Annotated in this window: 107 protein-coding genes, 4 tRNA genes and 2 pseudogenes (1 of these 113 running past the window's edge); 52 read left to right on the top strand and 61 right to left on the bottom strand. The window is 59.6% G+C overall.

The annotated features are described in order from the left end of the window. A protein-coding gene (gene rnpA, locus HMPREF2996_RS11425; protein WP_070444524.1) for a ribonuclease P protein component crosses the window boundary here: on the bottom strand, window positions 1–319 show its 5' portion. 50 nt of this gene lie to the left of the window's left edge; the window shows 319 of its 369 coding nt (coding positions 1–319); it begins with the start codon at window positions 317–319; its stop codon lies beyond the left edge, outside the window. 3 nt (window positions 320–322) lie between these two features. Then, complete coding sequence (gene rpmH / locus HMPREF2996_RS11430) at window positions 323–466, bottom strand: 50S ribosomal protein L34 (protein ID WP_003847033.1); 144 nt, start codon at window positions 464–466, stop codon at window positions 323–325. 798 nt (window positions 467–1,264) lie between these two features. Between rpmH and dnaA the strand changes: the two genes are divergently transcribed. The 5 genes from dnaA to gyrB all read left to right on the top strand — a co-directional run bounded on the left by dnaA (window position 1,265) and on the right by gyrB (window position 8,553). Beyond that, the gene (dnaA, locus tag HMPREF2996_RS11435) at window positions 1,265–2,896 is read left to right on the top strand and encodes a chromosomal replication initiator protein DnaA (RefSeq protein WP_070444522.1); all 1,632 of its coding nucleotides are present in this window, start codon (window positions 1,265–1,267) and stop codon (window positions 2,894–2,896) included. 577 nt (window positions 2,897–3,473) lie between these two features. Then, complete coding sequence (dnaN, locus tag HMPREF2996_RS11440) at window positions 3,474–4,655, top strand: DNA polymerase III subunit beta (RefSeq protein WP_070444520.1); 1,182 nt, start codon at window positions 3,474–3,476, stop codon at window positions 4,653–4,655. Window positions 4,656–4,660: 5 nt separating this feature from the next. Further along, window positions 4,661–5,839, top strand: a complete 1,179-nt coding sequence (recF, locus tag HMPREF2996_RS11445) for a DNA replication/repair protein RecF (RefSeq protein ID WP_070444518.1) — start codon at window positions 4,661–4,663, stop codon at window positions 5,837–5,839. Then, a complete protein-coding gene (locus HMPREF2996_RS11450; RefSeq protein ID WP_070444516.1) occupies window positions 5,832–6,374 on the top strand; it encodes a DciA family protein in 543 nt (180 codons plus the stop codon). The genes recF and HMPREF2996_RS11450 overlap by 8 nt, the downstream gene beginning before the upstream one ends. Window positions 6,375–6,504: 130 nt before the next feature. After that, on the top strand, window positions 6,505–8,553 hold the full coding sequence (gene gyrB, locus HMPREF2996_RS11455; protein ID WP_070731421.1) for a DNA topoisomerase (ATP-hydrolyzing) subunit B: 2,049 nt from the start codon (window positions 6,505–6,507) through the stop codon (window positions 8,551–8,553). 72 nt (window positions 8,554–8,625) lie between these two features. Here the strand turns inward: gyrB and HMPREF2996_RS11460 are convergent, their stop codons facing one another. From HMPREF2996_RS11460 to HMPREF2996_RS11475, 4 genes are read right to left on the bottom strand one after another with little or no spacing between them, the layout of a single operon-like run. Further along, window positions 8,626–9,072, bottom strand: coding sequence for a DUF6918 family protein (locus HMPREF2996_RS11460; protein ID WP_070731422.1), 447 nt, complete (start codon window positions 9,070–9,072; stop codon window positions 8,626–8,628). 10 nt (window positions 9,073–9,082) lie between these two features. Then, window positions 9,083–9,529, bottom strand: a complete 447-nt coding sequence (locus HMPREF2996_RS11465; RefSeq protein ID WP_070444510.1) for a hypothetical protein — start codon at window positions 9,527–9,529, stop codon at window positions 9,083–9,085. Window positions 9,530–9,578: 49 nt separating this feature from the next. Continuing rightward, complete coding sequence (locus HMPREF2996_RS11470; protein WP_070731423.1) at window positions 9,579–9,839, bottom strand: cell filamentation protein Fic; 261 nt, start codon at window positions 9,837–9,839, stop codon at window positions 9,579–9,581. Beyond that, a complete protein-coding gene (locus HMPREF2996_RS11475) occupies window positions 9,836–10,057 on the bottom strand; it encodes a CopG family transcriptional regulator (protein WP_070444506.1) in 222 nt (73 codons plus the stop codon). Before HMPREF2996_RS11475 ends, HMPREF2996_RS11470 begins: the two co-directional genes overlap by 4 nt. A gap of 79 nt (window positions 10,058–10,136) precedes the next feature. On the opposite strand from HMPREF2996_RS11475, the gene gyrA reads away from it, so the two are divergent. The 6 genes from gyrA (at window position 10,137) to HMPREF2996_RS12560 (ending at window position 15,598) form a co-directional block, all read left to right on the top strand. After that, window positions 10,137–12,725, top strand: a complete 2,589-nt coding sequence (gene gyrA / locus HMPREF2996_RS11480; protein ID WP_070731424.1) for a DNA gyrase subunit A — start codon at window positions 10,137–10,139, stop codon at window positions 12,723–12,725. A gap of 3 nt (window positions 12,726–12,728) precedes the next feature. After that, entirely contained in the window at window positions 12,729–13,076 is a 348-nt protein-coding gene (locus HMPREF2996_RS11485; protein ID WP_070731425.1) for a DUF3566 domain-containing protein, read from the top strand. An 87-nt stretch (window positions 13,077–13,163) separates the two neighbouring features. Next, window positions 13,164–13,240: transfer RNA gene (locus HMPREF2996_RS11490), tRNA-Ile, on the top strand. A gap of 9 nt (window positions 13,241–13,249) precedes the next feature. Then, window positions 13,250–13,322, top strand: a tRNA-Ala gene (locus HMPREF2996_RS11495). Between the two features lie 375 nt (window positions 13,323–13,697). Beyond that, on the top strand, window positions 13,698–14,711 hold the full coding sequence (locus HMPREF2996_RS11500) for a DNA cytosine methyltransferase (protein WP_118790703.1): 1,014 nt from the start codon (window positions 13,698–13,700) through the stop codon (window positions 14,709–14,711). Between the two features lie 2 nt (window positions 14,712–14,713). Continuing rightward, on the top strand, window positions 14,714–15,598 hold the full coding sequence (locus HMPREF2996_RS12560; RefSeq protein ID WP_083276418.1) for an NgoMIV family type II restriction endonuclease: 885 nt from the start codon (window positions 14,714–14,716) through the stop codon (window positions 15,596–15,598). Window positions 15,599–15,684: 86 nt separating this feature from the next. On the opposite strand, the gene HMPREF2996_RS11510 is transcribed toward HMPREF2996_RS12560, so the two are convergent. Further along, entirely contained in the window at window positions 15,685–16,545 is an 861-nt protein-coding gene (locus HMPREF2996_RS11510; RefSeq protein ID WP_070731426.1) for a polysaccharide deacetylase family protein, read from the bottom strand. A gap of 170 nt (window positions 16,546–16,715) precedes the next feature. On the opposite strand from HMPREF2996_RS11510, the gene HMPREF2996_RS11515 reads away from it, so the two are divergent. Then, a tRNA-Ala gene (locus HMPREF2996_RS11515) sits at window positions 16,716–16,788 on the top strand. Between the two features lie 47 nt (window positions 16,789–16,835). Here the strand turns inward: HMPREF2996_RS11515 and HMPREF2996_RS11520 are convergent. From HMPREF2996_RS11520 to HMPREF2996_RS11540, 5 genes are all read right to left on the bottom strand, one after another. Next, entirely contained in the window at window positions 16,836–17,327 is a 492-nt protein-coding gene (locus tag HMPREF2996_RS11520; RefSeq protein WP_070444494.1) for a GNAT family N-acetyltransferase, read from the bottom strand. Window positions 17,328–17,350: 23 nt separating this feature from the next. Next, entirely contained in the window at window positions 17,351–19,144 is a 1,794-nt protein-coding gene (locus HMPREF2996_RS11525) for an ABC transporter ATP-binding protein (RefSeq protein ID WP_070731427.1), read from the bottom strand. Beyond that, entirely contained in the window at window positions 19,141–20,715 is a 1,575-nt protein-coding gene (locus tag HMPREF2996_RS11530; protein WP_070731428.1) for an ABC transporter transmembrane domain-containing protein, read from the bottom strand. The genes HMPREF2996_RS11525 and HMPREF2996_RS11530 overlap by 4 nt, the downstream gene beginning before the upstream one ends. Before the next feature lie 72 nt (window positions 20,716–20,787). Beyond that, window positions 20,788–20,991 (bottom strand): hypothetical protein, encoded by a 204-nt coding sequence (locus tag HMPREF2996_RS11535; protein ID WP_070533568.1) that lies wholly within the window; start codon window positions 20,989–20,991, stop codon window positions 20,788–20,790. Window positions 20,992–21,159: 168 nt separating this feature from the next. Then, window positions 21,160–22,035: a hypothetical protein gene (locus HMPREF2996_RS11540; protein WP_070731429.1), complete on the bottom strand. Its 876-nt coding sequence runs from the start codon at window positions 22,033–22,035 to the stop codon at window positions 21,160–21,162. A gap of 375 nt (window positions 22,036–22,410) precedes the next feature. Between HMPREF2996_RS11540 and HMPREF2996_RS11545 the strand changes: the two genes are divergently transcribed. After that, on the top strand, window positions 22,411–23,334 hold the full coding sequence (locus tag HMPREF2996_RS11545; RefSeq protein WP_070684519.1) for a methylenetetrahydrofolate reductase: 924 nt from the start codon (window positions 22,411–22,413) through the stop codon (window positions 23,332–23,334). Further along, window positions 23,331–25,595: a 5-methyltetrahydropteroyltriglutamate--homocysteine S-methyltransferase gene (gene metE, locus HMPREF2996_RS11550; RefSeq protein WP_070731430.1), complete on the top strand. Its 2,265-nt coding sequence runs from the start codon at window positions 23,331–23,333 to the stop codon at window positions 25,593–25,595. The genes HMPREF2996_RS11545 and metE overlap by 4 nt, the downstream gene beginning before the upstream one ends. 4 nt (window positions 25,596–25,599) lie before the next feature. Here metE and HMPREF2996_RS11555 read toward each other — a convergent pair whose 3' ends face one another. Continuing rightward, window positions 25,600–26,250: an HAD family hydrolase gene (locus tag HMPREF2996_RS11555; protein WP_070731431.1), complete on the bottom strand. Its 651-nt coding sequence runs from the start codon at window positions 26,248–26,250 to the stop codon at window positions 25,600–25,602. Window positions 26,251–26,319: 69 nt separating this feature from the next. Between HMPREF2996_RS11555 and HMPREF2996_RS11560 the strand changes: the two genes are divergently transcribed. After that, window positions 26,320–26,850 (top strand): peptidylprolyl isomerase, encoded by a 531-nt coding sequence (locus HMPREF2996_RS11560; protein WP_039672975.1) that lies wholly within the window; start codon window positions 26,320–26,322, stop codon window positions 26,848–26,850. Window positions 26,851–26,921: 71 nt separating this feature from the next. Next, window positions 26,922–27,566, top strand: a complete 645-nt coding sequence (locus HMPREF2996_RS11565) for a rhomboid family intramembrane serine protease (RefSeq protein ID WP_070731432.1) — start codon at window positions 26,922–26,924, stop codon at window positions 27,564–27,566. A 310-nt stretch (window positions 27,567–27,876) separates the two neighbouring features. On the opposite strand, the gene HMPREF2996_RS11570 is transcribed toward HMPREF2996_RS11565, so the two are convergent. From HMPREF2996_RS11570 to HMPREF2996_RS11640, 15 genes are all read right to left on the bottom strand, one after another. After that, on the bottom strand, window positions 27,877–28,515 hold the full coding sequence (locus HMPREF2996_RS11570) for a response regulator (RefSeq protein WP_070562142.1): 639 nt from the start codon (window positions 28,513–28,515) through the stop codon (window positions 27,877–27,879). Further along, window positions 28,512–29,645, bottom strand: a complete 1,134-nt coding sequence (locus HMPREF2996_RS11575; protein WP_168166687.1) for a histidine kinase — start codon at window positions 29,643–29,645, stop codon at window positions 28,512–28,514. Before HMPREF2996_RS11575 ends, HMPREF2996_RS11570 begins: the two co-directional genes overlap by 4 nt. A 10-nt stretch (window positions 29,646–29,655) precedes the next feature. Continuing rightward, a complete protein-coding gene (locus tag HMPREF2996_RS11580; RefSeq protein ID WP_070533553.1) occupies window positions 29,656–30,483 on the bottom strand; it encodes a hypothetical protein in 828 nt (275 codons plus the stop codon). 2 nt (window positions 30,484–30,485) lie between these two features. Beyond that, a complete protein-coding gene (locus HMPREF2996_RS11585; protein WP_070533753.1) occupies window positions 30,486–31,145 on the bottom strand; it encodes an ABC transporter ATP-binding protein in 660 nt (219 codons plus the stop codon). A gap of 109 nt (window positions 31,146–31,254) precedes the next feature. After that, window positions 31,255–31,908 carry a response regulator transcription factor gene (locus HMPREF2996_RS11590; protein ID WP_070523264.1) on the bottom strand — a complete coding sequence of 218 codons (654 nt, stop codon included), beginning with the start codon at window positions 31,906–31,908 and terminating at the stop codon, window positions 31,255–31,257. 9 nt (window positions 31,909–31,917) lie between these two features. Then, window positions 31,918–32,127, bottom strand: coding sequence for a hypothetical protein (locus tag HMPREF2996_RS11595; RefSeq protein WP_070523259.1), 210 nt, complete (start codon window positions 32,125–32,127; stop codon window positions 31,918–31,920). A gap of 48 nt (window positions 32,128–32,175) precedes the next feature. After that, the gene (locus tag HMPREF2996_RS11600; protein WP_070523255.1) at window positions 32,176–33,252 is read right to left on the bottom strand and encodes a sensor histidine kinase; all 1,077 of its coding nucleotides are present in this window, start codon (window positions 33,250–33,252) and stop codon (window positions 32,176–32,178) included. A gap of 15 nt (window positions 33,253–33,267) precedes the next feature. Continuing rightward, window positions 33,268–33,543, bottom strand: a complete 276-nt coding sequence (gene crgA / locus HMPREF2996_RS11605; RefSeq protein WP_070523252.1) for a cell division protein CrgA — start codon at window positions 33,541–33,543, stop codon at window positions 33,268–33,270. Window positions 33,544–33,611: 68 nt separating this feature from the next. After that, window positions 33,612–35,552 (bottom strand): Stk1 family PASTA domain-containing Ser/Thr kinase, encoded by a 1,941-nt coding sequence (gene pknB, locus HMPREF2996_RS11610; RefSeq protein ID WP_070523248.1) that lies wholly within the window; start codon window positions 35,550–35,552, stop codon window positions 33,612–33,614. A gap of 6 nt (window positions 35,553–35,558) precedes the next feature. Continuing rightward, window positions 35,559–36,971: a serine/threonine-protein kinase gene (locus tag HMPREF2996_RS11615; RefSeq protein WP_070523245.1), complete on the bottom strand. Its 1,413-nt coding sequence runs from the start codon at window positions 36,969–36,971 to the stop codon at window positions 35,559–35,561. Further along, a complete protein-coding gene (locus HMPREF2996_RS11620) occupies window positions 36,971–38,401 on the bottom strand; it encodes a penicillin-binding transpeptidase domain-containing protein (RefSeq protein WP_070731434.1) in 1,431 nt (476 codons plus the stop codon). The genes HMPREF2996_RS11615 and HMPREF2996_RS11620 overlap by 1 nt, the downstream gene beginning before the upstream one ends. Continuing rightward, complete coding sequence (locus HMPREF2996_RS11625; RefSeq protein WP_070731435.1) at window positions 38,398–39,750, bottom strand: FtsW/RodA/SpoVE family cell cycle protein; 1,353 nt, start codon at window positions 39,748–39,750, stop codon at window positions 38,398–38,400. The genes HMPREF2996_RS11620 and HMPREF2996_RS11625 overlap by 4 nt, the downstream gene beginning before the upstream one ends. Continuing rightward, window positions 39,751–41,076: a PP2C family protein-serine/threonine phosphatase gene (locus HMPREF2996_RS11630; protein ID WP_070731436.1), complete on the bottom strand. Its 1,326-nt coding sequence runs from the start codon at window positions 41,074–41,076 to the stop codon at window positions 39,751–39,753. Beyond that, window positions 41,073–41,525 carry an FHA domain-containing protein FhaB/FipA gene (locus HMPREF2996_RS11635; RefSeq protein WP_070731437.1) on the bottom strand — a complete coding sequence of 151 codons (453 nt, stop codon included), beginning with the start codon at window positions 41,523–41,525 and terminating at the stop codon, window positions 41,073–41,075. The genes HMPREF2996_RS11630 and HMPREF2996_RS11635 overlap by 4 nt, the downstream gene beginning before the upstream one ends. Before the next feature lie 45 nt (window positions 41,526–41,570). Beyond that, window positions 41,571–42,395 carry a DUF3662 and FHA domain-containing protein gene (locus tag HMPREF2996_RS11640; protein WP_010188192.1) on the bottom strand — a complete coding sequence of 275 codons (825 nt, stop codon included), beginning with the start codon at window positions 42,393–42,395 and terminating at the stop codon, window positions 41,571–41,573. Between the two features lie 190 nt (window positions 42,396–42,585). On the opposite strand from HMPREF2996_RS11640, the gene HMPREF2996_RS11645 reads away from it, so the two are divergent. From HMPREF2996_RS11645 to HMPREF2996_RS11655, 3 genes are all read left to right on the top strand, one after another. Beyond that, window positions 42,586–42,670 (top strand) — tRNA-Leu (locus tag HMPREF2996_RS11645). 262 nt (window positions 42,671–42,932) lie between these two features. Further along, the gene (locus tag HMPREF2996_RS12690) at window positions 42,933–43,160 is read left to right on the top strand and encodes a hypothetical protein (RefSeq protein WP_141757487.1); all 228 of its coding nucleotides are present in this window, start codon (window positions 42,933–42,935) and stop codon (window positions 43,158–43,160) included. 631 nt (window positions 43,161–43,791) lie between these two features. Beyond that, entirely contained in the window at window positions 43,792–44,022 is a 231-nt protein-coding gene (locus HMPREF2996_RS11655) for a hypothetical protein (RefSeq protein WP_070731439.1), read from the top strand. Between the two features lie 270 nt (window positions 44,023–44,292). Here HMPREF2996_RS11655 and HMPREF2996_RS12565 read toward each other — a convergent pair whose 3' ends face one another. Then, window positions 44,293–45,018: a hypothetical protein gene (locus tag HMPREF2996_RS12565; protein ID WP_246823038.1), complete on the bottom strand. Its 726-nt coding sequence runs from the start codon at window positions 45,016–45,018 to the stop codon at window positions 44,293–44,295. Between the two features lie 233 nt (window positions 45,019–45,251). On the opposite strand from HMPREF2996_RS12565, the gene HMPREF2996_RS12695 reads away from it, so the two are divergent. After that, window positions 45,252–46,166, top strand: coding sequence for a hypothetical protein (locus tag HMPREF2996_RS12695; protein ID WP_141757488.1), 915 nt, complete (start codon window positions 45,252–45,254; stop codon window positions 46,164–46,166). A gap of 525 nt (window positions 46,167–46,691) precedes the next feature. Here HMPREF2996_RS12695 and HMPREF2996_RS11660 read toward each other — a convergent pair. The 9 genes and pseudogenes from HMPREF2996_RS11660 to HMPREF2996_RS11705 form a co-directional block, all read right to left on the bottom strand. Beyond that, window positions 46,692–47,909, bottom strand: a pseudogene (locus HMPREF2996_RS11660) (IS3 family transposase). Between the two features lie 258 nt (window positions 47,910–48,167). Continuing rightward, the gene (locus HMPREF2996_RS11670) at window positions 48,168–49,481 is read right to left on the bottom strand and encodes a DUF6414 family protein (RefSeq protein WP_070645068.1); all 1,314 of its coding nucleotides are present in this window, start codon (window positions 49,479–49,481) and stop codon (window positions 48,168–48,170) included. Beyond that, on the bottom strand, window positions 49,478–50,671 hold the full coding sequence (locus HMPREF2996_RS11675; RefSeq protein WP_141750578.1) for an ATP-binding protein: 1,194 nt from the start codon (window positions 50,669–50,671) through the stop codon (window positions 49,478–49,480). The genes HMPREF2996_RS11670 and HMPREF2996_RS11675 overlap by 4 nt, the downstream gene beginning before the upstream one ends. 446 nt (window positions 50,672–51,117) lie before the next feature. Then, window positions 51,118–51,829, bottom strand: a pseudogene (locus HMPREF2996_RS12570) (IS6 family transposase). A gap of 266 nt (window positions 51,830–52,095) precedes the next feature. Continuing rightward, window positions 52,096–52,710 carry a YdhK family protein gene (locus HMPREF2996_RS11685; RefSeq protein WP_070731440.1) on the bottom strand — a complete coding sequence of 205 codons (615 nt, stop codon included), beginning with the start codon at window positions 52,708–52,710 and terminating at the stop codon, window positions 52,096–52,098. Between the two features lie 47 nt (window positions 52,711–52,757). Then, window positions 52,758–54,980 (bottom strand): copper-translocating P-type ATPase, encoded by a 2,223-nt coding sequence (locus tag HMPREF2996_RS11690; protein ID WP_070731441.1) that lies wholly within the window; start codon window positions 54,978–54,980, stop codon window positions 52,758–52,760. A gap of 50 nt (window positions 54,981–55,030) precedes the next feature. Beyond that, entirely contained in the window at window positions 55,031–55,357 is a 327-nt protein-coding gene (locus tag HMPREF2996_RS11695) for a heavy-metal-associated domain-containing protein (RefSeq protein ID WP_070710498.1), read from the bottom strand. Window positions 55,358–55,468: 111 nt separating this feature from the next. Next, the gene (locus tag HMPREF2996_RS11700) at window positions 55,469–56,596 is read right to left on the bottom strand and encodes a sensor histidine kinase (protein WP_070710496.1); all 1,128 of its coding nucleotides are present in this window, start codon (window positions 56,594–56,596) and stop codon (window positions 55,469–55,471) included. After that, a complete protein-coding gene (locus tag HMPREF2996_RS11705; RefSeq protein WP_083313816.1) occupies window positions 56,593–57,315 on the bottom strand; it encodes a response regulator transcription factor in 723 nt (240 codons plus the stop codon). Before HMPREF2996_RS11705 ends, HMPREF2996_RS11700 begins: the two co-directional genes overlap by 4 nt. A 404-nt stretch (window positions 57,316–57,719) precedes the next feature. Between HMPREF2996_RS11705 and HMPREF2996_RS11710 the strand changes: the two genes are divergently transcribed. Together HMPREF2996_RS11710 and HMPREF2996_RS11715 are read left to right on the top strand one after the other, a co-directional pair. Continuing rightward, window positions 57,720–58,295: a CueP family metal-binding protein gene (locus tag HMPREF2996_RS11710; protein ID WP_070710494.1), complete on the top strand. Its 576-nt coding sequence runs from the start codon at window positions 57,720–57,722 to the stop codon at window positions 58,293–58,295. A 71-nt stretch (window positions 58,296–58,366) separates the two neighbouring features. Beyond that, window positions 58,367–59,842, top strand: a complete 1,476-nt coding sequence (locus HMPREF2996_RS11715; RefSeq protein ID WP_070731442.1) for a multicopper oxidase family protein — start codon at window positions 58,367–58,369, stop codon at window positions 59,840–59,842. 540 nt (window positions 59,843–60,382) lie between these two features. Here the strand turns inward: HMPREF2996_RS11715 and HMPREF2996_RS11725 are convergent. Continuing rightward, window positions 60,383–60,907 (bottom strand): lipoprotein, encoded by a 525-nt coding sequence (locus HMPREF2996_RS11725; protein WP_070731443.1) that lies wholly within the window; start codon window positions 60,905–60,907, stop codon window positions 60,383–60,385. 104 nt (window positions 60,908–61,011) lie between these two features. Here HMPREF2996_RS11725 and HMPREF2996_RS11730 point away from each other — a divergent pair, with 104 nt between their 5' ends. Further along, window positions 61,012–61,842, top strand: a complete 831-nt coding sequence (locus HMPREF2996_RS11730) for an esterase/lipase family protein (protein WP_070731444.1) — start codon at window positions 61,012–61,014, stop codon at window positions 61,840–61,842. Then, window positions 61,839–62,135 carry a CHY zinc finger protein gene (locus HMPREF2996_RS12585; protein WP_083313819.1) on the top strand — a complete coding sequence of 99 codons (297 nt, stop codon included), beginning with the start codon at window positions 61,839–61,841 and terminating at the stop codon, window positions 62,133–62,135. The genes HMPREF2996_RS11730 and HMPREF2996_RS12585 overlap by 4 nt, the downstream gene beginning before the upstream one ends. Window positions 62,136–62,139: 4 nt before the next feature. Here HMPREF2996_RS12585 and HMPREF2996_RS11735 read toward each other — a convergent pair whose 3' ends face one another. Together HMPREF2996_RS11735 and HMPREF2996_RS11740 are read right to left on the bottom strand one after the other, a co-directional pair. Continuing rightward, on the bottom strand, window positions 62,140–62,655 hold the full coding sequence (locus tag HMPREF2996_RS11735) for a hypothetical protein (protein WP_371441133.1): 516 nt from the start codon (window positions 62,653–62,655) through the stop codon (window positions 62,140–62,142). Window positions 62,656–62,696: 41 nt separating this feature from the next. After that, entirely contained in the window at window positions 62,697–64,013 is a 1,317-nt protein-coding gene (locus HMPREF2996_RS11740; RefSeq protein ID WP_070731446.1) for a M20/M25/M40 family metallo-hydrolase, read from the bottom strand. Between the two features lie 77 nt (window positions 64,014–64,090). Here HMPREF2996_RS11740 and bioB point away from each other — a divergent pair, with 77 nt between their 5' ends. The 3 genes from bioB to HMPREF2996_RS11755 are packed head-to-tail and all read left to right on the top strand — an operon-like array spanning window position 64,091 to window position 66,260. Beyond that, window positions 64,091–65,071, top strand: a complete 981-nt coding sequence (gene bioB / locus HMPREF2996_RS11745; protein ID WP_046648630.1) for a biotin synthase BioB — start codon at window positions 64,091–64,093, stop codon at window positions 65,069–65,071. Further along, window positions 65,071–65,325, top strand: a complete 255-nt coding sequence (locus HMPREF2996_RS11750) for a biotin synthase auxiliary protein BsaP (protein WP_070731447.1) — start codon at window positions 65,071–65,073, stop codon at window positions 65,323–65,325. Before bioB ends, HMPREF2996_RS11750 begins: the two co-directional genes overlap by 1 nt. Window positions 65,326–65,336: 11 nt before the next feature. Then, window positions 65,337–66,260: a Sir2 family NAD-dependent protein deacetylase gene (locus HMPREF2996_RS11755; protein ID WP_070731448.1), complete on the top strand. Its 924-nt coding sequence runs from the start codon at window positions 65,337–65,339 to the stop codon at window positions 66,258–66,260. Here the strand turns inward: HMPREF2996_RS11755 and HMPREF2996_RS11760 are convergent. Continuing rightward, window positions 66,257–67,006 carry an esterase/lipase family protein gene (locus tag HMPREF2996_RS11760; protein ID WP_070731449.1) on the bottom strand — a complete coding sequence of 250 codons (750 nt, stop codon included), beginning with the start codon at window positions 67,004–67,006 and terminating at the stop codon, window positions 66,257–66,259. The genes HMPREF2996_RS11755 and HMPREF2996_RS11760 overlap by 4 nt on opposite strands. Window positions 67,007–67,173: 167 nt before the next feature. On the opposite strand from HMPREF2996_RS11760, the gene amn reads away from it, so the two are divergent. From amn to HMPREF2996_RS11790, 6 genes are all read left to right on the top strand, one after another. Next, window positions 67,174–68,577 (top strand): AMP nucleosidase, encoded by a 1,404-nt coding sequence (gene amn, locus HMPREF2996_RS11765; RefSeq protein WP_070444423.1) that lies wholly within the window; start codon window positions 67,174–67,176, stop codon window positions 68,575–68,577. Between the two features lie 53 nt (window positions 68,578–68,630). Next, complete coding sequence (locus tag HMPREF2996_RS11770; protein ID WP_010188260.1) at window positions 68,631–69,146, top strand: phosphoribosyltransferase; 516 nt, start codon at window positions 68,631–68,633, stop codon at window positions 69,144–69,146. Beyond that, window positions 69,146–70,594: a SulP family inorganic anion transporter gene (locus tag HMPREF2996_RS11775; protein ID WP_070731450.1), complete on the top strand. Its 1,449-nt coding sequence runs from the start codon at window positions 69,146–69,148 to the stop codon at window positions 70,592–70,594. Before HMPREF2996_RS11770 ends, HMPREF2996_RS11775 begins: the two co-directional genes overlap by 1 nt. 112 nt (window positions 70,595–70,706) lie before the next feature. After that, on the top strand, window positions 70,707–71,189 hold the full coding sequence (locus tag HMPREF2996_RS11780; RefSeq protein ID WP_070645020.1) for a ferritin: 483 nt from the start codon (window positions 70,707–70,709) through the stop codon (window positions 71,187–71,189). Between the two features lie 64 nt (window positions 71,190–71,253). Continuing rightward, window positions 71,254–71,640, top strand: a complete 387-nt coding sequence (locus HMPREF2996_RS11785) for a hypothetical protein (RefSeq protein WP_070444414.1) — start codon at window positions 71,254–71,256, stop codon at window positions 71,638–71,640. Next, on the top strand, window positions 71,582–72,151 hold the full coding sequence (locus HMPREF2996_RS11790; RefSeq protein WP_070731451.1) for an HAD-IA family hydrolase: 570 nt from the start codon (window positions 71,582–71,584) through the stop codon (window positions 72,149–72,151). Before HMPREF2996_RS11785 ends, HMPREF2996_RS11790 begins: the two co-directional genes overlap by 59 nt. Here the strand turns inward: HMPREF2996_RS11790 and HMPREF2996_RS11795 are convergent. Further along, window positions 72,148–73,224: an ROK family protein gene (locus HMPREF2996_RS11795; RefSeq protein ID WP_070731452.1), complete on the bottom strand. Its 1,077-nt coding sequence runs from the start codon at window positions 73,222–73,224 to the stop codon at window positions 72,148–72,150. The two genes, HMPREF2996_RS11790 and HMPREF2996_RS11795, sit on opposite strands and share 4 nt — an antisense overlap. A gap of 97 nt (window positions 73,225–73,321) precedes the next feature. On the opposite strand from HMPREF2996_RS11795, the gene HMPREF2996_RS11800 reads away from it, so the two are divergent. After that, on the top strand, window positions 73,322–73,891 hold the full coding sequence (locus HMPREF2996_RS11800) for an LOG family protein (RefSeq protein WP_070731494.1): 570 nt from the start codon (window positions 73,322–73,324) through the stop codon (window positions 73,889–73,891). Window positions 73,892–73,961: 70 nt separating this feature from the next. Then, window positions 73,962–75,623 (top strand): DUF885 domain-containing protein, encoded by a 1,662-nt coding sequence (locus HMPREF2996_RS11805; RefSeq protein ID WP_070444406.1) that lies wholly within the window; start codon window positions 73,962–73,964, stop codon window positions 75,621–75,623. Between the two features lie 24 nt (window positions 75,624–75,647). On the opposite strand, the gene HMPREF2996_RS11810 is transcribed toward HMPREF2996_RS11805, so the two are convergent. After that, complete coding sequence (locus tag HMPREF2996_RS11810; protein WP_246823039.1) at window positions 75,648–76,694, bottom strand: AbrB family transcriptional regulator; 1,047 nt, start codon at window positions 76,692–76,694, stop codon at window positions 75,648–75,650. 16 nt (window positions 76,695–76,710) lie between these two features. Between HMPREF2996_RS11810 and HMPREF2996_RS11815 the strand changes: the two genes are divergently transcribed. Next, window positions 76,711–77,487: a TSUP family transporter gene (locus HMPREF2996_RS11815; protein ID WP_371441135.1), complete on the top strand. Its 777-nt coding sequence runs from the start codon at window positions 76,711–76,713 to the stop codon at window positions 77,485–77,487. Here HMPREF2996_RS11815 and HMPREF2996_RS11820 read toward each other — a convergent pair. Both HMPREF2996_RS11820 and HMPREF2996_RS11825 read right to left on the bottom strand, forming a co-directional pair. Then, entirely contained in the window at window positions 77,484–79,673 is a 2,190-nt protein-coding gene (locus HMPREF2996_RS11820; RefSeq protein ID WP_070731454.1) for an ATP-dependent RNA helicase, read from the bottom strand. The two genes, HMPREF2996_RS11815 and HMPREF2996_RS11820, sit on opposite strands and share 4 nt — an antisense overlap. Then, window positions 79,666–80,289: a sugar O-acetyltransferase gene (locus HMPREF2996_RS11825; RefSeq protein ID WP_070710470.1), complete on the bottom strand. Its 624-nt coding sequence runs from the start codon at window positions 80,287–80,289 to the stop codon at window positions 79,666–79,668. The genes HMPREF2996_RS11820 and HMPREF2996_RS11825 overlap by 8 nt, the downstream gene beginning before the upstream one ends. Window positions 80,290–80,388: 99 nt before the next feature. Here HMPREF2996_RS11825 and HMPREF2996_RS11830 point away from each other — a divergent pair, with 99 nt between their 5' ends. Together HMPREF2996_RS11830 and HMPREF2996_RS11835 are read left to right on the top strand one after the other, a co-directional pair. Continuing rightward, window positions 80,389–80,925, top strand: coding sequence for an NADPH-dependent FMN reductase (locus tag HMPREF2996_RS11830; RefSeq protein ID WP_070444398.1), 537 nt, complete (start codon window positions 80,389–80,391; stop codon window positions 80,923–80,925). A gap of 5 nt (window positions 80,926–80,930) precedes the next feature. Beyond that, entirely contained in the window at window positions 80,931–81,623 is a 693-nt protein-coding gene (locus HMPREF2996_RS11835) for an SDR family oxidoreductase (RefSeq protein WP_070645002.1), read from the top strand. Window positions 81,624–81,701: 78 nt separating this feature from the next. On the opposite strand, the gene HMPREF2996_RS11840 is transcribed toward HMPREF2996_RS11835, so the two are convergent. Both HMPREF2996_RS11840 and betT read right to left on the bottom strand, forming a co-directional pair. Further along, on the bottom strand, window positions 81,702–83,279 hold the full coding sequence (locus HMPREF2996_RS11840; RefSeq protein ID WP_070731455.1) for an aldehyde dehydrogenase family protein: 1,578 nt from the start codon (window positions 83,277–83,279) through the stop codon (window positions 81,702–81,704). 45 nt (window positions 83,280–83,324) lie between these two features. Beyond that, a complete protein-coding gene (gene betT / locus HMPREF2996_RS11845; RefSeq protein ID WP_070644662.1) occupies window positions 83,325–85,580 on the bottom strand; it encodes a choline BCCT transporter BetT in 2,256 nt (751 codons plus the stop codon). A 330-nt stretch (window positions 85,581–85,910) separates the two neighbouring features. Here betT and betA point away from each other — a divergent pair, with 330 nt between their 5' ends. The 5 genes from betA (at window position 85,911) to HMPREF2996_RS11870 (ending at window position 89,772) form a co-directional block, all read left to right on the top strand. After that, window positions 85,911–87,686, top strand: a complete 1,776-nt coding sequence (gene betA, locus HMPREF2996_RS11850; RefSeq protein ID WP_070644663.1) for a choline dehydrogenase — start codon at window positions 85,911–85,913, stop codon at window positions 87,684–87,686. Window positions 87,687–87,848: 162 nt separating this feature from the next. Then, complete coding sequence (locus tag HMPREF2996_RS11855) at window positions 87,849–88,496, top strand: LysE family translocator (RefSeq protein WP_070644664.1); 648 nt, start codon at window positions 87,849–87,851, stop codon at window positions 88,494–88,496. Window positions 88,497–88,515: 19 nt separating this feature from the next. Further along, window positions 88,516–88,794 (top strand): RNA-binding S4 domain-containing protein, encoded by a 279-nt coding sequence (locus tag HMPREF2996_RS11860; protein ID WP_210384562.1) that lies wholly within the window; start codon window positions 88,516–88,518, stop codon window positions 88,792–88,794. Beyond that, window positions 88,794–89,498, top strand: a complete 705-nt coding sequence (locus HMPREF2996_RS11865) for a VOC family protein (protein ID WP_070731456.1) — start codon at window positions 88,794–88,796, stop codon at window positions 89,496–89,498. The genes HMPREF2996_RS11860 and HMPREF2996_RS11865 overlap by 1 nt, the downstream gene beginning before the upstream one ends. Further along, window positions 89,470–89,772, top strand: coding sequence for an MGMT family protein (locus HMPREF2996_RS11870; protein WP_070731457.1), 303 nt, complete (start codon window positions 89,470–89,472; stop codon window positions 89,770–89,772). Before HMPREF2996_RS11865 ends, HMPREF2996_RS11870 begins: the two co-directional genes overlap by 29 nt. 70 nt (window positions 89,773–89,842) lie before the next feature. On the opposite strand, the gene HMPREF2996_RS11875 is transcribed toward HMPREF2996_RS11870, so the two are convergent. Beyond that, window positions 89,843–91,120 (bottom strand): HNH endonuclease signature motif containing protein, encoded by a 1,278-nt coding sequence (locus HMPREF2996_RS11875; protein WP_070731458.1) that lies wholly within the window; start codon window positions 91,118–91,120, stop codon window positions 89,843–89,845. A 273-nt stretch (window positions 91,121–91,393) separates the two neighbouring features. On the opposite strand from HMPREF2996_RS11875, the gene HMPREF2996_RS11880 reads away from it, so the two are divergent. Further along, complete coding sequence (locus tag HMPREF2996_RS11880) at window positions 91,394–92,161, top strand: hypothetical protein (RefSeq protein WP_141754745.1); 768 nt, start codon at window positions 91,394–91,396, stop codon at window positions 92,159–92,161. A 74-nt stretch (window positions 92,162–92,235) separates the two neighbouring features. On the opposite strand, the gene HMPREF2996_RS11885 is transcribed toward HMPREF2996_RS11880, so the two are convergent. Beyond that, complete coding sequence (locus HMPREF2996_RS11885; RefSeq protein ID WP_070717130.1) at window positions 92,236–93,078, bottom strand: PrsW family intramembrane metalloprotease; 843 nt, start codon at window positions 93,076–93,078, stop codon at window positions 92,236–92,238. Then, the gene (locus tag HMPREF2996_RS11890; RefSeq protein ID WP_070644670.1) at window positions 93,075–93,566 is read right to left on the bottom strand and encodes a hypothetical protein; all 492 of its coding nucleotides are present in this window, start codon (window positions 93,564–93,566) and stop codon (window positions 93,075–93,077) included. The genes HMPREF2996_RS11885 and HMPREF2996_RS11890 overlap by 4 nt, the downstream gene beginning before the upstream one ends. Before the next feature lie 42 nt (window positions 93,567–93,608). Between HMPREF2996_RS11890 and HMPREF2996_RS11895 the strand changes: the two genes are divergently transcribed. Next, complete coding sequence (locus tag HMPREF2996_RS11895; RefSeq protein ID WP_070731459.1) at window positions 93,609–95,525, top strand: M13 family metallopeptidase; 1,917 nt, start codon at window positions 93,609–93,611, stop codon at window positions 95,523–95,525. A 14-nt stretch (window positions 95,526–95,539) separates the two neighbouring features. Next, window positions 95,540–96,370, top strand: a complete 831-nt coding sequence (locus tag HMPREF2996_RS11900; protein ID WP_070444372.1) for an alpha/beta hydrolase — start codon at window positions 95,540–95,542, stop codon at window positions 96,368–96,370. A gap of 2 nt (window positions 96,371–96,372) precedes the next feature. Here the strand turns inward: HMPREF2996_RS11900 and HMPREF2996_RS11905 are convergent, their stop codons facing one another. The 5 genes from HMPREF2996_RS11905 to HMPREF2996_RS11925 form a co-directional block, all read right to left on the bottom strand. Continuing rightward, window positions 96,373–99,699: an arabinosyltransferase domain-containing protein gene (locus tag HMPREF2996_RS11905; protein WP_070731460.1), complete on the bottom strand. Its 3,327-nt coding sequence runs from the start codon at window positions 99,697–99,699 to the stop codon at window positions 96,373–96,375. A gap of 31 nt (window positions 99,700–99,730) precedes the next feature. After that, window positions 99,731–101,671: a galactan 5-O-arabinofuranosyltransferase gene (locus tag HMPREF2996_RS11910; protein ID WP_070731461.1), complete on the bottom strand. Its 1,941-nt coding sequence runs from the start codon at window positions 101,669–101,671 to the stop codon at window positions 99,731–99,733. Between the two features lie 38 nt (window positions 101,672–101,709). Continuing rightward, window positions 101,710–102,468 (bottom strand): decaprenylphospho-beta-D-erythro-pentofuranosid-2-ulose 2-reductase, encoded by a 759-nt coding sequence (locus HMPREF2996_RS11915; RefSeq protein WP_070731462.1) that lies wholly within the window; start codon window positions 102,466–102,468, stop codon window positions 101,710–101,712. Between the two features lie 14 nt (window positions 102,469–102,482). Next, window positions 102,483–103,898, bottom strand: coding sequence for a decaprenylphosphoryl-beta-D-ribose oxidase (locus HMPREF2996_RS11920; RefSeq protein WP_070731463.1), 1,416 nt, complete (start codon window positions 103,896–103,898; stop codon window positions 102,483–102,485). A gap of 148 nt (window positions 103,899–104,046) precedes the next feature. After that, window positions 104,047–104,325, bottom strand: a complete 279-nt coding sequence (locus tag HMPREF2996_RS11925) for a hypothetical protein (protein ID WP_070644676.1) — start codon at window positions 104,323–104,325, stop codon at window positions 104,047–104,049. Window positions 104,326–104,361: 36 nt separating this feature from the next. On the opposite strand from HMPREF2996_RS11925, the gene HMPREF2996_RS11930 reads away from it, so the two are divergent. From HMPREF2996_RS11930 to HMPREF2996_RS11945, 4 genes are read left to right on the top strand one after another with little or no spacing between them, the layout of a single operon-like run. Beyond that, a complete protein-coding gene (locus HMPREF2996_RS11930; protein ID WP_070731464.1) occupies window positions 104,362–104,784 on the top strand; it encodes a hypothetical protein in 423 nt (140 codons plus the stop codon). A 20-nt stretch (window positions 104,785–104,804) separates the two neighbouring features. Beyond that, a complete protein-coding gene (locus HMPREF2996_RS11935) occupies window positions 104,805–105,680 on the top strand; it encodes a plasmid pRiA4b ORF-3 family protein (protein ID WP_070731465.1) in 876 nt (291 codons plus the stop codon). Window positions 105,681–105,691: 11 nt separating this feature from the next. After that, window positions 105,692–106,102: a GtrA family protein gene (locus tag HMPREF2996_RS11940; protein WP_046647042.1), complete on the top strand. Its 411-nt coding sequence runs from the start codon at window positions 105,692–105,694 to the stop codon at window positions 106,100–106,102. A gap of 2 nt (window positions 106,103–106,104) precedes the next feature. Beyond that, window positions 106,105–106,560, top strand: a complete 456-nt coding sequence (locus HMPREF2996_RS11945) for a GtrA family protein (RefSeq protein WP_070731466.1) — start codon at window positions 106,105–106,107, stop codon at window positions 106,558–106,560. Here the strand turns inward: HMPREF2996_RS11945 and HMPREF2996_RS11950 are convergent. The 3 genes from HMPREF2996_RS11950 to HMPREF2996_RS11960 all read right to left on the bottom strand — a co-directional run bounded on the left by HMPREF2996_RS11950 (window position 106,557) and on the right by HMPREF2996_RS11960 (window position 108,527). Then, window positions 106,557–107,462: a galactofuranosyltransferase GlfT1 gene (locus tag HMPREF2996_RS11950; RefSeq protein WP_070731467.1), complete on the bottom strand. Its 906-nt coding sequence runs from the start codon at window positions 107,460–107,462 to the stop codon at window positions 106,557–106,559. The genes HMPREF2996_RS11945 and HMPREF2996_RS11950 overlap by 4 nt on opposite strands. 60 nt (window positions 107,463–107,522) lie before the next feature. After that, complete coding sequence (locus HMPREF2996_RS11955) at window positions 107,523–107,981, bottom strand: hypothetical protein (RefSeq protein ID WP_070731468.1); 459 nt, start codon at window positions 107,979–107,981, stop codon at window positions 107,523–107,525. Between the two features lie 147 nt (window positions 107,982–108,128). Beyond that, a complete protein-coding gene (locus HMPREF2996_RS11960; protein ID WP_070444350.1) occupies window positions 108,129–108,527 on the bottom strand; it encodes a hypothetical protein in 399 nt (132 codons plus the stop codon). Between the two features lie 187 nt (window positions 108,528–108,714). On the opposite strand from HMPREF2996_RS11960, the gene HMPREF2996_RS11965 reads away from it, so the two are divergent. Both HMPREF2996_RS11965 and HMPREF2996_RS11970 read left to right on the top strand, forming a co-directional pair. Beyond that, window positions 108,715–109,320: a GNAT family N-acetyltransferase gene (locus HMPREF2996_RS11965; RefSeq protein WP_070731469.1), complete on the top strand. Its 606-nt coding sequence runs from the start codon at window positions 108,715–108,717 to the stop codon at window positions 109,318–109,320. Window positions 109,321–109,383: 63 nt separating this feature from the next. Beyond that, window positions 109,384–110,274, top strand: coding sequence for a Fic family protein (locus tag HMPREF2996_RS11970; RefSeq protein WP_070731470.1), 891 nt, complete (start codon window positions 109,384–109,386; stop codon window positions 110,272–110,274). Here HMPREF2996_RS11970 and HMPREF2996_RS11975 read toward each other — a convergent pair. Together HMPREF2996_RS11975 and HMPREF2996_RS11980 are read right to left on the bottom strand one after the other, a co-directional pair. Continuing rightward, window positions 110,271–111,068, bottom strand: a complete 798-nt coding sequence (locus HMPREF2996_RS11975) for a galactan export ABC transporter ATP-binding subunit Wzt/RfbE (RefSeq protein ID WP_070444344.1) — start codon at window positions 111,066–111,068, stop codon at window positions 110,271–110,273. The genes HMPREF2996_RS11970 and HMPREF2996_RS11975 overlap by 4 nt on opposite strands. Before the next feature lie 12 nt (window positions 111,069–111,080). Further along, window positions 111,081–111,932: a galactan export ABC transporter permease subunit Wzm/RfbD gene (locus HMPREF2996_RS11980; RefSeq protein ID WP_070731496.1), complete on the bottom strand. Its 852-nt coding sequence runs from the start codon at window positions 111,930–111,932 to the stop codon at window positions 111,081–111,083. Window positions 111,933–112,008 lie beyond the last annotated feature (76 nt).

Here is a 112,008-nt window from a genome sequence, read left to right on the forward strand (position 1 = left end):
CACTGGTGGCATCACCGCTGGCGGGCAAGGCGCGGATAACGATGTCAACGTTGGCGGGCAGCATTGTCCCTTTGACACCATCGCGCATGAGGGACATGCACACATGACGAAGCCGTCGGGAGGTGCGGTGGCGAACCACGGCATTCCCGACGGCCTTCGACACGATGAGACCGAACCGCGGCCCAGTGGCCGCGATGGCGTCTTCACCGTCATTAAAGCGCAAATGCACGACGACAGTGCGCGTGCCCGCCCGGCGCCCGCCCTTGATGGTCCTCCGAAATTGCCTCGGAGATGTGAGCTTGTGCTGGGCTGGAAGCATGAATTAAGCGGTGAGCTTAGCGCGACCCTTCTTGCGACGAGCGGCGACGATGGCGCGGCCGGCGCGGGTGCTCATGCGGGTACGGAAGCCGTGCTTGCGAGCACGACGACGGTTGTTCGGCTGGAAGGTACGCTTACCCTTTGCCACGATTAACTCCTTGAAGTTGTTGGTGGATGGCACAGCTTCGCGCCACTGGTGGCGCTGGGCTTAAACATCCACTGATGAATGGTGTACGTGGGGATAAGGCTTCGCACTTTAAGCGCCGTGAGGCGTGGCGAGGCATTCCCACATGCAACATGTGCACCATGCACTGTTGCGATAGACCATCACAGGTTACGTGACAGATAGTGCGCGAAACAAATCGACACACTGGGTGTCCCCGAAATTACAAAGATGTTTTTATCCGCAGCTAGAACGCCACTTTTTGCCCACATGCTGCGCGGCAAGCGCCGCCTCCTGCCGTCCACCCACCGCGCTAGGCGCCACTGTGTCAAGCGCGCATAAAAGCGCGTTAGACAGCGCCCTTATAACGCGGTACAACTGAGGAATCTAATTCCACAGTCACCCACAGAATGTGGATAACTCTCAATCATAACTTGAGACTTTTGCTGTTTGCGCAGGTCAACTGCGTTAAGGAGCCAATTCATAGTTATCCACAGCCATGAGATAGGCTGTGGATAAACCACCTATTCACACCTGTGGATAACTTTGTGGAAACCGAGGTTACGCGCTAAAACATCGTGTGGAATCTCCGGTGGAAATCACAAACTTCTTGTGATTTCTCGTTCCGTATCTCTTTCTTATCCATCCGTCCATCCCCGATTCTCACCCAGAGTCACGCAGTAAATATTTGGTTCTCAAGGCCACTTCTTCCCAGAATCAAATAGGTGTGGCCGCCTCTTCGGCAGCACCGCGTGAACTCTAACTACACAGAAGGTAGGCGTTGTGTCCGATCCGCAAGCAGCCCTCCGGGCCAGCTGGAAAGCTGTGGTCAGTGATTTGCTGGCTCAGTCCGAGCAACCAAGCTCGGATGTCCCCAACTTCTCCCATAGCCAGCGCCTCAACCTCCAACTCGTCGAGCCCATCATGATCGGTGATGGCTATGCGTTGATCGCCGCGCCACACGAGAACGCCAAAACTGTCATCGAAACTGAACTAGGGGAATACATCACCCGCGCTCTATCGCAGCACATGGGTCGCCCCTGTTCTTTGGCCGTGACCATTGCGGCACCCCCGCAGCCGGCACCACAGGAAGAGCCTCCAGCACCCGCACCTCAACGCCCTATCCAAACCGAGGCTCCCGAGCACGGCATGGGGCACCAGGCGCAGGCTTTCCAGCAGCCCACACCGCCCGCTCCAACCTCCCAGCCAGAAACACCAAGCCACCATCAGCCGCGCTCATGGGAGACTGCGCATTCCCCAGCCAGCCTCGATGAATTGGCGCAACACTACAGCGAGCAACAAAGCACCGCACCCAGTGGCTACCCCGAAGCAGCCGGGGCACGGATCCCGCGGGAGGAGCCAGCGCACAACCCGAACCGAGAAAAGTCTCTCAACCCGAAGCACACCTTTGAGAACTTCGTCATCGGTTCCTCCAACCGCTTTGCTAACGGCGCCGCCGTGGCCGTCGCGGAAAACCCCGCGCGCGCCTATAACCCACTCTTTATTTGGGGCGGTTCCGGCCTCGGCAAAACGCACCTGCTGCACGCAGCCGGCAACTACGCCCAGGTCCTGCACCCGGGACTGCGCGTGAAATACGTGTCCTCGGAGGAATTCACCAACGACTACATCAACTCCCTGCGTGATGACCGCCAGGAATCCTTCAAGCGCCGCTACCGCAACCTGGACATCCTCATGGTCGATGACATCCAGTTCCTAGAAGGCAAAGAGTCCACCCAGGAGGAGTTCTTCCACACCTTCAATGCGCTGCACCAGGCCAACAAACAGATCATTTTGTCCTCCGACCGTCCACCGAAGCAGCTGACCACACTGGAAGATCGCCTCCGCACGCGCTTCGAGGGCGGATTGATTACGGATATTCAGCCGCCAGACCTAGAGACGCGCATCGCTATCCTCATGAAGAAGGCCTCCGCGGACGGCACAGACGTCGATCGCTCGGTTCTCGAGCTCATCGCCTCTCGCTTTGAATCTTCGATCCGCGAGCTCGAAGGTGCGCTCATCCGCGTTTCTGCCTATTCCTCTCTGGTCAACGAGCCGATCAGTTTGGAGATGGCGGAGATTGCTCTGCACGATCTGGCCCCGGATTCTGCAGATCGCCAAATCACCGCGGCAGCCATCATCGAGGTGACCGCGGATTACTTCAACATCGACGTGGATACCTTGCGCGGTTCTGGTAAGAAACGCGCCGTGGCTCACGCCCGTCAGCTAGCGATGTATCTGTGTCGCGAACTCACTGAGCTCTCCCTGCCAAAGATTGGTGACCAGTTCGGCGGCAAGGACCACACCACCGTCATCTATGCGGACCGCAAAATCCGTAAGGAGATGACTGAGAACCGGAATACCTACGACGAGATCCAGGCGCTGACCCAGCGCGTGAAGAACCACAACCAGCGTTAGCACCACGCAACGCTTGGCGACGCCCCTCCCACCTTCCCCGCAGCAACCTCCCCCGCGGGTGTGGGCAGGGGCGTCTTTGCGATCCGCCAAAAAGTTATCCACACCGTTATTCACAGCTGTGTAATTCCATTGTTGTAATTTGTAGATCCTTGTCACATTTTCTTCTTCCACAGCAGATCAGAGGGCACATCGCCCTTGTGGTTAACCCTGTGATCAGCAGGGATAGATCTGGGGATGGATTGTGGATAACTTTGACCCCGACCCAGTTACTCACATTTCTTGTCATTTGATCACAGTGATCCCACACCCTGACTCACAGATCGATTCGCGGCTCAGAGCTTGGCTTTTGCTAGGTTGTCCACAGATCCCACAGCGCTTATTACTACTCCTATTTTGTTTTCTCCCTAACTAAGAAGAAAAAGGATGTGTGTGATTCGTTGGCGCCCGGCCTGACCGCACGCCCTCATCGAGAGCACAGAAGGTAAATGACAAAATCCTGTGCTTCGGCGCTGATCCTGTAAGTTGGAGTGAGCTTGCAAGAATCTTCCATCCGCAACTAGAGGAGCGTCTCACCACCATGGAGCAGTCCGTGTCATTTCGCGTTGCCAAAGATGACCTCGCCAACGCCGTAGCGTGGGTCGCGCGCAGCCTTCCCTCGAAGGTCACCCAGCCGGTACTGCGCGCCATGCTGATCACCGCGGATGACAATGGTTTGGAATTCACCGGCTTCGACTACGAAGTTTCCACCCGTGTGCGTATCGCCGGCATGGTGGATGAGCCGGGACGCATCGCCGTGGCCGGTAAGTTGCTTTCCGACATCGTTGCTTCCTTGCCCAACAAGGAAATCGAGATGACCCAGGAAGACAACAAAGTTCTGTTGACCTGTGGTTCCTCCCGTTTCGAGCTGCCGCTCATTCCGCTGGATGATTACCCTCAGCTCCCTGTTTTGCCGGAGGTCACCGGCACCATTAACCCGCAGCTCTTCGTGGAGGCCATCAGCCAGGTCGTTGCGGCTGCCGGCAAGGATGACACCCTGCCGATGCTCACAGGTGTGCACATCGACATCAATGGTTCCCACGTGGAAATGACGGCGACGGACCGTTTCCGCCTGGCCATGCGCACCTTCGAGTGGGAGCCGGTATCTCCTGATGTCCAGGCCAAGCTTCTTGTCCCGGCCAAGACGCTGCAGGAGACTGGCCGCTCCTTGGACACGCACCTCAACATCCCGGTAGAAATTGCCGTGGGCACTGGTGACAACATCGCTGCGGAAGGCCTTTTTGGCCTGCATGCGGATAACCGCGAGACCACGACCCGCATGTTGGACGCGGATTTCCCCAACGTGGCACCGCTGCTGCCCAAGACCCACAGCGCCATGGCCAGCATTGAGGTTGCTCCGCTCCAGGAAGCGATTCGCCGCGTCTCGCTGTTGACGGATCGCAACGCTCAGATCCGCATGGAGTTCAGCGAAGGTGAGGTGACCTTGGCGGCCGGTGCGGACTCTGGTCGTGCAAGCGAGACCTTGCCGTGCGCCTTCAACGGCCGTGAGGATTTTGTTATTGCCTTCAACCCGTCCTACCTCAAGGATGGTTTGGCTGTGGTTCACACGGACCGCGTGGTCTTTGGCTTCACCGAACCTTCGCGCCCGGCAATCATGATTCCGGAACCGGAAGAGCTGCCGGTAGCCAACGAAGACGGCTCTTTCCCGACCCCGGAGACTGATTTCACCTACCTCTTGATGCCAGTGCGCTTGCCAGGCTAGGCCATATGTATATTCGCGATCTCGATGTCAGGGACTTCCGCTCCTGGCCCGAGCTCACCCTCAGGCTGAAACCGGGAATTACCTTGTTTGTCGGCCGCAACGGTTTCGGCAAGACCAATATCGTCGAGGCCATCGGGTATACCGCGCATCTATCCTCACACCGTGTGGCCCACGATGCCCCCCTCGTGCGCCAGGGCGCACACAATGCTCGTATCTCCGCCACGGCGGTGAACCAGGGCAGAGAGCTCACTGCGCACCTACTGATCAAACCCCACGCGGCCAACCAGGCGCAGATCAACCGTACGCGCCTGAAATCCCCGCGTGAGCTACTAGGCGTGGTGAAAACCGTGTTGTTTTCCCCCGAGGATTTATCGCTCGTACGCGGCGAACCGGCAGCGCGCCGCCAGTATCTGGATGACATCATTGCCTCGCGCACGCCGCGTTTGGCTGGTGTGAAGGCCGATTATGACAAGGTGCTCAAGCAGCGGAATGCGTTGTTGAAGTCGGCGTCGCCAAGCTTGCGCCGCGGCTACAGCGACAGTGATGGTGCCTCGGCGCTGGCGACTCTCGACGTGTGGGATACACAGCTGTCTTCCCTCGGCGCGCAGGTGATTCAGGCACGCCTTGCGCTTGTCGACGAACTCCGCGAGCTCATCCCCGCCGCCTATGCCGGGCTTGCCCCGGAATCGCGGCCGGCGAATATTGAGTACAAGTCCACGGTGGATATTTCTGATCCTGAGGTCATCGAGGCCATGATGCTCACCGAACTCGCTAGCAAGCGCCAGCGCGAGATCGAACGCGGTATCTCGCTTGTTGGCCCGCACCGCGATGACCTGCTGCTTAATCTAGGAGCGAGCCCTGCCAAGGGCTTTGCCAGCCACGGCGAGACCTGGTCCTATGCCATCTCCCTGCGGTTGGCGGAGTTCAACTTGTTGCGCCAGGACGGCACTGATCCGATCCTCATCCTCGATGATGTCTTCGCTGAGCTGGACGCCAAACGCCGCGAAAAGCTCGTTCACCTCGCGGCAGGTGCGGAACAGGTGCTCATCACCGCAGCTGTGGATGAGGATCTGCCCGGCAACTTGCAGCCCATCGAACGTTTTACGGTCACGGTCTGCGATACCGATGAGGGCCGAATCTCCGAGATCGCTCCGTATACGGCGGGCGGTGACGAGGATGACTGAACAAGACTTTGATCCGGTTAAGGCGCTTTTTGAGCGCACGCGGAACAATTCCAAAAATCCGCCGAAGCTCAATAAGCCGGCGCCCAAAATGAACTTAGCCCAGACATCTTCAGAGAAGCAGCCAAAGCCCTATCAGCGTGGTCGGCCGAGCGGTCCCGATGGCCGTCGCAGGCGACGGAGCCTCGAGATCCCTAGCCTCGGCGCGCAGATCCAACGAGAGATTGGCAAGCGCGGCTGGGAACACGAATTGGCCCATGGCTGGGTCATGGGCAATTGGGAAAACCTCGTCGGCGAGCGCATTGCTGCGCATACGCAACCGCTCAACATCAAAGAGCAGGTTGTCTACGTGGCGTGTGATTCCTCCAGCTGGGCTACCGAGTTGCGCTACCTGCAGCGCCCCATCTTGCAAAAAATTGCGGATCGCCTGGGCCCAGACGTGGTGGTTAAGCTGCACATTCAGGGTCCTAAGCAGCACCGGAATTACGAGGGCCGCCAATGGGTCAAGCCGCAGGGTTCGCAAGATACCTACGGCTGATTTTCGGCGACCGCGAAATTCACGCAAATTTGGGGCTCTCACGGGCGTGCAGTGCCCTTGCGTGGGGGGACACAGTGTAGAATGGCTAGAGTCTTAGATTTAGCTCTAGCCAAAAGGAGAACACGAATCCGTGGCTGAACAACACGCATATGATGCGGGGTCAATCACAATTCTGGAGGGCCTCGAGGCCGTCCGTAAGCGCCCCGGTATGTACATCGGCTCCACCGGTGCCCGTGGCCTGCACCACCTGATTTGGGAGATCGTTGACAACTCCGTCGATGAGGCGATGGCAGGTTATGCCGACAAGGTCATCGTCACCCTCCGTGAGGATGGCGGCATCGAGGTCATCGATAACGGCCGTGGTATCCCGGTGGAGATGCACGCCTCTGGCGTTCCCACCGTCCAGGTGGTCATGACCCAGCTGCATGCCGGCGGTAAGTTCGACTCTGAATCTTATGCCGTGTCCGGTGGTCTGCACGGCGTGGGTATCTCCGTGGTCAACGCTTTGTCCACCCGTGTGGAGGCGGACATCAAGCGCGATGGTAAGCACTGGTACCAGAACTTCAACAATGCCATCCCCGATGAGCTTGTCGAAGGCGATAATGCTCGCGGTACCGGTACCACCATTCGCTTCTGGCCGGACCCGGAAATTTTCGAAACCGTCGAGTTTAATTACGACACGATCGCTCGCCGCCTGCAGGAGATGGCCTTCCTGAACAAGGGCCTGACCATTGTGCTGCGTGACGAGCGCGCTATCTCCAAAGAACAGGCCGAGCTAGAGGAGATCGCCGAAGCCGGCGACTCCGCCGTGAGCCTGAGCTCCCTCGATGAGAAGGAAAAGTCCGACAAGGACGGCGAGGATAGCGAGGAGAAGACTTCCAAGAAGAACAAGGAAGTTATTTATCACTATCCGAACGGCCTGCAGGACTATGTTGAGCACCTCAACAAGACCAAGACCGCCATTCACCCCACCATCGTTGCCTTCGACGTCAAGGGTGAGGACCACGAGGTCGAAATCGCACTGCAGTGGAACCAGGGCTACAAGGAATCCGTCCACACCTTTGCCAACACCATCAACACCCATGAGGGTGGTACGCACGAGGAAGGCTTCCGCGCTGCGCTGACCTCCCTGATGAACCGCTACGCCAAGGAGCACAAGCTCCTCAAGGAAAAGGATGGCAACCTTTCCGGCGATGACTGCCGTGAAGGCCTTGCTGCCGTTATTTCCGTCAAGGTGGCGGACCCACAGTTCGAGGGTCAGACTAAGACCAAGCTTGGTAACTCGGAAATTCGTGGTTTTGTCCAGCGTTCCGTCAACGAGCACCTCAATGATTGGTTCGACGCCAACCCGGCTGAGGCAAAGGTCATCATCAATAAGGCCGTGTCCTCCGCGCACGCCCGTGTGGCCGCACGCAAGGCTCGTGAGCTCGTGCGCCGTAAGTCTGCCGGTGACCTCGGCGGCCTGCCGGGCAAGCTAGCGGATTGCCGCTCCAAGGACTCGAAGCGCACTGAGCTTTATATCGTGGAGGGTGACTCCGCAGGCGGTTCCGCTAAGGGCGGCCGCGATTCCATGTTCCAGGCCATCCTGCCGCTGCGCGGCAAGATCCTCAACGTGGAAAAAGCCCGCATGGACAAGGTTCTGAAGAACGCTGAGGTCCAGGCCATCATTACCGCCCTGGGTACCGGCATCCACGAAGAGTTTGATATTTCCAAGCTGCGCTACGACAAGATTGTGCTCATGGCCGATGCCGACGTGGACGGCCAGCACATCGCCACGCTTCTGTTGACTCTGCTCTTCCGTTTCATGCCGCAGCTGGTGGAGGATGGCCACGTCTTCCTGGCTAATCCGCCGCTGTACAAGTTGAAGTGGGCGAAGGGCCAGCCGGGCTACGCCTTCTCCGATGCCGAGCGCGATGAGCAGCTCGCCGAGGGCCTGGAAGAGGGCCGCAAGATCAACAAGGATGACGGTATCCAGCGCTACAAGGGTCTGGGTGAGATGAACGCCGCCGAGCTGTGGGAGACCACCCTGGATCCGACCACCCGCGTGCTCCGTCGCGTGGACTTGGAGGATGCTCAGCGCGCCGACGAGCTCTTCTCCATCCTCATGGGTGATGACGTGTCTGCTCGCCGCTCCTTCATTACCCGCCGCGCGAAGGACGTCCGCTTCCTTGACGTCTAAGCGCTAGGTAAAACCCGCAAAGACCAGCACCTCATATGAGGCGCTGGTCTTTTTTCGTCATCAAGCGCGCTCTTAGACAGTGCCCATGTGGCGCTGCAGAACGCGGCCGATGGTCGCCACGTTAGGTTCCAAGATGGAGGAGGCTTTGCCGCGCAGTGACTTGTAGGTGCGAGCGATGCCAGGAGCCTTTACGTCCTCAGCGGCTTTGTCCGCAGTAGTCAAGATGACCTCTGTAACCTCAGCGCTGCGTCCGTCCAGGTAGGTGCCGAAGTCAGACTGCTCAGAGCCCTCGAATTCCTTCCAGTAGGAATCCAGGCTGTTAAGCAGCTCCGGGAGCATCTGGTGGATTCCCTTGGATAAGACCTTAGAATCTGCCTTCTTTGCGGCGGCTAGAGCGCCCTTGAAGGCCATTCCGGAAATGCCAGAGAGCGAAGAGACGGTGTCATCGGCGGCCGTGGCCAAGTCCGCCACCACGGCGTTGCGGGTAGGGGATTGGAGAAGCTGGGTGAGGTTTGTCATACAGGCGAGCTTACTGTGCCGGTGCGCTGGATCCTGCCTTGAGCGCGGCGAGCTGGTCAGCAATCTCCGGGAAACCATTGGTGCGGGCAAGGCGCTCGAGGTCAAAGTCGAGGCCACCTTCGTAGAGGCGGTTGTTCTCGGAAGAACCGGAGGAGCCGGCCATCCCGATTTGGGCGGCAAACTCGTCCACCTGGGCGCGCAGTGCCGGGACATTATCCACTACCAACTTGAGCAGTGCTGCTGCGGCGGCGATGCTACCGCCGATGATGAGCGTCATGTCGATCGGCGTGGAACCGGTCAGGGAGGAGCCTGCTTCGCCCTGCTGGAAGTTGGGGTTCTTGTTGTTTTGCCAGTCATTGTCAGCAGTCTTAGCACCCGCAGCCGGCGTCGCGGCAGTGGCGAGGGTAGTGGCAACGACACCAGCGGCTAGAAACTTCTTCAAAGACTTCGAAGGCATAGGGGATTCCTTTCTACAAGGGAATAGAGACTTCTTTATCATGTTTAACTTACATAACTTCTGCAACAGAAAGATAGACCTCCGTGCAAAATCGCGCGAATTCTTCGTTCTTTCCACTCAGAGCGGGGACCGCGCGCAAGACTGTTTCTAGTGATTCTGCCGCCGCAGAGCGGCTGCCATGAACGGAAATTCCCTCAATGGTGGCCGTGCTCGCTGCCGCCGCGGCGGCCAGGGCGGCAAAGTTTATAACCCGCACCCGATAGGCCTGGCAGAACTCCCGCGCGACGAGGAGCAGCTGTTCTGCGCTCATTGACGCCCTCCCCGGGCTTGGCGGATCTCCGCTTCTAATTCTGAACGCCCAGGCAGCAGCCGGCGCGCGGTGTCCTGCACGGCGGCATCCGAGAGGGTTCGTGCTGCTGCCGCAACGATGGCGCGGACCACCGTCTCGTGCTTGGAGGTTCCTTGCGCGGAGGCCAGCAGGGTCAGCGCGTGGTCTTGTTCCGGGGTCAGGCGCAGTGTCATAGCCATAGCGCGAATGGTATCACTGTGATACCACAGCCGTGCCACAAACGGCCTTATACGGCCCTAAACGGTAGGATTGGGCGCTATGAGTGACAATAACGGTGATCTTTTCGATCGCATCCAACCAATTGACATCAATGAGGAAATGGAGTCGAGCTACATCGACTACGCCATGTCCGTCATTGTCGGCCGCGCCCTGCCAGAGGTGCGTGACGGTCTTAAGCCGGTTCACCGCCGCATCCTCTACGCCATGTATGACTCCGGCTACCGCCCGGACCGCGGCTATGTAAAGTCCGCCCGCCCGGTCTCGGACACGATGGGTCAGTTCCACCCGCACGGTGACTTCGCTATTTATGCCACCCTCGTGCGCTTGGCCCAGCCGTGGAACATGCGCTACCCGCTGGTCGACGGCCAGGGTAACTTCGGCTCCCGCGGTAATGACGGCCCGGCAGCTATGCGTTATACCGAGTGTCGTATGACGCCCTTGGCCATGGAAATGGTGCGCGATATCCGCGAAAATACCGTCGACTTCGCGCCGAACTACGACGGTAAGACGCAGGAGCCGACTATCCTGCCCTCCCGCGTTCCGAACCTGCTGATGAACGGCTCCGGCGGTATCGCTGTCGGTATGGCCACGAACATTCCGCCGCACAACCTCAACGAGTTGGCGGAAGCCATTTACTGGTTGCTGGATAACCCGAATGCTTCTGAGGAAGAAGCCTTGGCCGCCTGCATGGAACGCGTCAAGGGCCCAGATTTCCCGACTGCGGGCCTCATTGTCGGTGATCACGGCATCAAGGATGCCTACACCACCGGCCGCGGCTCCATCCGCATGCGCGGCGTGACCTCCATTGAGGAGGTGGGCAACCGCCAGACCATCGTTATCACTGAGCTGCCTTACCAGGTCAACCCGGACAACATGATCTCCAATATTGCGGAGTCTGTGGTCAACGGCAAGATCGCCGGAATCGCCAAGATTGAGGATGAATCCTCTGACCGTGTGGGCATGCGCATCGTGGTCACCCTCAAGCGTGACGCCGTAGCCCGCGTTGTCCTTAATAACCTGTACAAGCACTCCCAGCTGCAGACCTCCTTCGGCGCTAACATGCTTTCCATCGTGGATGGCGTGCCGCGCACCCTGCGCCTGGACCAAATGCTGAGCTACTACGTGGCTCACCAGATTGAGGTCATCGTCCGCCGGACCCAGTTCCGCCTCGATGAGGCCGAGAAGCGCGCCCATATCCTGCGCGGTCTGGTCAAGGCGCTCGACATGCTCGATGAGGTCATCGCGCTCATCCGCCGTTCCCCGACGGTGGATGAGGCACGCGAGGGCCTGATGCAGCTTCTCGGCGTCGACGAGATCCAGGCCGATGCCATCCTGGCCATGCGTCTGCGTCGCCTGGCCGCTCTGGAGCGTCAGAAGATCATTGATGAGTTGGCGGAGATCGAGGAGATCATCGCAGACCTCAAGGACATTCTGGCCCGCGACGAGCGTCAGCGTCAGATCGTTCACGATGAGCTGGAGGAAATCGTCGAGAAATACGGCGATGAGCGTCGCACCCAGATTGTCGCTGCCTCCGGAGACGTTTCCGATGAGGACCTCATCGCCCGCGAGAACGTCGTGGTCACCATCACCGCTACCGGCTACGCCAAGCGCACCAAGGTGGATGCCTACAAGGCACAGAAGCGTGGCGGCAAGGGCGTGCGCGGCGCGGAGCTCAAGCAAGACGATATTGTCAAGAACTTCTTCGTCTGCTCCACGCACGACTGGATCCTGTTCTTCACCAACTTCGGCCGCGTCTACCGCCTCAAGGCCTACGAGCTCCCGGAAGCTGGGCGCACCGCCCGCGGTCAGCACGTGGCCAACCTGCTGGAGTTCCAGCCGGAGGAGAAGATCGCCCAGGTCATCCAGATTCAGTCCTACGAGGACGCTCCGTACCTGGTCCTTGCTACCCAGCAAGGCCGCGTGAAGAAGTCCCGCCTCACCGACTACGAGTCCGCGCGTTCCGCCGGTCTCATCGCCATCAACCTCAACGAGGGCGATGCGCTGATCGGCGCTCAGCTGGTCAACGAGGGCGATGACATCCTGCTTACCTCTGAGCAGGGTCAGGCCATCCGCTTTACTGCCGACGACGACCAGCTCCGCCCGATGGGCCGCGCTACCGCCGGCGTGAAGGGCATGCGTTTCCGCGGCGATGACCAGCTGCTGTCCATGTCTGTTGTCAACGACGGCCAGTTCCTCCTGGTTGCCACCTCCGGCGGTTACGGCAAGCGCACCGCGATTGAGGAGTACACCCCGCAGGGCCGCGGTGGCCTCGGCGTGATGACCTTCAAGTACACCCCGAAGCGCGGCAAGCTCATTGCGGCCATCTCCGTCGACGAAGACGACGAGATCTTCGCCATTACCTCTGCCGGTGGCGTTGTCCGCACCGAGGTCAACCAGATCCGTCCGAGCTCCCGCGCCACTATGGGCGTTCGCCTGGTTAACCTGGCTGATGACGTCGAGCTGCTGGCCATCGACCGCAACGTTGAGGACGATGGTGAGGAAGACGCCCAGGCAGTAGCCAAGGGTGAGAAGTCCGTGGAAGACGTCAAGCCTGAGCACCTCAAGTCTGGCGAAGACTCCCAGCAGGACGAAGCTGACAGCAAGGATGCCGATAAGGACGAGGAGTAACCCATGATTGGACGAGAGCTTCACCTCGCCCGGATTTCGCCCATGTCGGCGTTCCGCGTTGGCTTGGCCATGTCCCTCGTCGGCCTCGTGGCCTGGCTCATCGCCGTGTGCTTGTTGTACGTCGGCCTTGACCAGGCAGGCATCTGGGATTCCTTCAATAGCCTCGTCGGCGGTGTCGGCGGCGGCTTTGAGGTTTCCTTCGGGTTGGTCGTCTCTGCGGCCGCACTGTTTGGTGCCATTATTGCTGTGCTGATGACCATCTTGGCGCCCCTGATGGCTGTCATCTACAACGCCATCGTGGACGTCTTTGGTGGATTCAAGATTCGACTGCAAGACGAACCGATTAACTAGCGATTATCACCGCGAAAAACTACATATGACCTGGCGATTTGTAATAGATCGCCGGTCCTATGTAGAGTTACTACTCGTTCCGGTCAAGGGCCTATAGCTCAGTCGGTTAGAGCGCATCGCTGATAACGATGAGGTCGCTGGTTCGATTCCAGCTAGGCCCACCACGGAACAATGGGGCATTAGCTCAATTGGTAGAGCATCTGCTTTGCAAGCAGAAGGTCAGGAGTTCGATTCTCCTATGCTCCACAGCATAAGTGGAAGGCGCTCGGCGGAAACGCTGGGCGCCTCTTGCGTTGGCTCCTTGACCCTAGGGGGGTTAGGTCGGGTTAACCGCTTAAGGGACATTTCGTGTGGCTCGATGGGCTCCGGGATAAGCAGGCTTCGCCACCATATGCCGGAGACTCTCTCGAGCAGCTGGCTGGGTGAGCAAGGGGAAGAAAAGAACCCTAGAGCCGTTTATATGAATCGAGGGCTGCTGACCTTTGCTTCGCGAGTTTGGCATGAGCAGCGAGCTACCAATTGCTCCAGCACCCATCTTAATTCAAACATGCGTTCGACCTCCTTGCCTTATTCGTGTCATTGCTCTCTTGAAGGTCCAGTGGGCTATGTACAATCAGCGGCGTGCATAACTCGTTAACTTCTGTTGAAATCTGCGCTGGCGCCGGCGGTCAAGCTTTGGGTCTCGAAAACGCTGGTTTTGAGCATTTGGTTGCAGTAGAGATCGACGAGTTTGCCGTTCAAACCCTTCGCGTTAACCGACCGCATTGGAATGTTGTTGAAGCAGATGTCCTCGAATTCGATCCTGAGCCTTATGTAGGAGCGGATCTCTTTGCTGGTGGTGTCCCATGCCCACCCTTCTCTATCGCAGGACAGCAACTTGGTGAAGACGATGAACGTGACCTCTTTCCCCGCGCTTTGGAAATGATCAAGCAGATAGATCCACGCGCTGTAATGCTGGAAAACGTTAAGGGCCTAGGGCAAAAGCGGTTTGAAGAATATCGTGCTCGCATCATCACTCGTCTGGAGCAAATGGGGTACAGCGTCTTTTGGAAGCTGCTTCAAGCTGCTGACTATGGAGTTCCCCAGCTTCGGCCGCGGTTTATTCTGGTCGCAGTCAAAGAAGAATACGCTCCCTACTTCTTCTGGCCGCCAGCGAACTGGCAATGGAAGACCGTGGGCGAAGCTTTAGAAATACTTATGGGACAAAATGGTTGGACAGGTGCCGCAGAGTGGGCTAAAAAGGCGAACAAGGTAGCGCCAACTCTGGTTGGAGGGTCCAAGAAGCACGGCGGCCCCGATGTTGGACCCACAAGAGCCAAAGCTGCTTGGAAAGAACTCGGAGTAAAAGGAACTTCAATTGCCGAGACTGCTCCTGAAGAAGATTTCCCAACTAACCTCGACAAGGACTTACCACGTCTCACTGTTCAGATGGGCGGCGTGATTCAGGGATTCCCTCAAAACTGGATTTGGCAGGGGAAGAAGACCGCGCAATGGCGGCAGGTCGGTAATGCTTTCCCACCCCCTGTGGCTGAGGCCGTCGGCTCGCGGATCGCTGCGGCATTAAATAAAGAACCACTACCTGATGGTGTTTACGCTGCTGAACCAACTCGCGTACCAGATTCACTAAGGTTCTAACTATGACTCAACCAGCCTTAATTACAGCTACACGTAAACAGTTTCACCAGCAATTAATTGATTCGGGTGTGTTGGCTCTCACTGACACGCCAAGTGGAGAAAGGATCGCTTCCAATGCTGATAGAGGTCAGCGCGCCAGTAAAGTACTTTCGGCACACATTGCGCGTCAGCTCAATGTTCCTTTAGTTCAAGGTAAGGGCGCCGGACAATCGACGGGGGCAAATTTTGAAAAAGCTGTGCAAACGTTCCTAGCAGCGACATTTCCTTATATGCAAACAGTTCGTCCCGGGGATTGGATGGTTCAAAATTTAGGTAACTCTAGACGTCAAGACCATCTTGCCCGTTATGAGCCGTATCGTCACTTGGCTGAACTTGCCGAAGCCGTAAAGCAGCATCCGGAACTTGGCGCTGCGCTCGGAAATAGCTACGTCATATCTCCTGATGTTGTAGTTATCCGCAGTGCAGCCTCCGATAATGTTATTAACGCAGACTTGCCGATTGTTGATAAAGAACAAGCACTGCTGTCCCCTTTCCGTGCTTCCAACGGTGAAACACCCGGATTCATACATGCCGTGGTCTCTTGCAAGTTCACTATGCGCTCAGACCGCTCCCAGAACACCCGCTCTGAAGCTTTAAACCTAATACGCAATCGCAAAGGCCGAGCACCCCACATTGTTGCTGTGACTGCTGAACCAACAATGAGCCGTATTGCGTCCTTGGCGCTCGGCACAGGTGATGTAGACATGGTCTACCACGTAATGCTGCCTGAACTTCAACAAGCAGTCTCAGAGGTAGGTTCAGACGATGCTAAGGAACTCATGCGCACCTTGTTAGAAGGTAATCGACTGAGAGACATCGCGGATCTACCTTTAGACTTAGCTGTTTAAAGCTACCAAATCTTACCTAGCAGCTAAGGGGCAAGTGAACCGCATACTGCTGACGGCTTGAGTTACCTAATTGGCTGTTTCGTGCACTATCGCCTGAAGTACTGCCTTCCCGCCTGGGGATTGGGGATGAGGCGGTCGAGGCTTACAGGCTCGAGGCCCTTCGCGCGAAGCCCGTCGATGACGCAGTCTGCGGCTCCTACGGTCGTGGTGTGGATGTCGTGCATGAGGACGATGGAGCCGGCCTGTGCGCCGTTGACTGCGGCCTCGCAGACGTGCTCAGAATTGCGGTCCTTCCAATCCACGGTGTCGACGGACCACAGGGCTTGTGCCTGGCCGTTAGCCTTTGCAGCGGCCTCTACAGTGCCGTTGGTGGCACCGTACGGGGGACGCATCCACCGAGGGTTCTCACCCGTCGCTGCCTTGATGGCGGCGGCACCGGCCTTGATTTCGCCGTCCACGTCGCTGGGGGAGAGCTTGTTGAGCTCACGGTGGGTTGCGGTGTGGTTTCCCACGGTGTGGCCCTCAGCCTTCATGCGGCGTAGCAGCTCCGGGTGCGTGGAGGCGCTGGGGGCTAAAACCATGAAGCTGGCGTGGGCGTCCTTGGCCTTCAGGGTATCGAGGAGCTGAGCAGTCAATTCACCAGGCCCATCGTCATAGGTGATGGCCACGCAATTGGAACAGGTGGCATCAGCAACCGACTGCGACTGCTGTTTGCCGGTCGGCGCGGGCTTCCCAGCCGGACGCGAGGAGCCTGCAAAGACTGGGCTGCTCTGAAGCTCCTTGGGAAGAGCATCGTAGGCGTCCTGTTCTAGTCGTTGAATGTCCTTCTGGACGTCGGGGAGTTGGGGGAGTGCGGGAAACTCCGCTGCCGCAGTAGCGGTGCCAGGCAGGGCCGTGGCTGCCGCAAGGGTGATGAGGGAGCGAACAAGAACACTTTTTCGGCGCATGACAACCTTCCACAGACTTTTTCAGACCCCTTATTGTCTGCCCGGTGAAGGTGGATTATCCCTAGTGACACGCAACTAGAGTGAAAGAAGTTAACTCCTGAGGTTTTGCTAGACCCGTCCAGGGGGTGATTTCGCTGCTTCTACTGGGAGGAGTACGCTCTACAGGTATTGGGGCATTAGCTCAGTTGGTAGAGCGTTGCGTTCGCAATGCAAAGGTCAGGGGTTCGATTCCCCTATGCTCCACAGGGCGCTCACATGGTGAGCGCCCTTTAGCTTTGCCGGGGGTTGACTTATTCGGCGGCCTTGAAGCGCTTGACCAGGATGATGTGGCCATCGCTTTCGCCCACCGGCTCGAAGCCAAGGTGCAGGTAGAGACGGTGGGCGCGGTCATTATCTTTAGCCACCGACAGTGAGATACCCGGGGCGCCCATCTCGCGGGCGAGTTCGGTGGCGGCGTCGATAAGCAGGGTGCCTACTCCCTGGCTGCGGAAGCGAGGTTCCACGGCTAGGGCGAGCTCCGGGATGCCTTCAATAACGTGGCCAAAACCATGGCGTTGCGCCGTTCCCCAGTTCAGCCACACGCCACCGGCAGGGACGTGGCCCTCCCAGGCGATGAAACCTCCACGGGAAGGCTCCCAACTGCCGAGGTAGTAGTCAAAGCCTTCCTCGAAGCCCGCAGGAAGCTCCTTGTGCTCATCGCCAAAGGTATCGGCGAGAAAGTTAATACGGGCCAGGTAGGTACGGTCAGCTTCAGTGAGGGAAAGAAGATGCATAGTTTCCATGGTAGGACGCGGCGCCGAACTACCTACTTCCCATGCTCCCACTGGGCATAGGCCGAGGCATAGCGCCCGCCCAGATCGATGAGCTCGGTGTGGGTGCCATCCTCGACGATCTGACCCTGTTCCATGACGATGATGCGGTCGGCCTCGCGGGCTTGGTCCAGGCGGTGGGCAACGACGAGCGCAGTGCGGCTCTTCGTGACTGCTCTAGCGGCGTCTTCGAGCACTTCTGCGTGCTCGGAACCGGCCTCGGAAGTCGCCTCATCCATGATGAGCACCGGCGGCTGGCGCAGAATCATGCGAGCCAGAGAAAGCTGCTGCTCGGCCTCCGCACCGATCTCCTCGTTCCCGGCGCCAATCTTCGTATCCAGGCCCTGAGGCAGCCACCGCGAATGCTCATCCAAGCCCACGGTGTTAAGCGCCTGCCATAGCTCCTCATCGCTGGCGTCAGGTTTGGCCAGCAACAGATCCTCGCGCAAGGTGCCGGAGAAGAGATGGACCTCTTGGGTAATGAGCGCGACGTGCTCGGTAATCCACGTGTTCGGCACGGTGGCGGTATCGATGCCATCGAGGCTGATGCTCCCCGCCGAAGGGTACTGCAGGCCCGCCACGAGGGCGGCGAGCGTGGACTTACCCGCACCGGACGTACCCACCAGGGCAGTGGTGGTGCCGGCGGTGAGGGTGAGGGAGACGTCGTCAAGCACGGGCGCCCCACCGGGATAGGAATAGGAAAGGTGATCAATGGTGATGGCCGGCGCGGAGGTGAGCCGGGGCGTGTCCTTGAGGTCTGGAGCGCCAGCGTTGTTCGCCAGGGTCGCCAGCGCCACCGCGCGGCCGAGAGACGTCACGGAATGCTGGATCTCGCCGGCGAAGAAGAGGATGTTGAAGACGTGGATCTCCAGCCGCATCACCAGCAGCACCGCGGCGGTGGCCTCACCGGGGGTCAACCATTCCCACATCACCATGGGCACGGACATGAGGACCGATCCCAAGAGCAACACCGCAAAGGCCAGGGCGCCTTGGCCCAGGATGCGGTTGATCAGCGGAACCTTATCACCCCAGGCCTGCACCGTGTCCCAGGAATAGCGCTCCATGCGTGCATGGGCCCAGTCCTTCAGGGAGAACTGGCGGAGGGTCTCCAATGCACGGATGGTGTCCAGCAGGACGTTGTTGCGGTAGGCCTCCACCGAGGACACCTCGTTGGCTACGGCGGGGATATCGCGCATGGTGCCGCGGATGAAGGGATAGAGCAGGTAGCCGACGCCAACAAAAAGCAGCGCATAGGCGGGGTGGATGAAGACCATCATGAGCGCGGTCAGCGGCAGCATGAAGAGTGTGAGTACGAGGCGATCACCCATCATGGAGATCGTCATGACCACGGTGTCGATGTCTTTGGACAGGCGCGTAATGATGTTGCCGGTGCCCAATTCCATGACGGCCGGCACGGGAGCACCGAGGGTGGAATCCAGCGCTGAGGTGCGCAGATCCACCGAGAGCCGGCGGGTAGTGGAGGTAACCAGGTAGCGGCCCACGGTGCGGCCAGTGACCTCCACGAGGTAGCCCACGGCGATAATAACCAGCGCGCCCACCATGGCTGCGCGCCCCGTGCCAAGGATGGGGATCTCCACGCCCTGGATGATGTCCACGACGCGGCCAAGCACCTGGGAGACCAGGTTCATCATGATGACCGTAACGGTAAACAGGCCGAAGAAAAGGGCGATGCTAAGCCGACTGGGCGCACTGGGCAGGGTCTTCAGAAAACGGAGACACTCCCGCGGGGAGGCAGGTGCAAGGGCATCCGCGCGATCCTGCTGGCTCATAGCTCCACCACCTCATCGGCGTTGGCGGCCCACGTGGAGGCGGATGTAATGATCACGGTGGTCTTGCCGGCGCGCAGTTCACGCACGCGCTTGGCGACGTCCGCCAGGGTCAACGAATCCAGTCCCGTCGTGGGGTTGTCCAGCACGAGGACATCGGGGTCGAGGGCGAGCGCGCGGGCAAGCGCGACGCGCTGGCGCTGGCCGCCGGAGAGGTTAAGGCCCGCCTCACCGATGGGCGCGGTGGGCAGCTTGCCGTTGGGACCAAGCCCACCGAGGCGGATAACAATATCCTCGCAGGCGGAGGCGTGGAGGGCGTCGTGAAGCTGCGTAGCGCTAGCACTTCGCAGTGGATCGACGTTGTCCTGCAGGGTGCCCTCCAACACGGAGATGCGGTGTGGCGGGCACAAGGCGCCGTGCTCATGGAGGTAGCGCACCCAAGAGTCCACGGTGCTGCGCCCCTCTGTGCTGATAGGCATCCACACGTGCAAGCCGGGGGAGAGGTCAATCGGCGTGTCGGAGGCCTCGGTGGTGTTGGAAGAAAGCTGGCCGAGCAGCTCGCCGACGCGCTCCACGGAAGCACGCGCCCGCGCCCAGTTCTCCGTGAGCAGGCCGAGAGACACACCTAATGCTGTGAGCGCGGGCGGGACGAGCATGGTGATCGCCATCATCCCGCCGGGGGCGATGCGGCCCTCGAAGGTTTCCCAGGAGGTCCAGGCAAGAATGCCCACGGCAAAAGACGCGGGCACCATCTGGCGCAGCCAGGCCATCAGGGAGGAAAGCTTGGCCTCGCGGAGCATGGCGCCCAAGGAGTTCTGGGCGGCGTCGGAAAAACGTTGGCGCGCGATGTCCTTGGCGCCTAGGCCTTTGATCACCCGGGAGCCTTGAGCAAAGTCCGTGGCGAGTGAAAGCGCGGTGTTCTCCAACTGGCGGCGGCGCGCGGCGATCCTCGTCAGCGGCTTCGTGGTGGCCCAGGAGGCCAGCGCGGTGGCGAGTGCGCCAACCAGCAGCACAGCTGAGACTTGCCAGGAAATCGGGGAGAGGCTGAGCACCGCGCCCAAGAGGTAGCCCACCATGACCAGTGGGAAGTTGAGGATCTGCTTGAGTTGGCCGATGTAGTGCGAATCCTCATCCATCGTGTTGAGTAGCCGGCCGGGGCTAATGCCTGCGGTGGAAGCGCTCAGCAACTTATCCAGCAGGTTAAGGCGCAGCGTATGGGTGGTGCGGGCTTGGGATAAGTCTGTGAAGGCGTCTGCCGTGGCCTCGCAGATATAGGCGATGAAGAGGAGGATCGCCGTGGCCGCAAGCGGCAGCGCTACGGTGCGCCAGGAGGGCTCGGAGAAGGCATACTGCGTGGTCTGGCCGATGATGACGGAGACCAACGCGCCCAGCGGCGCGTTGATGAGGGTGGCAACGAAGATGCCGATAACGCCGGTGCGCTGGGCGCCGAGCAGACGCCACGTGGCTTTAGCTGGGCGGGAGAAGTTGGTGGTCTCGGTGAGGGAAACCTCGCCGGAAGGTGGCTCATCGGGGAGATACCACGACCACGTCCGCATGCGTGGATAGTGAGTCATAAAGACTCATCCTATAGCGCAAAAAGGATGGGTGAGTGATTCAGATTACGATCGATGACTCACTGTGGGGAATTAAGCCAAGTGGTAGTTCTCCACGTCATAGCCGTTGAACTCGCGGTCGACTCCATAATCATCGACGGAGCTAAACTGCGTGCCGTTTTCAATGGCAAAGCGCAGGTTATCCACGCGGGTGGACGGATCGCCGCTCACGGCACCTGCGGGGAAATAAAAGGTCTCCCCGCTCTTGAGCTTGACTACGAGCGACTCAAAGCTCATGCCTGATCTCCTTGCCTGCTGTTGATAGGGCTTCTCGCGCAAAACAGCGCGCGGGCACCGATCTATGAGGATCGATGCCGATTAGCCTTCAATTCAAGCAGGTCGGGCGCGCGGGGGCAACGCAGTGAGATCAAGGCAACGAAATGCGCACCCCCAAGGTTGGGGGGGTTAGTTCTCGTCCTCGGTCTGGAGGCGGTGCTTGCCCTCGGACTCGTGATCATCGGTGATGCGGGAGGTGTCGACATCCTTCTTGTCGGCGTTGCTGACCTCAATCTCGGTCTCGACGGCGTCCTGGATGGCGGTTTCTTCCTCGCGGTGCTTGGCCAGCTGTTCATCCAGCGAGCCCAGCAGCTCTTCATCGCGCTCGACGACGCCCTCCTCAGCCAAGTCGGATTCGCGCTTGGCGTCATCCTCGGTGGTGGAGGTGTAGACCAAGGTGGAACCCTGCGGTGCGGACGGGGAAGAGAAGTCCTCAACGCGCGGCGGGACGGCGGATTCCTTCTCCTTCTTCTGGGTGAAGAAGTAGTAGATGCCACCGCCGATGGCAGCAATGGCGGCAACCAGCGCGGAGATCAGCCAGATCTTCGAGCCCTTCTTCTTATCCTTGCCGCTGATGGCGCGGGCCTTCTTCTGCAGCTGGGCGCTTTGCTTCTGTGCCTTCTTCTCAGCCTTGGAAGCCTTCTTCTTGGCCTGCTTGCGGGCCTTGGTGGCCTTCTTTTCAGCCTGCTTCTGGGTCTTCTCCCACTTCTTGGTGGCCTTGTCCTGGGCGTCTGCGGCGGCAGCGGAGAGCTTCTCGGTTGCTTCCTCGCTGCGCTCCTTGAGCTGTTCGAGGGTGCGCTCGAGGCGGGCATGCGCGGCCTTGGTCACGGCACCGGCTTCGCGGCGTGCCTCCGGGAACCACTCGCCATCGCGCTCTTCCATGCGGGCGGCGGCGGTCTCCAGGACGGAGTAGGCCTCGCGAGCCTTTTCATCGCGGCGTTCCTTGAGGCGCTCCACCAGGGCGGAGGTGGCGCTAATTGCTGTGGACAGTGCGGTGGAATTCATCGGGAGAGATGCTCCTTTACGTCAATGCTTGAGGCGATTGCTCGGTGGGTAACTGTTTATGGAGTGGTTGTCTGCGCCGGACGGGACACTGCACATGCGTGCCCCGCGTTAGCGCTGGATACTCCCTTTCAGCGTAGTGGCGGCAGCTACGTCCTGCCACCACGGGACGAAAGTAGAGAGCGGTTCAAAGAAAATAGACAGCTTTGTACGGAACAGTGGCCTTTTTATTCACCACAGGTTTGGGCAACGGTGCAGCTGGCCGGGTTGGAAAGGTATGACCATTTCCTAAATGCTTTCGCTCAAAATGGACAGCTTGGTACGTTTTCCACCAACAGCACAGATGACCGACCACGATAACCTGCAGAGGAGGTGAGCATGTCCCCGCGACTCTCCGCATCCGCGCCACTAGACCAAATCAGCGAAGATACGCCTAAGCGCCCACAGCGCACCGCTCTCTCCTTCGAGGTGATCCCACCGCGCCACGATGCGGACGCCAAAAAGATTGACCGCTTGCTCGACACGCTTGCCGCATATAACCCCGATTACATCGCCGTCACCAGCTCCCAGCGCTCTGGGTGGCTGGAGGGAACCGCAGCCTTCATTGAGAAGATCTCACGCGATACAGCGATGCGTCCCTTGGCCCACCTGGCCTGCACCGCCGGCACAGAGGAAGAGCTCGTTGGCTGGATCGACACGCTGGTCGACGCCGGCGTGCGCGGCCTCCTTGCCCTCCGCGGCGACCTTCCGGAGGGCGGCATGCCCGAAGGTCACCTGCCGCACGCCGATTCCCTGGTCCGGCTCATCCGCCGCTGGGAATCCGCCCGCGTGGCGCGCTTGGCCGCTGGGCGCTTGGCCGTGGGCGTGGCTTGCTACCCCAACGGTCACGCCGAGTCCGCCACGGCGGACGAGGACATCGACGTTCTCCTGGCCAAGCAGCGCCTCGGCGCTGACTTCGCCATCACCCAGCTCTTCTTCGACGCGGAGGAGTACGTCCGCTTCGCCCAGCGCGCCCGGCTGGCGGGCGTGCGCATTCCGCTCATCCCCGGGATCATGCCTATGACTAGCCGTGCTCGGGTGGAGCGAATGTGCCAGCTGTCCGGGCTGGACGGGCCACCGCACGTGCTCGATCAGCTCGCGGCAGCGACCTCCCCCGAGGAAGAGAAAGAAATCGGGATGCAACTTACGGCCTCCCTGGCGAAATCGGTGATGAACGCCGGCGCCGACGGGCTGCACATCTACACGCATAACAATCCAGACATTACGACTGACCTGCTACATCGAATTGGAGTTACCCCATGACCGCACCATTTCCCAAGGCAACGATTGAGGGCTATCCCCGCGTAGGTGCCCATCGTGAGCTTAAGCGCGCGCTGGAGTCCTACTGGTCCGGCAAGATCGACGCCGAGACCTTTGAATCGGCCGCGCACTCCCTGCGCCTCGATACCTACGCCCGTCTCAAGGAGCTGGGGCTCACTGAGGATTACGCCATCCCCGCGGACGTTGCCTACTACGACCATGTCCTCGAGACAGCGCTGACCGTGGGCGCTGCTCAGGGCGAGAGCCTCGATGATGAGTTCACCCTGGCCCGCGGTAACAAGGACACCGCGCCGCTGGAGATGACCAAGTGGTTCGACACCAACTACCACTACATTGTTCCTGAAATCAGCGATGACCAGACCTTTAGCGCCCGTCCGCAGCGCGTGCTGAAGATCGTCGAGGAGGCTCGCGCCGCCGGCCACACCGTGCGCCCGGTCCTCGTTGGCCCCGTGACCCTGCTGGCCCTGTCCAAGCAGGCCGAGGGCGCTACCAAACAGCCGCTCGACCGCCTCGATGAGCTCGTGGACTCCTACCTCACCGTGCTGGAGCAGCTTGCCGACGCCAACGTGGAGTGGCTCCAGCTCGTTGAGCCGGCCCTGGTCGCTGACCTCGCCGCGGCTGACGACGCCACCCTCGCCGCCGCGCTCAAGAGCGCTTATGGCCGCATCCTTAGCGCGGAGAAGCGCCCGCAGGTCTACCTGACCACGCCCTATGGTTCCCTCAATGCTGGCCTTGACGTCATCGCTGAGCTCAAGCCGGAAGCTGTCCAGGTGGATCTCTCAGTGGGCATCTTGGCGCTGGACAACTCCTACCTCGAGCGCGTCGCCAAGCTTGCCGAAGCCACCCACCTCTCCGCCGGCCTGGTCGACGGCCGCAATGTCTGGGCCGCCAACCTCCGCGACCTGCGCGAGAAGCTCGAGACCCTCGGCGAAGGCGTTTCTGTAACCACCTCCGTGTCCCTGCAGCACGTCCCGCACACCGTCGAGGCGGAGACCTCCCTGCCGGTCGACGTTGCCACCTGGTTCGCCTTCGCCGACGAGAAGATCCGCGAGGTCGTAGCACTCGCCGCCGGCCCGCTCGACGCCCCGGAGGCATACGCGCAGGCCGACCGCGCCGTGCGCACCCGCGCCGAGTCCTCACGTATCCACAACCAGGCCGTGCAGGAGCGCACCGCGCAGCTGCCGGAGGGCCAGGTCCAGCGCCAGCCGGAGTTCGCGGAGCGCAACAAGGCACAGGAGGCCCTCGGCCTGCCGCAGCTGCCGACCACCACCATCGGTTCCTTCCCGCAGACCTCTGAGATCCGCGCTGCCCGCGCCGCGCACCGCAAGGGCGAGCTCTCCGACGCCGACTACACCGAGGCCCTGCGCAACGAGGTGAAGTCCGTCATCGAGCTGCAGGAGCGCTTGGGCCTCGACGTCCTGGTCCACGGCGAGCCGGAGCGCAACGACATGGTGCAGTACTTCGCCGAGCTTCTCGACGGCTTCGTCGTCACCGAGAACGGTTGGGTCCAGTCCTACGGCTCCCGCTGCACCCGTCCGCCAATCGTGGTTGGTGACATCTCCCGCCCGAAGGCCATGACCACCGAGTGGGCGAAGTTTGCGCAGTCCCTGTCCGAGAAGCACGTCAAGGGCATGCTCACCGGTCCGGTGACCATTCTGGCCTGGTCCTTCGTGCGCGATGACGTCCACCAGTCCGTCTCCGCCGACCAGCTCGGCGTGGCGCTGGCCGACGAAGTCCGTGACCTCGAAGAGGCCGGCATCGACATCATCCAGATCGATGAGCCCGCCCTGCGTGAGCTGTTGCCGCTGCGCGAGAAGGACCGCAAGGCTTACCTCGACTGGGCCGTGCGCTCCTTCCGAGTGGTTTCCTTGCAGGCGAAGCCTGAAACCCAGATCCACACGCACCTCTGCTACTCGGAGTTTGGCCAGATCATCGACGCCGTCGCCGGCCTCGACGCCGACGTCACCTCCATCGAGGCGGCCCGCTCCCGCATGGAGCTGCTCGAGGATATCGATGAGAAGTTCCACTCCGAGATCGGCCCGGGCATTTATGACATCCACTCCCCGCGCATCCCGTCCGTGGCGGAGATGGCCGAGCTCATCCGCGCGGCGCTCAAGAACGTGCCGGTCGAGCGCCTGTGGGTCAACCCGGACTGCGGCCTGAAGACCCGCGGCTACGAGGAGACCGAAGCTTCCCTGCGCAACCTGGTCCTCGCCCGTGACGAGGTCCGCTCTAACCTTTAGGGGTTTAAATCCAAAGATTTAAACCGTTCATCGCCGTCAGCTCACTGAGCGCGGCGATGTCTCCGTTTCCGCCCCTATCGAAGTGCAGTGCCTTGAGACCCGCGTCACGGGCGCCTTCGACATCATTGGCCACCGAATCGCCCACCATGAGAGTGGCGCCCGGTTCCACCCTTAAGTGCCGACAAGCTTCGAGGTAGGCCTCTGGGTGCGGCTTCGGGTGGCCCATCTCCACGGTGGGAAAGAGCTCAACGCCTGGCAGGTCGAGCCCGCCCGCCTTGAGCTTGCCCTCCTGCATTTCACGAGCCCCGTTCGTTAAAACGCCCACTTTGAGGCCGCGGGACAGGACGTGCTCGAGGGTAGGGAGGGCGTCATCAAGCGCCTGCCAGTGCTTTTCATACGCGGCCAAATACTTGGCATATTCCGCCAGTGCCTCCTGCTCCGTCATCTCTGGGCGCCCCAGGAACTCGCGGCAGCGCTCCACGCGCTGGCCCTGGTGGGAGACCTCGCCGCGCTCGTAGGCGGCAAACCACTTACGCTCAATCTCGGCGAAGCGCTTGTGGTGCCCGCCCGGCAGCCACTCCTCAACGGCCGCATGCATCGCGGCGGTGTGGTCCATGAGGGTGTCATCGAGATCGAAGAGAATGGCGCGAATCATGCTTGTAACCCTACGCAGATCGCTGAAAGCGTCGCGCCGGAACAACGCATTGGTGGAAATTTCCATACAATGGCTGGCATGACTCAGAAGACCGCAACTGCAACGATGCACACCAACTACGGTGACATTGTTATCGACCTGTTCGGTAACCACGCACCGGTAACCGTTGAGAACTTCATCGGCCTGGCTAAGGGCGAGAAGGACTACACCACCCAGAACGCCAAGGGTGAGCAGTCTGGCCCGTTCTACGATGGCGCTATCTTCCACCGCGTCATCGACCAGTTCATGATCCAGGGCGGTGACCCGACTGGCACCGGCCGTGGCGGCCCCGGCTACCAGTTCCAGGATGAGTTCCACCCGGAGCTGCAGTTTGACCGCCCGTTCCTGCTGGCCATGGCGAATGCCGGCCCGGGCACCAACGGCTCCCAGTTCTTCATCACCGTGGCGCCGACCCCGCACCTGAACAACCACCACACCATCTTCGGTGAGGTCACCGATGCGGCTTCTCAGGAAGTCGTGTCCAAGATTGCGAAGGTCTCCACCGACCGCATGGACCGTCCGGCTGAGGACGTTGTCATCGAGTCCATCGAGATCGCCTAAGCGTTCTTAGCTTTTTATCCGAGCCCGCTGCCACGTGATGTGGTGGCGGGCTCGTTGTTTTAGGAGTCTGCGTGAAAAATTATCTTCGTTCGGCGTCAGTCACCATGGTGTTCATGGTGCTGTGCATTGGGGCATGGTTGGTCACGTCCATCCAGGCCAAGACCCTCTCTACGCCTTACTATCGCAGCATGCTGGCCCAAGACTGGACGCTGTGGGGCCCTGAAGTGTCTGAGCACCCCACAACTGTCATTACCGCGGGCTTTATGCACCTCGACGCCGGGCACCTCTTGGTCAACATGGTGATGCTGTTCTTTGTGGGCAGGGAAGTAGAACGCGCCCTGGGCAGCGCGCTGTATGCGGCGGCCTATCTCATCTCCATTGTTGGCTCTTCCGCCGCAGTGCTGTGGATGGACTTCGGCACACCCACGGTGGGCGCCTCCGGTGCCCTCTTTGCGCTCATGGGACTACTCATCGGCGTGTACCGCAGCCGCGGTTTAGACCTGCGCGCGCCCATCGTCTTGGTCGTAGCAAACGTTGTCTACAGCTTTGTGGCGGAGAACGTCTCCGTGTGGGGGCACTTGGGCGGTTTGCTCACAGGACTGCTGTTGGCACCATTCCTCCTTCGCCAACGTGCGTGGCTGCGTTGGCTGGGGATATGGCTTATCGGGGTGATAGCTGCTGTTGCAGCGGCGCTGCGAGCTGGGCTTTGGGGATAACTTGGGCGTGTTATCCACCAAAACCTCTGTGCGAAAGAATTCCACATAAGTTATCCACACTGTGGATAACTACATTTTTGTAATTTACCGAACGTGTGGGCCAAGATAACCGCAGATCAGCAGCGTATTAGGTTGTGTTCGAAGTTTTTGTGCGGGCTGTGGGAAGCGTGAAAACACTTATCCACAGGGTGTGGAGAAAGGCTGTGGAATTCGTTCTCCACAGAGTTATCCCCACCCTGTGGATAACTTTGTACCCAAGGTGTTAACAGTGCTCCGGCTGCGAGGTGGTGTTGGGAACTGCGCCCCCTCGTTAGCTCACCACTCCTGCGCGAAAGGCCCAGATCACGAGCTGTACTCGCGAACTAGCTCCAACTTTGGCCATCGCAGATGACAAATGAGTCTTGACCGTAGAGGGCTCCAAATACAGCTCGCGCCCGATTTCGATGTTGGTCAATCCTTTGCCCAGGGCCCGTACGCAATCGAGTTCGCGCGGCGTGAGTAGGGCTGAATCTACCGTGGCCCGCGCTTTCCGCCGACCAAATTCCGCAATCACCCTTTTAGTAACCGCAGCGTCGACCATGCCTTCACCTGAGGCCGCGTGTTTGACGCCTTGGATGAGGTCGATCATTGGGGAGTCTTTCAGCATGACGCCACAGGCACCGGCTTCGAGGGCACCAAAGACGTATTCGTCTAGGTCAAAGGTGGTGATCACGATGACTGCTGGGGGATTGTCTTGCTTGTTAATCTCCGTGGTTGCATAGATCCCGTCCCCGTCAGGCATGCGGATATCGAGGCACACCACATCAATGTCGCGAGCCTTTGCAGCTGCTATCGCCTCATTCCCGGAAGCTGCCTCAGCCACAACTTTGATCTCACCGGTGGCCTCGAAGATTGCCTTTAATCCCTGTCTGATCAGAGGTTGGTCATCAACTAACAAGACTCGAATCATGGCTTCCTCCAGGTAATGAGCACCAGCCAACCATCTTCGGTAGGTTCATTGAAAGCGGTTGCACCGACAGCTCGGGCGCGCTCTTGGATGCTGATGGTGCCACGGCCCGTGGGGCTATGTGTGAAAGTGCCGCGGGTGATTATCCGCAGTTCATCATCGCTCAGCATGACATCAACAGGCGCGCCTGTTGCATGCTTGCGGGCATTTGTCAGAGCTTCTTGGGTGATTCGATAAGCCGCGATCAACTCGCCCTCCGACAAGTGGGAGGTGTCCGAAAACGTTACTGCCTGCCCTAGAGCGCGAACCTCCGAAATTAGCGCAGACAGATTTGTCGGCTGAGGGATGCGGTGTATTTCGGCATCGGAAACCGAAAGCTTGCTAACGGTCGCGCGGACATCCTGGAGTGCCTTCGTCGTCGACGAGGTCACGTGTTGGAGATGCTCTTTGGCAGCGGTGGGGTTGACATCGATGCATGCCTGTGCGGCTTGAGCTTGGATGGCGATGGCTGAGAGGTGATGGGCGGTGGTGTCGTGAAGCTCCCGCGCAATGCGGGCGCGCTCTTCGATAACGGCGTTTTCCTCAGCGAGTTCTGCTTGGCGGGCGAGGGATGCGGTGAGCTCACGGTTATTGCGGACAGCGAGTCCAATAGCAAAGAACACTATGAGGGGGAGCAGCCAGCCCAAGGCTGTGAGCAGAGTAAAAAGCGGAGGCTCGATTCCTCCCAGCGGTGGCATGGCAATGGCGCGGAGGGTGCCGACAATGAGACCCGAGATAATGAGGGAAATAGAGTCGCGAGTTTTTGACTTCGTGTGCAGCGCTAGCGAAAACGCAGCCACCGAGGCAGCGATACCGTTGTAGCCGAGGCTGTGGTCTGCGGTGACGAGACAGTAGAGGGACCACAGAAGCTCAGTAGCAGAAATCCCGAGTAGAACGCTTAAGGGAAATTTACGGCGCCAAAGCAGGAGGATGCCTTTGGTAATGATGGCAACAAGAATCAGCCAGAACTGCGCTGGAGACAATGCGGTATTGAAGGGGGTTGGTTCCATCGAGCTAGCCACTAGGAACCCAACGAGGTCAAGGGATAGAACGATGACAGCGAGAGCGATGTCTCTGGCTGAAAGGCGATTCATGAAGTCCATGTTAAAGATTTGCCCTGTAAAAGCGGGTGAGCCCAAGTCCCATGCTCACAACCGACCAGCCGGCAAGTACAGCAATACCTACCCATGGATTCATAGTCTGCGTTGCCCCCTGTCCACCAGCAATTGACACAGCAGAAGAAGGAAGCCAACTGTAAAGATACGGTTCCCACCCGGCCATGACGCCGATAGTTCCTAAGATCACTCCTGCCATCAACACTGCGACAATAACGCCGATGGCTGGACCGATCCTCCGTATGGCTAATACGACACCGATGATCGCGAGGGTCAGTAGTAGCACGGCCAAGCTGCCTCGCAGCCACACGACAGCGACATTAGAAGCAGAAGCAACCAGAGAAACATCATTCATCGGAGCCGCAACTAGTGCGATCAGTGAGTTAAGAACGCACGCTGCCACGCATACTAGGAGGACGGTAATAAGTACAGCCGCGATCAAAGAACGCACCCATTTCATACGCGAACCAGCGCCAACCACCTTCCACACCACTGCACCACTGGAAAATGGGTAGCTAGCTGCAGTGATTGTGAGTGCAACAATGGCGATGAGGAAGATTGAAATGCCTGTGGACTGGCCAGAACCTGTGATATCGAGGGCGGCCAATTGGAAACTGGACGTCGTGGGGTCGGAGCCGTCGATAAGCGCCTGTACTTGTTGGCCTGTTGGACTGTCACCGACTTGTGGCGGGTCAATTTTCAAAAGGAACGGAAGTGCCCACTGCAGGACAGCGCTGATGCCCGCCATCATAACTGCGAGTATGGCGACGATCAGCACGTTCGGGAGGTGGCGAAGGGTATAAAACTCGGATTTCATGTCTAGCCTTTCGTAGCGTGGGCGAAGTAGGTGGCTTCAAGGTCAGGGATTTCACTGAGAACGCCTGTGAATGTGGTGTGACCACGAGAAATGATGACTACGTCGTGGGCGATTGCGGCCGCTTCAGCCAGATGATGGGTTGCCATGATAATTGCCTTCCCACGGGAAGCTTCCGCACACAAGACTTCGCCCAGCCAACGAATGCCGTCAGGATCAAGACCAGAGGACGGTTCGTCCAAGATGATGATGTCGGGATCTTGTAACAGAGCTCCCGCTAGCGCTATACGCCGTTTCATGCCTAACGAGTAAGTTTTGAGCTGCCGGTCGCAGCGGTGCGACATATCGACAAGCTCTAAAACCTCTTGCACTCGATACTTATCGACGCCATATAGCCTCGCCATTGCTTGAAGATGCTGACGCCCAGTGAGACTGGTAACGAGGCCGCCATCGTCGAGGAGCAGCCCGATGGTGCCATTGATGTGCTTCGTTCCGGTGGCTTTCACCAAGCCGAGGGCAGCCCGGAGCGTGGTGGATTTGCCGGCGCCGTTTGGACCAAGCAAAGCGATGATCCGTCCGGGCGATGCCGTGAGGTTCGCGCCGTGGACAACCTCATGTCCGGCGAAGGAGACGGTGATGTCTCGAGCAGTGAATACGGTGTTCATACCTCTGACGATATTGATCAGGGGCATGAGAAACATCGCCTAAGCAGGCAATCTTTTGCCTCCTCCATTTGGGGGAGAAGCCCGTTAACCGAGCAGAGTTGAGTCGGGCTTAAGAGCCAGCGCCGCCCAGAATCTTGGCCACCAGGTTCAGGCGCGTGCTGGCGCCGAAGATGGTGATGAGGCGTGAGACATGCTTCTTCACGGCGGACTCGGAATAGTGGGTGGCGGCAGCAATCTCAGAATTGGAGTTGCCGGCGAGGAGGAGTTTGAGGACGGCAATTTCGGCGTCGTGAAGCTCGTGGCTCTCAATAGCGGCGGCGACGGGATCGCGTGGGGTGGCGGGTTCCCCAATGTAGTCCACCAAACGGTGCATGGCGGCGGGTGCTACGACGGTGCCGCCCTCCACGGCGGCGCGGACCGCCTCGATGATGGAGCGTGGGCGCTGGTTCTTCAAGATATAGCCCGCGCCGCCCGCCCGCAGGATCTTCAGCATCGTGTCATCCGAGTCGAAGGCGGTGACGGCCAAGAACGTCGGGGGATTCGGCGCGGAGTTAAGGTGCTTGAGCAGCGTAATGCCGTCCATGTGCGGCATGTGAATATCGGCGAGGACGAGGTCCGGCTTGGCTTCTTCAAGCTGGGCTAAGCAATCGGCGCCGTTGGTTGCCTCACCGACCACCGTGATGTCCTCGGTGGTCTGGAAGTAGACGCGGAGCGTCGAGCGAACGAGCTCATCATCGTCAACGAGGAAAACCCGAATGCTCATGGGAACAGTTTAGCCGCACCACCAGCGCTGGGGGCTGGTGGAGCAACGGAAGTGGTCGGCAAATTCGCGGCCGAAGGACTTGTAGAAGGTGAATCCGGTGGACTCAGTGTTCTCAGTAGCGGTGTCAACGGTGGTTTCAGCAGGAGCCTCAGCAGCGCTGGCGATTGGCGCGGAAAACAGCGCGAGAGCTGCGGCGGCAACGGCGAGGGAAGTACGCATGTCAAACCTTTGGGAATTTAAGAAACGGCGGACTACCGGGAAAGCTTACTATATTTTTCTGAGGCTGGCGGTGGGAAGAGAAAGGCGTGTGACCCAGTGCTCGCCCTCTTTGCCGCTGCCGAAGCTGCCGTGCATTCGGCGAACGCGGCGGGCAATTTCACCCAAGCCCAGATTCGTCGTCATGTATTGGCGTGATTGCTGAGCCGCAATCACGGAAGTGATCACCACGTCGATGGTCTTGGAGGTGCTCGTTGCCTCGATGCTTACACGGGATTCAGGGCGGGCGTACTTGAGGATGTTCACGGCGAGTTCGGAGAACACGAGGGAGAGCTTGTCCGGCAGTGCAAGCTGGCCATTCTTGCCCACTGTTATCTGCGGATCGCACTGAAAACCATGACTGCTCAGGAAGCTGACCATAGTGTCGAGGTCTTCCTCCAAGGACTTGACGCCCTTTGTCACGCTTTCGTTCTTCATCACGCGCAATAGATCGCGCACCTCGCCCATGGCGCGGCGGGCGTCGTCAGCAATTGCCTCCGCGGAGTCGGCCGCTGAGGAATCCGTTTGGGTCAGCGCTAGGGTCTCAGAACGCATAACCACGGAGGTTAAGGTCGCGGCGACCGAATCATGGAGGGCTGTCATAAGCGCCTCGCGCTCCTCAGCGGCGCGTTGCTCAGCGGCAAGACGCTGGTCCCAGGTCCTGCGCAGTACGGCCCCAATGACGATGGCCACCGCATACAGAAGAAGCGGTAGCGAGAGGCTTAGCGGATCGAAATCCGGAAGATAATTGTTCGATGGATCCGTCGTGATCAGGTATGTGTACACCACCGCTGGGGGAACCGCCCACAGCCAGCGCGTGCGAAACGCCACGATGCCCACGATGACGGGGCTCCACGCCAGGATTAGGAATGACCGCCAGTCCGGGCACCACATAGCGAACGCAAAAAGCGCACCATACCCGCAGGCCGCCACGCGTGGGTAGCGGACGGCCAGCGGCGTCAGGGTGACGCCGAGGCCGGCGAGGACGAGTGCGCCGGGGGTGAGGAAGTTTTTATCCACCGTGACGGTGAGCATCACCAAAATGATGCAGCCAACGCCCGCGATGCTATAGAACTTCGAGGAGTTCATCGGCGGCGCTGAAAGCTAACGCCAGCCCATCGTCATTAACAGACCGATGATGGCCAGACCGAAGCCGATGCCGTAATTCCACGGCCCCAGTTCCTGCATGAACGGAATAGACTCGCCCGCTAGGTAGTTCACCACGAGCCAGAGCAGGCCGATGAGCATGAGGCCCAGCATGATGGCGATGTACCACTTCGGGGTGCCCTCAGAGTTGATCTTGACCGGGGTGCGGTTAGTAGCAGAACTGGAGGACTGCGGGAGTGCGGAGCCCTCCGTCGTGATCTTGGACTTTGGCATTATTACACCTTCACGAAGAATAGGGGTGGTTAATCTGTGGGATACCTTAGCAGCTGCGGTACTGAGAGCTACTGCGGCAGCAGTGCTGCCGGGTCAAACTCCCAGAAACGGACTTGGATGGTCTGATCCTTGCGGATGACATCGCCGCGGCTTGCCGACGCCCACCCAATCTTGTTGCTGTCGATCGGGTTCGAGGTCGGAATACGTTCGCCTACCTCGATGGAACCAGACCAGCCCTTGGCGCGCAGCGCGGATTCAGCTTCCTGCTGCGTGGAGTGCACAAGCTCCGGTGCCTGGATGAGCATCGCGTTAGAGACCTCCAGCGTAACAGGGCTGCCCTTCGGAAGCTTTTGGCCCTTCTCGACGACCTTGAGCACCTGGTTTTCCGGCAGCTCAGAATCCACCGAATTCACGGTGACATCAAAGTCCATGGAGGACAGCATCTCAACCGCGCGGTCACGATCCATGCCGCTGACGTCCGGCACGCTGACTTCCTTCTGGCCCTTAGACACCGTGATATGTACCTTCGAGCCCTTGGACAGCTGCGTGCCGCCCGCCGGGTTCTGGGAAATGATCTGGCCGGTGGGGGCTTCGTCATTGACCTGCTCCACGTCGGTATTCAGCTCCAGGCCGGCTTCCTCCAGCGCGGTGGTGGCTTCATCCAGTTTCATGCCGGTGAGATCCGGGACCTCAGTGACTTCCTTGCCGGAAGACACAGTCAACGTGACTGAAGAATTCTTCTGCAGCTCCGAACCTTCTGCCGGGTTGACCCGGATAACCTTGCCACGCGGCACGTCGGGGCTGGGCTCTTCGTTGACGGTCACCAACAAGCCAAGCTTCTCCAGCTCCGCCACCACTTCATTGCGTGGGCGGTTGGCCACCTTCGGGATCGTGACCATGTCAGAGCGCTTGGCCGCCTCGTGCTGCGCCTGTTCGCGCTCGCGGGCCTCCTGGCGGGAGCTATCCCAGAAATCCCAGGCAAAATAGCCAATGATGGCCACGAGGGAGGCGGCGAGCAACGCCGCCAGCCACTTGAGACCGGAGCCAGATTCCTCATCCTCCGACGGGCGGGTGGAGGCCACCGGCGCGCGGTGTTGCGCGGACACGGGTGCCACCATCGTGGTGGGGTGATCCTCGTCGTTGACGTGAGAGCGCGCCGCTTCGGGCAGCTGGCCCTGGGATAAGCGTTCGAGGTCATCGCCCATCTCCCACGCGGACTGGTAGCGGTCCGCTGGGTGCTTGGCCATCGCCGTGAGCACGACGGCATCAACGCCGAGCCGCTGCCGTTCCGTGAGGTCCGCAGTGATGAAATCCGACGGCGGTGTTGGTTCCTCTTGCACGTGCTGATAGGCCACCGCAAACGGTGTCTCACCTTCAAAGGGAGTGCGCCCGGTGACCGTTTCATACATGACGCAGCCCAGGGCGTAGACGTCGGAGCGGGCGTCGGCAGGCTTGCCCCGCGCTTGTTCCGGGGAAAGATATTGCGCGGTGCCGATGACGGCGGAGGTCTGCGTCATCGCGGACGTGGAATCATCCAGCGCGCGGGCGATGCCGAAGTCCATGACCTTCACCTGGCCGGTGTTGGTGAGCATGATGTTGGCCGGCTTGATGTCGCGGTGGATGATGCCTGCCTCGTGGGAAGACTGAAGGGCATCCGCTACCGGCTTCAGCACGCGCGCGGCTTCTTCCACCGGCATGGGGCCATCCTCACGGACAATGTCGCGCAGGGTGCGCCCCTGCACGTATTCCATGACGATGTAGGGCACCATCAGACCGTCGATGTCTTTTTCACCCGTGTCGAAGACAGCGACGATGTTCGGGTGGTTGAGCTTGCCGGAGTTCTGGGCCTCGCGGCGGAAGCGCTCACGGAAATTAACATCGCGCGCCATGTCGGGGCGCAGCATCTTGATGGCAACGGTGCGCCCCAAGACGGTGTCCTCGGCCTCGTAGACCTCGGACATACCGCCGGTGCCGATGGACTGGCGGAGGTGGTACCGATCACTGACCATGGTGGGTTACTGGCCTCCCTGTAGTGCGGATTCTTCGGTGGGGTTGTTCTGTGAGTCTAGTTCGGGCTCGAGCGTTGGGCTGTCATTGACCTGTGGCTGCGTCTCCTCCACGGGGAGGGTGGGCAGTTCCTCATGGGTCGTGTGGTGTGTGGTCATGGAAGGGGAGGGGATGACAGAGTGCGTCGTTGTGACGGTGACTTGAGTAGGTTCCTCTTCCACGGTGGTGATCTCGACGGTCTCGGGGCTTTCCGGTTCCTCTTCCACCGTCGTCTCTGGCTCTACCGTTTCGGTCACGATGACCTCGGTGGGCGGAGGCGGCGGAGTTGGAGAGGTGTTGCCCCACAGCCTATAGGCCATGAAGCCAATAGCCACGAGGGCGGCGATGGCCACGGCGATGAGCAGCCCAGTGCCGAAGCCCCCCTGCTTGGCAGGGCGCTCTTCAGACTGCGGTGTGGAAACGGCCGGACGCACCGTGGTGGGGTGCGCCATGTTGGCCAGCATCTCCGTGGAGGCGGAAGGCGAGGGTTCGGCTGCGATAGGCGCGAGTGCCGCGGACTTCGGCTGCGGCGGGCGCTGGCCTTGGCGCACGGCAGCAATCGCGTTGGTGAACTCGTTGCCGTCGGCGAAGCGGGTGCCCGGGTCCTTGCGCAGGGCCATGCCGATCAGCTCACGGGTGGGCGCGCTAATCGACGTCGACAAGGGCTCCGGCGCCTGACTGATGTGCGCCAGCGCCACCGATACTGAGGAATCGCCGCTGAAGGGGCGCTTACCAGCCAGCATTTCATAGCCCACGACGCCGAGTGAATAGACGTCGGAGGACGGGCCAACCTCATATCCCTGGGCCTGCTCGGGGGAGACGTATTGGGCGGTGCCGACGACCATTCCCGTGCGGGTCAGCGGCACTGCGGCAGCGGCCTTGGCGATACCAAAATCGGTGATCTTGACCTGCCCATTTTGGGTAATCATGAGGTTGCCGGGCTTGATATCGCGGTGCACGAGGCCCATGTGGTGGATCACGGAGAGGCCGTGGGAGGCCTGCTCCATGACGTCGAGGGCCAGCGTTTCCGGCAGTGCACCTTCGCGGGCTAAGAGATCCGCCAGGGATTCTCCGCGAATGTATTCCAAGGCCATGTAGCAGAAGATGCGGCCGTTGTCCTCAAGCTCCCGGTAGTCGTACGTAGCTACGACGTTTTCGGAATCGATGGATTCTGCGGCCTTGGCCTCGTTGCGGAAGCGCGAGAGGAACTCGTTGTTATCGGAGAACTCTGGGCGCAGGACCTTGAGGGCGACCTCGCGGTCATTGCGGACGTCGTCCGCCAGCCACACCGTGGACATGCCACCGTGGCCGACGATCCACTGCAGCTGATAGTCCTCACCGATCAGCGCTTGGAGGTGTTCCTTGTTATCTGCACTACTCACTATTGCTGTCCTCCGTATGCGCGCAGGATGGCGCGGCCGATGGGCGCGGAGACCTGGCCGCCGTAGGCATTCTGGCCAAGGTGCCCGCCGTCCTTGACCACGACGCCCACCGCGATGTCCTTGTCCGGGTCGAAAGCCACGTACCACGCGTGCGGGGCAAGGCCCTCGCCGTGCTCGGCGGTACCGGTCTTCGAGGCAAAACCGTTCCCGTCATAGCCATAGGTGCTGTGCTCGGAGGCAAACATGAGGTCCTTGATGGTGTTGGCCGTCTCTTCACTGACAGCTTCGGCTGCCTGACGTGGTTGAGTCGTGCGAAGCTCATTCATCTGGGCATCGGTGATGCGGTTAATGAGGTAGGGCTCCATGCGCTTGCCCTGGTTAGCGATGGTCCCGGCCATGATGGCCGCCTGCAGGGCGGACATGGTCACGTCGCGCTGGCCGATCGTGGATTGGGCGACTTGGGCGCCGTCGCCAAGATCGCCCAGCGCACCAGCGGAAGTCTCCACACCGAGCGAGTACTTCTCACCCACGCCGAAGCCCTCCGCATATTTACGCAGCTCATCGGCGCCGATGCTCTCCGACATCTGCGCAAAAGCCGTGTTGCAGGACAGCGCGAAGGCCGTATGTAGGGTGACGCTCTCCGCGCCGCCGCAGGCTCGGTTGCCGTCGTTGGTCAGCTCCGTGACCGTATCCGGCAGCGTGATGGACGCCGCGCCGGTCAGCGTAGAGTCCGGGTTAAAGCCGTTGTTGAGGCCAGCGGCCGTGGTGATGATCTTAAAAATGGACCCGGGGGGCAGGGTGTCTTGCGTGGCATGGTTGATGAGCGGATTGCCCTCTTGATTCTGCAGCTGATCCCACGTTTCGGCCGCGTTGTCCCCGACGAGGTCGGAGACGTTGAAGCTGGGCGTGGAGGCCATGGCCAGAATCTTGCCCGTTGAGGGCTGGATGGCTACGGCCGCGCCTTTGTAGCCTGGGCCGGCCAGCTGGTCGTAGGTTGCCTGCTGCAGCGCTGGGTCGATGGTGACCTCCACGTTGGCACCCTTCTGCGGCTTGCCGGAGAGCATATCGAGCCAGTTGTGTGCCAACAGCGAGTCGTCCTTGCCGTTGAGGATGTCATTCTGCGAGGCCTCCAGCTGGGAGGCGCCGAAGCGCTCCGAGAGGTAACCGGTGACATCGGCAAAGGCTGGGGAATCAGTGGGGTAGGAACGCGAGTAATTGCCGTTCTCATCCGCGGTGGACTGCGCCAAGACCGTATCGCCGGCGAAGATCTGGCCGCGCGGGGTAGTGCGCATTTCTAGGTAGCCGCGAACGTTCTTGGGGTTATGGGCGTATTTATCGGTGGAAAACGCCTGCACTACCGTGAGGTTCACGAGGAGTATGGCGGTAAGAATCAGAGAAAAGAGGGCCACGAGGCGGATCGATCGGTTCATCGGCTTGCCTCCTGTACGGCAGGAAACATGGACGTGTCAGTGGGTGCGTTTGAGCTCAGCTCACGCGCCGGGCGGCGGGCCGCGTTCGAGATACGCAGCACAATAGCCAGCAGCATGTAGTTAGCCATGAGAGAGGAACCACCCGCAGACATGAACGGCGTGGTCAAGCCCGTCATGGGCAGCAGCGCGGAGATACCGCCGGTGACGACGAAAACCTGCACAGCCAAGGTGAGCGAGAGGCCTGAGGAAACCAGCTTGCCATAGGTATCACGGCAGGTCAGCGCGGTGCGGAAGCCGCGGGAGACGAGCATGGCAAACAGGACAAGTACCGCAGTAAGGCCAATGAGACCGAACTCTTCACCGATGCTAGCCAGGATGAAGTCCGAGTGCGCCACCGGAACCATGTCCGGATGCCCCTGGCCTAAGCCAGTGCCGGTGATGCCGCCGGAGGACATGCCGAAGAGCGCCTGGGAGAGCTGGTAGCCGGTGGAATCATAATTAGCCAGCGGATCCAGGAAGTTGGAGAAGCGCTGTTGGATCTTCTCCGATACCTGGTAGATGCCGAAGCCACCGACGCCCACGAGGATGACGCCAATGAGCAGCCAGCTCACGCGGTTGGTAGCCATGAAGAGCATGCCGAGCACGGTGCTAAACAGCAGCAGGGCCGGGCCGAAGTCATTGGAAATGCCCATGATGACAATGGCAATACCCCAGATCACCAGGATGGGAGCGAGATCTCGCAGGCGCGGCAACGAAATGCCAAGGAACTTGTAGCCAGCCACCGTAAACAGCGAACGCTTCTGGGTCAGCAGCATGGCGAAGAACAGGATCAACAGGATCTTGGAAAACTCACCCGGCTGGATGGAAAAGGGCCCGAGCCATAGCCAAATGCGGGCGTCCACGCCTGGCGGTTGCGGCCACACGAGGGGTAACGCGAGGAGGATGAGGCCGAGCGCGCCCAAGATATAGGAGTATCGGGTGAGCGAGCGGTGATCACGCAGGAGGACCAGCACCAGCGCGAAGAGGATGAGGCCCACGATGGTCCACATCACCTGCCGCACTGCCAGCCCGCCGCCATTCGCCAGGTCGAGGCGCTGCAATAAGATGAGCCCGGTGCCGTTGAGCACCGCGACGATGGGCAGCATGAGCTGATCCGCATAGGGTGCCAGGAAACAGAGCACCAAGTGAGCGACGGCAAAGACGCCGATGAAGCCACCGATCAGGTAGAGCACATCGAGGGTCAGCACGTTGCCCTGGGAGAGCTCAAGGCTGACCAAGGTGATGGCGAAGACCACGGTAGCCAGCACGAGCAGGCCGAATTCGGTGCCACGGGAGAAGAATTTACTCATCTACTTCACCTCCCGGCAGTTTCCTTTAGACGCGTCTTTATCTTTTCCGTCTTTCGGCGAGGTGGGACAGGGCTTGAGCGCCTTGTCCGAGAGCTGCGAAAGCTGCGTCTGTACCTCGTCATAAGAACCGGAGGGCAGGTTGCCCACGGCGGCACGTTCGGATTCGGGCAAATCCTTCAGCGTGAAGGGCGCGAAATCGCCGTCGCAGGCGCCGTGCCCCAGCTTGAGCGCGTTCTCCTTGCTCAAGCAGGCATTTTGATACGTGTGGTGCAGCGGGCGGCCAAACACTTCATAGTCCGCGCCTTCGTGGATGGTGAGGATACCGTCCTCGTTCGCGGTGACGTAGTAGTTATTGCTCAGGTAATTCTTCATCCAGAGCCCGCCGCTGATGACCAGCACGATGATGATGACCAGGCATGCAATGACCTTCCACCCAATCCGGCTTCGCTGTGGCCGCCGCTGTGGTTCTTCCTGGGGTTTCTCCTCAGCGGCTTGCGCTTTTGGGGGCGAGATAAGCTTCGCGGCGCGGCTCGCGGAAGAATCGGGGTGCGTTGGTTCCGGGACGACGCCTTGGACGGCACCGACGGTGATTGGGGCTACGTCATCGCCCTCACCGTCCACGACCTCCGCCACCACGATGGTGACGTTGTCCGGACCGCCGGAGCGCAGCGCTAGATCCCGCAGGGTGGTGGCGGCCTCTTCGACCGTGCCCTGCTTCAGAGCCTGCTCGATGGTAGAGGCCGTCACCGGATCCGACAGGCCGTCCGAACACAGCAGGAGGCGGTCGCCCGGTTCAGCATCGAGCGTAAAGAGCGTCGGCTCCACGGGCCGGCCGGTATAGGCCTTGAGGATCAGTGACTTCTGCGGGTGGGAGGAGACATCTGCCGGATCGAGCTTGCCCTCATCGACGAGGGACTGCACGTAAGTGTCATCCTTGGTGATTTGGGTCAGCTTGCCCTCGCGCAGCCGGTAGCCGCGGGAATCACCCACGTGGCACACGCCGAATTCGGATCCGTTAAAGAGCAGGGCGGTCAGCGTGGTGCCCATGCCCTCGGTCTCCGGGTGCTCGTCCACGTGCTCGCGGATCGCCGCATTGGCGTCTTCCGCCGCCGCGCCGAGCAGGGCCAACATGTCATTATCGCCTGGATCGCGCTCGAGGGAGGCCATGTGCTCCACCATGGTGGTGGAAGCAACCTCGCCGGCTGCGTGGCCTCCCATGCCGTCGGCCAACATCAGCAGGTGCGGGCCCGCGTGGGCGGAATCCTCGTTATTTTCGCGGACCAGTCCGCGGTCCGTCACTGCAGTAAAAGTCAGGCTTAAAGTCATGCCATCAACCTCACGGTCGTTCGGCCAAGTTTGATATCGGAGCCGACTCCGACTCGTTCTGGCTGGTCAATGCGAACGCCACCAACGAAGGTGCCGTTGCGGGATTCGAGGTCCTCCACGAACCACTCGCTGCCCCGGCGGAACAAACGGGCGTGGTGACCGGAGGAGAAATCGTCACCAGTGACAAAGTCACAGTCCTGTGCGCGGCCCATCGTACAGTCCTCAAGAGTGCCTAGCTCCATGTGGGAACCGCGCAGCGGCCCGTCCACGATGGTGATCTCACGCGGCGCTTCGCGACGCCTCTGGGCCCCCTTCATCGGGGCCGATGCCTGGTAGACGCCGGCGGCCTTATTGGCATCGCGACGCATGGCGTTGAGTGCGACCAAGATGAACAGCCACAATAACACCAGCAGGCCGATGCGCAGCGAGAGCAGCACGATCGAATCCATGGAAAATCCTTACGCTAAAAATCTGTGAACGTTGCCGGGGGTGGCTTAATAGCCTTGGCCCTCGAGGCCGGTGATGCGCACCTCGATGTGGGAGTGGCCGAGGGTGATCACGTCACCGTCGGCAAGCAGCCAGTTCTCAATCGGGGTGTCGTTCACGGTGGTGCCATTCGTGGATTGCAGGTCCACCAGCACGGCGTCTTGGCCGTTCCAGGTGATTTCCGCGTGCTGGCGGGAGACACCGGTATCGGGCAGGCGCAGGTCCGCGTCGTTGCTGCGGCCCAGGATGTTGGAGCCTTCCTGCACGTGGTAGACGCGGGAGGAGCCGTCCTGCAGCATGAGCGTCACCGCAGGGCCCTGCGGTGCAGGCTCGTTCGGGGTGGGGGCCATGAAGGCGGTGGTTGCGGCCTCGTCGGCGTTGTGCGGCTGGGTCATAGAGTCCTCCTGACCATGGTCGTGGTGGAAAATCGCATCGAATCCGGTTTCTTCGGTGGGCTCGTGATCCAAAAAAGAGGACACGCGCAACTGCCCAGTCCGCAGCCCCGATTCCTCCGCGATGCGGACGATGACCGGCCCGGCGAGGGACCAGCCACTGTTACGGATGAAGCGGGTGAGCTGATCAGCTAGATCCTTGGGAACACCCCGGTCCTGGGAGAGGTTCTCGATGTCCTTGGAGGATACGCCGACGGTCATGACGTTGGGGCTATACAGCTTGCCGTCGTCACCGCGGGACAAATTGTCCTGCGCCTCCTGCTTAAGAAGCTCCTCAATCTCAGCGGGGACGACCTTACCGCCGAAGACAAAGGCCATGCCGTTGTCCAGTCCGCGTTGCAGGGAAGAATCCAGCTTGGCGAGCTTATCTAGCAATGCCATAGGAAGAGCCGTCCTCCTTTCGGGATGTTTTCAGGGAGAGATATAGCAGCGATCAGTATAGGGTGCTTTCCTTGACTTAACGTAGACGCGCGCGGCAAAGTTCCCTGGGAAGTTCGGGTTTGCCAGCGGATTTGTAGAATCTGCTGGACTGCGTGCTAAGGTTAGCTAGTCACCAAGACATCAATACCCTGCCCGGGTGGCGGAATTGGCAGACGCGCTGGCTTCAGGTGCCAGTGTCCTTATAGGACGTGCGGGTTCAAGTCCCGCCCCGGGCACGCTGAGCAGTTCAACAAACTGCTACACCGGAGGTCACAAACTCGAAAGGGTTTGTGACCTCCGGTTTCTTTGTTTTTCTGAACTTGAGCGGTCGAGGATTGCAAGTGTGGGGATTTACATCCTAACTCCCGCTCTCGGCTTTCGAACTTTTGTTTTCGATGGTGTCAATAGAGGGTTAAGGGTCAAAAGAGTCTGTCCCTTAACCCTCAACGGAGTATTTTGCTACTTAACTCGGTTCTTTTAACCCTTAACCCAAGAAGCATGTTTGAACATATTGTGTATGTGTCTGTCGACGAAAGCACAGGTGAAGTGGCTATAAATAGAAAAGACGAAGCGTCTGAATTTTCGTATGAAGAATTGGCGCGATGGGCTGAATCAGAAGAGTTCTTTGACGCACTGAAGGCTTCCTCCAAGTCAACGAAATCGAACGAGACTGCGCTGCGCAAAGCACAAGATATACTCCGTAAGCAGCGTGGAGAATTGCGGTGAAAGTCCCTAGGTGCGGTGGTGACCGCCTAGGAACTCTCTTTCTAGTGCAGCAATAGCTCTTGGATTAGTGGTGAGTGTCTGGTGGCTTTAGCTGAGTACCGGAGACTGCTAGCGGCACGCGACTCATTTTCTTTGTGTTGAGAAGGGGGTGGCTTCCTTGCCCTGTGGCTTTCATCATATTGGCTTAAACTCTGCCAGCGTGTTCTAACAGGTAGATAGCATCTCGTGTTGTGAGTCCCCTTCTCTAAGGAAGTCATAGAAAATGAAGTTTACTTTTGAGGTCCCTGAACCGTTGCAGCGGTCTGTACCTGTTTCATATTACGAAAATATTCTGTCTGAATACCGATACCGAGACATCTCATTTCTCAAAATGGACACTACGGGTCAGGTTCTTGGCAAATGTGAGATCGGGGGAATCAACTACGCCATTAAAAGCTACGAGACTGCCGGATTGATTACCTCAATAGAAATTTTGGACGCGCGTGAGACAGATAGCTTCAATGTTACGGCTAAGACGCAGGCGCAACCCTGTGTAACTATAGGGTGTACCCCATTGGGGCGCTTGCGGTTTTTGTCTCGCGGGTAGCATTGGAGGGGAAGTATTAATTTAGCGTGATTGTGAGGGGCACTAATGAAGGAAGTTGTTTTTGACGATCGCCAGGAGCATTCGGGCGATTTTTTGGCAAGCTTGGGGATTGGTCGTAGTGATTTGACTGATCAGGAGCGAGAGCGTGCGTTGGCGGAGATTGAAGCGGGCTTAGTGGCATTGAAACGCCCTTTCCATGTGGAGATTCGTGATGTCGCGTTAGTTGTGCGTAATGTGCCGGATGAGCTCGGCCATTTGCATAGTGCTTTGAAGTAAAGCGTTCTTGTGTGGCAATGCGACAACACCCACCCTTCGGGGTGGGTGTTCGTTCTCTTAGTGAAGTGCTGGCCATTCTCGGAGGTTCAACCGGTCGCACAATCACGTTCATGATCGTCGTCTCTGAGAGTTAATCTGCGACGCTGCAGGGGATGATAGGTTATGGGCTTTAAGTTAAGTTGTATTTTTTTTGAAAAGGTGTAACCTGGTGAACATCAAGCCGCAAGGCAAATAAGCTCTGGCCCTCAGTTGAACTGGGGGCCATCTTTTTTATAACAATGGGGATTGTTTAAGCGCCTGGGGGATCCATTTTTCGTTTCGGAGCCAGATCCCTAGGTCTTCGTTTATAGCTTTGGCAATTGTCACGCAGTCTTGGTGCGTTCTGCTGACAGCGTCAGTGTCTTTGATAAGTGGACGTCTGTGGGTGGCGCGGTTGCGGATATCCTTCACCGCCATTACGCGTTGTTGAAAATCTACTCTATCTGGGGAATTTAGATGGGGAGCGAACGCTTCATTCCAGAGAATCACGCGTGCATTATTTTCGCGAGCGTGTTTCTTTGGCAATAGGTGGACCCAGTTTCCAAAGGTTAGTCCTGCCACATAATCGTCATGTGTTGGAATTCCTCCGACTGTTTGCGTGTGGGCGTATTCTTTCAGTGCCGTACCTTCGGAAGGGATAACTAACTCTTTCAGCTTTCCTTCGGGGTTGGTTAGCCATTCGGGGGAGCCATTTTGTGGTGATTTACTGTTCCATTGAGCTAAAGCCCGATCTATAAAATTTCGGAGCAAAACTTCAACTTCGCCTGTCGTTCTATCTACAACTGATGCGAGATATCCGTTCCATAGGTACAACTCAGCCGCCAAAATAATAATTCGTTGTTCAGTCTCGGCATGTTTTTTGGCGATGTCTAAGTAGGTCTGTCTTCTTGGGCGGGGAAGTGCGTCGACGATTCTGCGCGCATCAGTGTACGTAAGAGGGTTGGTATAGAGATTCATGACATAACCTTTCGTAGAAATACTTTCCAATCTTACGGCAAGGTTATGGGGGTGATAGCACCCATTCTGCTCAATAGCAAGTTGAAACAGCTAAATGTGACTAGAAACACATTTGTGGCGATTCTCGTCACACCCGCATGCGAACGTACTAGAACACCTTTCCATGCTTCACTCCAAGTTCAGTGCTAAAATCGCCCAGTTTCAACCCTATTCCTTACGTGTAGTGTAAAGTTATGCACTCAAGTGAGCCTTCCATAGGTAAATATCATTACCCTGAATACTCAGAGTTTGATCAACGTCGAATTGAAGCCAATAACGCGATAGTCGGACTTCTGGCAGGATCACGGCTCGCAACAAATGCCCTCCAGCTTTCCCAAGGGTCACAGGTTCCCTTATCTGAAATGTTTCCAGCAGTAACGCATGTCGAGCGGTTCAATCTTGTCGTAGAGGATGCACGAAACATCCTTTTAGATGCAGAAAGGCATCTAGCTAATCTAGCGATTCCTTATGCACAATCTCTACAAGAAGATCATCTCCAAAGAACCATTACGGTTCTACAGGATCACGGACTGGACCTTTCTCATCCTGAAGGCGCGCCAACTAACAGGCTCAACGCTTCCAACCTCCATGAGATTTTTTTCCACACCTGTGATGAGTACGTAGGGAGAGCTACCAGCGATGTAGACTCACGATCTTCAATGCTAGAAATTTTCCATCTTCTCAGGAAAATAAGAAACGCAAACACCCACAGTGGCGGACGAGTCAGCCCATCAATCCAAAATGATATGAATTCACTCAGTGAGGACGCCCTTTCTCATTGGAAAAAAATAAACCAAGGGAAAACCCCTCAGGATATCCAGGGGAATGACGGAAAAATCTCCCTCACTGCGGAACATATTTTCACTGAATTCAGCGTCATTAAACAGTTAGGAAGATTAGCTCAAAGATCCTTTATTGAAGTCATGCCCGCAGAGTACTTCGCAAAAGTATCTATAGAACACTTTGTTCGCTCCACAAGCAAACAAAAGAACAGCGACGGATGGAAGAGAAGCCTCGAGCGGCTAACGAAAAGACTTTTCCCCAAAGGATTAAAACAACTGGAAACAGTTGCTCGCGAAGAAGGCCACTGGACTAGAGCCCAGTGGTAGATATGAAAAAGGGCGCTTTACCGTTAAGCTACACCCCGTAAGGGGGCTGGGAATCGAACCCAGATCTCCTTTTTCCGTGAAAGCTCCCGGACATGAACCGGCTGGAGTCTCTATCTCTAGCTTCCTTTGATCTCCACAATACCTTAAACAAGCGAACAGTTCAATTCACGCCACAGACAGCAACATTTGCAACCAGTGGATTCAAAGGAAGGAGTACTCCTAGAACACCTTACTGCCAAAACAAGCAAGAGAGCTGTGTATTGCTTACGGCCTTGACCGCACTGCCCTAGTCACCATCTCCTCCAACGCTTCCGGTGACACCGGGCATAGACTCGTCGCCTCCAAACTCACATTCACATTCTTGCGCCGAATCGCCACATCCGAATGCGTAAGCCCATGCATCGTGCACTCAAACCCCTCACGGACGGCCCACCGAGCCAGCTTGTCCGTCTGATGCGGATCAACCACCGCGCACTTTCTGGGGTTGCCCGCAAATCGTGGACACGTAGTGGAGCTACCTAGTGGTTAGGCAGCTATTTCTTTTCTGCTGGTGGTTGAACCGGTGTGGTTCTCGAAGTCGACGGGGCTGACCATCCCGAGTGCGGAGTTTCGGCGCCGGCGGTTGTAGACGACTTCAATCCAGTAGGCAACGGCCTTGCGCGCGGCATCACGGGTCGCCCATCGCTTACGGTCGTAGAATTCGGTTTTAAGCGTCGACCAGAACGACTCAGCCATCGCGTTATCGAAGCACACACCAGTACGCCCCACAGACTGAGCAATGCCCAGTCTGCTGCAGACCTCCCAGAGCTTCTCACTGGTAAATTGCGTTCCACGGTCAGCGTGAAACACCAGCCCATCAGGAACATCACCGCGCAGCGTATGCGCCATCCGCAGGGCCCGTTCAACCAGGTGTGTGTCTTGAACACTATCCATAGCCCAGCCCAGTACCCTGCGGGAATGACCATCGCGGACCGCGCACAAGTACAACCAGCCCTCATTCGTTCGTAGATAGGTAATATCTGACATCCACACTCGGTTGAGCTCACCAGTATCAAACATGCGCTTGACCAGGTCAGGAAGAGTTGACTTACGCTTGGCTTGTATCGTTGTCACCGGGACAAAGGCACGCGGTGAAATCCCTTCAATGCCCATCATGCGCATCCGCTTAGCCACAGTCTTACGGTTAAGCGAAATGCGGTAGCGCTCGGCAAGCTCTGCGGTGATCCGCGGAGCACCATAAACCTCATCAGAGTCTTTCCAAATCTGATGAATCTTACGGTCAACATCATCGTAAAATTCTGCCCGATCATCCTTTCCGGATAGCCGTTTCTGCTGCGCATGGGCCCATTTGTAATATCCAGACCGAGACACTTATAATAGGCGTGCCATGCGCTTGATGCTGTAGTTCGCCTTGCTCTGGCTGCATCAATTTGAACTTTTCTGCTCGCGTTGCCTCAAAGCGAAGAAGGCTGTCGCTTTTGACAAAAACTCGTTATCCATCTTCGCTTCTGCCAACTCACGGCGCAGACGAGCATTCTCAGCTCGGAGATCAGCCTCGCTCATCCCATCTGAGGCTCCTCGGCGTTCACGCTCGAGTTTGACCCACCGGCCTAAAAGCCCGGCAGAAACGCCAATCTCCTTAGCCACATGAGCGATCGGTCGCTCTGACTCGATAACCAGGTTCGCGGCCTCACGCCGGTACTCAGGCGTGTACTTCTTGCGCTGTTGACTCACAATGAACATCCTCTCCTACGGACACAAGATCCGTACAAATAGGGTGTCCACTAAACGAGGGTAACCTCAGGATTGTGTTGTCAGTTTCTTGTAGATGACGATTTTTTAAGACTGTTGCTCCGCCGTAGAAGAAGGATTGATTTTCTCACGTGTCGGGAACGCGGTGCGCGCTCTCTGCCGTGATTGGGGATGTAGTCCTCATACGCAAAGTGTCCGATCCCTCTCTTGCGAATGACGGTGAAATAGTCATTACGGGCTAAATAGTCTCTACCAGTAAAGAGCGATGATATCGCCTATCAAATAGCGATTTGAATCATCGTTCGGTGGGTGTAAGACGTTTTCCTCGCTTTTGAGTGGAGCTCCGGCTCCTCGCTCTAAACTAATCGCCTTGCTTCGCAAGCTTCCGATCTCATCGGGATTGGTTTCTGTGCTTCCCCGCGACGAAAGTAAAACATCAACTTGGTCAAATGCATCTTTAAGTTGACGTTGAGAACTATCGGTAACCATTTGAGCTATCTCGTTAACTTGTGGTTCTAGTTGAACCTTGAGTTCCTCATCGTCGGTTCTGATTTGTAAGTAGTAGCGGAGGATTCTTCCTACTGCATCTGAAACTGGTGCTTTTGCTTTCTGCTTGCCGCTTAATATGGAATTCAACTCGGCAACCTCTGCATCAAAGCCCTCTAAGCCAGGCAATCCCCTAGCAACATCGAAGAGCTTGAGGGGAGACCAGCTAGTCGAGGGGGTATCTTGGCTAACTCGAACCAGGGCAATGCACTCGGATTGGTCGAAAAGAAAGCCTCGAACATCTCCCCAATAGTTGTCGAGTTGGGTAAGACCGACAAGACGAATAGGACTATTTGCCTTGCCATCAGATCGACGGATGAGTGTGCTAGCTTCTTCGTCCCAGTCCCAATCAACGAGCTCCGAGTTTATTGGAATTTGGCCGATTAGCATTTGCTGAATTAGTTGGGCGGCCTGGATAAAGGTGTCATCCTGGGAAATTCCAAGCGCTGGAGTATTGGCCGAGGTTTCGACAAGCGCGCTAGCAATGGTGCTATAGGCATAAATTGAATGGGCTTCTAGGCGTATTCTGACCTGAATTAGTTGCCCGCGGTGTAGTCCACCAGGCAGTAACTCTCGTTGAATGCTGGATTGCGGCACGCCGTCCCAGATCTGACTTTCTTTTCCGGCATAGGATTCTCTCGACACAAAATCTCTGAAAAGAGACTGTTCTGAAGAGACTTGTTCGATCTGTAGGGCTCTGCTTTTTCCAGATCGGAAGCTGATAGATGATGTGCCATTCGAGGCCCTATCATTGAGGTGAGAAATGGACGCACCGCCTCCGAGTGTTAATCCTAAGTCCTTTGTTTTCGTCTGAGTAAGGGTCGTTTTGGCATCCTCAGGACCGAACCGGGAGATATACAAGCTACGAAGAGCCAACTCATCGAGATAGAGGAACTGTCTTATGTCACCCAGCGGCGCCGCTTTACGGGAAAGCCGCTCGATTTTTCTTAGAATCCGTGCGCGACGGAAGCTTTCCTGCTTCTTCCTATAGTTTCGGAACCAACTCTTAATATTCACTTTTCTTCGCCTTTTCGTGCATTTCGCGCGGTAGTCGCTTTTTCAAATCCCAAAAGAAAGTGATCATTATATATTCTTGAACGACCTTCGATGACAGCTAACTCTCCTGAGTACTGGAGAATCGACCGTAGTTCTGCGGCAGTCCATCCTTCGGTTTGTGACGAAATCTTATCGAAATCAATATTGCTAGCTAGCGTTGGCGTGCGAGACTTTAGAATCTCAAGACGGTCCATTTGATTCGGTAGACGAAAATATACTTCGCGGTCAAACCTCCCGGGTCGGCGCAGTGCGCGGTCAATGTCGGAAATACGGTTGGTTGCCCCGATAGTTAGGACATTTTCAGGTGCCCCTACTCCGTCCATGTTCGTGAGAAATACATTAACGAGACGGGAACCGTTTTCATACGCATTCGAACGGTCTTTAGTTAAAACATCAATCTCATCAACAAAAATGATTGACATTTCTTGTTTAGCAGCGTCCTCGTATATTGCTTCAAGTCGTTCTTCACTTTGCCCGACTAGCTGACCACCTAGAGACGCGGTTGTAACCAAATAGAAGGCGGACCCAGACTGGGCTGCCATTATTTGAGCTAAAAAGGTCTTCCCAGTTCCCGGTGGACCTGCGAAAAGGATCCCGTGTACAGGATCAACCTTCATCTGTGAGATTAACTCTCGTCCCTCCAGCGTGGTGTACAACTCTACTATTTGTTTTGCGTCGGTCAGTATCTCGTGCGAGCCGACAAAATAGTCCCACTGAAATCTCTCAGGGTCTAGGTCAATACGAAACTTCGAGGCACTGGCTTCATCCTCGATAGTGCTTTTTCGCGCTGCTTCTTGTGGGATGACTCTCAAAATCGAAGAACTCTCATTGAAGAGGGCGTAATCTCCCAGACTCCATCGAGCATTTCTATGCACCAACTTGTGGGAATACCCGTCTGGAGTCTTTATAAGAATTTCGTCGGGGCCGGACTTTTGTTCGATAACCCCAATTTGGGCCTTAACTTCCCAGCTCTCGTCGGATGCGATTTCCCAGCCCGAGGAATACACGAGGATGTCGCCTACCTTAGGGCTCAATGTCTTGATCTCTTGATCCCCGGCTAAAAGCAGCCCATTTGGTAAACGCACCATCGGCGTTCCTTGGGGTGTGAAGTGATCGAGCTTAACCGTGAGTGTTGTTAACGGTTCGTCCAATGATTCGCTTCTTCCGATTGCTCCCGCGGCATTACATGCGAGGTTGATGGATGTTTACGGCCTGAGTGGGCTTCACTCTATAGGTTGAGATTTATTAGCGTCTCAGTATATCCGCATCGTTTAACAGGAAGCACGCGATTCCTTTAGTCATTTGCATCCGCAGGATGCTTAGGATTCCGATTCGACGTGTTGCTGTAATTTTGTGTGCCAAACATTTGAGGTGGCGATGAATGAAGCATTGGTTGCGGATTTGATTCTCTGACGGCGGGTTGCCGTCTGGATAGATCGCGGGCCGATACTCGAATTCTGACTGGGATCGCTGTGTGGTGAAAGTTTGAGCAAATGCGCAGGTCGTTGAGTGATTGTTTAGTTCTGTTGCAAAGTTGGGCGGAGAGCAGCGAAGACTCAGTTTCTCATTTCCTGATGGCCGCTGTGTGTGGGCGTTGTTAGGCCGTCTCGAAGACCCTGTTGACGATCACCGCGTCCGGGTTCGGTTGCCCGTGAGGTCAAACACAGTGCCTTGCCCTTTCCGCAATGAGTGCATCGCCTCCATCCCTTTCAACGTCCGATATGCAGATGTCCGGTTCTTAAACGTGCCTTTCGGCCCGAGGATCCGCTTCAGTCGACCATGGTCGCCTTCTAGGATGTTGTTGAGGTATTTCACCTGTCGGTGTTCCACTGTTGGCGGGCAGGTTCCCCCTGACTTCAACTCGGCGATTGCCCTGGCTAGGGAGGATGCTTTATCGGTGTTGATCACTCTGGGATACCCGGCTGACGCATTGTATCTGAGAGCCTTGGCCAGAAAACGTTTCGCTGCGGCCACGTTCTGCTTCGGAGAGAGGTAAAAGTCCAGGGTCTGGCCACCGGCGGTGATCGCCCGATAGAGGTAGCACCACCTGCCGCCGATCCGGATATAGGTCTCACCACCCGCCAGGAACTGGCCTGCCAGTCAGGTACCTGCCGGTACCACCGTGTTTGCTTGTCCAGCTCAGGGGCGTATTTCTGGACCCAGCGGTAGGCCGTGGTGTGATCAACCGGCACACCCCGCTGAAGTCATCATTTCCTCCAAGTCTCGGTAGCTCACCCCTAGCGGCAGTACCACCGCACTGCCCACAGAATGATGTCACGGGGGAAATGACGACCGGAGAAGATACCCATGGCTGTGATTATTTCACGTCGCTCTTCCTACTGCCCCAACTTTGCAACAGCACCCAAAGCCCTGGAATGAACTCCTGTCACCAGGGTCATTCCAGGGCATATTTCCTGACTAAGAGAAGCAGTGACACAGAAGGCCTACCTCAGCGTGGGTCCTGTGGGCGTGCAGGTTCCGTGTGTGGCTGGTGTGCTGCGGCATGGTCGGTAGCGATTGATGACCGACTCTGGAGCGGGTGCCTTGTCTGGTCTCGTGGTTCAGGGTGGGTGGACTATTCGGCGGGTTGGATCTCGCTCTCGGTGACCCACTTGTGGTTGGTCATCGTCATCCCGTCGACGGTGAGATCAACCATGTAGACCGTCTCCTCGGTGGAGTAATCGATGGTGGCCTCAGCACCCTTCATGCCGGACATGTGCTCGGCATCCAGGACAACGCTCGCCCCGTCGGGCAGGGGGGCCTGACCCGGATCGACGAGCTCCTCATGGACGACCCAGCGGTGGTCGGTAACCGGGGCCCCACCCTCGGTGGGGGTGTAGCTGACCGAATAGGTCGTGGTGTCAAAAGCCCCGGAAATGGTGGCGGTGGCCCCGTCCATGCCGGGCATGTGGTCAGCGGTGAGGATGACCTCGGTGCCCACCGGGTACGTGGGATCCTCGGTCTCTTCAATGCCTGCCGGCGGTGCCCCGCCGTCGGCAGGGTGGTCGTGCCCGCCGTGCTCTTCGTCGGCAGTGGTGGTGTCTTCCTGGTGGGTCTCGTTGGTCTCTGCGGTTGCCGTCGTGGTGCTGGTGCTGTCGGCATCGTCAGAGTTGTCGGTGGCGTCGCTGCAGGCGGTCAGCGCCAGGGTGGAGGTCAGTACCAAGGCGGCGAGGGTAATGCCGCGTTTCATGAGCGTTCCTTTCAAAGGTGGTGTGAGTTAGGGGTCGAGAGACAAGGTCAGTCAGTAACGGTTACGGGGGATATCGACCCACTGTGTTCCTCCTTCCCGTCGGTCGGAGCCAGGTGAGCCGGATCTAGATCAATGCGGCGCAACAGCTGGGCGTTCAGGGCCACCACGATGGTCGAGGCAGACATCAAGATCGCGCCCACGGCCGGGGACAGCACGAACCCGATCGGGGCGAGCACTCCGGCGGCCAGCGGCACGGCGAGGATGTTGTAGCCAGAGGCCCAGATCAGGTTCTGGATCATCTTGCGGTAGCTGGCCTGGGACAGCTCGATCATCGACAGCACTGCCCGCGGGTCATCACTGGCTAGGACCACCCCGGCAGATTCCATGGCCACATCCGTGCCGGCACCGATGGCGATACCGACATCCGCGCGGGTCAAAGCGGGGGCGTCATTGACACCGTCACCGACCATGGCCACGCTCAAACCCCGGTCCTGCAGCTGCGTGACCTTGGTGTCTTTGTCCTGAGGCAGGACCTCGGCGAAGACCTCATCAATGCCTAAGTCCTGACCGACAGCATGGGCGACCTGCTGGGCGTCGCCGGTGATCATCGCCACCTTCACCCCGCGGTCCTGCAGGGCTTTCACGGCGGCGCGGGATTCGGGGCGAATCTTGTCCTCGACGGCCACGGCACCGATGATCTGACCGTCGCGGACAATATGGAGCACGCCGGCCCCACGCCCGGTCCAGGCGCTGGTGGTGTCGGTGAGCTCGGCCGGGGTGGTGAGGTTGAACTCGCGCAGCATGTTCGGCCCACCCACGAGGATCTCAGCGCCATCGACAGTGGCCCGGATCCCGCGGCCGGAGGCGGCGGTGAAACCGGTTGCGCGCAGTGGGCGGCGTGAGGCCTCCGGGTGTGCGGCCGCGGCAGCCACGATGGCGCGGGCCACGGGGTGCTCGCTGTCGGCCTCCGCGGCGGCGGCCAGGGCCAGCAGGTGCCCTTCCGAAGTACCGGGCACCGGGGCGACACCGGTGACCGCGTGCGCACCCTCGGTCAGGGTGCCGGTTTTGTCGAAGAGCACCACGTCGATGGTGCGCATCCGCTCGAGCGCCATCCGGTCCTTGATGAGCACCCCGGATTTCGCTGCCCGCTCGCTGGAGATCGCAATGACCAGAGGAATCGCCAGGCCCAGGGCGTGCGGACAGGCGATGACCAGCACCGTGACCGTGCGCACCACGACATCGTCCGGGCTGCCGATGATGGTCCACACCACCGCGGTGATCAGAGCGGAGATCAGCGCGAACCAGAACAACAACGCCGCCGCCCGATCCGCCAGGGCCTGGGCCCGGGAGGAGGACTCCTGGGCGTCGGCAACCATGCGTTGGATCCCGGCCAGGGCGGTGTCCCCGCCGGTAGCCTCCACCCGGATGCGGACGGTGTTGTCGGTGGCCACGGTACCGGCGACCACCTTGTCACCGGTGTCGCGGAAGACGGGACGGGATTCGCCGGTGATCATCGCCTCATCGAATTCGGCGGCTCCGTCGAGGATGGTTCCGTCGGCCGGCACCCGGGCACCGGCCCTCACCAGCACGACGTCGTCGACGACCAGCTCAGAGATGGACACGGTACGGGTGGTGCCGTCGATGACTTTCTCGGCCTCATCCGGCAGCAGGGCAGCCAGCGCGTCAAGCGCGGAGGACGCGGCCCCGAGAGCGGACATCTCCAGCCAGTGGCCCAGCAGCATGATGGTCACCAGCAGGGCCAGCTCCCACCAGAAGTCCAGGTCGAAACCGCCCAGCCCCAGAGTGGTGACCCAGGAGGCGACAAACGCCACGGTGATGGCCATGGCGATCAGGAGCATCATGCCGGGTTGGCGGGATTTCAGTTCTTTCCATCCGCCCTTGAGGAAAGGCGTTCCGCCGTAGGCGAAGATGATCGTGCCCAGCACCGGGGGGATCCAGGTGGATCCGGGGAATGCCGGGAGGTGGTAGCCGAGCAGGTGGGCGACCATGGGGCTGAAAATAACGACGGGAATGGACAGAATCAGCGACCACCAGAAGCGGTCTCGAAACATTGCGGTGCTGTGTCCGGCGTGTTCGCCGTGACCATGAACGTGGTGGTCTTCGTCCGGGGCGGAATGCGGGTGATCGTGGGGCATCGCCTGGCCGTGGGTGTCGGCATCCGCATGGTGTTCGTGGCTGGCAGGATCCGGGTGGTGGGTGTGGTCTGTTTCCGGAGCGGGGTGATCACCGGAATGGTGGGGAGTGCTCATGACGTTCCTTTCGCTCAACCCGGCCGGGGTCGAGATGATGGGTGAACTGATCAGGATAAGACGGTGTAGCCGGCCTCCTCGATGGCTCGGCGAACCATCTCTGGAGGTACGACACCGGTGACCGTGACGGTGGAAACATCACCAGCAGCGAGATCAATCTGGACGTCGTCGACCTGGGGGAGGGCCTGAAGGGCCTGGGTCACGCTTTTCGCGCAGTGCCCGCAGGTCAGGCCGGTGACCTGGTAGCTAGGGGAGGACGCTCCTGCTGACGAGTCGCTGGCGGCAGGGATGGAGGCGGTGTCGGCACGAGAGGCAGGTCCGCAACAGCTGCAGCCGTGGGAGGCCATCGGCAAGAGGCGGGGCTTGGAGGTGATCATGGAAAAGCTCCTACGGGTCGGTGGGATGCGGTAACGCTCGCTAGCATATACCCCCCGGGGGTATATTTTCAATGGGTGGAGGGCACGGCTCTCACGCGGGGCAGGGTGTGGTCATCGAGCAGCCTCCTCACTGTCGGGAGGGGACAGCGGGAGGCGGAGGGCAAATACCGCTCCGCGACCGGGTCCGGGGGAGGTGGCGGTGAGAGTGCCGCCGTGGGCCTCGATCAATGCCTTGGAGATGGTCAGACCGATACCGGCCCCGGCGTCGTCCCGGCTGCGGGCGGCATCCCCCCGGTAGAAGCGTTCGAAGATGTATCTGAGCTGGTCAGGTGGGATGCCCTCGCCGTCATCGGCGACGTGGATGAGTGCGGTGGAAGCCCCCTGTCGGTGGACGCTGATCCGGACCTGCCCGCCGGCCGGGGTGTGCCGTAGCGCGTTCGACAGGAGATTGCTCATCACCTGGCCGAAGCGTTGCCGGTCCACGAGCACCCGGGCGGTGTCTGTAATGGTCTCGACCTGTAAATCGACGCCTTTGTCAGCATAAGCTTCCCCCGCGGCAGCAGCGGCGGTATGGAGCAGATTCCCGAGCCCTTCCTCCGCCAGGTCCAAATCGATCCGGTGTTCCTGGGCCCGGGAGACATCGTCGATGTCTTCCATCAACCGGGTCAGGCGGGTGAGTTGGTCAGCCATGATCGTGTGGGTGGCATTATTCCAGTCCACGACCCCGTCTTGGAGACCATCGAGGTAGACCGTGAGCACCGATAAGGGGGTGCCCATTTCGTGGGCCAGATCAGAGAGCATCTGGCGGCGGACCTGTTCGGTGTGTTCCAGCCGGTCGGCCATGGTGTTGAAGGTATGCGCCAGGGTGGTGACCTCGGGGCCTGCTTTTCCGGCGGGCACGCGGATACGGGAGTTGCCGGCCGTCAGGCTGGTAGCGGCGCGGGTGAGGTCCTGCAGGGGGGTGCGCAGACGACGCGATAACCACAGGCTGGCCAGCAGGGCGCTGATCAAGGCGGTGGGCAGGGCGACGGCCAGGGTGATCAGGTTGGCGCCCCGGTAGGCCTGCTCGGCATGGAACAGCTCCAGCGAGGGGTCCTCCCGGCCGGTCATCAACATATGATCATGGAACAGGGTCGGACCCACCATCGTGGCCACGGCCGAGGCCACCAGCAGGCTAATCACCACGACCAACACCTGGGCGGCCAGGAAGCGGAAGGTCAGGCCGGGTCCGTGATTCATGGTTGCCCCACCCGGTAGCCCACGCCACGCACGGTGTCGATAAACCCCCGGCCCCGGGTGTCGGTGCCGAGCTTGCGACGCAAGTTGCCGATGTGGACATCGACGATGCGTTCATCACCGACCCAGGTGGTGTCCCAGACCTCGGTGACCAGGTCGTGGCGGGTCAGCACCTGGCCGGGGCGCAGGGCCAGGGCAACCAGCAGCTCGAACTCCGTGCGGGTGAGCTCCACGGTCGTCTCCCCCACCCGCACCTGATGGGCGACGGGGTCAAGGATGAGGTCACCAACGATCAAGGGGGTGGTCACCTGCGGTGGGGTGGTGCTGGTGCGCGGGCGGCGCAGCACCGCATGCACCCGGGTCACCAGTTCCCGGATGCTAAAGGGTTTGGTGATGTAGTCATCCGCCCCCAGGGTCAAACCGCTGATCTTGTCGTCCTCGCTGCCACGCGCGGTGAGCATGAGGATGTAGCAGTCCGAGAAGGTGCGGATGCGTCGGCACACCTCCAGGCCGTCGAGTTGGGGCAGCCCCAGATCCAGCACCACGACATCGGGGGAAAATCGACGGGTCTCGTCCACGGCCTGGGTGCCGGTGTGCGCCTGGCGGGTATCGAAGCCGGCCCGGATGAGGTAGGAGGCCACCATCTGAGCCAGGGGTTGTTCATCATCGACGACCAGCACCCGCCCCGGGGGCGTGGCGGTGGTCGGTGTGCAGTCAGTCATAGACCCCAGTATCGCTCCGGGCAGGGAGAATACCACCCTCGCTCAGTGCCCGGCGGGGAAATCTTCATCAAATCTTCAAACATCACCCTTCGACCGCCGTCACCCCTGTGCCCCACCCCGGGCCGACGGCATCGCCTCCCCTCGTCGGTTCAGCAGGCGCCACCAGGAATTTCACTGCCTGCACCGCATACTCGGGGCGGGTAGAAGGACATCGCCTACGGCTGTGGGGTGGTGTCCCGGTGGTGACCCAGCCCACTGAGTCCACCCCCTTTTTTACCCTGTTATAAGGCTGTGAGCAGGGTTTTTGATTTCTAGTCCGTCAGGCACCCGTGCTAGATAAAGGTATGGCATCGACCTTGAGACGGTGTCTTCTCACGGTCTTACCACGATCCAAGGAGATTGACGTGAAACGAGCAGCGATCGCAGCCGCCGCCCTTGCCCTCGCCCTCACGGGGTGTTCGGCCGCCGACCCGGAACCCACCGCCGACGGGACGGTGTCCCAGGATACATTCCTGACTACCCATGGCCTGGCCGCCATGGACGCGGTGGAGATCATTGATCACCTCGACCGGCAGAAGGTCACTGAGCGTCCCACGGATCTGATCGCCTCAGTGCGTGCCGATGAACTGCTGCTCTCGAGCGATGGCCAGGAAGTCGTGGTCGATCTTCCCGACAATCAGACGTATGTCTCGATCGCACCCTATCTCACCTCCACCCACGACTGCTTCTACCACAGCCTCACGACCTGCCTGGGGGAACTCGACAATGAGGATATCCAGGTCACGATCACCGATGAGGCGACCGGTGAGGTGCTGGTGGACGAGGCGACAACCACCTTCGACAACGGGTTTATTGGCTTCTGGCTTCCCGATGATGTCACCGGCCTGATTGAGGTCAGCTACCAGGGGCGTACCGGCACCACGGAGTTTTCCACCACCGACGACGGTGCCACCTGTGTCACAGACCTGCGCCTGACGTGATGGCTCAGCAGGGTCCTCACCTGCGACTGTCTCCCGTGTCACTGAAATCTTGCACCAAGGAAGGTTAAATCATGACGAACGCGTTTTCCCGACGACAGTTTCTGCTCGGTGGGCTCGTCCTCGCCGGCACCGGGGCCGTGACCGCCTGCACCAGCGACCCTGGACCCGCTGCCCCGGCACCAGGTCCCTCCCTTCGCCCCACCCCCACTGCGCTCAGTGAGCCGACGGTGCGCCGGACACTGACCGCCCGGCCCCTCTCTCTGGATATCGGCGGCATCGAAGCCAAGACGTGGGGATACGTCTCTGACACCGGGGATGCGGCCATTGAGGCCACCGCCGGCGACGTCCTCCAGGTCGATATCACCAATGAACTGCCTGAGAGCACCTCCATCCACTGGCATGGCATCGCACTCCACAACGCAGCCGACGGTGTGCCCGGCATGACCCAGGACCCCATTGAACCTGGCGAGTCTTTCTCCTATGTTTTTGAAGTCCCCCACGGTGGCACCTACTTCTACCATTCCCACTCCGGCCTGCAGCTTGATCGCGGCCTTCACGCCCCACTGATCGTCCGTGACCCGCAAGACGCTGAGGACCAGGACGTCGAGTGGACCATCGTGCTCGACGACTGGGTCGATGGCATTCAGGGCACTCCCGACGATGAGCTCGACAAGCTCACCGGAATGGGTTCGGGCGACCATAACGGGAAGAAGGGGATGGGAGGTCACGGCCATATGATGCACGGCACCCCGGACCGGGTACTGGGCGGGGATGCCGGCGATGTGATGTATCCGCACTACCTCATCAACGGACGTATCCCCCGTGCTCACCGGACCTTCGAGGCTCGCCCGGGCGACAAGGCCCGCCTGCGGTTTATCAACTCCGGCGGTGACACCATCTTCAAGGTGGCCCTCGGTGGCCACCGCATGACCGTGACCCACACCGACGGCTTCCCTGTCCAGCCTCGGGAGACCGAATCGATCTACCTGTCGATGGGCGAGCGTGTCGACGTCGAGGTCATCCTCGGCGACGGCATCTTCCCGCTCACGGCTTTAGCGGTGGGTAAAGACGACCGCGCCTTCGCCGTCATCCGCACCGCCGGCGGCCAGGCCCCCCACCCCGATGTCGACTTCCCCGAGTTGTCGTCCACCGGACTGCTTCTGTCCTCCCTGAAGCCAGCAGACCGTGCACTCCTGCCCGAGGACACACCAGACCGAGAAGTCAGCATTGACCTGGGCGGGCAGATGATGCCGTATGAATGGAGCATTCTCACCGACGGCCAATCCTCCTCCGCGACCGTGCAGGAGGGCCAGCGCCTGCGGATGGTCATGCGCAACAGGACCATGATGCCCCATCCCATGCACATCCACGGCCACACGTGGGCGCTGCCCGGCAGCGGCGGGCTACGCAAGGACACCGTCCTTCTCCGCCACGGTGAAACCATGATCGCCGACCTAATCGCTGACAACCCCGGTGAGTGGGCATTTCACTGCCATAACGCCTATCACATGGAAACCGGGATGTTCAGCTCGCTCCGCTACGAGTAACCCCCACAGCAGGGTTGAGTGCCGAGGTGGGCGGGGGTGTCCCCCGAGTAGTGGACACGGCGTTGGTGTCAGGGTTGAGCAGTGTATGCCAGGAGTCGACGGGTTGTGCCGTTCCACCGCGATTGCTTCGGACAAGCTCCAACCCGTCCTGAGCAAGGTAGCGATAAGCCAGACTTTGAGGAAACCCGACCTCTTCAATTGCGCTGAGCACAGATCGGCCACTCTCAACCAGAGCGACAACTTGTTGATACTGCTGGTCAACCAAACTCCGCTGAAGCCGAGCACGGTTAAGCCCCTCGCTTTGGCGCCATGCCCTCGCCTGAACCTTCGAGACGCCCAACTCCTTCAGGATCACTGGCACCGGACGCGCATTATGCAGATACGCCTGCACAAACCGCTCACGCAGCTTCTCATCACCTGACATCTACACAACCTCCTAGCTGTATAGATGCATTCACCACCTGAGCCCGCCTGAAGTTTTTCGCCCTTATTTACCGTGAACGACAGTGACAGGTTCGTGAGAAGGGGTGTACCGCCGGCTTAAGCGCTTTGCCAGCGCATCCTGCCATCAGAAGCGGGCGCGCACGTCATCGGGACACCTTTCTTTGATACGCCGCTACCGCCATTGCAATACGCGCCGGGGTGAACGTAGTTCTGTTGTACGGCGGGTGCTTCATAAATAGCGGCGGCCTCTTGCACTGGGGGATTCGCGGCCATCATTTCGTCGGCGCATTGTTGCGTCCAGCCAGAAGTTCCATCGCTGAAGAATGTGGTTCCGGTTTCGTGCAGTGAGACGTCACCGCAGGATTCGATGGTTTTCTCCATCGGAGTAGGCTGCGCCACACCAGGCGCCTCGGTGAAGCCGGTGACTTCTTCTTGCGGTTGATCCACGCCGATATCTTCGGCGCTTTCCTCGGTTGCGGGAAGAGTGGGCTGTGGAGCCTCTTCGGTAACGCTGGTGCTTGTGCTTGGTGACGTCTCACTCTCAGGAGTGGATTCAACGTCGAGTGAGGAACAGCCGCTGAGCACAAAGAGCGCAGCGGCAAGAGAGAGAAGTCGCTTCATTTCAGATCCTTTGTCTATCCACCTTCATGCTAGTGGCCGTCACCCCACATGCGCACAGAAATCACACAGTAAATGGCCAGCCTTGGAGGATAAGCTAGTGCCTCATGAAAAACGGCTTTCTACAGCGCGCTTTCTTGGCCATCCTCCTCGGCACCGCCGCTCCTGTTCCAGCGCATGCCCAGACTATGGAGACCTCGGCCGCGCAGGATCTCGGTATCAATGATCCTGACTGTAAGCCCACGGGTTCGGTCACCGAGCCGGTCGTCCTTCTCCACGGCACCTCAGCCAACGCGGCCGAATGGAATGACCTCATCCCGAAGCTCCAAGACCAAGGTATGTGCGTGTGGGCCTTCGACTACGGCGCCGAGGACATCACGTACCAGAATGCCTATGACTACATGAAGGGTATTGCGGATCTAGATTCTTCAGGGCGCGAAATAGCCGGGCACATCGAGCACATCCGTGAGGTCACCGGAGCACACAAAGTAAACCTCGTCGGTTTCTCCCAAGGCGGCCTGCACACCAAGACCTTCACGCAACTCTACGGCTCAGCAGAGGAAGTGAACCGAGTGGTTACAATCGGTGCGAACTTCCACGGGACAACGTGGGGTGACAGAGCAACACCCCTCAACACGGCGGCCAAAATCGCGCCCGATGTGGTTGATTTCCTGGGCACCAGCGCCGGCATCCAGCAGTTGCAGGGCTCGGACTTTATGGAGGATCTCAATCAGCTTCCGGACACCGCGCCCGGCGTCACCTACACGTCCATCTACTCGCCGGCGGATAACACCGTGACGCCAAATCGGACCTCTGAGCTCACCGCTGTCCCGGGCGCGGACGTGGCCAACGTGGAATCCGCTTCCGTCGAGCACGGGCAGCTGCCCCATGATCCGCGCGTGCACGAACAGATCATATGGGGACTGACGCGCTCATGACACAGATTCACGGAGCGATTGATGCGAAGGGCCGGTGCCGTCACTGGCACACGCTTGTCGATGTCATTGCGAACAAGTGCCACACCTGCGGCGGATGGTTCGCGTGTTCGCTCTGTCACGCGGAGTTAACGGATCATGACTTCGGGCCCATGCCGAAGGACGAGCTGTGCGTCATGTGCGGGGCCTGCGGCCGAACAATGACCTATGCCGAATATGCGGCATATAAATGCCCCGCGTGCGGGCACGCCTTCAATCCAGGCTGTGCGCTGCACGCGGGGACGTATTTCAGCTAGGCAACTACGGCAAAAGCGGGGCCAGCGGGGTGCCCTCGACGAGGGTCTTCAGGTACGCCAGAATGTCCGGGACGTTGAAGGTGAAGTTGCCGATGGTCACCGGGAAGGTCGGAAAAGCGTTGTTCGCTGGGGCGTTATTGCCGTTATTGGCTGGAGCACTGTGACCGCCGTTGTGGCCACCACCGTTGTTGGCAGGAGCGGTGTTGTTGGCTGGGGCACCACCGTTGTTGGCAGGTGTACCACCGCCACCGTTTAGGCCACAGCGAGCGATGGCCTCGTCGGCGCGGGCGATGGCATCGCGGATCTCGCCGCCGCGCGGGTGGAAGTTAGCAGCAGCAAGTGCCTGGGACTTCTTGCTGTTGTAGTCGGACGGGTTGGTGTAGTACTTGGTGGCCTGCTCACAGGAAATCTGGCCGGCCGGGACCTTGGCCAAGTAGTCATCCACCATGTCGGCGGAGGCGGTAGGAGCAGACAGACCGACGGCAGCAGCAACGGAGCAGAGGACAAGCTTATTTCTCATGCGCCACATTGTGCCACAGCTTTTACACGTTTGTGCAAGTACTAACGCGCCAGGAAACGATTTACCAGCGAAAAATACGCCTTCACAGTCAAATCCAAGTCTTCCAGGTAAAGGTGCTCATCGTGGCTGTGCAGCTGCGAGTTCGCGCTGGCCATGTCCCGATCCTCGGCATGCAGTGCAAAACCGTAGGCATTGCCGCCGCGGCGGCGCGCGACGCGCAGGTCGGAGCCACCTGTTGCCAGCACCGGCAGCACTTCCTTATCCGGGAAGAACTCGTGGGCGGTCTCTTCAATGCAGCGCCACAGTTCAGTATCGGTGGAGGACTGTGTGGCGTCCTCAGTAATAAGGTGCTCGATCTCTACCTCCTCGGCCATATCGCCGAGCGCTTCGCGCAGGAACTCGTCGAGTTCCTCCTGGGCCTGGCCGGGGAAGGGGCGGATGTCCATCTCTAGATAGGCGTGGGAGGGCAGCACGTTGATGGCACCACCTGCACGCAGAACAGTTTGGGCAATCGTTGTGTGCGAGAAGGCGTGGGCGTAGGCAGACAAATTGCCGAACTTTTCGTAGTCGGCGGCGGTAGCGGAGCCGTCGAGAAGCGCTGCCTCCGTTGCGGGGTCGAAGCGGAAGGTCTTGACGAACCCCTGCCACACCTCATCCGTGGCCACGGGCGGCTCAGCGGCGGCGATGCGGCGAGCAACCTCACCGATTTTGACGATGGCAAAGTCCTTCCCAAACGGCGTGGAGCCATGGCCGGCATCGCCGTGAACGTGCAGGCGGCGCTGGCCCGCGCCCTTCTCGCCCACGTTGAAGCCGAGCGCGCCGGGTAGGTGGCTGCCGCCGGTTTCCGAGAGGCAGTTGCGCACTGAGTAGGCCTCCGGGTGGTGCTTGTCCATCCAGATGGAGCCCAAGCCGCCGCGGGCCTCCTCGTCCGCCATGCCGACAAAGGCTAGGGTGCCGCCGGGGTTGCCGTGCTGAGAGACATCGCGAGTCACCGCCGCCATCGTCGCCGTAATAAAGAGCATGTCCACCGCGCCGCGGCCGTAGAGCTTGCCATCCTCGATGACGGCGTCGAAAGGCGGCTTGGTCCACTTTGGCTCGTCGACGGGGACGACATCCGTGTGTCCCATGAGCGTCAGCGGTTCCTTGTCCGGGTCACCCGGAACGGTCACCACGATGGTTACGCGGCCTGGGTGCGATTCATAGCGTTGAATCTCCACTGGGGTGCCTGCGAAAAATCGCTCCAAGGTGTCAGCATTGCGAACCTCGTTGCCGGAATCTGGCGTGAGGTCGTTCACGCAAGCATTGCGAATAAGCTCCTGGAGTAATGCGAGGGTGTCGTCGTAGAGCGTGGAATCCATGGCATAAAGGGTAGCCGTGCACAATAAAGTGCGTCGATTTACCACAACTTGAACGGTGTTCAAGTAAGGTTTCCCGCATGAGCATCGTAGATATCGCACGTGAGAAGGCCCTGGAGCAGGGCATCGGCCTCAACGAAGAAGAGCTCCTGCAGGTTCTCCAGATCCCGGATGAGCAGTTGGAAGAGATTGCGGACATCGCGCATCAAACCCGTCTCAAGTGGTGCGGCCCGGACGTCTCCGTGGAAGGCATCATCTCCATTAAAACCGGCGGCTGCCCGGAGGATTGCCACTTCTGCTCGCAGTCAGGCCTGTTCGAGTCCCCCGTGCGCGCCGCCCGCCTGAACATCCCGGAGCTGGTGGAGGCGGCCAAGAAGACCGCTAAGACCGGCGCTACGGAGTTCTGCATCGTGGCTGCGGTCAAAGCACCAGATGAGAACCTCCTGTCCCAGGTTGCCGAGGCCATCCCGGCCATCCTCGATGAAGTCGATATCGAAATCTCCCTATCCCTGGGCACGCTGACGCGCGAACAAGCCCAGCGGCTTAAGGATATGGGCGCCCAGCGCTACAACCACAACCTGGAGACGTCCAAGTCCTTCTTCCCCAACGTGGTCACGACCCACACCTGGGAGGAGCGCAAAGAAACCCTCGAGAACGTGCGTGCTGTCGGCATGGAGATTTGTTCCGGGGGCATCATTGGCATGGGTGAGTCCCTCGAGGACCGCGCCGAGTTTGCCTACCAGCTGGCGCAGATTGAGCCTTGCGAGGTGCCGATGAACTTCCTCGACCCGCGCCCGGGCACTCCGTTCGCGAACTATCCGCTGGTACCGCTCGGTGAGGCGCTGCGCGCCGTGGCCGCCTTCCGCCTGGCCATGCCGTCTGTAACTCTCCGCTTTGCGGGTGGCCGCGAGCTCTCCCTCGGTGACGACGGCACCGAAAAGGGCCTCCTCGGCGGCATCAACGCCATCATCGCCGGCAACTACCTGACCACGCTGGGCAAGCAGATTGAAAAGGACGTCGACATGCTCGGCCGCATCGACCTGCCCATCAAGGCGCTCTGATGAAAAACTCGACGGAACTGGCCGCCGCCGTCCTTGCCGGCGAGGAGCCGCTGTTCCATCCCAATACCGGCAAGCCACTGAGCGAGGACTTTACCTTGCATCCAGCGGCCGCGGCTGGCCTAGACGTCCCGCGCTATTGCCAGTTGTGCGGGCGCCGCATGGTGGCGCAGGTGCGCCCGGACGGCTGGAACGCGCGCTGCTCGCGCCATGGTGAGCTCGACTCGGACCACCTCTATGAGGAGGCACTTCCGTAAGCTGGGGCACCATGGATCCCGCCGTTGCCCACGCCCACCAGTCCGCGTTGCGCTCCATCTCCCGGGTCGTCGCCGAGATTGCTAAGCCGACTCCCCCACAACAGGCACTGGAGGCCGTCGCCGAGCAACTGCGCCGCGGCAACGTCATGGTCCTCACCGGGGCAGGAGTCTCTACAGAATCGGGCGTGCCCGACTACCGCGGCCCGCACGGTTCCCTCAGCCGCCACCGCCCCATGACCTATCAGGAGTTTCTGCACGACCCGCAGGCCTCGCACCGCTACTGGGCACGCGCTTTCGTTGGCTGGCGGGTCATGCAAGCTGCACACCCCAACCGCACGCACTACGCGTTGGTCGAACTCGAGCGCGCCGGGCTCCTTACGGGTGTTGTCACCCAAAACGTCGACGGCCTCCACGAAGAAGCCGGGCAGCGCAACCTCATCGCCCTGCACGGAGACATGCAGCACGTGGTGTGCTTGAGCTGCGGATACGAAGAAACACGCGCGGACTACGACGCCCGCGCGGCCACAGCTAACCCGACATATCTGCAACGCTGGATAGTAAACAAAGAGGACGTTAACCCCGACGGCGACGTTGCCCTCAGCCAAGAAGCGGTCGAAGAATTTGTCATGCCCGGCTGCGTGCGGTGCGGTTCGCCGCGGCTCAAGCCCGACGTGGTCTATTTCGGCGAGCCCGTTCCGACTTTTAAAAAGGACGCCGCCTACGCGATGGTCAACGCGTCTGACTCCCTGCTGGTAGCCGGCTCGTCGCTGGCGGTGATGAGCGGCTTCCGCTTCGTTCTGGAGGCAAAGAAACAGGGCAAGCGTGTGGCCACCATCAATGGAGGGCCAGGACGCGCGGATGACCGCGTGGACACACTGTGGCGGACCCAGGTGGGGCCGGCTTTCGATGCGGTTCTCGACGAGCTGGAGCTCTAGAGCCGCTCCAGTTCCTCGAGGACAAACTGGCATACCCGTTTATCCATGGGCATATCCTCGTGGCGAATAATCGCAAGGCGCTCGATGTCCTGGATATAGACGTTGTGGACATTCGGGCCATTGAGGAAACAGGTGTTTGGTGGAACCACGATGGCGTCGGCGCGCGTGGCGATGCACGTATAGCTCACCCCGGGTTCGACCTCGCTGCCGCGGTTCGTGGCCTCAATTATCTTGCTGCCGGTTACTTGCTGCATTCCGGCGGGGCCAAACCAGGCGTCGATAAGCGAGCGCGCCACTTCCTCCTGCCTTTCGCTGCGAAAGAGGGGGCTGGCGATTCCACCCTGGGTCGTGCCGTGGTTGGGTGCACTGATACAGACGACGTGCCGTACACACTCTGCGCCGTCGTGCATGCGCATCCAGTACCGAGCCAATAACCCACCTTGTGAATGCCCGACGAGGATTACTTGTTCAGCGCCGGTAACGGTGCGGACGGCGTTGATGTAGGCGTCGAGCTGCCGGGCGGATTCCTGCAGGGGGCCGGTGGCGCGGGTCCCGTAGTCAGGGGCGAAGGTGGCCCAGCCAGCGGCGCGGAGCATTCCTGCGAGAACCTGCCATATCCCCTTGCTGTCGCAGGTTCCGTGGATCAAAACAACCGGCCAGGGTCGTTCTGCGGTGGGACGCGCGGACCAGTCGTCTTCGTAGACGCCGCGTGGACGTCTGCGGGCACCGAGGGGGAGTGGGATCATGGAATTTCAGTTTACTCTTGACCCCTATCCAACTTTCGTACTAAGCTAAGGCTTGCCTAATTTGGTCCGGCGGTGAGCTCCACACCGCACGCGCTACCGGATTAGTCATGGGGATAGGGCCCGCCGCTTCACCGCGGCGGGCTTCTTTCATGGATACACTCGCGGGCATGACCGACCTGCAGCATGTCCACTCCGTCAACGAAGCGGTTGCGCGCCTCAGCGAGCTCTATGACAGTTCTTGCGAGCTGGCACGTCACGCACTCGCCTCGGGGGACCACGACGCCTACCGCCACGTGGTCTACCCGAAGATCACCGTGCATGTGCGTCAGTGGACGCCCATCGACCGCTCTGAACCCTTCGGCTACGTGGACCAAGAGGGCCGCTACTCGGCGGTGATATCAAAGCCATGGCTGATTCGTGGATACCTCACAGAGCAGCTCACACGGCTCACCAATAACTATCCCTGCGATATTTACGTTGGCCAATCAGATGAGCGCATCCCGCCGGAATATATCCGGGGGATTACAGAAATTCCCCAGGACCGCGGCGACATACCCCGGCCCACGCTCGATGCGGTGCATGACGGAATCGTTGACGGCGCCTGGAAAGCCTTCCACGGGAAGGAAAAGCCACTCTTTCACTTTGGCCCGCAGCGCTTCGATATCGCCTGCGCCCGCATCGAGCACTACACCGGCATCGAGGTGGACGCCGTGCAGAAGTACATCCTGTTCACCAACTACGCCATGCACACCACCGAGTTCGTTAAGTTCGGCCTGCGCGAGCTGGCCCGGGAAGACTCGCGCTACACCGCGCTCGTGCTGCCCACGGGAGAGACCATCCACCCCAATGACGCGGTGCTTCTCGACGTCGACGGGCTCACCCTCACCTCCCGCTACCAGATGCCACGTTTTGATCTCATCACCGCCGGCGGCGATGGCATCACGATGATCAACATTGGCGTCGGCCCCTCCAACGCCAAGACCATCACGGACTGTCTCGCGGTGCTGCGCCCCGAGGCCTGGATCATGATCGGCCACTGCGCAGGGCTTGATGGCCGCATGCGCATCGGAGACCTCATCCTGGGCAATGCTTATCAGCGCGAAGACCACATCCTCGACGGCACCGTCACCACCAGCAACCCGATTCCCGCTATCCCGGAGATCCAGCGCATGCTGGAGGCCGCCGTCGACGAGGTCTATGGGAAAGACAATTCGCTCATGCGCACCGGCACGGTGCTCTCCACCGATGACCGCAACTGGGAGTGGCGCACCTCCCGGGACTTGTGGGAATGGCTGCGCCACTCCACCGCAGTGGCAGTAGATATGGAATCCTGCACCCTCGCCGCCAACGGCTACCGCTACCGCATCCCGTACGGCACGCTGTTGTCGGTTTCTGATTTGCCCCTGCACGCCGTACCTAAACTTCCCGCCCAAGCGCAGGCCTTTTATTCGAATTCGAAGGAGGCCCACGTCATGTGCGCGGTGCGCGCGGTGGAGGCCTTGGCGGAGAATCCGGAGCGGCTGCGCACCCGCAAATTGCGGCGAACGGTGGCAGAGGTTCCGTTCCGCTGAGGGAGATGATTAAACTGAGGGAAATGCACAATCTGGCGAAGGAGACCTAGACGATGAGCACCCCGGAGTGGTGGAACCCGGAACGCGAGAACCTGACCTGGGAGGTCTTCGGTGAGGCCAGTCGCTTCCTGTCCCAAGAAATCGTGGATTCGGGCTGGTTCCCGGACCTCATCGTGGGCGTGGCCCGCGGTGGATTGATCCCAGCCGGCGCTATTGGCTACGCCATCGGCGTCAAGGAGATGGGCGCTATCAACGTGGAGTTCTACACCGATATCGGTGAGACCCTTCCGGAGCCGATTCTCCTTAACCCGCAGCTAGATACAGACTCGCTCAAGGATAAGAAGGTCCTCGTCGTTGATGACGTGGCGGATTCCGGCAAGACCCTCGACCTCGTGGTCAACCTGCTCGAGCAGACCGCATCCGAGGTCAAGTCCGCGGTGATCTACACGAAGCCGACCACCATCTTTGAGCCGGACTTCTCGTGGAAGAAGACCGATCAGTGGATCAACTTCGCATGGTCCGTCCTGCCGGTCATCACGCGCGATGGCTCTTTCCAGGAAGGACATTAATGCCAGAAGTCTCCGCCGGTTCTTTCCGCGCGGCCTTCAGCTCGCCCGCCCGCTTTCGCAAGGAAGTGTTTGGCGGGCTTGCTGTTGCGCTCGCCCTCATCCCAGAAGTCTTAAGTTTCTCTATCCTCGCCGGACTCGACCCTAAGGTGGGGCTTTTCGCCTCCGTCATCATGGCGATGTCCATCGCCATCACCGGTGGGCGCCCAGCCATGATTTCTGCCGCGGCGGGTTCGGTCGCCGTGGTGATCGCGCCGCTGGCACACGAGCATGGCCTGCAGTACGTGCTGCTGACCATCTGGATGGCGGGCATCCTGCAAGTAATGATGGCCGTGCTGGGCGTCGCCAAGCTCATGCGTTTCATCCCCCGCAGCGTCATGTTAGGTTTCGTCAACGCGCTGGGTATCCTCATGTTTACCGCGCAGCTGAGCCATCTGTGGAACGTGCCGTGGCTGGTGTATGTCCTCGTCGCCTTGGGCCTGCTGATCATGGTGGTATGGCCCCGAATCACCACGGTGATCCCCGCGCCGCTCGTGGCGATCGTGGTTGTCACCGTGCTGACTGTGATTTTTGGGTGGCAGGTTCCCGACGTTGCAGACCAAGGCGAGCTGCCGACCTCCCTGCCTGGCTTCATTATTCCGGATGTGCCGTGGACGAAGGACACTCTCCTCCTCTGCCTTCCCTATGCACTGGGCGTGGCGCTGGTCGGCCTCATGGAATCTCTGCTCACCGCCAAGCTTGTCGATGACCTCACGGACACCCACTCCGATAAGACACGCGAATCCGTAGGACAGGGCATCGGCAACATGCTCGCCGCGGCCATCGGCGGCATGGGCGTGTGCGCGATGATCGGCCAGACCATGATCAACGTCAAGGAATCCCAGGCGCGCACGCGCTTGTCGACGTTCCTCGCCGGCGTCTTCCTCCTCGTCCTCATCCTCGTGTTGGGGGATACCGTAGGAAAAATCCCCATGGCCGCTCTCGTGGCAGTCATGTTCATGGTGTCTTACCACACCGTGGATTGGCGCTCGGTGCGCACGATTCACCGCATGCCTCTGAGCGAAACCCTCGTCATGCTGGTGACGGTGATTGGCACCTTGGCCACGAATAACCTGGCGGTCGGTGTGATTCTCGGCGTTCTTACCGCCTCGGTGGCCTTTGCGCGCCGCGTGGCGCACCTGGTGTCGGTGGAGCTGGAGGGCAACGTCTACACCGTGCGCGGCCAGCTTTTCTTCGCGTCGTCCAACGATCTGGTCTACGCCTTCGATTACACCCTGCCGGTGGACAAGGTCATTGTGGATTTCTCGGAGGCCGATATCTGGGATGCCTCAACCGTGGCGGTGCTTGAATCCGTGGAAAACAAGTACGCAAGTCGTGGAGTAGCGGTGGAATTCCGCGGCCTCGATGGCGTTAGCCTCGCGCGCTACCAGAGGATTTCTGGTTTGGGTTAGGTAAACCTACCAGAAAAAGTGTTATGACGTGCGAGTTTGCTTAAGATCGCCTTGCTAGCGCGTCCAGAGAATTTCTGTATTGTGGGAACAACACACGAAAGGATTAACTCTTATGGATGAGAAACTGCAAACGCTCCTCAACGCCCAGGTCAATAACGAGCACGGCGCAGCCCTGATTTACACCCAGCTGGCCTACGAGATGGACAACCTGTCCTTCCCGGGTATGCGCGATTGGTTCTTCAAGCAGGCAGAGGAAGAGCGCGAGCACGCACAGAAGTTCGCCGAGCACCTGTTGGACCGTGGCTACCGCGTCGAGTTGGAGGATATCCAGGTCGGCTCCGTCAAGGCCGCCACCCCGCTTGATGCTTTTGAGGCCTCCCTCGCGCATGAGCAGAAGGTCTCGGAGCAGATCCGGGAGATCGCCCGCACCGCGGATGCCGCCGGGGATCTCGATTCCCGCGCCCTCATCAACTGGTTCCTCGAGGAGCAGGTTGAGGAGGAGTCCACCGTGTCCGAAATCATTGACCAGCTCAAGCTGGTGGGCAATGACGGCTCGGGTCTGCTGCGCATCGATGGTTCGCTGGCGCAACGGTAACGAAGCCATATAGTTTCTAGGAATTCTCCCACAGCCCCCTGCGGTTGGTGGGAGAATTTCTTTTATGACTACAACGCGCCTGATGCTGATTTGCGGTGCCCTGGCCGGCCTTGTGATCGCATTGGTCGGCGGCACGTGGCTGGCCGCAACGAACATGGCGCTGGGAACCTTCTTCTTCGCTCTCGCCGTGATGCTCGGCCCGTTCGCGGGTCTAGCACTGTTGCTCTGCGCCGCTGCTGCATCGACGGCGTTGAGCCGCTCCCTGTTTAGCGTCGGCGGCTTGTTCCTCGTGGGGGCCACCTCGACGTTGTGGGCGCAGGGCACGCTGTCGCTCCCGCTCTTCGTGGCGGGCACGCTGACTGGAGCTAGTGCGGTCTGGCTACACTGGGCGCATGGCAAGTTTGCTCTTCGACCTTTATGGCGTGCTCATGCGGCCCGCCGGGAACTCTGAGTTGGAGGATTACCTCCGTCCCGAAAATGTAGAGCACTTTTGGTCCATCTATGAGGAGTTTCGCCCTGCCTATAATGCTGGGCACCTGAGCGATGCGCAGTATTGGGGCCGCATTCGCGCGCTGACGGAACTGAGCTCCTTTGACGTCAGCCACGCGACCGAACTGGACACCGAGCGCCTGTTGGTCGCCGATGAAGAGATGGTGCGCGCGGTCCTAGGGTTTATTGCTCAAGGGCATAGCGTCGGCATTTTGGCGAATGTTCCGACGGTTCTGGGAACTCGGATCCGCCAGACGCAGCCTTGGCTGAAGGAATGCGCTGCCGTGACGCTGAGCTGCGATATTGGGGTAGCCAAGCCGGATCCGGAGGCCTACCTCGTGGCCGTGGTTGCCCTCGGCGCGCAGGCCAAGGACACGCACTTCTTCGATGATCGGCCGGACTTCGTCACCGCCGCCCAGCGTCTCGGGCTCAAGGCCCACCTTTTTACGGGAATCGACTCGGTTTACTTTTAGGCAGCTTTCGCCTCGCGGCCGAGCTCCAGCGGAACGCGCAGCAGCGGATCAAGCGCTACAGCGCGGGTGCAGGCGCGAACAATCTCGGTGTGCGAAGGAATCATGCGCAGCTCCACTGGGTGATCGGTGGCCTGGCGCACGGCGGAAGCAAAGAGCTTCGGGGCCGCCGGATCATCGGAGAAGGCGCCGCCGGCGACTACGAGGGTATCGGGCTTATGCTGCGTTAAAAGTTCAGCAGCGGTGGCCCCGAGGGAGCGCGCGCGGTCGTCGAGAAGCGCCCGCGTTTCTTCATCAGCATTCGCCACCACGTCTGGGAATGAGTCTCCGCCGGTCTCATTCAGCATCGCCTGCGTGGCCAGGACGTCAGCTTTGTCGAGTTCGAGCTGCACAATTTCATCGCCCAAGGTCAGCGCGGCGCCAACGGAGTCATCCGCGTAGAGCACCATGACGGGCTTCTCCGCGCCCAGCTCCGCAGACTGCGTCTCGGATCCCAGGATGGCAGGGATGACGGAAGACACGACAACCGGAACGCCGAACTGGTACTCCAGACGGCTGGCGATATCCATCTCGTCCCAGCCCAGGTTGTGGGCGGTAATGCGCCCAGCTGCGTTCACGCTGCCGGAGGTGGTCACGCCGACTGAAACCAAACGTCGATCCAGGCCGGTCATCAGGCGGTTGACACCAGCAATGATGTGCTCGATAACATCGCTTGCACTCAAGCGCGACACCGGGGTAGCCACGTCTTCCTCGCGCAGGGTGCGTCCCTTGGTGTCGAAGAAGGCGATGCGGGTAAAGGCGGTGCCAACCGCAATACCAACCAGCATCCAATCATTATCCGCCACTTCCAGGGGCACGGTGGGGCGCCCGCGGCCGCGGGACTGCGTCAAATCCGTGCGCTCACGAATCAGTCCAGCACCCAGCAGCGCGGCAGTGGCGCGGGTAATCGTCGGCTGGGAGAGTCCCGTGGCTTCGACAAGTTCACTGCGGGTAACAACGGGGTTGAGTCGAATGATGTGGAGGCACTTCGCCGCTGGGGTGCGGGGGCGAGTGAACACGGGACCAGATTTAATCATGGCGCAAGTATAAATTCAGCAGACCGCATTGTCTAATAGAAATTGGGATTCAGTAGACATCATAGTCTAGAAGTGTGCCTGCGTTAGAGTAGTGTTCATGGATTCTGTTGCTGTGTACTGCGGCTCCGCCGCTGGAAACTCTGAAGCCTATGGCCAAGCCGCACACCTTTTGGGGGAGGAGCTCGCGCGGCGCAACCTCACCCTGGTTTATGGCGGCGGTGACGTAGGCCTGATGGGCATCGTCGCAGATTCCTGCCTTGCCGCCGGCGGCACCGTCATTGGGGTTATCCCGCGGCAGCTCGTTGATTACGAGATGTCACACCAGCGGGTAACCAAACTCGAAATCGTGGACACCATGGCGCAGCGCAAAACGCGTATGGAGGAACTCGCGGATGCCTTCGTGTGCCTGCCGGGTGGCGTGGGAACGCTAGAGGAGCTCACCGAGGTGCTCACCTTGCAACAGTTGGGGAACCTGGATAGCCCGGTGGGTCTCGTAGACGTGAAGGGATTCTGGCAGCCGTTTATAAGAATGTACTCTGCAATGGTGCAGGAGGGATTCGTTCAGAAGCGCTTCCTCGATGCTCTCGTGGTGAACCCCTCTCCTGCTGAAGTGCTCAACGAATTTACATCCTGGACAAGCCCGGGAAGTAAGTGGAGCAACAATTAGCTAACAAGCTGGTAAATAAGGCGGCGCTGGGTTGGCCCAAACCCCTGGATCTTCGTTAGACTTCGCCCTTATGAGTTTTGACCAGAACGCAGAGCGCCAGCCTTCGCTGCTGGACGCGTCGTGCGATAATTTCGTCCACGACCTCGCGCAGCTCACGCCCACCGATGCCACCGCGTGGGGAATTCCCGGCTTCGACGGTGAGTTGGAAGATTTCTCCCCGGAGTACTACTCCTCCGTGGCGGATCGCACTCGTGAGATGATGGCGGATCTCGATGCCCTCGATGACACCACCGACGAATCCGACGATGACGACGATTTTGACGAGGTGGACTACGTCACCGCCGCCGTCTTGCGCGACCGTCTCTGCCTGGATCTTGACCTGCACCATGCCGGTGAGGACATCCGTTGCCTTAACAACATTGCCTCCCCGGTGCAGACCATTCGCGACACCCTCATGCTCATGCCGAAGGACACCCCGGAGCAGCTTGATGCATTGCGTTCGCGCCTGTCGAAGGTGGCAACCTCGCTCAACGGCTACAAGGAGTCCCTCACCGAGGCGGCTTCGCGTGGCATGGTCGCGCCGCAGCGCCAGATCTCCGATGTCTTCGTGCAATGCGAGCGGCTTGCCGACGCCGGCTCCATGCTCGAGGACCTTGGCGTTGAAGGCCCAGAGGTGGACGCGGCCAAGGAAGCCTTCGGCGAGTTCGCCGATTGGCTCTCTAACGAGCTGCAGCCGCAGGCACCATCGCAGGATGCGGTGGGCCGAGAGCGCTACGAGCGCTTCTCCAAGCTTTTCGTTGGCGATGCCGTGGACCTCGATGAGGCCTATGAGTGGGGCATGGACCAGGTGCGCTCCATCAAGGCGGAACAAGAAAAGATCGCCCACGAGCTCTATGGCTCCGACGTCACCGTGCGCGCGGCCATGCGCAAACTCAACGAAGAGGAGCGCTACCAGCTGCACGGCACCGACGCGCTAGTGGAGTGGATGCAGTCCACCGCGGACCGCGCGATCAAGGACCTCGACGGCAACGCCTTCGACATCCCGGAGGCCGTTAAAGAAATCGAGTGCTGTATCGACCCGGCCGGCACCGGCGGCATCTTCTACACCTCGCCCTCCGATGATTTCTCCCGCCCCGGCCGCATGTGGTGGTCCGTACCGGCTGGCCAGGAGCTTTTCCACACCTGGCAGGAGCTGACAACCGTCCACCACGAGGGCGCGCCGGGCCACCATCTGCAGATTGGCGCCGCGCTGACCCAGCCGGACCTCAACCTATGGCGCCGTGCGGTGACGTGGAACTCTGGCCACGGTGAGGGCTGGGCTCTATACGCTGAAGCACTCATGGCGGAGCTGGGATACATGGATGATCCGGGCTTCCGCATGGGGCTTCTCGACGCCCAACGCTTCCGCGCCGCCCGCGTCGTGGTGGATATCGGACTCCACCTGGGCAAGGCGTTGCCGGAGTGCACTGCGTCCGGCATCTGGGACAAGTCCCACGTCAAGACCTTCATGCGTGAGAACACCGCGATGGATGACGCTAACCTCTCCTTCGAGGTCACCCGTTACCTGGGCTGGCCGGGCCAGGCGCCGTCTTATGCTCTGGGCCAGCGCCTGTGGCAGCAGACCCGCGACGCTGCCGTGGAGCAGGGCATGGACGTACGTGATTTCCACTCCCAGGCGTTAGCCCTAGGTTCGGTGCCCATGTCGATTCTGCGCGAGACCATTCTGGACTAGTTGTCAGACTCTTGGATTTATCCACTAGCGGCGGAATAGCCCCAAAATCTGGGGCAAATATCCCGCGGTGACGAGCACGATGATGAGCCGGATAATCTGTACGGCCACCACGGCTGGGCCGGCGCCGCCTTCCGCGGAGAGCGCGAGCACCGTCTCCAGCGCGCCGGGTGAGGTGGCGAGGTAAGCCTCGAAGTAGGTGATGTCCAGCCATGCGGTCAAAGGCACAGCAGTGAGCGCGCACACGCCAATGACGACAATGATGAAGAGGATCGTCGCCGGTAGCTGGTTGGCGAAGGCCCGCAAGGCTGGCACCGAAAGCCCGCCACCGCAGACCCAGCCGATGGACATAAACGCCATGATCTTGAACACGTAGAGCGGCTCCAAAGTGTGGCCGGCTGGAATAACCTGCGCGACCAGCACCGTCAAGATGAGTGGCCCCAAAACAGCAGCAGCTGGCAAACGCACCAGCTTGCCTAGCTTCTCACCAACCACGGCGATGGTGACCGTCAACCCCACGATCCACCACGTGACCTCGCCGTCAACGCTCATGTCGACGCCTTTGCCCGCGGGGGCGTCTAACAAGGAGACCACCAAGGGGAGGGACACCGACACCGCCAGAAGGCGCAGGTATTGCGTCAGCGCCACGTAGCGGTAGTCCGCACCGAGTTCGCTGGCTAGCGCGGGCATGAGCGAGGCCCCGCCCGGCAGCATGGATAAGATTCCGGTTTCCCAGGAAATATCTTTTGGCTGTGAGCGGTGTAGCAGCACGCCGCCGGCGACACCGATAAGCACGGTGATGAGTGACATCGTCACCGCGGCTGGCACAAAGCCAAGGAGCGTGGAGGCAGGAACTAAGGTCAGTGGTATGCCCGCCATCATTCCGATGAACCCGCGGGCGACAGAATAAAAGTGCTCGTTAACGGCGAGTTCTTTGCCCGTCGTCAAGGCCATGGCTCCCGAGACCACGATGGCGCCGAGGATCCAGGCTGCGGGTACGTGAAGGTAGCTAAACAATGCCCCCAGTGCTGCAGACCCCGGGGCCACGATGACCCATCTCGTACGAACAGACATGGAATCGAGTTTAATGATGGACATGGATTTCGGATTAGGCGGTTGGGCGATTCTCACCATCGGCGCTGCCGCGGCCGGATGGATCGATGCCGTCATTGGCGGCGGCGGCCTTGTGCTCATTCCGCTCATCCTGGCGGTCGCACCCCAGCTTGCGCCCGCCACAGCCCTGGCCACGAACAAGGTGGCGGCGGTCTCTGGAACGGCCTCTGCTGCCGTAACACTCGTCAAGAAGGTTCGCCCGCCGAAGGGCGAGCTCATGCGCATGGGACTCATCGCGCTGGTGTGCTCTGGACTCGGGGCCACAGCAGCCGCACTCATGGACAAGGACGTCATGCGGCCGGTCATCATTGTGCTTATGGTGGCAGTCGGCATCTTTGTGGCCTTTCGCCCGGACTTCGGCAGCGGCGAAAGAGACGGAATCCGCGGCGGCTGGCGCACGTGGGCAGGGTTAGCCGCTGTCGCTGCCATCGCCTTCTACGATGGCATCTTTGGCCCCGGCACCGGCATGTTCCTCATCATGGCCTTTACCGCTATCTTCTCGCAGAATTTCCTCACCTCCGCAGCGATGGCGAAAGTGGTCAACACGTGTACCAACGTCGGTGCGCTCGTGGTGTTTATCGTGGGTGGCCACGTGGTGTGGGGTCTCGCCTTAGTTCTCGCAGCAGCAAATATCATTGGCGCGCAGCTGGGCGCGCGGACTGTGCTTGGCGGTGGTGCAAAGCTCATCCGCTATGCGCTTCTCGCACTCGTCGTGGTGATGAGCGTGTACCTGTCCTGGCAGCAGTGGGGTTAAATCCGGTTCTTCGTCTTCGCCGTGGCCACAGCGTTCCATGGATCCTCCGGCCACGGGTGTTTGGGGTAGCGCCCGCGCATGTCGGCGCGCACGCCGGCATAAGGCCCAGCCCAGAAGCTGGCTAGGTCATCGGTGACGGCGAGCGGGCGACCGGCGGGGGACAGTAGATGAAACTGCACGCGGTGGCCGCAGTACTCGGGCGATTCAGCCAGGCCGAAGCATTCCTGCAGCTTGATGGAGACCACGGGTCGCTCGCCGGACCAATCGATCCTCGCAGCACGTCCGGACGGAACCGCTAACCGTTCCGGCGCGAGCTCATCCAAGCGGCTAGCTTCGGGCCAGGGGAGCAAGCGCTGCAGCGCCGGGTACATGTCTGGCCGCTTCCCGGCAGCCAGCTCATGCAGCTCCGGCTCCAGCCAGCTCAGATCATCGCCGTCCACGTCCGGCCACGGATTCCCGTATGCCCTATGCAGATGACGCATACGTTCCCGCAGGTTTTGAGCCTTGTCACTGAAGTGAAACAGATTTAAACCCTGTCCGGAGTTGCGTAGTGCCTCCACCGCCTCATCACCGGAGACCTTCACTGGGGTTTCCGACAACACGATGGCGCCTGCCGCACGCACGCGCATGCCACGGGCCTTGGGACCGTCGAGAAATGCTCGCGTCTCTTCGGTCACGCCGATGATGTCGAGTGCGTCCTTTTCCGCAATGGGCACTGCTTCACGAATGATGGCGTTTCCAGATCGCGCCAACGACACCTCAGCTACCGCCAACCAGTCGTGACCATCCTCGAAATACCGCGCGCGCGTACCGCTGGCGAGCAAAAACTCCTTGTCGCCCACGCGCTTAGCCACGAACTCCGGGAAGGCGCTAGCGACCACCACGCCTGGGTCCACCGGACCCTTGTTGGGCACTAGGCGGGCAAGCCGCTTCGGATCCGAATCATCCAGGCGGGCAATCGTCTGTGCTGCTCCCGCGCCGTACTTCAACAGTGCCGCGCCCCATCGTGGGTGCGTTGGCAGTAACGCCAGCTCTTCGCCAGCGTTGAGCAGGTCGAGGACGCGGTGGGCGTCGGCAAGCGCAGGTCCCGGTGGGGGATCCAGCAAGGGGAAATCCGGTCCCGCGCCCCAACTATCCATGAACAGTGCCGCCTGCGTGAGGTCCGCAGAAAGAATTTCTGGAATCACGTGCGGGGAAAAGTGCTGGTAATCCTCCTGCGAATAGCAGCGGACGACGGTACCCGGCGCCTCACGTCCGGCACGTCCGGCGCGTTGATCGGCGCTGCTTTTCGACGTCGACACTGTCACCAACCCACTCATCCCGCGCTGCGCATCCCGCTTGGGCACGCGGGATAGCCCGGCATCGATGACGGTGCGCACGCCTGGCACGGTCAGCGAAGATTCCGCGATGGACGTCGCCACCACGATGCGCGGCTCGCGCGTATAAAGCGCCGCATCCTGCTCTTGCGTGGTCTGGCGGCCATGGAGCGGAAAAACGTTATGGCCACTCAGTGCATCACACACCAGGTTGACCTCGCGCACGCCGGGAACAAAGACCAGCGTGGACTCGTGCTGCCGCGCGGCAACCCTCGCCACGCCTTTCCAAAAGTCTCGATCTCCCGCAGCGCGCCCCGGAATCGGTTCATAGGAAATATCGAGTGGGTACGTGACAGCCTCAGTGGAATGGATCGGCGCATTCCCCATAAGCTGGGAGAAGCGGGTGGCGTCGACAGTCGCGGACATGGCAATAACCCGAAAGTCATCGCGGAGCTGCGCCAACTCTAAGCACATACCGAGTACGAGGTCAGTATCGAGCTGGCGTTCGTGGACCTCGTCGATGGCCACGGCGGAAATCCCTTCAAGTTCCGGATCCCGCAACAGTCGGCGTAACAAAACACCTGGGGTAACAAACTCGACGTCCGCGCCTTTGCGGGAATCACCGCGCACCGCATAGCCGATGCGCTGGCCTGACAACTCCTGAAGGCGGTTTGCCGCCGCACGCACCGCCACGCGGCGTGGTGCGGTGACGAGAACCTTGCCCTCTACCTGGTTCGCTAATGCCGGTGGAATAAGCGTGGTCTTACCGGTGCCGGGCGGGGCCTGGACCACGACGTGGCCGTCTGAAGGAAGCGAATCAATGGTCTCTAGGACGGGAAGTCCCTTGCCGATTGCCTTGAGATCAAACATCGAGATCTTGGCGCTCCCACCTATCTTCGTTGTCCTCCAGCTTGCGCACCACGCGCCCCGGTGAGCCCAGGACCAGCGAGTTATCCGGTACGTCGCGGGTCACCAGTGAGCCTGCGCCTACGACGCAGTTCTTGCCCACGGTGACGCCAGGCAGGACCGTGACGTTGGCGCCAAACCAGGTGTTATCACCGATGGTGATAGGTTTAGCTATTTCCCAGCCCTCCGCCCGCATCTCATGATCGTTGACGGGGTGGCCCACCGTGATGAGCGAACAGTTCGGCCCCATCATGACGCGGTCTCCGAGGGTTACAGGCGCTTGCGCCTGGATTGTCGCACCAAAGTTGATGAACACCCCTTTGCCAACCGTGACGTTGCGGCCGTATTCCAGGTTAAGCGGCGTGTGGAGGCCGGGTACTTCGGACTCGGGGGAGAGCAGCGCGCGCAGGATGTCGTGCGCGCGGTCGCGATCGGTGTTGTGCAGCTCGTTGAGTTCTTTGACCAACCGGAATCCGCGCTGGTGCTCGGCGTTGACCTCCTCGTTGACACTGGGCATGAACCACTGCCCGCTGGTCATGCGCTCAATGGATCCGTGATCCGCCAAGTTCTCCTGTGACATGGCAAAAGAATAAACATGTTGAGCGGAAATGTCGATCGCGTGAGCATATCGGCGTACGCTCAAACGTTGACACGTTAACAAAATGTGAAAGGCACATTTATGGCAAAAATCGGCATCATTCTTGGCTCTACCCGCGACGACCGCGCCGGGCTGGCCATCGCCCAATGGGTCACTGACCTGGCCCAAGGTCGCGACGTTGACTACGAGCTCATTGACCTCAAGGCCTTCGACGTTCCAATTCTCACTTCTTCCGTCATCCCTATGGCGGCAAACAAAAATTACGAGGACCCGAATGTCCAAGCTTGGTCCGATGCCATTGATGCCTGCGACGGCTATATCTTCGTTACCCCGGAGTACAACCACTCCGTGCCGGGTGCGTTCAAGAACGCCGTCGATTCCTTGGGCGCTGAGTGGGTGGCCAAGCCGATTGCCTATGTGGGCTATAGCTTTAGCGGCGGCATCCGCGCGGTGGAGGCGTGGCGTCTCATCATGGCTAATTTCTCCATGAAGCAGCTGCGCACTCAGCTTGATATCTCGCTCAATACTGACATGAAGGATGGCACCTTTACCCCGGCCGACTTCAAGATCGAGATCGTGGAAAACATCTGCGCCGAGCTGGAAGAAGTCCTATCCTAGGGCGCATGGAAAAGGTAGCAGTTGTCACAGGAGCGTCCTCGGGGATCGGGGAGGCGTCGGCAAGAGCGTTGGCGGCCGACGGTTGGCATGTCGTCGTCGGTGCGCGTCGCGTAGAGCGCCTTGAGGCCCTCGCGAAGGACATCGGTGGCGAGGCCTATGCCCTCGACGTAACCTCGGACGAGTCCGTGGCTGAGTTCGTCTCCCACCTCGACCGCGTGGACCTCTTGGTCAACAACGCCGGTGGCGCGAAGGGCTTGGAACCTCTCGTGGAGACCACCGTAGAGGACTGGCAGTGGATGTACGACGTCAACGTCCTCGGCACTGTCCGTATGATCCAAGCCCTCATGCCGAAGCTGCGGGGTGGGCTCATTATCAACATGGGATCCGTTGCCGGGTGGAACGTTTACGAGGGCGGCTCCGGCTACAACGCCGCCAAGCATGGCGTGCGCGTGATTTCTCGTGCATTACGTATCGAGGAGCACGGTGTCCGCGTCACCGAACTCGACCCGGGCCGTGTAGCCACGGAAGAATTTTCCCTTAATCGTTTTCGGGGCGACACCGAACGTGCCGCACAGGTGTATGACGGCGAGCTCAACCTCACCGCAGAAGACATCGCTGAGGCCGTGCGTTGGGTGGCCTCGCTGCCGGAGCACGTCAACATTGACACCATGACCATTAAGCCGCGCACGCAAAGCTAAACCGTGGTGTGTGCCTGCCACTGAGGCCCCGCGTTCTTTTCTGGACCGCGGGGCCTTAGCGATATCTGTTCCTACGAACTACTGTAAACCGAACTGCTCCCACGCGGCAGGGGACAGGTTTTGGTACACGTGCTTGTGTTCTTGGTATTCGGCTAGGCCGGTGGGGCCAAGCTCGCGGCCGTTACCGGACTGCTTGTAGCCGCCCCACTCTGCCTGCGGCAAGTACGGGTGGAAGTCATTGATCCAGATGGTGCCGTGGCGCAGGGCCCGGGCAAGGCGCTCGGCGCGGCCAGCGTCAGCGGTGTACACCGCACCCGCTAGGCCGTACTCGGTGTCATTCGCGATGGCGATGGCCTCCTCCTCGGTGGTGAAGGTCTCGATGGTTACGGTTGGGCCAAAGGCCTCGTCGTGGACACAGTCCATCTCGCGGGTCGCGCCATCAATGATGGTGGGCAGATAGTAAATGCCAGCCCCCAGGTCAGTCGTGCCGGTGCCATGCGGTCCAGTGGTGTCCTGGCTAGTGGCGACGCGTCCGCCAGTGAGGATCTTGGCGCCCTGCTCACGTGCTTTATCCACATAAGCGGCAACCTTTTTGCGGTGCTCAGCGGAGATGAGGGGGCCGGTCTCGGCCTTTTCATCTGTAGGGCCACCGATTTTGATCTTGTTTGCGCGCTCCACCAAGGCGTCAACAAACTTATCGTGCAAGGACTCTTCGACAATGATGCGGGAGCCCGCGGAGCAGACCTGTCCGGAGTGGAAGAAGGCGCCGTTGAGGGCGTTGTCCACGGCGACGTCGAAGTTAGCGTCAGCGAAGATCACGTTCGGGTTCTTACCGCCGAGTTCGAGTGCAGTGCGCTTGACGGTCTCGGCCGCATTCTTGGCGATAATTTTGCCCGTGGCCAGTCCACCGGTGAAGGACACCATGTCCACATCGGGGTGTTGGGACAGCGGGTTGCCACAGTTAGCCCCAGCGCCGGTGATGAGGTTACCTACGCCGTCGGGCAAGCCACATTCTTTGAGTGCGGCCATGAGCAGCATGGCGGTGTGCGGCGTGAGCTCGGCCTGCTTGAGTACAAAGGTGTTACCGGCAGCCAGTGCGGGACCCACCTTCCAGGACACCTGTAGCAGCGGGTAGTTCCACGGCGTAATGAGACCGCAGACGCCAATCGGCTCTGCATCGATACGGGAGCGAACATTTGGGTCACCCGGGTCGACTACTCGACCGGCCTGGTGCTGAGCCAGGGTACCGAAGAACTCGAAGGCATTGGCGATATCATCCATATCGTCTAAAGATTCCTCGTAGCGCTTGCCGGTATCGGCGGACTCGGCTTGGGCGAAGAGCTCCTTGTGCTCGCGGATGAAATCGGCCACGCGGATGACCAGCTTGCCGCGTTCGACGGCCGGGGTATTAGACCACTCGCCGTTGTCGAAGGTTTCACGGGCAACCTTGATGGCGCGCTCGGTGTCCTCGTCGGAAGCCTCGGACACGAGGCCCACGGTGGAGCCATCAGCGGGGCAGATGATGGTGCGGGTCTCGCCGCTCTGGGCAGCCTCCCACTGGCCATTGATGAAAAGGGACTTGGGCGAGCCGCCGGAGTGCACGCCCTTCAAGAGGTCGGTCGTTGTGGGGTCGAACAAAGTGTTCTGGGGGCTCAAGTGAAAAGCAACCTTTCTTTCATAGAGGCTTGTGGATTCGCCAGCTTAGCTATCTTCGCGCCAGGTGCGCTCAGGCTCGGCGCCATCGGAGACATCGGATTCGCCCGGCTGGGTTTGTTGCATATATAGGAAAGCCAGGTGGCGTTCGTAGAGATCCAACACGTTATTGATGATTTGGTTCCCAGAGTAGCCATAAACGTCATAGCCCAGTGAACCGGTCATATCGTAGACCTCGAGGCGGTAGTACTCATCGCCTTCGCCTTCAATGAAGTCTGGACGCTCGGCGGCGACGGGAAAGAGCTGATAACGGAACTTTCGTTCATTGTGGAGACGCACTTCAAGATCAAGCTGGGGCAGCTCGACATCGGGAAGCTCGCTGGTGAGCAAGATGGCGTCGTAGCCGCGGGTGCGCATGTGCGTAGCAACCTGCTCAAGAGCGTATGTAGCGGTGTCGCGTAGGTAGGTCTCCATCTCTGTCTTAGAGGGGAAGGTGTTGGCTCGATCCAAGCGGTTCTTCCACAGGCTGGAATCAGCTGGTTCGCGCTCGGTACGACTAGAGATGACTCCATGCAGTGCGGTGCTGCGGGCGTCAGCTTGGATGCTTTCCAGACGCAAGGACTTCCACAGTGAGAACATGATGAGATACACCACGAAAGCAAAAGGAAGTCCCATCACCACTGTGGCGGACTGAACGGTGGCGATGCCGTCGATCTGCAGCAGGGCCAATGTTAGAGCGCCGACGGTGACGGACCAGAAAATGCGCAGCCAGCGGGAGCCGTCTTGGCGGTTATCAGTAATGCGCGAGGTGAAGTTGGACATGACCAGTGCGCCGGAGTCGGCAGAGGTGATGTAGAGAAGCAGGCCAATGAAGGTGGTCAGGAAGATGACAATGGCAGAGCCAGGGAATTCCTGCAGCATATCGTAGAAGCCCTGCTCAGGGACGTTAATGGCATTTTCTGCGAACTCTGGATAGTCGCCGGAGCGCACCATATCCAAAGCGGTGTTGCCGAAAAAGGACATCCACATGAGGATGAACAGGAATGGGAAGGTAAGGGTGCCGAAGATGAACTGGCGCAGCGTACGGCCGCGAGAAATGCGGGCGAGGAAGAGGCCCACGAAGGTGGCCCACGCGATCCACCAGGCCCAGAAGAACAGAGTCCAGGCCTGCATCCAGGCATCAGTGCTGGCTTGGTCTTCGGCAAAGGCGAAGGTCTCCAAGGTCCAGGAGGGGAACTTGGACACGTAGTCACCGACGTTGGTCACGATGGCGTCGAAGAGGTAGGCGGTCTTGCCAAAAACAACGATGTAGACCATTAGCGCAATGGCCAGGTACACGTTGAGCTCAGACAGGAAGCGGATACCTTTGTCCACACCAGATACGGCCGAGAGGGTCGCAATCGAGATGGCGATGATGATGAGCGCGGCCTGGAGGCCGAATCCCTGCTCGATGCCAAAAATGAGGTGGATACCGTAGGAAAGCTGCACTACGCCGATGCCGAGGGAAGCAGTGACACCGAAAACAGTGCCGAGCATAGCGGCGATGTCCACTGCGGAGCCGATTGGGCCGTGCACGCGCTTGCCAATGAGCGGGTAGAGTGCGGAACGAATAGCCAGGGGCATATTCAGGCGGTAGGCAAAGTAGCCGAAGGCCATACCCATCAGTGCGTACAACGCCCAACCGGTCAGACCGTAGTGGAACATGGCGTAGACCACGGCTTCCTTGGCAGCTTCCATGGTTTCGCCTTCACCCACTGGCGGTGCCATGTACATAGTGACCGGTTCGGCCACGGCAAAGAACATGAGGTCCACACCGATACCGGCGGCAAAGAGCATGGACACCCAGGAGAAGGTGCTGAATTTAGGGCGTGAGTGATCCGGTCCTAGGCGGATCTCGCCTGCTTTGGATAGTGCTACATACAGAACAAAGACAACGGCGATGGTGGCGGTGAGCACGTAGAACCAGCCGAGGTTGTTGCCGATCCATCCGGTTACGTTGGCCAAGGTTTCTGCGGCGGATTTTTGGCCGAACCCGGCATAGAGCACCATGGCGATGATCAGTAGACCGGAAATGATAAATACTGGCCAATTCGTCTTGGGTACAGGGACTTCGCCCGCACCCACATCATCGCCGGTTTCTGCCTTGTAGCTGCCGACGAGGGCTCGTACCTGGTAGCGCGGGATGCGCCGTTTGGCTTCTTTAGTTTGAGTGGGGGTGCCACCGGTCGGCGTGGCGAGAGTGTTTTCGTTGCTCTCGTGGGCCGTGGAAGGATCCCCAGAGTCGAGAGGGCCGTGGTTAGCCATCTACTTCTCCTATCGTTGGTTGATTTATGCCGAGTCTCTTATCCACTGGGCCTCGGACTGCTCACAAAGCACTCGAGAGAAAGATGAGTGAAATGAATCATATCCGGGTAGCTATGCGGTCAAGACTTCGGATTTCATCTCCTCAGACGTCCATCCGAACAACGCAAATATACATTAATCTGGGAAAATCTCCACAGGATGTGTACGCTGGGGCGCGGCCTCGCGAAAGAGACAATGTAAATAAATGCAGTATAGTGCATAAAATATAGTAGACTCGCTCGCGGAGTGCGGTATGGAAATGTCATACAAATCATGGAAAGAAGGGGATTTATGGGTATTTTGGACAAGCTAGCCAAGAAGCGTTCTGCGAAGAAGGTCACCGATGAAGTAAGTGACGTGGTCGTTGTCGGCGGTGGTTCCGCCGGCTCTGTTATTGCCGCACGCCTGACTGAGGAAAAGGACACTCGCGTGCTGGTTCTTGAGGCCGGCCGCCCCGATTCCCTGTGGGATCTGTTTATCCACATGCCCTCTGCCTTCTCTTTCCCCATTGGTGCAAAGAGCTATGACTGGATGTATGAATCCGACCCAGAGCCAGAGATGAACGGTCGCCGTGTCTACCATGCCCGTGGCAAGGTTCTCGGTGGTTCTTCCTCCATCAATGGCATGATTTTCCAGCGGGGTAACCCGATGGATTACGAAAAGTGGGGCATGAACCCAGGCATGGAGAAGTGGGACTTCGCTCATTGCCTGCCATACTTTAACCGCATGGAGACTGCCGCTGCGGCTGAGCCGAATGACCCGCGCCGTGGTCATGACGGCCCGCTGTACCTCTCCCGCGGCCCGGCAACCTCCGAGCTTTTCCAGGCTCTGTTCAAGTCGGTGCAGGAAGCTGGTTACAACCTAACTAATGACGTTAATGGTTACCGCCAGGAAGGCTTCGCTCCGTTCGATCGCAACATTAAGAACGGCAAGCGCTGGTCTGCTGCCCGTGCTTACCTGTACCCGCATTTGGATCGCGAAAACCTCGAGATCCGCACCGGTGCCTTTACCACCAAGGTTCTCTTCGAAGGCCAGAAGGCCGTCGGCGTCGAGTACGAGTGGAAGGGCGGCGTTCACCGCGTATACGCCGATAAGATCGTCCTGTCCGCCGGCGCTATCAATACTCCGCAGCTGCTCGAGGTTTCGGGCATTGGTGACCGTGAGATTCTGGAGAAGCACGGAATCGACGTCGTCAAGCACTTGCCCGGTGTGGGTGAGAATCTGCAGGATCACCTCGAGGTCTATATCCAGTATGAAACGACTAAATCCACCGCTTCCTCCCAGCCGTACTTGGACAAGTGGCGTTGGCCATTCATGGGTTTGCAGTGGCTGCTGACTAAGAAGGGACCTGTTGCCACCTCCCATTTCGAAGGTGGTGGCTTCGTGCGTTCTAATGAGAACGAGGAATACCCGAACCTCATGTTCCACTTCCTACCGATGGCGGTGCGTTACGACGGCCAGAAGGCCGACGTGAAGCATGGTTTCCAATGGCACGTTGGGCCGATGTTTTCTGACACCAAGGGCCATGTCCACATTAAGAGCGCGGACATCCACGACAAGCCGTCCATCCTCTTCAACTACCTGAAGACTGACCAGGACCGCCGAGAATGGGTCGAAGCCGTGCGCGTTGCCCGCTCTCTGCTGGACACCAAGGCTATGGAGGAGGTTGGTGCTCGCGAGTTCAGCCCGGGCCCAGACGTTCAGACTGATGAAGAAATCTTGGAATGGGTCCGTAACGATGGCGAGACCGCTCTGCACCCCTCCTGTACTGCCAAGATGGGTGCAGAGTCCGATCCGATGGCCGTGGTTAACCCGGACACCATGGGCGTATGGGGCGTTGAAGGCCTCTATGTTGCTGATGCCTCCGTCTTCCCGTCTGTGACGAACGGCAATATTTATGCCCCGACCATGATGGTGGGCGAGAAGGCTGCCGACCTCATTGCTGGCCGCACCCCGCTCGCACCGAACAACGCTAAGTGGTACAAAGCCAACACGGATATGCCGCTCTACGCTGAGGGCGAGGCCGTGCGTGATCACAAGCAGTCCATAAGAGGTGCTGACCACTAATTTAGCCTCGTGCTACATCCCCTAAGCGCTGTACTGTCGCCGAGAGATGCCAGTACAGCGCTTATTGTGTAAAAAGGGCCAGGTTACCTGTTTCGCTGCAGATGAAGCCCGCTCTACAGTGGCATGTGTTAGCAATAATGCATGTGAGTATGGGGGTGTTAGATGGCATTCAGCGCCATAGTGGCCTTAATGGGTGTGTGGTTCGCGGCGATGGCCTCGCCGGGACCAGATGTGGTACAGATTATTCGTTTGGGCGCCCGCTCTACGCGCGCGGCGGTGTGGGCCGCAATCGGTAGCACCACCGGCTTGATGATGTGGACCGTTGCTTCGCTAGCGGGGCTCACCGCATTGATTTCGGCGCACCCGGAAATCCTAGTGGCGCTGCAGATTGCCGGCGGCAGCTATCTGCTGTGGATGGCTTTTTCTGCCATCAGCGGTGGCATCAAAGAGCGCCGTGCACCGGCAACTATGAATCCCCAACCGCGCGGGTTCACCCCGGACGGCATCATCAGACTCGGCACGGCGTATCGCATGGGCCTGGTCAGCGACCTTTCCAACCCCAAGGTGCTGATCTTCTTCGGCGCTATCTTTGCCAATTTCATCGACCCCGGCATGGGGTTTGGTGCCAATGCCACGGTGGGCTCAGTGCTCATCCTCGAAAGCCTCATCATCTTCGTTGGCGTCGCGCTGTGCACACGTGCGGTGTCGAAGTGGATGGCGAAGAACTCCGCCAGTGTCGATATCTTTAGTGGTGTCGTGTTTGCCCTGCTTGGCGTCATCATTCTGACGGAGGGACTCCTTGCGCTTTGAGCTGGGTATGCTGGTCAGCATGCTAGAAGTCTCAATTAAGGGAGAATCCATCAAGCTCGGCCAGTTCCTCAAACTGGCCTCCTTGGTCGCAACCGGGGGTGAGGCCAAAGAACTCATCGAGCAGGGCCAGGTCACCGTCAATGGGGAAGTCACTAAGCAGCGCGGTGCAACGCTGGTGCTTGGCGACGTCATCTGTGTCTCCGACACCTGCGCCCGCGTCGTTGAAGACGACGACGATTATTTCGATGAGGCCACCGCCGATGATGACTTCGACCCGGAGAAGTGGAGGAACCTTTAATGCCCGCTTTTGAAGCAGAAGTAGGAATGCCCTACTGGATTACTCTGGCTAGTTCCGATGTGAAGGCCTCCGAAAAATTTTACTCGGCCGTGTTGGGTTGGGAATTCGAAGACGGCATTGCCCGACTGCAGGGCCTGCCGATTGCCGAAATTGTTCCTGGCCAAGACACCTGGGCAACTTATTTCCTTTCCCGCGACTTGGAGGCGGATTGCGCCCGGGTAGAACAACTCGGTGGCAAGATCCTCGCTTTAGGTGCGCCGTTGGCGCTTGTTCTGGACAACAGTGGTGCCATGTTTGGTTTGACGCAGCCGGAGCTCGACCGCTTCGTCGCCGGCGGAGAGCCGGGTACTCCGGTGTGGCATGAGCTGACGGTTTCGGCGAATTTCCACTCAACGCTGGACTTTTATGGCGAGCTCTTCAACTGGGAAATCCGTGGTGATGAGCATTACGCGGTCGCAGAGGAAGAAGGCGCTGCCTTCGCCGGATTTTGGCACGCGGAGGGCTTGCCGAGTTTCTGGCAAACCTACCTGGGCGTGCGGGACATTGACCAGGCAGCTAAGGCTGTAATTGATAACGGCGGAAAGATCATTCGTGAGCCCCACGATTCCCCATTCGGCCGCCTGTGTCTGATTGAGGACACGACGGGTGCGGCGCTCACCTTGTGTGAGGTTGAGGATGCCCCCGAAGAACCCATCGAGCTCTAGGGTTACGGAGGTCGTTCTCCGCATTCCAGTTGGCAATGTCTCCACCTACGGAGAGATCGCCAAAGTGGTGGGGGTCGGCGCGCGATATGTGGGCTGGGTGATGTCGAAAAGCGCAGATCTGCCCTGGTGGCGGGTGGTCAACAGCACGGGCCGCGCCCACACCTCGGCCGCCCAAGCCCATTGGGATGAAGAAGGCATCCCGCACCGCGGCGACCGCGTGGTCCTTTCTGAGTGTGGCCTGGATGCAACGGATCTGGGAGGCAGCGCCTATTAAGATCCGCTTTGAGAATTGCCATTCTTGGTAAGGGGGTGGCTACTGCGTCGTTTTAAACGACGGACCTTTCTTAGAAGGGGATTTCCTCACCGCCTTCAGGTTCCTTGTTCTCTGCCTTTTCTGTAGGTGCGTGGTGTGCGGCCTCTTGTTGTTCTTTGTCTAGCTCAGTTTTAAGTTCTTGGGCCTCACGGTGTTTCCGGGCGCGGAAGCTCTCAATATCTTGTGCCACACTTCGCGCCCAGCGCTTGTTCTTAGGGGCTAGTGGCCCGGAAGGTTCTGTGATCGCCCACGTGCCATCCTCGAAAAGCCAGACCACATCGCCGGTATCCGGGTCCAGAATATAAAAGGCCCGTCCGTCGGTCTTCATGTTGTGGTGATGCTGGCATAACGCGACCATGTTGTCCGGGTGCGTTGGTCCGCCATCGGCGTAGTTAAGACGGTGGTCCAACTGGCATAGCCACGCAGGCATTCCGCAGCCAGCTGCACGACAGGTGCCATCGCGGCCCTCAACATATTTGCGCACCATCGTGTTTGGTCCGTAGCTTTTGGAGGCCTCTGGCTTGGTGCTTAAATCCCTTTTTGTTACGGCCTGTGCGGGGATATTGCCCACCTGCCAGCCATGGCCTTCTACATATACTGGTGCATCCTCGACGTCATTAGCTTGATAAGTGTGGAGTACTACTCGGGCAGCCTCTGGCTCTACCTTCCCAGTGATGAGGAGGATGAGTGCCTCGGCCATAGAAACCTCATACTTTTCCGCCGCTGCCTTAATAGCCTCATGAATAATGACCCCGATGCTGCTGTCAACCTCTAGTTCGATGGTGGCGCGCTGGGCGCGGGTGAGTATGGAATACCGGTTCTTCGGGCGCGTATCTTCCACCGCGATGGAGTCATCATGAACCTTGACGAGATCACGCATGCGGCGGCGAATCTGCGAAGTGCTGGGAAACGCCTGATTGGGCTTCGTAGGAGTAAACCAACGGGCCAACGAAGTATCGATGGCAGCCACTACCTCTGGGGAAGGCTGGCCCAGCTTAGCCATGACCTGGTCAATGGCAATCAAGGCAGGTAGGTCCAGCAAATAATAAGCATCTTGTAGGGCCTTGAGCTGGGGGAGTTCTCTAAGGCGGTAAATCCCCATGACTATGCGAGCAACTGCCCCGGCCGTTTTGCCGGTCTTTAACCCAAGGCGCATACACGCTGTGTCTGAATCTTCGTCCAAGGCGGGAAGGATGCTAGACCAGAACTCGTAGTCTGCTTGGCGTATGTCCTTGCCTTTCATACATACTGGGTCGTTCGGATTGGAATGAGAAAAATAGGAAACAACAACGTCTGAAGTGGAAGACACTTCAACCCCCTACTGTTGGTCGAGCTACTGCGAAGGGACGAACCCCCACCGTTCGAAATCCCTTTCGAAATAAGAGCTTATTCGGTATCTCTGGAGAAGTCCATACTGCGGAAAGAAGTTGTGATTAGAGGGGTAAATGGAAAAACTGGTGCTCAACACAAGTCGTGGGGTAAGCGCCAGATAAAACGCACATTCGAGATTTCCAGTGGGGGTTTAGGGCGTCAAATCTCCAATCAGAGCTGTTAAAGCTGTGACTTGAGTTAATCTATACAAGTGTTTAAGCCTCGTTCCATCATTGTCGGTCTTGCCCTGGCAGCCGTCACCGCGCCTTCTGCCCAGGCTCTGACTTTCGATCCTGGAAAAGTCCCACCACGCACCCAGATGACCGTGCGTTATGCCGATGGAAATTCAGTTTCCACTGGGAATAGCCACGAGTCCCGCCCCGCGCTTTCCCTGGCGAAGCTGTATCTCGGTATGTGGGTACTGAAATATGGCGCATCGGAGGATAAGGCGCGGGTGGAGAACATGATTCGTTTTTCTGAGGACGGCACCGCCAGTGACTTGGAGCGGAAGTATCCACAGGCCATTCCCTCTATCATCGGGGAGTATCGGTTAGGAGAGACTCACCACAATGGCTACTGGGGAAATACCACGACGTCGACGGAGGATCTCACTCGCTTCATAGGGGCGATATCTGGCGATCCGGCTGCCGCGCCGCTCATGAAGGGTATGGCGGCGGTAGCGCCTGCGGCATCCGACGGCTACCGCCAGGACTTTGGCACCGCACGCATCCCGGGCATCATTGGAACGAAATTTGGATGGTCGGACAACCGTCAGGTTCACGCTAGTGCCTCTTTCGGCCCTGGGTATAGCGTGGCGGCTAATACTTATGGATCCCCCGCGGATCTCACGGGGGATGTGCTGGGAGCGGTGGAGGTTGCACCACAGGCGCCAGGCTTGCCGACGCCTCTACAGGACGCGCGCGATAGAGCATGTGCGGAACTAAAACGGGCGGTGCCGAGCTCATCGCAGGCATGCTAAGCGTAGCCGTTGTCGGAAGTAAAGAAAGTATCCTTCGGGCGCGACATCAGAGCTGCAGGGGCAGTTCGACTAATTCACCGCAGGCTGGCTAAGCCCGGCGAGTGCGAGTAGGTATCGTCCGACTTGGCCAGACGGTGGGCCCGAATACCCAGGGTGATGACGGTGGGGTAGAGGATGAGCGCCACGACGATATACTGCGTGATCAGCTGCCAGGTTTCTTCCCACATGTAGTTCCACGCGAAGTGGAGACAAAAGGAAACAAAAAGCGCGCCCACGCCGACGCCGAGACGCCACCACCAAGTTTTATGGGCAGCGTAAATGGCCCAGCCGATCCCGAAGCCCGCGATGGCCGTCAGTGACATGTGCAGACCTGGTCCCGCCACAAGGCGCAGTCCCCACATCTGCAGCATGCCAATCCAATCCGACGTCGGGTGCATTACGGCGCCGAGAGAGGCGTAGAGGATGTTCTCGAAAACATCGAAAGCCCAGCCCACGAGTGCGCCGACGATGAAGCCGTGCCAGGGCCGGTTGAGCTGGCGGAAGCTGAGGAGAATGAAGACCACGCCGAGGGCCTTGGCGAATTCCTCCGGATAAGCACCGGACCAGGACATCATGGATTCTTCCCAGCCCACACCTTTGGTGAGGGAGGTGAACGGCAGTGCGGAGAGGAGCGCTAAAGATACCGCGGTGCCGCCTCCCCACAGCACGCTGGCAGTGGCCCAGCCCTTGGCCGGTGCGGCCCACATCGGGCTGAGGCGCCACAGGTATAGGCCTAGTGCTAGGAAGGCTAGTCCGATCAGCAGGCTTATCAGGCCTGGGAGCGGGGCAACGAGAAAGGAGCCCAACAGATTGATAAGAGCGGCGGGTAGGCAGACGCCAATGAAGACCCACAGGGTTACGCGGAAGATCTTGCTCACTTGAAGGCCTCCATAAATTGATCGGCGAATTCCTCTGGGTTTCCATCCGAGAAGACGAGCTCGTAGTTGAGGTTTCCCTTGGCCACGCTGAAGGCAACGACCGGGATGTACGTATACGTTCGCAGGACGAGGATGCCGTCTTGGTTTTCTACTTTTTCCTTCGGCATCGACCCGAAGGTGGTCGCGCGAACGGCGCGGCGCAGGGCTAGCTCATCATCGTCGACATCAGAGGTGAGATAGGCCTCGACCAAGGTGTCGCCGCAGTCCCACGCCTGGTTGGCCACGGAATCGTAGTTAACGCTGCACTCGACGCCGTCGATGGGCTGATGCCACTCCGGATCATCGAGGACGACTGGCTCTGTTTCCGGCTCGTGTTCCGGCAGTGCCAAGCTGAGGATGGCGGGCGTGCCCAGCACGAGGAGAGTCACTCCCAGCACAGCGAAAAACGGCCCCGTCATCTTCGCTGGCGGGAAACGATAAGAAGTCATGCACACCACACTAACGCGTGCTTCTGACATAGAGTGAAGTGCATGAAGGATCTGTATCAATTTGTTAATGGCCCCTGGATTGAGTCCCACGTTATCCCCGATGACCGTGGCGTCGACGGCACTTTTCACGCGCTTCGCGACGAAGCCGAGGAACTCGTCCACGACATCGTTAAGGAAGACACGGGCCGCCCAGGGATCGTGTATTCCTCCCACATGGATGTAGAAGGAGTCAATGCTGCGGGAACGACGCCGCTTGACGAGGACCTCGACAAGCTGGTGGCGGCGGACCCGGAGGAGCTGGCCCACAACCTGGGTGTGCTGGAGCGCGAGGGCGTTGGCGCCCCGGTTACCTTCTGGGTGGAAAAGGACTCCGGCACCGAGGAGGCGGTGGCCTACATTATTCAGTCCGGTTTAGGTCTGCCGGATGAGGCATATTACCGCGAGGAAGCCCACGCGCAGACGCTCGCTGACTACGAGAAGCACGTTGCGGCGATGCTGGGATTCTTAGATCCCGCCCGCCTCTTCGGACTGGGCGCGGAGACGGCCGCGACGCGTATCGTAAACCTAGAGAAAGAAATCGCGGCCGGCCACTGGGATGTGGTGGCCTCGCGTGATGCGGTGAAGACGTATAACCCGGTGGACGTCGCCAAGCTGCCCAGCATCACCCGCGCCATCCTGCAGGGCGGGGGACTGCCCGAGCACCGTGCGGTAGCTATGATGCCGTCTTATTTCGAGCACCTCGAGGGCCTGTTCACCGCCGGCCGTATGGCGGATTGGCAGCTGTGGGCAACGTGGCACATTCTGCTATCGCGCGCGCCTTACCTCTCCGAGGAGATCGGTAAGAAGAACTTCGAGTTCTACGGAACCAAGCTTTCCGGTGCCACGGAGCAGCGTGACCGCTGGAAGCGCGCCGTGGGCCTAGCGGAAAACATGGTGGGACAGGAGATTGGCAAGGTCTTCGTGGACAAGCACTTCCCGCCCTCCTCGAAGTCCGAGATGGATGAGCTGGTGGAGTACCTTACCGCCGCTTATCGTGAGAGGATTTCGCAGCTGGAGTGGATGACTCCGGCTACTCGTGAACGCGCGCTGGAGAAGCTCTCCCAGTTCAAGGCCAAGATTGGCTATCCAGATACCTGGCGTGACTATTCTGACCTGGAGTTTTCTCCGAAGGGAGCGGACTTGGTGGCCAATGTGCGCGCGGGTAATGCGTGGAATCATGATTATGAATTGGCCAAGATTGGCAAGCCGGCGGACCGCGATGAATGGTTCGCAACCCCGCAGACGGTCAATGCTTTTTATAATCCAGTGGTCAATGACATCACCTTCCCGGCAGCGATTCTGCGCCCGCCCTTCTACAACCCTGAGGCGGACGCGGCGGAGAACTTCGGCGCTATCGGTGCGGTGATTGGTCACGAGATCGGCCACGGATTTGATGACCAGGGCTCGCAGTATGACGGCCAGGGCAACCTCAACTCCTGGTGGACGGAGGAGGACCGTGCGGCCTTCGAGAAGCTGACCGCGAAACTGGTGGACCAGTTCCAAGGGCAGGTACCGAAGGTGCTGGAAGGCACCGATTCCGCAGGCGTCAACGGCAGCTTCACCCTGGGTGAGAACATCGGTGACCTGGGCGGATTGGGAATCGCCGTGGTGGCCTACAAGAACTACTGCGCCGACAAGGGCCTGGACATCAATGGCCAGGTCACGCCCTTTGAGGCTGAGGGCGCTGAGCCGGAATTGGCAGAGCACGAGTACACCGGTCTGCAGCGTTTCTTCCTGGCGTGGGCGCGCGTGTGGCGCACTGCCATCCGCCCGGAGATGGCCACGCAGTACCTGGCCATTGATCCGCACTCGCCGGCGGAGTTCCGTTGCAACATCATCGCTGAAAACATCGATGAATTCTACGAGGCCTTTGACGTCGAGGGTGGTCTAGCACCGGAGGAGCGCGTCACCATCTGGTAGTACCCTTGGGGGCCATGAGTGAGTGGAATATCGGTGGTACTGATCGCCAACTAAGTCCGGAACAACAGCTCGAGCAGCTCTCCTCCTACATGGAGGTGCACTACCCGCTGCCGGACTTCCGCCCGCCGTGGGCCGGTGGAGGTTCGCCGGAGGCGGACCGCTACTGTGCGTTGCTGCCGGACCGCATCGTGCAGGCCTCCATGATGGTGCTGGGTTCCGCAGTGGATCACTCGCTGCCTGGTACTGCCTTCACGGAGGGGGTACGTGTTGAAGACTCTGAGGTGGGAGCGATCTTTGTTCCTTCAGAGCAGAATGGTCGTTGGGCGGTGTCGTTGCACTCTGGCGGATGGTGGCGTGGTGACGGCAAGGCGCTAGAGATGCAGTGGCGGCCCGAAGTGGCTGCTGCAGCACAGCTGTCCGGAACCACCATCATTGATGTCGACTATCCGTTGGCACCCGAGCACACTGTGGCGGAGATGGTTCAGTCGGTTCAGGCGGCCGTCGATTATGCCCGCGAACACGGTGCCGAGCGCGTGACGGTGTGGGGCTATTCCTCGGGTGGGGCGCTCGCAGCGCTGGTGCCTGCCGACGCCCTCCTCCTCACCTTCCCTGACTTCGGCGCGCTGGCCAAGCTCCCGGAGGACATCCGCGGTGAGTGCGTCCTCGACGAGGCGGCGCTGGCAGCAGCCTATTCTGACATCTTGGTCCAGACCGCAACGCAGGATGAGATTGCGGAACGCGTGGAGATTCCCGGTGCACAGACCGCGGACTACGTGTCTATGCACCGCATTTCCACCCCGGCCGTGGCGCGGCAGCGCATTAAAGATTCGGCCGAGTTCCTGTAGGGCTACTGCTCGCCCTCCGGGCGAATCTTCATTTCGGAGTTCTTCCACAAGCCAGAGCGCTGGATGACTTCCTGGTCGATATCCGCCTTCAGCGGTTCCTCGCCCCGGGAGTTGGTACGCAGCTCGTACTTCTCAATGGCGCCCCAGTCGCGTGCCCAATCGTTGTTGAGGTAGCTCGGGATCTCATAGGAGTAGTTCACTGCCTCTGCGGTTGCCAGCGCGCCACCACCGGAGAAGGACTGGAAGTCTGTGAGGGAGGTTTGCGCGGCGGCGTCGGGAAGAATGCGGAACTCCGGAATCTCCGTCACACCGGCGTAGTGGTCGAAGGTGCGCTGGCAGGGGAACTGCAGTGCGACGGACCAGTCAAGGAGTGCCGGGGTGGAGGAATCGAACTGGGAGTTGATGGTGGCCAGCTCCGGTACGCGCGGTGGGGTAAACGCCATCCAATCGTCTTCATCGGTGGAATCATCTACCGCAACGAGGCGTACAACGTTGGCCTCTTCCGGGAGCTCGTCTAGAGCAATGCGGAGGTTGCGCCATTTGGGGGTCGCGCCGACGTCGGAAAGCTCGGCCTCACCCTTGTTGGTGACCTTGCCGTTCTTGAGGGTGCCGTACTCCAAGGTGAGCTCGGTGCCTTCCTGCTCTACACCGTTGACGTCGTGGTGGTAAATCTTGCCGGCAGCAGAGACCGCGAGGACAGGGGTGTTTTCTCCTGGTTCCGGCAAGTTGTACCACTGGGTGGTGATGGTGGCGGTGGAGCGCTGCGACTCATCGTAGGAACCCATGACCGGGACCTTTGTGTAATCCAGGTTGAAGGGCAGGTGCATCTCGGAGCCGTTTACGCCTAGCGTTCCGCGTACGCCACCGGCGGAAGAATCGGTGACTTCGGTTGTTTCGGTGGTTTCCTCATTGGAAGCAGCCGAGTCATCACCGGTGGTGTTGGCAATGGCGCCTACCGACGCCGAGTTGAGGTTCTCCGGCTCAATATCTTCCTTGATCATGTTGGGGCCGAAACCGAAGTTGTCCTCGTCTTCGTCAACCAGCGAATCCTTGAGGTCGCCGTCGACCGGAGTGAGGAAAGCCTCGTTGGTGTTGGTTTCCACCATGGTGGCATCCGCCAGCGAGCAGACATCGCCGCGCAGGGACGCCAGGTTGCCCTTGCCCACGGAGTAGGAATCCGCCTGGGCCACGTAGCCCTTGGCAAAGGAGGCGCAGGAGAAGGCCACGATGAGGATGCAGGCCACCGCAATCGGTGCGGACATGGCGCCTGCCCAGCGAGAAACCTTGGCGGCGTTGGCGGCCTCGAATTCCTCGAGGGTGCCGTCGGCCTCAGCCTTGTTCTTGCGATAGCTGTGAACCAGGGACTGGTAGAGGCCAATCGCTAGGACCACCATGGCGATCGCGAGCACCACGGTGTTGGCCTCGATGGCCTTGAACTGCACGGTGCGGTCCCACCACGGGATGCCGAAGGAAGACACGTACCACCACGCGTTCCAACCGCCGAGGGAGATGGCGAGGAGGAAAATCACCGCGGCGATGGAGAAGGTCCGGGCGCGCGGGGAGCGCATGGCGATCTGGGACAGGACCACCGAGCCGAGCGCGGCGATGACGCCGGCGATACCGGCGTAGATACCGAAGTGGTGCGTCCACTTCGTCGGCGTGAACATGAGGAAGAAAGCCGAGAGCGCCATGATGGCCAGCAGGCGTTTGGTGGGATCTGCCTCCGCACCGACGACGCGGTGGTTCTTGATGAAGGCGTAGATGATGAGCGCCAGGCAGAAAAGCATGGTGAACATGGCGAAACGGCGCGTCAGGGAGCCATCCACGGAGGGCTCGAAGAGCGTGGAGTAGCGCACGAACTCGGAGTACCACGGCAGGGACGGGCCGACCGCGGAGCGCACGCGCGTCGATTCGATGACTGACGCTAATGTTTGGTCCCCGAAGGCGGCAACCATGACGGCAGTGCCGCAGGCAAGGAACGGGGCGATGAGTGCCGGCCAGGTGACTTCGGGGGCGCGCGTGCCCATGATGCGGAACAGCGCGGGCAGGCAGACTAGGAAGATGCCCACCGCGGTCAGGCCGGTGGGGCCAGCGGCTAGGGTGATGGTGGCGATGATGGTGCCCACCGCTGCCGGCAGAAGGCGCTGGGTGGAGATGGCGCGCTCGAAGGAAGCCCACGTCAACATGACACCGAGGGCCACGATGGGCTCTGGGCGTACTCCGTTGTTATAGGGCAGCCAGAAAGCCAGGAACATGAACGCGGCGGTCCAGTGCGCGAGGCGGCGCTCGTTCACGCGGGTACCGAAGCGCGGGAGCATCTCGCGCGACAAAACAAACCAGATGATGAGCGCCGAGATGAGCGAGGGCAGGCGCACGATGATGGAGGCGCTGGAGAACTGTGCCAGCCATGCCACGAGGTCGTAGTACGGCGCGCCGAACGGGGCCTCGGGGACGCCGTACCAGCGGTAGTAGTTCGCCATGTAGGTCGCATGATCGGAAACGCGGCCCATGGTGAGGATGAAGCCATCATCGGAGGTATTGGCGCCGAAGACGTACCACCAGCCGAGTACAGCTGCCACGACGCCATCGAGCGGGCGGATCTGCTTCCAGGTTTCGGGCATGAAGCCAAGGCGTTTGCCATCGAGGCGGTCAATCCGCCACAGGCAGACCAGGCTGATGACCACCATGGCCAGGCCCAGCCACATGGCGATGAGCTTGAGCGGTGTCGGGGAGGAGGTAAACCGAGAGTTGATCTCTACGTGGATGCGGAGGTCGTCGCCAAGCTCTGCGAGGTTCTCCGGAGTGTCATCAATCTCGGTGTAGACGCCGGTGACCTGCGGGCGCAGATCCTCCTCGGTGGTCTTCTTGTGCTTGCCCACGGAGACGGTGGTCCCGTCCTCCGTGGAGGCGATGCTGAGGGTGGCGTCCTCTGGTAGCTGTGCCACCTGCTCAGCTGTGAGCGAGAAAATGACCTCATCGAGGCTGGTTACCGAGAGGCCACCCTCGCCGGCGCGGACAAACATACCGCGGTTGGAGGCCTTCTTGGACTCCGGGGGCACGGTGCCGTAGAGCAGGTCCTGGCCGTCGCGCAGCTTGTCGACGGCTTCCAGGGGGATCTCTGCATCAATTTCTTCCGGCGCCACCGAGATGAGCGGGGCGTTGATGGACTGCAGGGAGCCCTGCTGGGGCCAATCGAAGGAGGATTGGGTCTGGTTCACCGGCAGTAGCGGCGTCGCCACGAAGCACAGGAAACCAATGAATCCAGCGATGATGGCGGTGAGTCGCAGGGACTGCGGTGCACGTAATGAAGAGGTTTTCCGATCTGACACGGCGATCAGTCTACGTCACCGCCTTGGCTTCTTAAGATCGCGCCGCCACGACGAAGGGGCCGATTTGTTGCGTGTTCCAACCTTCCTCAAAGACCTCTGGGTTGAAGAACACCGCGCGGTAGCGCACGTTGGGCTGGTTGGGGTAGATGTCTTCCGCCAAGTGCGTCTTGTAACCATCGCCGGGTTCTTCTAGGTCGCCGCGGAAGATGAGGACGTCCGGCCCGCGCCACGGTGCGGACTGAAGCGACTTCGCAAACTCTTCCGGAGTCTGTTCCCAGGATTTGGAAGCCCACTCCTCGATCTGTAGGTTGCGGGTGCTGAACTCTCCCAGCGGGTTGGCGTAATTACTGGTGAAGGCGTTGAATCCGTAGTAGGGGTTATAGGCCATGAAGAGCTTCTCATCGGTCAGGACAACCGTGTCATTGGCCTCGTAGCCCTGGGCATCGATGAACTCGCGGATCTCGCCGTAGTTGGCGGAAGAATCGCTGGTGTAGCGGTCCGCGCGCTCCCCGTAGCCGTCAGTATCGGTATAGGCATGGTCCAAGGCGGTCACGTTCGTTGCTGGGATCTGCTGGGCATAGTAAACACCGCCAAGCCCCATGAGGATGGCAAAGGCTAGGGTCACGCGCTTGCTGGTGACCTCGCTGAAGCCTTCCGGGTAGAGCGTGGGCAGGCCCATGAGGCGGATGTCGGCCAGCGCGAGGATGCCGGCCGTAGCGAAAAGCACCACGACGATCAGCTCTAGGCGGAAGCCCAGCAGCGTGCTGCCGGCGAGGGTCATGACCATGGAGGCCAAGGTCCACAGGTAGGTGCCGACAAGAGCGGTGCTCAGAGCGCGGATTTCGGGCTCGTCGATGCGCATGACGAGGTAAATCAAGCCGATCAGGCTGAGGATGCCAATGACGGACAACGAGAGGAAAGGCGCCGGGATTTGGGTGCCTTCTTCCGGCAGGTAATGCTGCGCGGTGGACTCCAGCGGGGCAGTGGCGTGCAGGACCCCGTAGAGGTAGGGCGCCCAGGCGATCGCAGCGATGGCCAGGGAACCGGCCGCGATGGTGACCAAGTGCACGAGGGGTACCCATGTGCGCTCAGCGACGCCGGTGACCAGTGCAATGAGGCTGACGATGGTGAGCGCCACTGCACCCGTGTAGAGCGTGTAGAAGCAGGCAGAAACTCCCAGGTAGATAGCGATTGCGGCAGTAGAGAACCAGGAAGCCCTGTAGAAAGCGTGGGAGCACAGGACGGCCACTGCCGGGACGCCCATGGCGATGACGGCGGAATAGGGCTCCTCAGCGCCAATGGTCAGGGTCACCGCCATGGTGGTCAACGCAATGGCGGTGGCAACTGGCAGCGAACCGCTGAGCCTTTGCCACACCGGAACCAGGATGCACCCGGCCACGGCCAGGGAGATAAGGCTCCACGGTTGATAAACCTCCCAGCCCGGCATGTTGAGAAGGTTCGCGAGCCGCCCGCCCATCCAGAACCAGCCCAACGGGTAGAAGGTAGGCAGGCCCTCGTAGTTCATGTCCGCATAAGAGCTGGCCTCTGTGGCGCGGGTGAGGAATTGGGTACGGAATACCTGGTCGACTTGGACGCCGTCGAGCCACAGGCGGGAAGCCGAAAGGGGCAAGCCGATACTGGTCAGTGTGAGCAGCGCTGGGGAGATATAACACACAGCGGTGGTGAGCCACGTCCGCCAGCGGGGGCGCGGCGTAATAATCCACCACGCGCACAGAGCACCCACCAAGAGAACGGTGAGCGCAGTTCCCGCCGTGCTCAACGCACGGGTCACCATCGACGTACTGAACGCCGGGAGGGAGACCGTTTTGAAAGCGAAGAAACCAATGAGCGTAACAAGGCCGCCACCTACAGCGGCGGCGGCAATACCCACGAGGCTGGCGCGACGCGTCAAGCGGTCGACGTTATATTCCACGGTGGGGGAGATAGACGACGTGGCGGGAGACTCAGTCATGTAAGTAGTTTCCCACACGCCGTGGACATAGCGGAACTTTAGAAAGGCAGCTTCCGGAATATCGCCTGTGGGATGAACTTGAATCCCAAGGACACGTACTCAAACAGCGGGTGCACGAAGATGGACTGCTTGCCATCCAGCACCGCCTTGACGGTGGCCTTAGCCACGTCGGAGACGTTGACGGTCAGGGGAGCCTCGCCGGCTTCCGCCGACATCTTGGTGCGCACCTGGCCTGGGCGAACCACGAGCACCTTGGCGCCGGAGCCGCGCAGGGCCTCACCGAGGTTGATGAAGAAGCCGTCGACACCGGCCTTGGAGGCGCCGTAAACAAAGTTGGAGCGGCGTACGCGCATGCCGGCGACGGAAGACAACGCCACGATGGTGCCGTGGCCCTGCTGCTGGAACTTCTGGCCGAGTAAGACACCGAGGGAAACCGGTGCGGTGAAGTTAGTCTGGGCCGAGGCAACTGCCTTGGCCTGGTCCTGCCACAGTTCCTCCTGGTCACCGAGGGTGCCGAAGGCGATGATGGCGACGTCGACATCGCCGCGCTCAAAGGCGCGGTTGACGACGTCCCCGTGGCCCTCGAAGTCAGTCGCGTCGAAGTTGATGACCTCGACGTCGCCACCGCGGGACTCGATGGTTGCGCGAGCATCCGCGATACGCGGGGAGTCCGCACGAGCCGCCAGGGTGACCTTGGCCGGGCCGCGCTCGAGGAATTCCTCGACGATGCCGAGGCCGATCTCGGAGGTGCCGCCGAGAAGGAGGATGTGTTGTGCTTGGCCTACTGCATTCAGCATGAGGTGATTCCTTTCTAGTGCAGCTCGAGGCGGCGGGACATATCGGAGGCGAAGACGCCGGTCGGGTCGATGTCGTTGCGAGTCTTGAGCCAGCCCTCGAGGCCCGGGTACATCTTGTGGAAGTTCTCCGCTGAGGTGCGGGACTCCTTGGCCAGGTAGAGGCGGCCACCGAATTCCATGACGCGCTTATCCAGATCATCGAGGAAAGCGCCCAGGCCCGGCTTGATGGGGAAGTCCACGCAGACATTCCAGCCCGGCATCGGGTAGGACAGCGGGGCCTTGTTACCCGGGCCGAAGAGCTTGAACACGTTGAGCGCGGAGTAGTGGCCCGAGCGCTGCATGTCGCGGATGATGTCCTTGAAAGGCTCGACGGCGTCGGTCGGCACCACGAATTGGTACTGAAGGAAGCCGTTGGAGCCGTAGCCGCGGTTCCACTCGCCGATAAGATCGAGCGGCTGGTAGAACTGCGTGAGGTTCTTGACCTGGTTACGCGCTGGGGCACCCATGAGGTAATAGGCCTCACCGATAGCCATGAGCGAAAGCTTGTTCATAGTGAAGTTCGGGAAGATATCCGGAACCGTCATCAGCTGCGGGGCATTGAACTTTAGCGGGTCCTTCGCCAGCTTCGGGGCGAGCTCTTCGAGCTGCTCCAGGGTGGCCAGGGAGCCACGGGAAATAGTGGAGCGGCCCAGCTTTGGTTCCGGGGAGATGACGTCGAACCACGCGGAGGAGTACGTGTAGTTGTGCTCCGAGCCATCGGAGTGGAAGGCCACGGTTTCATCGAGGTTATCCGTGCGGTCGGTATCCGCGATGAAGTAGGCGGTTTCCGTCTTCGTCATCTTGATCTTGGCGCGCAGGATGATGCCGGTCAGGCCCATGCCGCCGACGGTGGCCCAGAAAAGATCACCGCTCGGATCATCCTCAGAGCCTTCCGGGGTCAGGTGCAGCACGCGGCCGTCTGCCACGAGCAACTCCATCGAGGCGACGTGGTCACCGAAAGAACCGGCGGAGTGGTGGTTCTTGCCGTGGATATCCGGGCCGATAGCACCACCGATGGTGACCTGGCGGGTGCCCGGCAGAACCGGAACCCACAGGCCATAGGGCAGGGCAGCCTTCATGAGCTGGTCGAGGGTGACGCCACCGTCGACGTCGACGATGCCCGACTCCGGATCGATGGAGTGGATCTTGTTGAGCGGTTGCATGTCGATGACGAGGCCACCGGCGTTCTGCGCGGGGTCGCCGTAGGAGCGGCCCATACCGCGGGCGATGACGCCGCGGCGCAGGTGGGAAGGCTTATCAGCATTGTCCTCAGCCACCTGGGCGACGGCAGCCTTGATGACGTCGACGTCCGGGGTGGACAAAACGTGGGCGGTTGTTGCCGCCGTGCGGCCCCAACCGTGGAGGGACTTCTCAGTAGTATGCAGTTCCATCTCTTACTCTTTGATTCGATGTGATGGGTCGGTTTCCTACACTACCTAGGCGGTCGTGCCTGTGGCGGCAGTGAAAACGTGAGATTAGGTACAAAAGCCAAGCAAACGGAACATTTGTACTGTCCGGTTGTGTGGGTTTAGTTCGGAATTAGTACAGATCCATGATCTCGCGGATTTCTTCCGGCAGTTCTTCTTGGGAGCTAATCTCTGGGCCTTCATAGGCGCGCAGGATCTCATAGACGCGGCCGCGCGACGTGGAATCGAGGATGGGCAGCTCCTCGGCGATGAGCCGCGTCATAAAACCATTGAGCGGCAGCGAGGTATGTTCCGTCGCCAGAAAGTGACCGTGGCGCTTGTCTTCTTCGGCGCGCTCATCTTGCGCTGCTCGCTGTGCCGGGGTGAGGTGCTCTTTCTTAGAGGAGTACATGCACGGTAGCCTACCGCCCGCCTAAAGTGGGGCGGTATGACCTCTCCCAAGCAAGATAATTATGCGCTGGATGACACCCTCGCCGGACGCATCACCCAAGCCACGGCCGTGGCGATCATGACCTCTTATCCGGATTGGATCAAGAACAAGACTGCGCTCGTGTCCGCCTATGTCCTGTCTTTCTTAGGCTTTGGTGCACTCGTGGCAATTACTAATGCCGAGAGCCACGAGGGGCAACCGGAGCCGGAGACTCCCGATGTCCCCGCGTGGGCGATCCCGGTTGCCTTCGGCATTCTGCTGTTTGGCGGATGGCTCACAATAAAGACTGAGCACAGCGTGGTCCGATTTATTCGCCGCCGCGGCGTGGAAAAGCCGTGGACCGTCTGGGGTGGAATCAGTGCTGCCATCGTCTTCATTCTCGGTGAGCTCGAAGCGCGCGAGCTCACCGACCGCAACTAAAAATGCGTATGGTGGGGCACATGAGCTCACAGGTCACAGATTTGGCGCAGGTCCGCGCCAAACGTGGTGATTCTGCTCGAACCCTGTTGTGTCAGGTGTCCAACGTCCGCGCGGAAGCCGAGGTGCACCGTCAGATTGGTTTCTCGGACGCACTCACGCTGGAAGAGCTTCATCATATTCTCGAGGTCTGCTTCGGACTGCCTCAAGAGGATTCGCCGTGGCACTTTTTTGAACATACCGATGCCCGCGGCCAACGAATCGATCCGAGCCATACCGTGCGCGAATTCTTAAGCCGCGAAGGCGAGCAGATTGATTATGCCTGGGGGCTGTGGGATTTCGAGATAGTCGTGGTGGAGACCTATCCGCGCGATAACGGCACGCCGGAGGCCCTGTGCGTGGGCGGTTCCGGTTCTTTCCACACACCCTTTGATCTCACCGCCGTGAATGCTGAGCTCACAGGCCAGGAAACGATTGATGAAGTTCTGGATCTTGTGGTTAGTCCCGTCCGCGCGCTCATTGAAAGAACCCGGCTCTATGACTTCGTTCCGCTCCTCCAAGCTTTGGACTTGCATCGCGAAGTCAGCATTGATGCTCGGGCGTACCGCCAGCTGCGTACTCTGCCGCGAGAAGTAACAAACGAAGGCAAGGACGCCTTTTGGTCGATGGCGCTGGCGCTGTCCTGTATGGGCGGGCGCGAGCTGACGGATTCCGTGGTGGAGACCGCCATGGCGGCGTTGGGCTGGGTCGACGATGACGGCGAGGAGCTACGCGGCCCGGAAATTCGGGAGCTGTGCACGGCTTCGCTTAAGGTGCTTTCTTCTCTCGGCGCCTATGGTGAAGACGCCGTCGCACCCGTGGATCGCCTGGACATTTACCGCGCCCTCATCCGCGGGTAGAGTATTCCGCCGTGACTGAACCTACTTCCACCCTAAAGACACAGCTCGTGCGCTTTGTCTCCGTCGGTGTTTTCACTGCGGCCATCGACTATGGCCTCACCCTCTTCCTGACGTACCTAGGCCTGCACCGTTCCCTGGCCAAGGCGATTGGCTGGGTTTTCGGTACCATCGCCGCGTATGTGGCCAATGCTCGCTGGACTTTCGGTGCACAAGTATCTGGGCGTACCGCCGGTGCCGTGGGCATGCTGTACCTGTCTACCTTCGCCGTGCAGAACTTCCTGTATTGGGTGCTCAACGCTCCGCTGATCAGTCTGGGCTTTGAGGGCGCACTGAAGGACACTATCGCCTTCGTCATCGCGCAGGGCGTGGCCACGGTGACTAACTTCGCCATTCAGCGCGTGTTCATTTTTAAGGGCAAGTAACTATGGCAGGTCGCGCCGAACGCTTCTCCCAGTCGAACTCCCTGCATGCGCAGGGTGCGAAGTTCGCCATCACGGGAGCTATTGCCGCGCTTATCGACGTCTCCCTGACCTGGCTCTTCCAAATCGGATTAGGCGTATTCGGCGACGTGGGCTCCCGAACTATTGGCTTTGCTGTGGGTACTTTCGTGGCCTACCTGCTGAACCGGCGCTGGACCTTCAACGCGCGGGCCTCGAAGCGCCGCTTTGCCGCGGTGTTTGCTACCTACGCCATGACCTATGCGGTCAACATTTTGTTGTATCGCTGGGCCTTCCCCTTTTTCGACCACAACCTAGACTGGCCTTCGTCCTGGGCACTGGCGGTGGCCTTTGTGATTGCGCAAGGCACGGCAACACTCATCAACTTCTTTGTGCAGCGCTGGGTGATTTTCCGCAGTACGCGCAAGTCCTTTGAGGTTTAGGGCCTGCGGAAGTCTTCCTTGCGGCCACGGTTGTGCAGGCGCAACCACTCTACAAAGCCCTTCACGTCATGTTGCTGGACCAGGAAAAACCAGCCAAAACGTGCGAATTCCTGCGGTAGCAGCTTGCGCATGCCGCGCTGCCACAGAAGGTAGCCGCGGTTGCGGTAGGTAAAGAAGCGCTTGAACTCACCGTCTGGGTATTGCGTGTGCATCTTTCCGCCGAGGATGGGCTTGAACTCGTCGGAGCCGTCCGGGTGCAGGTAGCTGGTGGTCAGCGCAGTGCCGAAGCTCAAGCCCGAGTTGACCAGGCGGCGGTGGTACTCCACCTCATCACCACGGATGAACAGGCGGTAATCTGGCACGCCGATGATCTCCATGGCCTCGGCGGAGATGAGCGCGCCGTTGAAGAGGGAGGCGATGCCGGGGAGGAAGTCGCCCTCTAATTCGCTCATGTAGCGCCGCCACACCAGGCCTTGGCGCAGCGGGAAGGCCAGCTTCGCGGGCTCGTTGATGTTGCACACGGCGGGAGAGACTTCGTGAAGGCTGTTGTTTTCCGCAACGCGGTAGAGCTCCTCCAGCACGTGATGGTCGGCGGGGCGGCCATCATCATCAGCGCACCACACTGCGTCCGCGCCGAGGGCGAGTGCGGTGAGGAAACCCAGCGCGAAGCCGCCGGCGCCACCAAGGTTGGTTTCGGAAGGCACGTAGACGCCGCGCTCGCCGGCTAGTTCGTGGAGGAGCTCCTCTACTGCTGCTTCCGCACCGTTATCCACCACGATCACCCACTGCACTGGGTGCGTTTGGTTCACCACCTGTTCAAGGGAGGCGCGCAGTAGCTCCACGCGCTGGTGGGTGACGATCACAGCGGCCGTTGTACCGGCCTGGGACAGGGTGGCAGTCATGGGTTCTATTGTGCCACCCGCCTGTGGCACTCAGGTGCGTGACATGGAGGTGGCAAAGGTTTAGGCGTTGAAGCCCGGAATCTTGATGAAGCCGGAGTTCACAGCATTGACAACGCCAGCAATGAGGCCGAGCACAATCGCGGCGATAGAGGTGCCAACGAGGATTTCAGCGGTGGTTCCCACCGGGTATTCCTTGGCGGTGTCATTCTTCAGGGAAGACATGGCGACATCCTTGGCGGAGCCAGCAGTCTCCAGGCCTTCTTTGATTTCTTCAGGGGTGCTGCTGCCCTCGCTACTACCCTTGCTGCTGATAGCCTCAGCGCCCTTCTCAATGCCGTAATCCACGGAGGAAGCGAAGCCGTCACCACCGACGGCTTCCTTGAATCCTTGCTTCAGGATGTAGCCAAAGACCTCAGCCTCGGAAACCTCGGAGGAACCCTTCTCAGCAGCGGTGGCCGGGGCGATAGACAGGGACAGTGCGGTGGCGGCGGAAACGGCAGCGGCGGTGAAACGCTTCATGGAGGTTCTCCTTGGAAGAACGGTAGAGAAAGTGAAGAGGTAGTGAAAGTGTAGAAAGTGCCATGCAAAAGTAGGCGATAGCGAAAAGCTCCAGCCCTCAAAGGACTGGAGCTAGAAATTCAAAGCTAAAAGCTTGATGCGCTCAAGTTAGAACGGAAGGGAAACGCCCGGGATGAGGCCGTTCTGAACTGCGGTGTAAGCAGCACCGAGGACGGCAGCGGCGATGCCAACGCCCCAGAGGATGTCAGCGGTGGTGCCCAGAGCATAGCCGTTCTTGGCGTCGTTCTCCCAAGAGGACTTGTTGAAGTCAACATGAGCCTTAGCAGAGCCGCGAGCTGCGTCAGAGTCCATATCCTTGATGGCATCCGAGCTGATCTTGGCAGATCCCTCGTGGGGTTCGGAGACGCCGTTTACGCCTGCGACGATGCCAGCGCCGACGAGGGTGCCGAGGTCTTCCCAATCGCCTTCAGTCTGTGCAGAGGCAACACCAGTGGACAGGGACAGTGCGGTAGCAGCGGCTACAACGCCAGCAGCGAAACGCTTCATGATAGGGCTCCTTAAAGTTAAGAGAGAACAGTGCCTGTGATTCAGGCTCGCGACGATTTTAACTTGAAAGGATCTGAGAAAAGAAGCAAATAGAAAAAGTTTCTTTCGTGATTCACCCATACAGGGGGTATGCATATTTCCAGTGCATGAGACTAAAGGTGCGTTCTACGCAAAGTACAGTGTTCTCATGACCGTGAGAAGCGTTGAAGAAATGTGGGCTCCCTTTAGGGTTTCCATCCACGTGGGTGAGCTGAGTCTGCGGGTGCTGCGCGATAGTGACATCGCCGCCATTCATGGGGTTAGCGCCGCTGAGATTTTCGGCGAGCCGCTTCCGGAGTACACGTTCCCGTGGTTGAAGCAGAAGCCTGATCCGAGTTTCCGGTGGGCGCATCGCGCACAGATGTCCCCGGAAGAATGGTCGCTCGACTTCGGCGTACATCTTGATGGTGAAGTCATTGGCTCAGTGGATCTGCGGGCCAAGAGCTTTGCTGACAATGGTGAGGTGGAAACGGGGTCGTGGATTTACCACCGCCTTCAGGGCCGCGGGATGGGTACGCAGGTTCGTCACGCCGCTGCGGTCTTCTGTTTTGATTACCTGCGCGCACGCCGGTTGCGCTCGGAGTGGGAGCCGGGGAACGCGGCTTCCCAGGCTGTATCGCGCAAGCTGGGCTACACCATCGAAGGCAACAAGGCCGTGTTGCGCAAGGAGGATTACCAGCCGGGGCCTGAAGTAGCTGTGGCCGGGATGAGTGAGGAACTGCGCGCGATGTTGGGAGCCAACTTCGCAGTTTGAGGAATAAATCGTGAAAATGGGAGAGTTTCCACTCAATTTCACGGAAACTTGTAGAATGTTGGCATGCTTAACGCGCGGTCCGCCTCAAAAATCAACGCTCTTCTTGATCAGTATGCGGCGTTGCGGGAGGACGCCCCCGAGGCCATCGCGGAGATAGCACGCGCAGAAGTGGCGGAGTCGGTGTATAACTCGAACGCCATTGAGAATTCCACGCTGACTTTGGAGGAGACCGAGAACATCTTGGCGGGGTTTACCGCCAGAGCGCACGATTTACGGGAAGTCTTTGAGGCCAAAAACCTGGCGGACGTGACTGAGGAACTAATTCGGGGCGTCGGTAAGCTCGATGCAAACCTCATTCTGAAACTGCATGGCATGTTGCTTCGCGGCATCAACGACGACTGGGCGGGGCGCTTTCGTCGAAGGGGAGAGTGGGTTCGCGTGGGCGCTCATATGGGAGCCAACCCTGAATACGTGGACAGGCTGGTGGACACAGCCATTGCCGAATACTACGAGGACACTAACTTCTTTGTTGACCGAATCGCGCGGTTCCACGCGGAATTTGAAACCATCCATCCTTTTTCAGACGGCAATGGGCGCATCGGGCGCGTCATTATCAATCAACAACTCTTAGAGCTAGGGGCGCCACCCATCATCATTCCGAACAAAGGAAAAGAACGCCACTACTACCCAGTGTTCCGTGGCTACCCGGTGAGTGGGGACTTTTCTGCATTGAGCACACTTATCGCGCGGCAACTCGTCGAGTCCTTGCACAAGCGCATCACGCTGCTGACCGCGCCGAGGGTAATTCGCCTGTCGGAATGGGCAAAGGTTAACGGTGTCTCTGGGTCCGTCGCCGCCAATAAGGCGGCGCGGGGTACCATTCCGGCCTTCCGACAGCGTGGAACGTGGATGATTGACGCGCAATATGTCAACGAGGCAGGTAGCAGGGGCTAAACGTTTTCCTCGTTATCGAAGCGCTTGCGCAGATCCCGCACGTACTGGCCCACCTCTGGGCCTTCGTACTCGCCGACGACGTCGGAGACCTCGCCCACCGAGCGGATCTGGCCGTGGTCGATCCATAGGGCGGTATCGCACAGTTGGGCCAGGAAGTCATTGGAGTGGGAAGCAAAGACCAGGATGCCGGAGCGCTTCACCAGATCCTGAAGGCGGACGCGGGCCTTGGCCATGAAGGCGGCGTCGACGGCGCCGATGCCTTCGTCGAGAAGCAGGATCTCCGGCTCAATGGAGGTCACCACGCCCAGCGCTAGGCGTACGCGCATACCGGTGGAGTAGGTGCGCAGCGGCATGGAGAGGTAATCACCCAGTTCAGAGAACTCCGCGATCTCATCCATCTTGGCCTTCATCTGCTTGATGGTCTGGCCCAGGAAGAGGCCGCGGATGATGATGTTGTCGTAGCCGGAGACCTCTGGGTCCATGCCCACGCCGAGGTCGAAGACGGGGGCCACGCGCCCGCGGACATCGGCAGCACCGCGCGTAGGTTCGTAGATACCGGAGAGCAGGCGCAGCAAAGTGGTTTTGCCCGCGCCGTTGTGGCCGACGAGGCCAACACGGTCACCTTCGCGCAGGTGGAGGTTGATGTCTTTGAGTGCTTCCACCATGACCACGTTCTGGTCATTCTTGCCAATGGAGCCGCCGGCGGTGGAGAGCATCGCCTTCTTGAGGGAACGGGACTTGGCATCAAAGATGGGAAAGTCCACGCAAGCGTTATACGTATCAATGGAAACCATGGACGATCCTTTCTAGACCCAGTAGGAGACGCGGAAGCGCCACTGGCGCATGGCCAGGCCGGCGATGAGCAGGCCGGCGACGGTGCAGGCGATGACGATGAGCCAGTGATAAACGGCGACGGGCTCGCCAATCATGGGGGCGCGGATGATCTCCATGTAGTGATACAGCGGGTTGATTTCAGCGATGCGTGCGCGGCTGGCCACGGCACCTCCCTGCTCCTTCAGGGTGTTGGTCATCCACACGATCGGCGTGACGTAGAAAAGCAGCTGGGTCAGAGCCTCCAGCAGCGGGGCAACGTCACGGAAGCGGGTGGCGATGATGCCGAAGAACATGGCTACCCACACGCCGTTAACCAGGAAGAGTCCTAGCGCCGGGATGAACAGGAAGAACTCCCAGCCCAAGTGGCGCGGGAAGATAAGAATGAGCAGCAGCCAGATGATGAGGTTGTGGCCCAAGAAGAGGGTTTGCCGCCAGACTAGGCGGTAGACGTGCACCGACAGTGGTGCGGGCAGCTGTTTGATCAGGCCCTCGTTGTCGATGAAGACTGTCGAGCCTTCCTTAATGGCGCCCGAAATGAAGTTCCACATAATCAAGCCCACGGTCACGTGGGGCAGGAATTCTGCAACCGGGATCTGGAAGAGCATGGAATACAGCAGGCCCAGGGCCGCGGCCATCACGCCGGTTGCGATGGTGATCCAGAAAGGACCCAGCACCGAACGGCGGTAGCGCTGCTTGATGTCTTGGATGCCCAGCTTGAACCACAGCTCGCGCTGGCGCGCGCCTTGCAACAGATCGGCGAAAGCCGCCGACATGGTCATGGAACGCGAGGCCGGCTCCTCGCCGGGTGCAGGCGCGGAGGTCATGCGGGCGACGTCGTCACGCAGGTTTTTCTTGTCTTGCACGTCCTTCACCCTAGCGCGCACCTCCGCCAAACACCTA

It is taken from the genome of Corynebacterium sp. HMSC066C02, assembly GCF_001814945.1.
Lineage (GTDB): Bacteria > Actinomycetota > Actinomycetes > Mycobacteriales > Mycobacteriaceae > Corynebacterium > Corynebacterium aurimucosum.

Excerpts from the sequence above, each read along its gene's own strand:
- dnaN (WP_070444520.1), top strand. The coding sequence starts at position 3,474 with ATGGAGCAGTCCGTGTCATTTCGCGTTGCCAAAGATGACCTCGCCAAC.
- recF (WP_070444518.1), top strand. The coding sequence starts at position 4,661 with ATGTATATTCGCGATCTCGATGTCAGGGACTTCCGCTCCTGGCCCGAG.
- HMPREF2996_RS11450 (WP_070444516.1), top strand. The coding sequence starts at position 5,832 with ATGACTGAACAAGACTTTGATCCGGTTAAGGCGCTTTTTGAGCGCACG.
- HMPREF2996_RS11460 (WP_070731422.1), bottom strand. The coding sequence starts at position 9,072 with ATGACAAACCTCACCCAGCTTCTCCAATCCCCTACCCGCAACGCCGTG.
- HMPREF2996_RS11465 (WP_070444510.1), bottom strand. The coding sequence starts at position 9,529 with ATGCCTTCGAAGTCTTTGAAGAAGTTTCTAGCCGCTGGTGTCGTTGCC.
- HMPREF2996_RS11470 (WP_070731423.1), bottom strand. The coding sequence starts at position 9,839 with ATGAGCGCAGAACAGCTGCTCCTCGTCGCGCGGGAGTTCTGCCAGGCC.
- HMPREF2996_RS11475 (WP_070444506.1), bottom strand. The coding sequence starts at position 10,057 with ATGGCTATGACACTGCGCCTGACCCCGGAACAAGACCACGCGCTGACC.
- gyrA (WP_070731424.1), top strand. The coding sequence starts at position 10,137 with ATGAGTGACAATAACGGTGATCTTTTCGATCGCATCCAACCAATTGAC.
- HMPREF2996_RS11485 (WP_070731425.1), top strand. The coding sequence starts at position 12,729 with ATGATTGGACGAGAGCTTCACCTCGCCCGGATTTCGCCCATGTCGGCG.
- HMPREF2996_RS12560 (WP_083276418.1), top strand. The coding sequence starts at position 14,714 with ATGACTCAACCAGCCTTAATTACAGCTACACGTAAACAGTTTCACCAG.
- HMPREF2996_RS11510 (WP_070731426.1), bottom strand. The coding sequence starts at position 16,545 with ATGCGCCGAAAAAGTGTTCTTGTTCGCTCCCTCATCACCCTTGCGGCA.
- HMPREF2996_RS11520 (WP_070444494.1), bottom strand. The coding sequence starts at position 17,327 with ATGGAAACTATGCATCTTCTTTCCCTCACTGAAGCTGACCGTACCTAC.
- HMPREF2996_RS11525 (WP_070731427.1), bottom strand. The coding sequence starts at position 19,144 with ATGAGCCAGCAGGATCGCGCGGATGCCCTTGCACCTGCCTCCCCGCGG.
- HMPREF2996_RS11530 (WP_070731428.1), bottom strand. The coding sequence starts at position 20,715 with ATGACTCACTATCCACGCATGCGGACGTGGTCGTGGTATCTCCCCGAT.
- HMPREF2996_RS11535 (WP_070533568.1), bottom strand. The coding sequence starts at position 20,991 with ATGAGCTTTGAGTCGCTCGTAGTCAAGCTCAAGAGCGGGGAGACCTTT.
- HMPREF2996_RS11540 (WP_070731429.1), bottom strand. The coding sequence starts at position 22,035 with ATGAATTCCACCGCACTGTCCACAGCAATTAGCGCCACCTCCGCCCTG.
- HMPREF2996_RS11545 (WP_070684519.1), top strand. The coding sequence starts at position 22,411 with ATGTCCCCGCGACTCTCCGCATCCGCGCCACTAGACCAAATCAGCGAA.
- metE (WP_070731430.1), top strand. The coding sequence starts at position 23,331 with ATGACCGCACCATTTCCCAAGGCAACGATTGAGGGCTATCCCCGCGTA.
- HMPREF2996_RS11555 (WP_070731431.1), bottom strand. The coding sequence starts at position 26,250 with ATGATTCGCGCCATTCTCTTCGATCTCGATGACACCCTCATGGACCAC.
- HMPREF2996_RS11560 (WP_039672975.1), top strand. The coding sequence starts at position 26,320 with ATGGCTGGCATGACTCAGAAGACCGCAACTGCAACGATGCACACCAAC.
- HMPREF2996_RS11570 (WP_070562142.1), bottom strand. The coding sequence starts at position 28,515 with ATGATTCGAGTCTTGTTAGTTGATGACCAACCTCTGATCAGACAGGGA.
- HMPREF2996_RS11575 (WP_168166687.1), bottom strand. The coding sequence starts at position 29,645 with ATGAATCGCCTTTCAGCCAGAGACATCGCTCTCGCTGTCATCGTTCTA.
- HMPREF2996_RS11580 (WP_070533553.1), bottom strand. The coding sequence starts at position 30,483 with ATGAAATCCGAGTTTTATACCCTTCGCCACCTCCCGAACGTGCTGATC.
- HMPREF2996_RS11585 (WP_070533753.1), bottom strand. The coding sequence starts at position 31,145 with ATGAACACCGTATTCACTGCTCGAGACATCACCGTCTCCTTCGCCGGA.
- HMPREF2996_RS11590 (WP_070523264.1), bottom strand. The coding sequence starts at position 31,908 with ATGAGCATTCGGGTTTTCCTCGTTGACGATGATGAGCTCGTTCGCTCG.
- HMPREF2996_RS11595 (WP_070523259.1), bottom strand. The coding sequence starts at position 32,127 with ATGCGTACTTCCCTCGCCGTTGCCGCCGCAGCTCTCGCGCTGTTTTCC.
- HMPREF2996_RS11600 (WP_070523255.1), bottom strand. The coding sequence starts at position 33,252 with ATGAACTCCTCGAAGTTCTATAGCATCGCGGGCGTTGGCTGCATCATT.
- crgA (WP_070523252.1), bottom strand. The coding sequence starts at position 33,543 with ATGCCAAAGTCCAAGATCACGACGGAGGGCTCCGCACTCCCGCAGTCC.
- pknB (WP_070523248.1), bottom strand. The coding sequence starts at position 35,552 with ATGGTCAGTGATCGGTACCACCTCCGCCAGTCCATCGGCACCGGCGGT.
- HMPREF2996_RS11620 (WP_070731434.1), bottom strand. The coding sequence starts at position 38,401 with ATGAACCGATCGATCCGCCTCGTGGCCCTCTTTTCTCTGATTCTTACC.
- HMPREF2996_RS11625 (WP_070731435.1), bottom strand. The coding sequence starts at position 39,750 with ATGAGTAAATTCTTCTCCCGTGGCACCGAATTCGGCCTGCTCGTGCTG.
- HMPREF2996_RS11630 (WP_070731436.1), bottom strand. The coding sequence starts at position 41,076 with ATGACTTTAAGCCTGACTTTTACTGCAGTGACGGACCGCGGACTGGTC.
- HMPREF2996_RS11635 (WP_070731437.1), bottom strand. The coding sequence starts at position 41,525 with ATGGATTCGATCGTGCTGCTCTCGCTGCGCATCGGCCTGCTGGTGTTA.
- HMPREF2996_RS11640 (WP_010188192.1), bottom strand. The coding sequence starts at position 42,395 with ATGGCATTGCTAGATAAGCTCGCCAAGCTGGATTCTTCCCTGCAACGC.
- HMPREF2996_RS12690 (WP_141757487.1), top strand. The coding sequence starts at position 42,933 with ATGTTTGAACATATTGTGTATGTGTCTGTCGACGAAAGCACAGGTGAA.
- HMPREF2996_RS11655 (WP_070731439.1), top strand. The coding sequence starts at position 43,792 with ATGAAGGAAGTTGTTTTTGACGATCGCCAGGAGCATTCGGGCGATTTT.
- HMPREF2996_RS12565 (WP_246823038.1), bottom strand. The coding sequence starts at position 45,018 with ATGAATCTCTATACCAACCCTCTTACGTACACTGATGCGCGCAGAATC.
- HMPREF2996_RS12695 (WP_141757488.1), top strand. The coding sequence starts at position 45,252 with ATGCACTCAAGTGAGCCTTCCATAGGTAAATATCATTACCCTGAATAC.
- HMPREF2996_RS11685 (WP_070731440.1), bottom strand. The coding sequence starts at position 52,710 with ATGAAACGCGGCATTACCCTCGCCGCCTTGGTACTGACCTCCACCCTG.
- HMPREF2996_RS11690 (WP_070731441.1), bottom strand. The coding sequence starts at position 54,980 with ATGAGCACTCCCCACCATTCCGGTGATCACCCCGCTCCGGAAACAGAC.
- HMPREF2996_RS11695 (WP_070710498.1), bottom strand. The coding sequence starts at position 55,357 with ATGATCACCTCCAAGCCCCGCCTCTTGCCGATGGCCTCCCACGGCTGC.
- HMPREF2996_RS11700 (WP_070710496.1), bottom strand. The coding sequence starts at position 56,596 with ATGAATCACGGACCCGGCCTGACCTTCCGCTTCCTGGCCGCCCAGGTG.
- HMPREF2996_RS11705 (WP_083313816.1), bottom strand. The coding sequence starts at position 57,315 with ATGACTGACTGCACACCGACCACCGCCACGCCCCCGGGGCGGGTGCTG.
- HMPREF2996_RS11715 (WP_070731442.1), top strand. The coding sequence starts at position 58,367 with ATGACGAACGCGTTTTCCCGACGACAGTTTCTGCTCGGTGGGCTCGTC.
- HMPREF2996_RS11725 (WP_070731443.1), bottom strand. The coding sequence starts at position 60,907 with ATGAAGCGACTTCTCTCTCTTGCCGCTGCGCTCTTTGTGCTCAGCGGC.
- HMPREF2996_RS11730 (WP_070731444.1), top strand. The coding sequence starts at position 61,012 with ATGAAAAACGGCTTTCTACAGCGCGCTTTCTTGGCCATCCTCCTCGGC.
- HMPREF2996_RS12585 (WP_083313819.1), top strand. The coding sequence starts at position 61,839 with ATGACACAGATTCACGGAGCGATTGATGCGAAGGGCCGGTGCCGTCAC.
- HMPREF2996_RS11735 (WP_371441133.1), bottom strand. The coding sequence starts at position 62,655 with ATGAGAAATAAGCTTGTCCTCTGCTCCGTTGCTGCTGCCGTCGGTCTG.
- HMPREF2996_RS11740 (WP_070731446.1), bottom strand. The coding sequence starts at position 64,013 with ATGGATTCCACGCTCTACGACGACACCCTCGCATTACTCCAGGAGCTT.
- bioB (WP_046648630.1), top strand. The coding sequence starts at position 64,091 with ATGAGCATCGTAGATATCGCACGTGAGAAGGCCCTGGAGCAGGGCATC.
- HMPREF2996_RS11750 (WP_070731447.1), top strand. The coding sequence starts at position 65,071 with ATGAAAAACTCGACGGAACTGGCCGCCGCCGTCCTTGCCGGCGAGGAG.
- HMPREF2996_RS11755 (WP_070731448.1), top strand. The coding sequence starts at position 65,337 with ATGGATCCCGCCGTTGCCCACGCCCACCAGTCCGCGTTGCGCTCCATC.
- HMPREF2996_RS11760 (WP_070731449.1), bottom strand. The coding sequence starts at position 67,006 with ATGATCCCACTCCCCCTCGGTGCCCGCAGACGTCCACGCGGCGTCTAC.
- amn (WP_070444423.1), top strand. The coding sequence starts at position 67,174 with ATGACCGACCTGCAGCATGTCCACTCCGTCAACGAAGCGGTTGCGCGC.
- HMPREF2996_RS11770 (WP_010188260.1), top strand. The coding sequence starts at position 68,631 with ATGAGCACCCCGGAGTGGTGGAACCCGGAACGCGAGAACCTGACCTGG.
- HMPREF2996_RS11775 (WP_070731450.1), top strand. The coding sequence starts at position 69,146 with ATGCCAGAAGTCTCCGCCGGTTCTTTCCGCGCGGCCTTCAGCTCGCCC.
- HMPREF2996_RS11780 (WP_070645020.1), top strand. The coding sequence starts at position 70,707 with ATGGATGAGAAACTGCAAACGCTCCTCAACGCCCAGGTCAATAACGAG.
- HMPREF2996_RS11785 (WP_070444414.1), top strand. The coding sequence starts at position 71,254 with ATGACTACAACGCGCCTGATGCTGATTTGCGGTGCCCTGGCCGGCCTT.
- HMPREF2996_RS11790 (WP_070731451.1), top strand. The coding sequence starts at position 71,582 with ATGGCAAGTTTGCTCTTCGACCTTTATGGCGTGCTCATGCGGCCCGCC.
- HMPREF2996_RS11795 (WP_070731452.1), bottom strand. The coding sequence starts at position 73,224 with ATGATTAAATCTGGTCCCGTGTTCACTCGCCCCCGCACCCCAGCGGCG.
- HMPREF2996_RS11800 (WP_070731494.1), top strand. The coding sequence starts at position 73,322 with ATGGATTCTGTTGCTGTGTACTGCGGCTCCGCCGCTGGAAACTCTGAA.
- HMPREF2996_RS11805 (WP_070444406.1), top strand. The coding sequence starts at position 73,962 with ATGAGTTTTGACCAGAACGCAGAGCGCCAGCCTTCGCTGCTGGACGCG.
- HMPREF2996_RS11810 (WP_246823039.1), bottom strand. The coding sequence starts at position 76,694 with ATGTCTGTTCGTACGAGATGGGTCATCGTGGCCCCGGGGTCTGCAGCA.
- HMPREF2996_RS11815 (WP_371441135.1), top strand. The coding sequence starts at position 76,711 with ATGGACATGGATTTCGGATTAGGCGGTTGGGCGATTCTCACCATCGGC.
- HMPREF2996_RS11820 (WP_070731454.1), bottom strand. The coding sequence starts at position 79,673 with ATGTTTGATCTCAAGGCAATCGGCAAGGGACTTCCCGTCCTAGAGACC.
- HMPREF2996_RS11825 (WP_070710470.1), bottom strand. The coding sequence starts at position 80,289 with ATGTCACAGGAGAACTTGGCGGATCACGGATCCATTGAGCGCATGACC.
- HMPREF2996_RS11830 (WP_070444398.1), top strand. The coding sequence starts at position 80,389 with ATGGCAAAAATCGGCATCATTCTTGGCTCTACCCGCGACGACCGCGCC.
- HMPREF2996_RS11835 (WP_070645002.1), top strand. The coding sequence starts at position 80,931 with ATGGAAAAGGTAGCAGTTGTCACAGGAGCGTCCTCGGGGATCGGGGAG.
- betT (WP_070644662.1), bottom strand. The coding sequence starts at position 85,580 with ATGGCTAACCACGGCCCTCTCGACTCTGGGGATCCTTCCACGGCCCAC.
- betA (WP_070644663.1), top strand. The coding sequence starts at position 85,911 with ATGGGTATTTTGGACAAGCTAGCCAAGAAGCGTTCTGCGAAGAAGGTC.
- HMPREF2996_RS11855 (WP_070644664.1), top strand. The coding sequence starts at position 87,849 with ATGGCATTCAGCGCCATAGTGGCCTTAATGGGTGTGTGGTTCGCGGCG.
- HMPREF2996_RS11860 (WP_210384562.1), top strand. The coding sequence starts at position 88,516 with ATGCTAGAAGTCTCAATTAAGGGAGAATCCATCAAGCTCGGCCAGTTC.
- HMPREF2996_RS11865 (WP_070731456.1), top strand. The coding sequence starts at position 88,794 with ATGCCCGCTTTTGAAGCAGAAGTAGGAATGCCCTACTGGATTACTCTG.
- HMPREF2996_RS11870 (WP_070731457.1), top strand. The coding sequence starts at position 89,470 with ATGCCCCCGAAGAACCCATCGAGCTCTAGGGTTACGGAGGTCGTTCTC.
- HMPREF2996_RS11890 (WP_070644670.1), bottom strand. The coding sequence starts at position 93,566 with ATGACTTCTTATCGTTTCCCGCCAGCGAAGATGACGGGGCCGTTTTTC.
- HMPREF2996_RS11895 (WP_070731459.1), top strand. The coding sequence starts at position 93,609 with ATGAAGGATCTGTATCAATTTGTTAATGGCCCCTGGATTGAGTCCCAC.
- HMPREF2996_RS11900 (WP_070444372.1), top strand. The coding sequence starts at position 95,540 with ATGAGTGAGTGGAATATCGGTGGTACTGATCGCCAACTAAGTCCGGAA.
- HMPREF2996_RS11910 (WP_070731461.1), bottom strand. The coding sequence starts at position 101,671 with ATGACTGAGTCTCCCGCCACGTCGTCTATCTCCCCCACCGTGGAATAT.
- HMPREF2996_RS11915 (WP_070731462.1), bottom strand. The coding sequence starts at position 102,468 with ATGCTGAATGCAGTAGGCCAAGCACAACACATCCTCCTTCTCGGCGGC.
- HMPREF2996_RS11920 (WP_070731463.1), bottom strand. The coding sequence starts at position 103,898 with ATGGAACTGCATACTACTGAGAAGTCCCTCCACGGTTGGGGCCGCACG.
- HMPREF2996_RS11925 (WP_070644676.1), bottom strand. The coding sequence starts at position 104,325 with ATGTACTCCTCTAAGAAAGAGCACCTCACCCCGGCACAGCGAGCAGCG.
- HMPREF2996_RS11930 (WP_070731464.1), top strand. The coding sequence starts at position 104,362 with ATGACCTCTCCCAAGCAAGATAATTATGCGCTGGATGACACCCTCGCC.
- HMPREF2996_RS11935 (WP_070731465.1), top strand. The coding sequence starts at position 104,805 with ATGAGCTCACAGGTCACAGATTTGGCGCAGGTCCGCGCCAAACGTGGT.
- HMPREF2996_RS11945 (WP_070731466.1), top strand. The coding sequence starts at position 106,105 with ATGGCAGGTCGCGCCGAACGCTTCTCCCAGTCGAACTCCCTGCATGCG.
- HMPREF2996_RS11950 (WP_070731467.1), bottom strand. The coding sequence starts at position 107,462 with ATGACTGCCACCCTGTCCCAGGCCGGTACAACGGCCGCTGTGATCGTC.
- HMPREF2996_RS11955 (WP_070731468.1), bottom strand. The coding sequence starts at position 107,981 with ATGAAGCGTTTCACCGCCGCTGCCGTTTCCGCCGCCACCGCACTGTCC.
- HMPREF2996_RS11960 (WP_070444350.1), bottom strand. The coding sequence starts at position 108,527 with ATGAAGCGTTTCGCTGCTGGCGTTGTAGCCGCTGCTACCGCACTGTCC.
- HMPREF2996_RS11965 (WP_070731469.1), top strand. The coding sequence starts at position 108,715 with ATGACCGTGAGAAGCGTTGAAGAAATGTGGGCTCCCTTTAGGGTTTCC.
- HMPREF2996_RS11970 (WP_070731470.1), top strand. The coding sequence starts at position 109,384 with ATGCTTAACGCGCGGTCCGCCTCAAAAATCAACGCTCTTCTTGATCAG.
- HMPREF2996_RS11975 (WP_070444344.1), bottom strand. The coding sequence starts at position 111,068 with ATGGTTTCCATTGATACGTATAACGCTTGCGTGGACTTTCCCATCTTT.
- HMPREF2996_RS11980 (WP_070731496.1), bottom strand. The coding sequence starts at position 111,932 with ATGACCTCCGCGCCTGCACCCGGCGAGGAGCCGGCCTCGCGTTCCATG.